Consider the following 110,583-nt stretch of genomic DNA (forward strand, 5'->3'; position numbering starts at 1 on the left):
CCCTCTCGCAGGAGCCCGCGCCTTGAGCGAGACCCCGACGTCGACACAAGCCCCCGCCACGCCACTGTCGCCGGCCGCGCTGCATCTCGCCCTGGAGCGCATCTGGCACACGCCGCCCGGCTGGGGCCGGCTGTCGGCCGTCAATCACACGGTGATCGGCCGCCGCTTCATCATCGCGGCCTTCACCTTCTTCGCCATCGGCGGCGTGCTCGCCATGCTGATCCGCGCGCAGCTCGCCACCGCCCATAGCGGCTTCGTCGGCCCCGAACTCTACAGCCAGATCTTCACCATGCATGGCACGGTGATGATGTTCCTCTTCGCCATCCCGATGTTCGAGGGCGTGGCCATGTATTTTCTGCCCAAGATGCTGGGCGCACGGGACCTGGCCTTTCCCCGCCTCTCGGCCTTCGGTTTCTGGTGCTATGTCTTCGGCGGCTCGATCCTGATCCTCGCCATGCTGGCGGGCTATGCGCCCAATTCCGGCTGGTTCATGTACACGCCGCTCTCGTCCGGCACCTACTCCCCGGGCATCAATGCCGATGTCTGGCTGCTTGGCATCACCTTCGTCGAGATTTCGGCCATGGGCGCGGCGATCGAGCTGACCGTCTCGATCCTGAAGCTGCGCGCGCCGGGCATGAGGCTGGCGCGCATGCCGCTCTTTGCCTGGTACATTCTCGTCACCGCCGGCATGATGCTGGTGGGCTTCCCGCCGCTGATCCTCGGCTCGATCCTGCTGGAGGCCGAGCGGGCCTTCGACCTGCCCTTCTTCGACCCGACACGCGGGGGCGACGCGCTTCTCTGGCAGCATCTGTTCTGGCTCTTCGGCCACCCGGAAGTCTACATCATCTTTCTGCCGGCGGCGGGCGTCATCTCGACCATTCTGCCGGTTCTCGTCGGGCGGGCGATCCTCGGCTATTCCTGGATCGTGGTGGCGGTGACGGCCATGGGCTTCCTGTCCTTCGGCCTCTGGGTCCACCACATGTTCACGGTGGGCATTCCGCATCTGGCGCAGGGCTTCTTCTCCGCCGCGAGCGTCCTCGTCGCGGTGCCGACCGGCATTCAGATCTTCCTCTGGATCGGCACGATGATGGCCGGCCGGCCGAAACTCACCGTGCCGATGCTATACCTTCTCGGCTTCTTCTTCGTCTTCGTCTGCGGCGGGCTGACCGGCGTCATGCTCGCCATCGTGCCCTTCGACTGGCAGGTGCACGACACGCAATTCGTCGTCGCCCATATGCATTACGTGCTGGTTGGCGGCTTCATCTTCCCCATGCTCGCCGCCGCCTATTACTGGCTGCCGCATTTCACCGGGCGCGAGCCGGTCTACAAGGTCGGCATCGTCGCCTTCTGGCTGATCTTCCTCGGTTTCAACGCGACCTTCCTGATCATGCACCTGACCGGGCTCTACGGGATGCCCCGGCGCTATTACACTTACGACACCGGCTATGGCTGGGACCTGCCCAATCTCGTCTCCTCCATGGGCGGCTTCGTCATGACCATGGGCTTCGCGCTCTTCGCGGTGGACATGCTGTTCCAGTTCCGCCTCGGCCGCGTCGCCCCGCGCAATCCCTGGCGCGCCGGCACACTGGAATGGGCGACCGCGACGCCCCCGCCCTCATACGCCTTCGCCGCCCTGCCCGAAGTCGCCTCGCGCGATCCCTTGCACGATGCGCCCGATCTCGGGCGGGAGCTAGCGGCCGGGCAAGGCTATCTCGCGACCCCGCGCAACGGCTGGCAGGAAACGCTGGTCGTCTCGATGAACTCCGGCAGGCCCGAAGCCATCGCCATCCTGCCGCGGCCGACATTCCTGCCGCTTGCGACGGCGGCGGCGATCGGGCTGTTCGTCCTCTCGCTTCTGTTCAAGCTCTACTGGGCTTCCCTCCTTCTACCGCTTCTGGTGCTCGGCCTGTTCCTCGCCTGGACGCCGGCGTCGGGCGCGAAGGCCGATCTCGGTGCCCTGCCCGCCGGGCGCGGCTTGTCGCTGCCAAGCCAAGCGGAAATCGAGCGACCCTTGTCCTGGTGGGCCATGGTCTTCCTGCTTCTGGCCAATGGCACGATCTTCGCCTCGCTCGCCTTCGGCACGCTGTTTCTCTGGCTGGTCGCGCCGGGCTGGCCTCCCGCTGGCGGCTTCGACGCGCCTCTTGTCCGGCTCGCCTTGATCGCTCTCGCCGCGCTGGGCGCCAGCGCCGCCAGCCGGCTGGCGCTGCGCCCGCTCCCGCGCACCGGAGCGCCCTCCCTCTCGCTTCTGGCGCTGGCGCTCGCAGCCCAGGCCATCACAGCCGGGCTGGCGCTGGCGACCATCGCGCAAAGCCTGCCCGCGCCGACGAGCCACGCGGCCTATGCCAGCGTCTCCGCGCTTCTCGTCTATGTCGCGCTTCATGCCGGGCTGGGCATGGTCTTCGCCGGCTTCGGGTTCTGGCGCGTCAAAGCCGGCTATGTCTCGGCCCGGCGCAGCGGGGACCTTCGCATCGGCGCGCTCTGGCACGACTATACGGCGGCGACCACGCTTCTGGCCTGTCTGCTCATCGCGGCGCTGGCCTTCCTCCTGCCGCTGCGGGAGGCCGCGCTGTGAAGCTGGGCCTGCGGCTTCCCTCGCTGATTCTGCTGATCGCGGGCTTCGTGATCTGGAGTTCGGCCTTTGTCGCGCTTTATGGCGCGCTGTCGGTCGGCTGCGCCTTTGGATGGGACACTGCTTCTCTAGGTCCGGTCAGCGCCCTTCGGGCAGTTCTCATCGCGCTCTGGCTCGCGCATCTCGCAGCGCTCGGCGCGCTCTGGTGGCTGTGCCGAATGCGAGCGCAGAAAGCGGGGGAGACCGACGCTTTTCTCGGCTGGGCCGCGCTTCATGCCACTTGGGCCGGCGTGGTGGTGACGATCATCAATTACGGGCCGATCCTCGGCCTGACGCTCTGCCTCTGATTCCAGCGCCTGAAACGAAAACGGCGGCCTGAAGGCCGCCGCTCGACACGTGATGAAGACGTCGCGCTTACTGCGCGGCGACGGCCGCCGGGCCGCCTTCGAGGCGCTTGCCGACGATGCTGCGCAGCTCGCGCAGATCCTTGGCGAAGGAGCGGATGCCCTCAGCGAGCTTTTCGGTCGCCATAGCGTCCTCGTTCAGCGCCCAACGGAAGGTGCGCTCGTCCATCGTGATCGGATCGACCTTGTTGAACGTCTCGGGCGAAAGCTTGCGCTCCAGCGTGCCCTGGTCATTCGCGAGTTCCTTGAGAAGCGCCGGCGAGATGGTCAGGCGATCGCAGCCCGCCAGAGCCTCGATCTCGCCCACATTGCGGAACGAAGCGCCCATGACGACGGTCTTGATGCCGTTGGACTTGTAGTAGTCGTAGATCGAGCGGACCGACAGGACGCCCGGATCTTCCTCAGGCCCGTAGGTCTTGCCGGTGGACTTGGCGTACCAGTCCATGATGCGGCCGACGAAGGGCGAGATCAGGAAGACGCCGGCATCGGCGCAGGCAATGGCCTGGGCCTTCGAGAAGATCAGCGTCAGATTGGTGTCGATGCCTTCCTTCTGAAGGACTTCGGCGGCGCGGATGCCCTCCCAGGTGGCGGCGAGCTTGATCAGGATCTTCTCCCGATCGACGCCGCGCTCCTTGTAGTCGGCGATGATGTGGCGGGCGCGGTTCACCGAGCCTTCCACGTCGAAGGACAGATCGGCGTCCACCTCGGTCGAGACGCGGCCGGGCACGAGTTCGGCCAGCGCGGCGCCGACGGACACCGCGAGGCGATCGGCCACGGCGTTGGCGACGGAGCGGCCGTCGCCGCCCTTGGACTGGCCCCAGCTCAGCGCCTCGGCGAAGGCGTCGTCGAACATGGGCGTGCCGAGCGCCTTCAGAACGATGGTCGGATTGGTCGTGCAGTCCACCGGCCGAAGCTCGCGAACCGCCTCAATGTCGCCCGTGTCGGCGACGACGGTGGTCATCTCACGAAGTTGGTCGAGCTTGGATGCCATCGGATGTTCCATTCGTCGAAGTTGGTGTGAGTCGAAAACGGCGCTGTGTCTCTGATGTGTCGTCCGGGATGCGCAGGCGCAAGGCGGATGACACGAAGTTTCGGCAGAACGCGCCGGATTCTCTGCCAACTTGTTTAGCTCCCAATCCCTTCCACGACAATTCCGCGACGCGCTCGCTCACGTCTTCTCGTGTGGACGGTTCGCACAAACCTTGCCGAAAGGTTGACAGAAGCCGACCCCATCCGCTCTATCTGCAACCGTCAGGGGACCTGTGGCCCGGATGCGACAGTAAAGAGCCGGTATGAGCCGCGCGCTCTTGCCGTCGCGAAACCGCCTCAGTCGGGTTCGAAGCCGGTCGCAGTTCAGACGGGACGTGAATGCACCACGAACGTTACGCCAAACCGGACTTCGGCAATGAGCCGCCGCTGGTCGCCGACCGCCGGCGCAAGCCCGATCGCCGTCAGGTCTCGGCCCGCTGGTTGGCGGGAACGCTGCTGACCGGCATCACCTCCACCGCGCTCATGGGCATCGCCCTCTCGGCCGCCCATGACGGGCACCATATTCTGGTGCGCCCGGCGGTGGTGAGCGTGGCGGCGGCCGCCGTGAGCGATCTCTCGGAAAAGGGCGAGCGCGTCTTCGCGACCCCGATCCCGATCGATCGCAATCGCTCCACCATCGAGGTTCCGACCCTGATCCGCGACGGCAAGCGCGAAGTGCTGCGCACCATGCCCTTCGCCTATGCCTCCATGCTTCTGGGCGCGCGCCATCCCACCACCGGCTCCTATCCTGCCTTCGACGCGATGAAGGTACTGGCCGACGACGACGAGCCCGACACCGCCCCGCCCCCCGAGACGGGCCAGATCTACGAGGCCAAGGTCGAGGCGGACGTGGACGTCTCCATGCAGGCCTTCGACTTCGCCGCCCCGGCCGACAAGTTCGCCGATATCGGCACCAAGGAAGCCGAGCTTCTGGTGCGCGCCGCCGCGCCCAAGCGCAATGCCGCCCCGGTGCAGGTCGCGGCCATCCAGCCCTTCGACGCCAGCCGCTTTGGCGGCGGCATGTCGGATGCCGACGAATATGTGCCAGGCTCGGCCTTCCGCGTCATTCGCGAAAACGTCTCGGTCTCGGCCTCGGAGGGCGCGGGCGAGCGCTCGGCGCGCTATTTCGAGGAAATCGTCCCCTTCCGCGAGGAGCGCTCCATCCAGGACGCGCTGGACGACAGCGGCCACGAAGAGGCGGACGAAGCCGCCGCCAGCCTCGGGCAATTGCTTGGTCGCAACGCGCTGGATGCCGGCGAGGTGCTGCGCCTCGGGCTGGAGCCCGATGGTGACGGCTCGCGCATTGTGCGCCTGTCGGCCTATCGCGGCACGAAACATCTGGCGACCGTCGGGCTGGACGATCATGGCGCGTTCCGCCAGGCGCCCGAGCCGGCGCTCAGCCGATCGGTGGCCGAGGCCTTCGACGAGAACGCCACCGAAGCGCCGCTGCGCCAGAACATGCCGACCGTCTATGACGGCATCTATCAGGCCGGTCTCGCCTATGGGCTCGACAACCGGCTCTGCCAGAAGCTGATCCGCATTCTGGCCGCCGATGTGGATTATCAGGCGCGGCTCGAACGCGACGACAGGCTGACGATTCTCTATTCGCTAGAAGAGGGCAAGCAGACCGCGACGGCCGACTCTCAGATCCTCTATGTCGAGGCCAAGTTCGGCGGCGACACCAAGCGCTTCTATCGCTTCTTCACGCCCGACGACGGGCAGGCCGACTACTACGACGAGGACGGCCGCTCCTCGAAACAGTTCCTGCTCCGCAATCCCGTCCCGAACGGGCGCTTCACCTCCCCCTTCGGCTCGCGCCGGCATCCCATTCTCGGTTATTCGCGCATGCACTGGGGCGTCGACTGGGCCGCGCCGCGCGGCACGCCCATTCTGGCGTCGGGCTCAGGGACAGTGGTGCGCGCCGGCTGGTCCACCGGCAACGGCCAGCAGACCGTGATCAAGCACGCCAATGGCTACGAGACCTCCTATTCGCACCAGAGTCAGATCGCCAAGGGCGTGGTCGCCGGGGCGCGGGTGCGCCAGGGCCAGATCATTGGCTATGTCGGCTCCACCGGTCTCTCCACCGGCAACCATCTCCACTACGAAGTGAGCGTCAACGGAACGCGCGTCGATCCTATGCGCATTCGCCTGCCCAATGGGCGGCAATTGTCGGGCGAGCAGCTGGAGGCCTTCACCAAGGAGCGCCAGCGCATCGAGAACATTCTGAAGGACAGCGCGGCCGAAATGCACGTCGCCGGCCGCTGACGAGCCTATCATCGGCGCATGAAAAAAGGGCGGAGCCGCAAGGCTCCGCCCTTTCTCGTTTGAGGCGATCCGCCGCTTATTCCTGCGGCTTGATCGAGGATTGCGAGCGCCAGAGGTCGATGCCGCCCTCGGTCGCGTGACGGTCGATCTCGGACAGCTCTTCGCCCGAGAAGCTCGTGTTGGCGAGCGCGTCGAGCGAGGAATCGAGCTGCTGCACCGTGCGCGCGCCGATCAGAGCCGAGGTCACGCGCTCGTTGCGCAGGACCCAGGCGATCGCCATCTGCGCCAGCGACTGGCCGCGCCGCTCGGCGATGGCATGCAGCGCGCGGATGCGGCCGATATTCTCTTCCGTCACGAGGCCGGTGGAGAAGGAGCCTTCCTTGGCGGCGCGCGAATCCTGCGGCACGCCGTTCATATATTTGTTGGTCAGCAAGCCCTGCGCCAGCGGCGAGAAGGCGATGCAGCCGACGCCGAGTTCCGTCAGCGTGTCGAGCAGCCCATCCTCGGTCCAGCGGTTGAGCATGGAATAGGAGGGCTGATGGATCAGCAACGGCGTGCCCATCTCCTTCAGGATGGCATGGGCACGGCGCGTCAGCTCCGGCGAATAGGAGGACACGCCGACATAAAGCGCCTTGCCCGAGCGCACGATCTGGTCGAGTGCGCCCATCGTCTCTTCGAGCGGGGTCTTGGGGTCGGGACGGTGGTGATAGAAGATATCGACATAGTCGAGCCCCATCCGCTTGAGGCTTTGGTCGAGGCTGGCGATCAGATATTTGCGCGAGCCGAAATTGCCGTAAGGGCCGGGCCACATGTCCCAGCCGGCCTTGGACGAGATGATGAGTTCGTCGCGATAGGGCCGGAAGTCCTGCTCCATCCAGCGGCCGAAATTCTCTTCCGCCGAGCCGTAGGGCGGGCCGTAATTGTTGGCGAGGTCGAAATGCGTCACGCCCCGGTCGAAGGCGCGGCGCAGGATGGCGCGGCCCGTCTCGTAGACATCCGTCCCACCGAAATTCTGCCAGAGGCCGAGCGAGACGGCCGGCAGATCGATCCCCGACCGGCCGCAGCGCCGGTAGCTCATCGCGCCGTAGCGCTTCTCGTCCGCGATATAGGTCATGACTGGCTTCCTTCCCTTGGGCTCGCCGCGCTCCGCCCAAAGGCTGATTCGAGCGCCGAGCCCCGCGCGGGACTATAAGGGCGAGGAAGATTCTGGAAAGCCGGCGCACGCGGCGTTCGTTGCGCCGGCTGCCGATCCTTCTGCCCTCAGATCCTATCGGCAGTAGGTCGAATCGTGCGACCGCGCGGCGATGTCGAGATGAAGATGCGTGCCGTGATCATTGTCCGTTCCCGGTCCCAGCACCGTGCGGAACGGGCCGCAGGCGGCGCGGCGAATCTTCGCGGCGAAGCGATCCTCCGCCGTACCGGGCTCGGTCGCCTCCACCGGCACGCTCTTGCCGTTGCCGAGTTCGAAGGTGGCGATATCGATGGCGCTGCCGCGCGAATGTTCCGAGATGCGGGACTCGCTCGCCCGCGCCCGGCAGCTATAGGTCGAGGCGTGGCCCAGCGCCGTCACCTTGGCCCCGTCGAACTCTTCCTTCGCGGCCGGCACGACGCCCTCGCTCACCCAGATATCAAGCGCGAGCGCCGTGCGGCACAGAAAGGTCGTGCCCGGCGAGACTTTGACACCCGACGAGAGCTTCGTCAGCGAAACCGGACGCAGGACGCCGCATTCGCCCTCGGCGATCGTCTCGCCCACGGTGAACTCGGCGCCGCGCGCCTTCAACTCCTTCTCGCAGGCGACGGCATCCTCGACGGCGGCGGCGGCCTCCACGGTCTGCGCCGGCGTCACCGCCATCTCGGGAACGGCGGGCGCACCGGGCTCGGGCTCGGTGCGCGCCCTGTCCGGCGGCACATAGGCCGGCTGAGGCTGCGGCTCCGCGGCGGGTGCCTCCTTTCCGGGGTCAGCGGGCTTGTCGGCACCCGGCGCGGGCTTTGCGCTCTCGGCGGGAGTCTGCGTCTTTTCACCGGGCTCGGCGGGCTTGGCTTTTTCGGAGGGCGGCGCGTTGGGTCTGATCTCCGGCACAGGCGCTTGTGGCGCGGGCGTCTCGGAACCCGTCGGAGCCGTATCGGCCGGCGCGGGTTCGGGTCTGGCTTCCGGGATAGGCACGGTGGCTGGGTTCGGCTCGGCGGGAGCCGCTGCATCGCCGCGCGGGTCGCCCGTCGCAGCGCTCCCTAAGTTCACCGTTGCCGGCGTGCCCGCCCGAGCCGGGGCAGCCGATGGAACGGGCGGCTTTTCCTGTGCCCGAGCCGCCGGCGCAGCACCCAGCATCGAACCCGCCGCCAACGCCAGAGCCAGCCCGCGAAGAGTCCGCACGAAGGCCCATCCGCGCGCCTCGGCCCGCATGATCGTCAGTCCCATGGAATCCCCCTCCACCTCGCGCCTCCAACGAGCGTGGCCACGCCGGGGTTCCAGCGAAAGGAGGGTTCGCGCAATCCCGCAAACGAAAAAGCCCCGCCTGTTCGGGCGGGGCTTCGGATCGTCTTCGAGGCCTTGCGGTCAGTCGATGAACTCGACCACCGTTCCGGGCTTCACCATCTTGGCGAGTTCCGTCGCGTCCCAGTTCGTCAGTCGCACGCAGCCATGGCTATTGGTCTTGCCGATCTTGGAGGGCTCGGGCGTGCCGTGAATGCCGTAGGTCGGCTTCGACAGGGCGATCCAGATCGTGCCGACCGGGCCGTTGGGGCCGGGGGGAATGGTCAGGATCTTGTCGTTGTTGCCCTGCTTGAAGTTGATCTTCGGATTGTAGGTGTAGTTCGGATTGAAGGCGATGCGCTTGACCTCCACCGTGCCCGAAGGCGAAGGCGTCGAGGTCGAGCCGATCGAGGAGGGATAGGCGGCGACGAGATGGCCGCTCGCGTCATAGGCGCGGACCTGCTCGCGGCCCTTGTCGGCGATGATGCGCGTGACCTCGCCCGTCACGCCGGGACCCACGGCCATGACCTTGATGATCGTGCCCGGCCGATTGAAGTCCGCTCCGGGATTGATCTCCTTCAGATAATCCTCGTCCATGTGGAAACGCTCGCCCAGCATTTCCGTGACCCGCGTATAGGACATGGCCGGCAACGCGGCCTTGTGGGCGTAGTCCTCGGGGATCGAGGCCAGATAGGGTCCGGCCACGTCCTCGTTGGTGATCGTATAGGAGGTGACGGCCGGGCCGCCCGTCTCCATCAGCTCTTCCATCAAGGCGCGCGCGTCGGTCGCGTCGATCGTGCGGCCGGTCTTCTCGGTATAGGCGGCGACGGCCTTGTCCACGTTGGAGCCGAGGCGACCGTCGATCACGCCCGGCGAAATGCCGGCGCGGCTCAGCAGAACCTGAAGCGCGGCGATCTCGGCCTTGGCGTTCTTGCCCTTGGGGCCGACCACCTTGGGCGCGGGATGGCGCTCGATCATGGTGGAGCCCTCGTGCCCGAGGCTGGAGCCGGGTGGCACGTTGCCGTAGCCGCTACCATCGGGCGCGAGAGAGCCGTTTATGGATTGGTCCGGCGGCGCGTAGCCATCCGTGCCCGGCGCGGGCAGCGGCGCGAACTCGACCGGGCCATCGTTCCAGCCATTGTTCCCGCCCCGCGCATAAGGATCTTCGGCGCGGGCATATTCGTTGCCATTGCCGGCATAGGGATCGGCCTGGGGGCCGTTGCCGCGCGGCACCTGATATTCGACGCCCGGCGGGGCGCGGTCGCGGCGGCGCTCCACGCTGCGGGGGCGCTCCACCGCGATGACGCGGCCGTAGGAATCCACGGTGACGATATTGCCGTTCTCGTCCACGAAGCTTTCGGTGCCGGGCCCGTAATCCTCGTATTGAGCGCCATAGCCTTGCTGCGCGTTGGCCGGAGCATGGGACGCGCACAGGCCCGCCAGCGCCAGAGCGGCCGCGACCCAGAGTCTCGTCTTCACCATATCTCGCGTCCTTTCCCGACCGACGGCGTATGCTGCGCAACGCGTCCGAGAGCAGATAGGGCGTCAGACTGGCGCGAAGATGGTTAACAAGTTGTGAACGAAACAAGACGGCGGCTGGGCGATTTCCCGTGCCGCCGCGTTCTGATCTCACCCTGCACGGCCGTTCTTTGCCTGCCCCGCCTCCTGCTCGGCGGCGCGGCTTCGCCGCAGGATCTCGGCGACGAAGTTGCGAGACAGGGTGTGATAGAGCGGTTCGCCGGAAATGAGGCGGGCCGTGCCGAAACCGATCATGGAGGCCACCAGAAGTGGCATGACGTTGTCGCGCGTCGCCGTCATTTCCAGAATGATGACGAAGGCCGTCATGGGTGCCTGCACCACGCCGGCGAAATAACCGGCCATGCCGAGCGTCGCCGCCAGCCCCATGCTGCTGGTTCCAACCAACAGGCCGAGCGAAGCGCCGAGCCCGGCTCCAACCGACAGCGAGGGCGCGAAGAGGCCGCCCGGAATGCTGGAGGCCATGGACAGGAGCGTCGCGAGAAACTTCCACACGAAGTAGAACGGATCGGCGCCCTGCCCTTCGATCGCGCCACGTGCGATCTCGTAGCCCGTGCCATAGGTCGTGCCGCCCGACAGCAAGCCGACCAGAGCGACGCCGAGGCCGCAGGCGCCCGCCACCGCCACCAGACGCCACAGCTGCCCACGCGCCCAAAGGCGGAAACGCCGCATGATGCCGAGCGCCGCCTTGCTGAACAGCGCTCCGAACGCGCCGCCCACCACGCCGCACAGCAGCACCAGGAACCAGTCGCGCGCATCGTGCACGAGGCCGGTGAACTCGCCGAAATAGGAATAGTCGCCGGTGAGAGCCAGCGAGGCGAGGCCCGCGAGTATGACAGCCGACATGACCAGCGCATTGGTGCGCGCCTCGTAGCCACGGCCCATTTCCTCGATGGCGAAGACGACGCCCGCCAGCGGCGTGTTGAAGGCGGCGGCGATGCCGGCGGCCGAGCCCGCGAGGATCAAGCCGCGCGCATGGGCCATGCCGCCGATGCGGCCGGCGGCCAGCATGATGGCCGCCCCGACCTGAACCGTCGGCCCTTCGCGCCCGACCGATCCGCCGACGAACAGCGCGAAGATGGTCAAGAGGATCTTACCGACCGCGCCCTTCAGCGACAGCAAAAGGCCGCGCTCGTCGTCCCGCTCCATGTGGCGCGCGGCGATGGCCTGGGGAATGCCGCTGCCTTGCGTGAAGGGAAAGAAGCGAGTGGCCAAATAGGCCGAGAGCGCGAAGCCGAGCGGCGGCAGCAGCGCGCGCAGCATGAGCCCCCATCCTCCCGGCGCGCCCGCCAGGGCCGAGAAGGCGCGCTGCGCTTCGTCGGACGCTTTGGCGAAGACGACGCTGACGAGGCCGATGGCGATCGCACCGGCCCAGAAGATCAGGCGGGGGCGCCAGACCCGCCTCGACAACCAGACCGCGCGCGAACGGCGCAGGGTGCGAAGGTGGCGAAGACGACGGGCCGTGCGGGCGTTCGAGGACATCGGCGGCTCTGATCTGGCGGGGCTGCAAGCGCGGAACGCGCGTCCCGCAAGTGCCCCGTCACGTCGCGCGGGATGAAACCGGCGTCAACCCTTCGTGATCGCCCGTCCCATCACATTCGGTCTCGAACGCCGTTTTCTATTCCGTTCGTCACCCGGTCAGATGATCGCGAGTGGCATCTTGCGCTCGGGCGGCGGAAACGCCTCGTCCAGAAGCGCCCAGTCTTCCGCGTCGAGCCGGATGTCGGCGGCCTCGGCATTCTCGCGCACATGCTCCAGCGAACTGGCCTTCGGAATCGCAATCGTGCCGGGGCGGCGCAGCGTGAAGGCCAGCGCGATCTGGGCCGGGGTCTTGTCGTGCCGGTCGGCCACTTCCAGAAGTTCGGGCCGGCGCAGGAGCGAGCCGCCCTGCCCGATCGGTGAATAGGCCATGGTCGCGACGATCCGCTCTTCCAGCCAGGGCAGAAGGTCGAACTCCGTGCCGCGATGGTCGAGATTGAGCAGAATCTGGTTCACGGCGCAGCGATCTCCACCCTCCACGTCCATCAGCTCGTCCATGTCGGACACGTCGAAATTCGATACCCCCCAGCGCAGGATCTTGCCGGCGTCGATGAGGTCCTCCATCGCCGCGACGGTGTCGCCCAGCGGAAAACGGCCGCGCCAATGCAGGAGATAAAGATCGAGCCGGTCGGTGCCGAGCCGCTCCAGGCTCGCCTCGCAGGCCGCGATCGTTCCGCGTCGCGAGGCATGGCTCGGCGCAACCTTGGACACGAGAAACACCTCGTCGCGCCGCCCGGCGATGGCTTCGCCGACCAGTTCCTCCGACGCGCCGTCGCCGTAGATTTCGGCCGTGTCGATCAAAGTCATGCCAAGATCGAGCCCAAGCCGAAGAGCGGCCAGCTCGTCATTCAGCCGCGCGCTCGTCTCGCCCATCATCCACGTGCCTTGCCCGAGCGCCGGGACGCTCGTTCCGTCGGCCAGTTCCACCACTCTCATATCCTGGGTCCTTTCGCGGGAATGCCGTCGGCCCTCCACCTAACGCCCATGCCCGCCAACGGGAACACGCGACCCGTCCGGGCGTTGATAGAAAATGTTCAATTCAGGGAGTGGCCAAGATGTCTTCGACAATGGGAACCGGACCGATCTCCGAGTTACAGGTCGGGGCCGACAACATCGAGGCGAGCCGGGTCAACGGAACGCGCGTCTACAACACGGATGGCGACAATCTCGGTCATATCTATGACGTCGTGATCGGCAAGCGGGACGGGCGCGTGAAATACGCGATCATGTCCTTCGGCGGGTTCCTCGGCATTGGCGAGGACTACCATCCGATCCCTTGGGACGTTCTGAAATATGACGAGCGTCAGGGCGGCTATGTGGTCGGCATCACGATCGACCAGCTGAAGAACGCTCCCCGATACGCCTCCGACACCTCGCCGGATTGGGTCGATCCCGCCTATGGCAAGCGTATCGACGATTATTACGGCGTGTCCTACTGACGTCCACGACATTCCAAACTGAAAGGGGCGGCTCACCGAGCCGCCCCTTTTTTGATATTACGGCGCAGATCAGGCTGCGACGAGATCGCCGCTAGCCGCCGATTTGGAGCCGACGACGTAGAAGTTCAGGCGGTCGGTGCCGCCCGAAATCTTCACACGGTCCTCGTCCTTCACCTGCCCCATCAAGATGCGCTCTGCGAGCGGATCCTGCACCTCGCGCTGGATGACGCGCTTCAGAGGACGCGCGCCATAGGCGGGGTCGTAGCCGCGCTCGGCCAGCCAGTCGCGCGCGCTGTCGTCCAGTTCGAGCACGATCTTGCGCTCTTCCAGAAGCTTCTCCAGCCGCTTCATCTGGATGTCCACGATCGCGCCCATGTCCGCCCGCTTCAGGCGGTGGAACAGGACGATTTCGTCGACGCGGTTCAGGAATTCCGGGCGGAAGGCCGTGCGCACCACGTCCATCACCTGACCCCGAACGGCGTCCACCTCCTCGTCGTCGCGAAGGGCGACGAGATATTCGGAGCCGAGATTCGAGGTCATGACGATCAACGTGTTGCGGAAGTCCACCGTGCGCCCCTGCCCGTCGGTCAGACGCCCGTCGTCCAGCACCTGCAGCAGGATGTTGAAGACATCCGGGTGCGCCTTTTCGATCTCGTCGAACAGGATCACCTGATAGGGCCGCCGCCGGACGGCTTCGGTCAGGACGCCGCCTTCCTCGTAGCCGACATAGCCCGGAGGCGCGCCGATCAGCCGGGCCACGGAGTGCTTCTCCATGAATTCCGACATGTCGATGCGCACCATCGCCGTGTCCTCGTCGAAGAGGAACGTGGCGAGCGCCTTGGTCAGCTCCGTCTTGCCAACGCCCGTGGGGCCGAGGAACATGAACGAGCCGATCGGGCGGTTGGGGTCCTGCAGGCCGGCACGCGCCCGGCGCACGGCCTTGGACACGGCCTGCACGGCCTCGCCCTGCCCCACAACGCGCTTGGCGATCGAATCCTCCATGGAGAGAAGCTTCTCGCGCTCGCCCTGCATCATCCGGTCCACCGGAATGCCGGTCCAGCGGGAGACGACCTGGCCGATATGGTCGGCCGTCACCGTCTCCTCGACCATCGAGACCTTGCCGTCGGCCGCTTCCGCCTCCGTCAGCTCACGCTCCAGCTGTGGGATCTCGCCATAGGCGAGTTCACCCGCGCGCTGATACTCGCCCTTGCGCTGCGCGATGGCGAGTTCGTTGCGCGCCTCGTCCAGACGCTTCTTGAGGTCGGCCGCAAGCCCGAGCTTGGACTTCTCGGCCTGCCACGAGGTCGTGAGCCGATCGGACTCCTCCTCCAGATTGGCCAGTTCCGCTTCGAGCCGCTCCAGCCGCGAACGCGAGCCGTCGTCATGCTCTCGTCTGAGCGCCTCGCGCTCGATCTTGAGCTGCACGACGCGCCGGTCGATTTCGTCCAGCGCTTCCGGCTTGGAATCGACGGCCATGCGCAGGCGCGCCGCGCCCTCGTCCACGAGGTCGATCGCCTTGTCCGGCAGGAAGCGGTCGGTGATGTAGCGGTTCGAGAGTTGCGCGGCGGCCACCAGAGCCGAGTCCGAGATGCGCACCTTGTGGTGCTGCTCGTACTTCTCCTTCAAGCCGCGCAGGATCGAGATCGTGTCCTCCACCGTCGGCTCGGACACGAAGACGGGCTGGAAACGGCGGGCGAGCGCCGGGTCCTTCTCGACATGCTTGCGATATTCATCGAGCGTCGTGGCGCCGACGCAGTGCAGCTCGCCGCGCGCCAGCGCTGGCTTCAGGAGGTTGGACGCGTCCATCGCGCCATCCGCCTTGCCTGCGCCAACCAGCGTGTGCATCTCGTCGATGAAGAGGATGATGCCCCCTTCGGCCGCCGTCACTTCGGAGAGAACCGCCTTCAGCCGCTCCTCGAACTCGCCGCGATATTTCGCACCGGCGATCAGCGCCCCCATGTCGAGCGCCATCAGCTGCTTGTCGCGCAAGCTTTCGGGCACGTCGCCATTGACGAGGCGCAGCGCCAGACCTTCGGCGATGGCCGTCTTGCCGACGCCGGGCTCGCCGATCAGAACCGGATTGTTCTTGGTGCGGCGGGACAGAACCTGGATCGTGCGGCGGATTTCGTCGTCGCGCCCGATCACCGGGTCGAGACGGCCCTCGCGCGCATCTTTGGTGAGATCGCGGGCATATTTCTTGAGCGCGTCATAGCCCTGCTCGGCGGAGGCCGAGTCGGCCGTGCGGCCCTTGCGCAGCTCGTTGATCGCGGCGTTCAACGCCTGCGGATTGACGCCGGCCTTGGACAGGATGTCGGCCGTCTTGGCGCTTTTTTCCATGGCGAGGGCCAGAAGCAGGCGCTCGACCGTCACGAAACTGTCGCCGGCCTTCTTGGCGATTTCCTCGGCGGTCGCGAAGACCTTGGCGGTCGGCGCAGCGAGATAGATCTGCCCGTTGCCGCCCGAGACGCGCGGTAGCGCATCCAGCGCAGCGTCCACGCCGAGGCGCACATCCTTCGACCGGCCGCCCGCGCGATCGATCAGGCCCGAGGCCAGACCTTCGTTGTCGTCCACCAGCACCTTCAACAGATGCTCCGGCAAAAACTGCTGATGGTCACGCGAGAGAGCCATGGTCTGCGCGGCCTGCATGAAGCCGCGAACCCGCTCGGTATAGCGTTCCATATCCATTCGTTTCGTCTCCTTATCAGCTCTCCACCCGCTCGGCGGCATGGAGCCCGTATCCTGGGAGTCGGCTGCCATCCGGCCAGCCGCTGATAGAGCATATGGTGGCGTTTCAGCCCGATCAAAGAGGGCATCGGCCCCGCCCAAGGCCTCCCTCCCATCTTTTTTCACAGCGCTGTGAAGGGATCCAAAACGCGAAAAGGCCCGGCGGATGAGCCGGGCCTTTCGATGCGGATAGAGACGTGCGGTCAGTCGTGCGAGGCGAGTTCCAGATCGGATGCGCCACCCTCGCCTTCGCCGCGTTCGCCCTTTTTCTTGCGCGGGCGGCCGGGCTTGCGCTTGGCGGCCGCATCGGCAGCCTCGGCCTCCGATGAAGCGACCGGAGCGGCGGCAGCGCGCGGACGGCGCTTGGGCTCTTCTGTGCTGGCGGGCGCCACTGCGGCCTCACCCTCGCTCGGCGCGGCCTCGCGGCGCGCGCGGGGACGGCGCTTGGGCTCGTCCGCAGCGGCTTCGCTGGCAGGCGACACAGGCTCGGACACCGGAGCCGCAGGGGCGACGGTCGCAGCGGGAGCCGGTGCGGAACTCGTCTCGACCGGCGCGGGCGCGGGCGGGGGAGCCGCGTGGTGGGTCTCGACGCTCTCCGGACGTGGCGCGACGGGAGCCTCGCCCGAAGCCTGCGCTTCGCCGGCCTGCGCCGGGGCACCCTCGAGGCGCTGGTCGTCGCGGCGACGATCGTCGAAGCGGCCGAAGCGCTCTTCGAAGCGGCGCTCGCCGCTGCGATCATTGCGCTCGCCCCGCTCGTTGAAGCGCGGGCGGTCGCCGCGATCGCGACGGTTTTCGCGATTGTCCCGGTTGTCGCGGCGCTGGCCCTCGAAACGCTGCCCTTCGCCCTGCGGCGCGGCGCGGTTCTCCTCGCCTTCCGGCGCGGCGAAAGGCTGCGGCCCGGTGCCGGCCGGGCTCTGCTGTTGGCGGTCGCGGTAGCCATTGTCGTTGCGATCGCGGTTGTACGGGCGGTCGCCACGCTCCCCGCGCTCGCCCCGGAATTCACGGCGCTCGCCGCGATCGTTCCGCTCGCCGCGATTGTCCCGGCTTTGGCCATCCCGGTTCTGGCCGTCGCGGGACTGGTAATCCCGGTTTTGATGCTCGCGGTTCTGCCCGTCGCGGTTCTGACGCTCGCCGCCATGGCCGTTGAAGCCCTGGCCGCCTTGGCGCTCGGCCTGCGGGGCCGCCGGCATCTCGCCACCGGCACCCTCTTCCAGCTCGTCCTCGAACTCGTCGAAGTCGCGCTCGGGTTGCGAAGGCTTGAACTCGCCCATCGCGGCGGCGACGATCCGGCCGTAATGTTCGGCGTGCTGGAGATAGTTCTCGGCCATCACCCGGTCGCCGGACGCGGCGGCGTCGCGCGCCAGCGTCGTGTACTTGTCGGCGATGTGCTGGGCGGTGCCGCGAATCTTGACGTCGGGACCGTTCGACTCAAAGGAGCGGGACAGAGGATTGGGGCCTTTGCGTCCGCCGTTGCCGCTACCGCCGCGCCCGCGCATCCGCTGCTTGTTCTGCTGCTGCTGTCCTGGCCTCATGACCATCCTGTCATCTGGATATCCGGCTCTGCGAGCCGGTTGGGCTCCATATCGCGAAAGCGCGCTCGGCGGCTTCGCTCGGGTCTTCTAGGGAGTGTCTGCCGGGCGAACGGGTGGGTTCGGCCGGCATTCCTCATCTGATGAAGTGTGCGGTCCGTTGCGGCGATCCCCTTCGCCGCTGTGACGGACGGGACGGAGCTTCTTCGAGCGTCCCGCAACCCGGATGGGGGCAATTCCCCTCCGAACGGAGGGGACGTCCCCCTCGGTCATTCCGTCTTTCAGGAACTTGTGTAGTGATCCGCGCGCGATCCCACAAGGGGTTCGCTTGTGTCGCCTCCAAGTTCACGTCAGTTTCCTGCCGATTTCCCCTGTTTTTCCAACGCATCGTCGCCGCAAAACCACAGGGCGCGCGCAATGCCGGACAGGTCTGCGCGGGTTTCGCGCCAGCTCAGGCCTGCTTCGCGCGCCAGCGCCCGCACGTCCCCCTCCTGCCCGATGCCGATTTCAAGGAGCAGATCGCCGCCCGGTTTGAGCTTGGGCGCAGCCGCCGCGCAGAGCGCGCGATAGGCCGTCAAACCGTCCGTGCCCCCATCCAACGCCAGCATCGGGTCGTGCTCGCGCACGCCCGCATCCAGCGTCTCGATGTCGGCGGAGGGAATGTAAGGCGGATTGCTGACGATCGCGGTGAGCGAGCCGGGCGCGAGCGCCGCCAGATAATCGCCCCGCAGCGCCCAGAAGCGCGCGCCGACGCCTGCCCCTTCCGCATTGCGCCGCGCCGTTTCGAGCGCGCCCTCGGAGAGATCCACCGCCACGCAGCGGCTTTGCGGAAACAGCGCCAGAAGCGAGACCGCGATGGCGCCCGTGCCCGTGCCGATATCGGCAAAGACGAACTCGTCCTCACCGCGCGCGCGAAAGGCGCTCGCCGCCAGTTCCACCAGAATTTCCGTGTCGGGGCGAGGCTCCAGCGTTTCGGGCGAAAGCTCGAATTCGTGATCGTAGAAGAACCGCCGCCCCAGAATGCGCCCCACTGGCTCGCCCGCGAGCCGGCGCGCGGCGCGCTCGGCGAGCCGTGCCGCCGCCTCGGCTGCGACTGGTTCCCCCTCGCGCAGGATCAGTCCGGCGCTGTCGAGGCCGAGCGTGTCACAAAGAAGAAGCCGCGCGTCGAGATCGGGCGTTGCCAGCCCCGCCTGCCGGAAGGCCTGCCGGAGGCCGCGATGAAGCGCGCCGAGGCTGCTCTCGCTCATGGCCTTCGTCAGGAGCCCATGGCGGCGAGCCGCGCCGCCTGATCGTCGGCCACCAGCGCGTCCACCAGCTCGTCCATCTCGCCCTCGATCACCCGGTCGAGCTTGTAGAGCGTCAGGTTGATGCGGTGGTCGGTGACGCGCCCCTGCGGGAAATTATAGGTGCGGATGCGCTCGGAGCGGTCGCCCGAGCCGATCTGCGCCTTGCGGTCGGCCGAGCGCTCGGCATCCAGGCGCGAGCGCTCCATGTCGAACAGGCGCGCCCGCAGAACCTGCATGGCTCTGGCGCGGTTCTGGTGCTGCGACTTTTCCGAGGAGGTCACGACGATGCCGGTCGGCAGATGCGTGATGCGCACGGCCGAGTCGGTTGTGTTGACATGCTGCCCGCCCGCGCCTGACGAGCGCATCGTGTCGATGCGGATGTCCTCGGCGCGAATGTCGATATCGACCTCCTCCGCCTCGGGCAGCACGGCGACCGTCGCGGCCGAGGTGTGGATGCGCCCTTGCGACTCGGTGGCCGGCACGCGCTGCACCCGGTGCACGCCGGACTCGAATTTCAGACGCGAGAACACGCCGACGCCCTTCACGGAGGCGACGACTTCGCGGTATCCGCCCGCCTCGCCGTCCGAGGCTTCGAGCACTTCGACCTTCCAGCCGCGACCATCGGCATAGCGCTGGTACATGCGGAAGAGATCGCCCGCGAAGAGCCCGGCCTCCGAGCCGCCCGTGCCGGCGCGGATTTCGAGGATCGCGCCCTTGGCGTCCGCCGCATCCTTGGGCAGGAGCAGAATCAGAAGCTCGGCCGACAGCGTTTCCAGCCGGGTCTCGACCTCGCCGATCTCGCTCGCGGCCAAGTCCCGCATCTCGCGGTCGGAGGCGGGATCGTTCAGCATATCACGTAGATCGGCCAGCTCCTGCTCTGCGGCGCGATAGGTGCGGATGCCCGCGACGACATCTTCCAGGCCGGACCATTCGGTCGCGAGCCGCTTATAGGTCTCATGATCGGGCCCGGAGGCCATTTCGGCCTGCAGCTGGTCCGCCCGCCTCAGGATCTCCGTCATGGTGTTTTCGGGGAGAATGGCCATTCTTTGCCTTCAGTAGGACCGACACGAAAGGGGCCCGGTGTCAGGCCCCTGTCTCGTTCCGGTCCGATTTTCCGTTCAGCAGGGGATGGAGTTCGCGGCCGCGAATTCCTCGAGCAACTGACGGAAGGTCTGTTTCGGATGCTTCTCGGCCAGATGGGCGGTGATCCGCCGGTTCAAGGCCTCGGCGTCCAGTTCCACCAGCATCGCCTTGACCGGGCCGATCGAGGCCGAGGTCATGGAGATGGAGCGGAAGCCGAGGCCGATCAACGCCATGGCCGAGATCGGACGCCCCGCCATTTCGCCGCAGAGCGTGGCCGAGACGGAGTTGCGCTTGGCCGCGTCGAGGATTTCGCGCAGCGCTCGCATGAAGGGCGTCGAGAGATCGTCGAAGCGCCCGGCGATCTGCGCATTGCCCCGGTCCACCGCCGAGAAGAACTGGAACAGGTCGTTCGAGCCGATCGACACGAAGTCCACCAGCTGCATCAGCTCGTCCAGCTGGAACAGAAGCGAGGGCACCTCGATCATGGCGCCGAGCTTCAACCGGCGCGGCATGACATGGCCGAAGCGCGTCAGATGCTTGAACTCGCGGCTGATCAGGTCGCGCGCCTGCCGAAGCTCGTTGAGATCGGTCACCATTGGGAACATCACGCGCAACTCGCGCCCGCCCGCCGCCTTCAACAGGGCGCGAAGCTGGGTGCGCATCAGGCCCGGCCGGTCGAGCGCCAGGCGCAGCGCGCGGTAGCCGAGCGCCGGGTTCTCTTCTGGTGACTGGTGGAGATAGGGCAGAACCTTGTCGCCGCCGATGTCGAGCGTGCGGAAGGTCACGGGCTTGCCGCCGGCCGCGTCTAGCACCGCCGAATAGAGCCGCTCCTGATCGCTGGTCTTGGGCATGGTCGAGGCGATCATGAACTGAAGCTCGGTGCGGAACAGCCCGATGCCGGCCGCGCCCGCCGCTTCCAACTGCGGCAGGTCCACGAGCAGACCCGCGTTCATCATCAGATCGACGTCCTGCCCGTCCTTGGTGCAGGCGGCGACGTCGCGCAGCGCACGGTAGCGCTCCTGCCGCTTGGCGCGGAACTTCACGCGCTCGGCGAAGACATTCTCGATATCGACGGGCGGGCGCAGATGGACGCTGCCCTCCTCACCGTCGACGATGATCGCATCGCCCTTCTCCGACATGGAGACGGCGCCCTTGGCCTGCCCGACCACGGGAATGCCGAGCGCGCGCGCGACGATGACGACATGGCTCGTGGGCGCGCCCTCTTCGAGCACGAGGCCGCGAATCTGATCGCGGCGATAGTCGAGAAGCTCGGCCGCGCCCATGGAGCGGGCGACGATCACCGCATCGCCCGACGCGCCATCGGCGAACATGTCGCCCGAACGGCCCATCAGCTCGCGCAGCAAACGGTTGGCGAGATCGTCGAAATCGTGGAGCCGTTCGCGCAAGTAAGGGTCGGTCATGTGCATCATGCGCGCGCGCATGTCGTTCTGCACTTTTTCGACCGAGGCTTCGGCCGTCAGGCCGTTGCGCACGGCCTCTTCGAGGCGGCGCACCCAGCCGCGATCATGCGCGAACATGCGATAGGCTTCGAGAACGGCGCGATGCTCACCCTCGGCCGCCATGTCGCGGCGCGACAGCATGTCCTCGATGGAGATGCGCAGATTGGACACCGCGCGGTCGAGACGCGAGACCTCGGCCTCGGCGTCCTCATTGAAGAGATTGGTGACAACGACGCGCGGCTCGTGCAGCACGACATGGCCAAGGCCGATACCATCGGCCAGCGCGATGCCGGTAAAGTGGACGGGGCGCGAGAGATCGAGCACCACGCCCGGCCGCGACAGCCCTTCCAGGCTGCCGGCCGCGATCATCTCGGCGACCACCATGGCGACGGTTTCGAGCGCCTCGGTTTCCTCGTCGCGATAAACGCGCTTTTCCTTGTTCTGCACAACGAGCACGCCGAGCGTGCGCCCCGCGCGCAGGATCGGCACGCCGAGGAAGGAGAGGAAAATCTCCTCCCCCGTTTCGGGCAGATAGGTGAAGGCCGGATGCTTCTGCGCGTCCTGAAGGTTCAGGGCGCGGGCTGTCGCCGCGATCGTGCCCACAAGTCCTTCGCCCAGGCGCAGCTGCGCCAGATGCACGGAGCCGGGATTCAGGCCCTCGGTCGCGTAAAGCTCCAGAACACCGTCCGCTCGCAGGACATAAAGCGAGCAGACCTCCGCCACCATATTGGCGGCGATCTGGCGCACGATCTCATCGAGCCGAGCCTGGGGTTCCAGAGGCTCGGCCATGAGTTCCCTGATCCGGCGCATCAACATGCGCGGTCCCGAGGAGTCGCTTCGCATCAGAGGCGTCTTCCGTCAGCGATGGGCCTTCCCGAACGAATCGCTCCGAGCGGGACGAGGGGACAGGCGCCCGCCGCGGGCGCCGCCGGGATCAAGCTTTGTCGAGACCGTAGACGGAATGCAAGCTCCGCACGGCCAGCTCGGTATATTCGCCGTCGATGAGAATGGAGATCTTGATCTCCGAGGTGGTGATGGCGCGAATATTGATGCCGCGCGCCGCCAGCGCCTTAAAGGCCGTCGCCGCGACGCCCGTGTGCGAGCGCATGCCGATGCCGATCACCGAGACCTTGGTGAGGCCGCGTTCGGACTGCACCACGTCGAAGCGCATCTCGGTCTTGGCGGCCTCGATCACCTGCATGGCCTTGGCGAGGTCGCCGGCCGGCACGGTGAAGGTCATGTCGGTGCGCGTGCCGTCTTCCGAGACGTTCTGCACGATCATGTCGACATTGACGCCAGCGTCCGCGAGCGGGCCGAAAATGGCGGCGGCGACGCCCGGCTGGTCCTCGACCCGGCGCAGCGAGATCTGCGCCTCATCCTTGGCGTAGGCGATGCCGGTGACGACCTGCTGTTCCACGATTTCATCCTCGTCGCAAATAAGTGTGCCGGGCGGGTTCAGGAAGTCGCCCATGCCCGGCGCGTCCGGGTCCTCGAAGGAGGAGCGCACGAAGGTGCGCACCTTATGGACCATGGCCAGTTCCACCGAGCGCACCTGAAGCACCTTGGCGCCGAGCGAGGCCATTTCGAGCATTTCCTCGAAGGAAACGCGCGCCATGCGCCGGGCCTTGGGCTCGATGCGCGGATCGGTCGTGTAGACGCCGTCCACGTCCGTATAGATGTCGCAGCGATCCGCCTTGAGCGCGGCGGCGACGGCCACCGCCGAGGTGTCCGAGCCGCCCCGGCCGAGCGTCGCGATGCGATTGTCGGGCGCCAGCCCCTGGAAACCGGCGATCACGGCCACCTGGCCCTCGGCGAAGCGGCGCACGATCTCGGACCCGTCGATCTCCTGGATACGGGCCGAGGCATGCGCGCCATCGGTGCGGATGGGAATCTGCCAGCCCTGCCAGGATCGGGCGTTGATGCCCATGTTCTGCAGGGTGATCGCCAGAAGCCCCGCCGTCACCTGCTCGCCCGAGGCGACGACCGCGTCGTATTCGCGCGCGTCGTGCATGGAGGAGGCTTCGGTGCACCAGCCGACCAGTTCGTTGGTCTTGCCGGACATGGCCGAAACCACCACGGCCACCTGATGACCCGCGTCGACCTCGCGTTTCACATGGCGGGCCACGTTACGGATCCGGGCGATGTCGGCGACGGAAGTGCCGCCGAATTTGAGAACGAGACGCGCCATGAAACCATCGTGCCAGCTTGGGGCCCCGTCGCCGCCCGAACGGCGCGGCGGACACCCGCAAGATAAAGAAACGCCGGCCGGCGGCGTGTTCCCTTGAATGAAGCGAAGAAGCCGAAGGCAGGCGGGCCGAGTTAACCGAAGCGCCGCCGTTTCGCAAGCAGAGCGCGCAGCGGTCGCGCTTGACAATCGTGCTCGCGGCGGAACATGCCCCTTCACACAGGGACGGCGAGCGGAGACATGGGATGACGGACGCGGCGCGGCAGACGACGGTGGACGCGGACGAGGTCGAGCGTTTCTCGCGCCTTTCGGCCGAGTGGTGGAACCCGACCGGCAAGTTCAAGCCGCTGCACAAGTTCAACCCCGTGCGCGTGGCCTATCTGCGCGAGCAGATCTCGATGAATTTCGGGCGCGAGCTATCCTCGCTGACGCCCTTCAAGGGGTTGCGCATTCTCGATATCGGCTGCGGCGGCGGGCTGATCTGCGAGCCCATGGCGCGACTGGGCGCCGAGGTGCTCGGCGCAGACGCATCCGCGACCAATATCGAGGTGGCCAAGCTCCATGCCGCGCAGGGCGGCCTGTCGATCGACTACCGGGCCGAGACGGCCGAGGCGCTGGATCAGGCCGGCGAGCGGTTCGACGTGGTGTTGGCGCTCGAAGTCGTGGAACACGTCTCCGATGTCGATCTCTTTCTACGCTCGGCCGCGCGCATGGTGAAGCCCGGCGGGCTCCTGTTCGTCGCCACGATCAACCGCACGATGAAGGCCATGGCCTTCGCGATTGTGGGCGCGGAATACGTCTTGGGCTGGCTGCCCAAGGGCACGCATCAATATTCCAAGCTGGTGCGCCCGGAGGAAATCCGCCGCCCCGTCGAGGGCGAGGGTCTCGCCTTCATCGACGAGACGGGCGTCGTGTACCATCCGCTGGCCGACGAGTGGCGCCGCTCGCGCGACTTGGACGTGAACTACATGCTGCTCGCGCGCCGGTCCTGATCTCGGCTGCACGGAAGCCACATGCCCCCTTCCGGTGGCGGCCAAGCTCTGCTAGAGAATGCTTCCATCGAAAGTCATGTTTTCGCAGCACGGCTGGCTGTGAGTGAGGCAGAGGATTTGATGTCCGTTCTGGCGATGCGCGTTACCCCGGCTCACGACGAGAACCGGGTTCTGGCTTTCCCTCGCTGCCCGACCGCCGAGCGCGTCGCGGCAGCGCGGGAGCTGTCGGACACGCAGCGCCTCGAACTGGAGCAGCTACGCTGGCTGGCGCTGCGATCGCAGCTCGCCCCGAAGGCCGATCTGGAACGCGCCTGCTACCTTCTCGCGGGGCAACCGACCGCCTCGCTCGACCGCTACGCCACCGTCTTCTTCCGGGCGCTGTGCGATCACGCCACCTCCGAGATGACGGTCTATCGCCCCGGCGCTTCGCAGGTCAGCGACGACGAATCCTGGCTGCTGCGCCTCCTCGCGGCCTGGCGCTCGGAGCAGGACGCCGCCGCAGGTGCCCTCGTTTCCTGGCGCGTGCGTCCGCAGGCGCGGCGCTGGATGCGCTTCCTGTCGCATGGCATGGTCCGCGCGCTCGACGCGGCGGCCTGACCCGTCATGACGCTCGGATCGACCCCGTCGCTCCGAGTCATCGACCGCCGCGCGGCTGGACCACTGGTCGTCACCCCGCCTGTTAATTCCCTACACTTACGCTCGTCGGGGCATCGCAATGCCGTCGGTCAGCCGCGTTTCACGCCGAGCGAAAACTCCGCCTCGCAGTTTAGAATGATTCAAAACTAAGTTGCGCTGGCATCTTGGACTCGCTAGTTTAGAACCATTCCAAGGTGGCTCGGCCCCCCTTGCCCAGAATCACCATCGACGTCCACCGTCACGAAAGGAGAGACCCATGGGTTTCGTCGCCGCGAAGATCGAACCGACCGCCAAGGAAGAAATCGTCAATGGCCTGACGCAGGCTCTGGCCGAGACCGCCATCGAGACGCTGAAGGCGCAGAACTTCCACTGGAACGTGACGGGCATGAGCTTCGGCGCCCTGCATGAGCTGTTCCAGGAAATCTACGAAGATCACTTCGAGGCTCAGGACCTTCTCGCCGAGCGCATCAAGGCGTTCGACGCCCATGCCGAAGGCCGCTACTCGCTCTACCTCGAGCGCTCCGCTGTTCCCGAGCATGACGGCCGCACCGACGCCAAGACCATGGTCGAAGTCCTCATGAAGGATCAGGAGACCCTGTCGTCCACGCTTTCGGCCCTCGCGCAGGTCGCCGAGCAGCATGGCGACTGGGCGACCAACGACATGGCGACCGGCCGCATCGAGAAGCACGACAAGTTCGCGTGGATGCTCCGCGCTCACCTGAAGACGACCGCCGCTTAATTCGGCATTCGTCAGGCAGACAAGAAAGGCCCGCCGGAGCGATCCGGCGGGCCTTTCTCGTCCATGGCTTCGAAGATAGGCTGAGACGCTTCGCTCGAGCCCATCCGGCAGAACCGAACCGGCTTTAGCCGGCCGTCTCCGCGTCTTCCTCGTCCAGCGGACAGGGCACACCCTCGCGCTCGCATTTGCGCTTGTAGGCGATGGCCCAAAAGGCGGGGTTCTTGTGTTCGGAGCGCAGCCGCTCCATCAGTCCGTCGAAGAAAGCCTTCTTGGCCTCGGCGCTGCCCGAGCGCGGAAAGGAATCCTTCTCCGCCTTGGTCATCATGCAGCCGACGCAGCGCCCCGCGCGTTTGTATTTGCACACATCAACACAGGGGCTCGGAGCATCGGCCCAGACCTCAGAAACGCTCATCACCACCGCCCCAAACGAACAACATAGCGTGCAGCTAGGCAGCCACGCGCGGCTTGTCGAGGGCCTCTGCGTCCAGCGCGGCGTCCAGCTTGTCGAGCGGGCACGGCCGATCCTTCTTGTCGCAGCGGCGGCGATACATGCGCGACCAGTAGCCGAGCCGGCCGGACGCCTCCAGCCGTGCCACGAGCAGCGCGAGGAAGCCCTTCTTCTCGGCCTTGCCGCCGAGCTTCTTGAAGCGTTTCTTTTCCGGCTTGGTCATGCCGCAGCCGATGCAATGGCCATTGTCGCGAAACTTGCAGACGGAGATGCAGGGCGACGGGGCCTTCGCCCAGGTCTTGGTCTTGGCCACGGCCATCCTTTCCGAATTGCGATCAGGGACGCTCGTGCCTCGCGCGGCGAGGCGAGGTCTGAATTCAGTTCTTGTCTTCGGGCAGCGGCGGCAGGGGGATGGCGGTGATCCCCTCCTCCATCAGCGCACGCACGTCGCCGCCCGAGGCCTCGCCATAGATCTGGCGTTCCTCGGCCTCGCCGTAATGAATGCGGCGCGCCTCCTCCGCAAACTCGTTGCCGACATAATCGGCCTTGGCGCGAACCTCGCGGGCAAGCTCCTGCAAGCGCGCCATGGCCTCGGCGACTTCACTCGGCACACCCACAGCCGCAGCGCTCTCGCTCGGGCGCGACAGGGCGCGCTCGGAGGTCGACACCGCCGGACGCATCAGCGCCTTCGACACATCCTTCGCGCCGCAGACGGGGCATTCCAGAAACCCGCGCGCGGCCTTGGCTTCGAAATCGGCGCCGGATCGAAACCAGCCGTCGAACCCGTGCCCGGCCGGCTCGCAGCGCAGGGAATAATGGATCATGCGAGAGCGAAGTCCCCGCGCGGGGCCGGCGCGTCGAAGCGGCGGCGGTTCTTCAGATTGGGAACCTTGGCGCGAATGGCCGCGACCTCGCCCGTATCGACTTCGGCCAGCGCGATGCCCGGCTCGTCGCCCGCGACCTCGGCGAGCACCCGGCCCCAGGGGTCGATCGCGATCGAATGCCCGTAGGTCTCGCGCCCGTCCTCATGCAGCCCGCCCTGCGCGGCGGCCAGCATGAAGCAATTGTTCTCGATGGCGCGCGCGCGCAGGAGAATGTGCCAATGCGCCTCGCCCGTCTGGCGCGTGAAGGCGGCCGGAGCGGTCAGGATTTCGGCGCCCGCCAGCGCCTCGGCGCGGAAAAGCTCGGGAAAGCGCATGTCGTAGCAGACCGCAAAGCCGAGCTTGGCCGCTCTGCCATTCACCGCGATCTCGGCCAGACCCGCCCGCGCGCCGGGCACATAGGTCGCCGATTCGCGCCAGCTTTCGCCCTTGTCGAGATCGACGTCGAACATGTGGATCTTGTCATAGGTCTCGATCGTCTCGCCGTCCGGCCCGATCAGGAAGGCGCGGTTGGCGGCCATGCCATCCGGCGCCTCGACCGCTGTCGAGCCGAGATGCAGCGTGATGCGATGACGGCGCGCAAGGGCCCGCGCGGCGGCCACCACCGGATCGGTCTCGGCCGGCTTCAGATGCGCGCGAAAGACTTGGCGGTCGCGGCAGAGAATGCCGGTCATCTCGGGCGTCTGCACGTAATGCGCGCCCTTCGCCACGGCCTCGGTCACAAGGCGCTCCATCGCCTCGGCATTGCGCGCGGGATCGACGCCGGAGCGCATCTGGACGAGCGCGGCCTTGAAGACGGTCATCGCGAAGCCCTCTCAGGCGGCCAGAAGCGGATCGAGCTTGCCGGCTCGATCCAGCGCATAAAGATCGTCGCAGCCGCCGACATGCGTCTCGCCGATGAAAATCTGCGGGAAGGTCGAGCGGCCGGGCGCGCGCTCCATCATCTCCTGGCGGAAGGCGGGATTTACGGTCGCGTCCTTCTCGTCGAAGCTCACGCCCTTGGACGAGAGAAGCTGCTTGGCGCGCGAGCAATAGCCGCAGAGCTGCCGTGTGTAGATCGTGACGGGGGGCATGAAGGCTCCTTGGCAAGTCGAGGCAAGACGGTCGGATCAGCCATCCCATATGCGGTCAACCGCGCCCGGCCGCAACCCTTGCGAAGACGAGCACATCGACCTCCCGTGCGCCGCCGCGCTTCAGCGCGCGCACGGCCGCCGAGACGGTCGCGCCCGTGGTGAAGACATCGTCCACCAGAAGCACGCGCTTGCCCTTGATGTCGGGCAGATGGGCGGCCGGCACCTCGAACGCGCCGCGCACATTGGCCTGCCGCTCGGTCGGCCCGAGCCCGACTTGCGAGCGCGTGCGCTTGACGCGGCGCAGCGCCATGGGGGCGAAAGCCGGCTGCCCGCTCGACAGGAGCCGCGCGAGTTCGGCCGACTGGTTGAACCGGCGGCGAAACAGGCGCGTGCGATGAAGCGGCACGGGCACGATGAGGTCGGCGTCTGCCAGAAGCTCGGCCCCTGCCCGGCGCATCCATCCGGCCATCAAAGGCACGAGGTCCGTCCGGTCGCCATATTTGAGACGTGAAACCAGTTTGGCCGCCAGATCCTCGTAAAGAACGGCGGCGCGCAGGCGCGCGAAGACGGGCGGATCGGCTATCGCCTCGGCCGACAGGAAGCCCTTGCCGAGATCATAGGAGAAAGGCAGGCCCAGCGCCTCGCAATAAGGTCTCTCGATGAAGTGCAGGCTGCGCCAGCAGGACGAGCAAAGGGCTCCCGCCTCGCCCACCGCCACAGCGCAGCCCGCGCAGACGGGCGGATAGAGGAAGCGCGTCAGCGAACGCGACACCAGCGTCCAACCTCGCAAGATCGGCGTCATCGGCTCCATCCCTCTCCGTCCACGGGCCGCGAGCGGCCCGCCCGTTGTCATGGGCAAGCGGGCGCCGCGAATTTCGTTCGCCTTCTTGCCAAGACTTCACGATATAGGCCTGACGGCCACTCGCAAGACCCGCCGCGCCATCCCGCGGCGCTTGCCCGAGACCGTCCCACCTTTCGCCTGCCGAGACCTTGCCTTTCGAGAGCCTGCCATGACCGAAGCCCCTGCCCCGTTCGACCGCGCCCTTCTCGGCCAGCGCCGCCTGCGTGCCCATGCCAAGGCCGAGCCCGGAGCGGACTTCCTGCTTCAGAATGTCGCCGAGGATCTGGTGGATCGTCTGTCGCTGGTGCAGCGCCGGTTCGCGGTGGGCGTCGATCTCGCCGGCTATTCGGGTCAGCTCGCGAGCCGGCTCGCCGCCGGTGGTCAGGTGGACCGCATTCTGCGCATCGAGCGCGACGAGAAGCTGCTCGGGCATGGCAGTGAGGTCGTCGTGGCGGACGAGGAGATGCTGCCGCTGGCGGACGAGAGCGTCGATCTCGTGATCTCGGCCCTGTCGCTGCATCTCACCAACGACACACCGGGAGCCTTCGTGCAGGTGCGCCGCGCGCTCAAGCCGGACGGATTGTTTCTGGCCGCGCTTCTGGGCGGGGACACGCTGAACGAGCTGCGGGCGAGCTTGCTGGCGGCTGAGGCCGAGCTTTCGGGCGGCGCGTCGCCCCGCGTCGCGCCCTTCGCCGACATGCGCGACATCGGCTCGCTGCTCCAGCGCACCGGCTTCGCGCTGCCGGTGATCGATCTCGACCGGCTGACGGTGCGCTACGACACGATCTTCCATCTCATGCGCGATCTGCGCGCCATGGGCATGACCAACATGCTGGACGCGCGCTCGCGCCGCCCGGCCACACGCAGGCTGTTTCTGCGCGCGGGCGAAATCTACGCCGAGCGCTTCGCGGACCCGGACGGGCGTCTGCGCGCCACGTTCGACATCGTCTATGTCTCGGGCTGGCGTCCGCATGACAGCCAGCAGAAGCCGCTCAAGCCCGGCAGCGCGAAGATGAGCCTCGCCGAAGCCCTGAAACCCAAGCCCGACGCCTGAGCCCCCGTCAGGCCGGCTCAGTTCGTCAGTGCAGCGCTGACCTTGGTGGAAACGCCGGACATCATGTCGGAGACGGACACGCCCGCCGCCTGGAACCCGCCGATGGCCGCCACCGCGATCAGCGAGGCCAGAAGCGCATATTCGATCGCCGTCGCGCCGGAGCGATCCGTCAGAGCGCGCCTGACGGTGAGGCTCAGGCTGGTGGAAAGGGCGTTCAACATGCGCCCCTCTGCGATCCATCGGGAAAACGCAGGCAGGAATTCAGATAGGAAGGCGAGGACGGCGCGCCCATGGCGAAGCTGAAGCTCGACGGCGCGACCGAACCGGTGATCGACATGTCGATGCCATCGCCGCTCAGGCTGCGCTCGAACCGAGGCGACAGGCCGACCACGATCGCCAAGGCCAGCGGGCCGACGAGAAGCATCGCGCGCAGCAGTGCGGCACCCGCTCCCGAGCGGCGCGTACGGCGTTTGGAACGGGACTTCGACATGCAAGCCTCCTGACGCGAGAGGACCGAACTTCGTGCCCCAATTTCGCCCGGAAGTGGTAAAGCCCGTTTTAAGGCATATCCTTAACGCAGCGGAATCTGGTCGCGGCTCATAGAAGATCGACCAGAAACGGAATCAGCGGCAAATCCGCCGGCGGCATGGGATAGGCGCGCAGGTCCGCCGCGCGAACCCATTTGATCTGTTGCCCCTCCAGACCGCGCGCGATGCCCTCGAAGCGGCGGCAGACATAGAGCGGCATCAGAAGGTGGAAGTCCTCATAGGTGTGGCTGGCGAAGGTCAGCGGCGCGAGGCAATCGGCCTTGGTCTCGACGCCGATTTCCTCGCGCAACTCGCGTATCAGGGTTTCCTCCGGCGTCTCCCCCGCTTCCACCTTGCCGCCCGGGAACTCCCACAGGCCCGCAAGGCTCTTCCCCGCCGGCCGCTCGGTCAGGAGAATGCGATTGTCGGCATCGATCAGCGCGCAGGCCGCGACGAGAAGAAGACGAGGCGTGGGCATGGGAGAGGCTCCGGCGAAGGAATGGAAAGGGGTCAGACCGCGACGCCCGGCGGCGCGCGGTAGACATAGCGATAGGCCTCGCGAAAGCCGAGCTTGCGGTACAGCGAAAGGCCGGCCTCGTTGTCGGCCTCGACCTGCAACCAGCCGGTGCGCGCGCCGCGATGCATCGTGTGGCGCAGGGCCGTGGTGACGAGATCGCGCGCCATGCCGCGCCGTCGCGCGGCGGGAACCACGGCCACATCCAGAATGCCGGCGAGATCATTGTCGGTGATGGCGAGCGCGACGGCCAGCGGCGCGCCTGCCTCATCCTCGCGGATGAAGAAGGCGGCGGGCGGGCGGATCGAGTTCAGCACTTCCTCCAGGCCCGGCCGCAGCGACGCCGGGCGCTCATGCACGATGAGCGAGGCTTCCAGATAGCGTTGCCCGTCATGGATCGGAATGCGATCGACGCCGGGGTCGAGATCGATCGCGGCGAGATCGGCCATATAGACGACGCTTTCCCCGAAGCGCGACCAGCCGGCCTCATCCAGATGCGCCACCAGCTTGGGTGAGCAGAGGGGCGACTGGCGAAACAGAAGGGGGCGTCCGACATCGGCAAAGCGCAGGCGCGCGGCCTCGATCCGCTCGTCCAGCCGGCTGTCGTCGGAGCGGTCGAGCGGATTGACCGAGTTCAACCGCTTGGCCGGAAAGCTCGTCGTCAGCCGCACGGCCCAGGTGCCGTCGAAAAAGGTCGATGTCGCCGGCCAGGCGCGAAAGCCCGCCGCCTCGAGGCGGCGGACCACGGCCAGACTCGCCGGCGCGTCAGCTCCGGTAGTCACCATTGATCGCGACATAGTCCTTGGTGAGATCGCAGCTATAAACGGTCCAACGCCCGGCTCCGAGGCCGAGTTCGACCCGAATGGCGATCTCGTCCTTCTTCATCTCGGCCGAGGCTTCGGCCTCGCTATACGCCGGGTCGCGCTCGCCCTCGACGGCGACGCGCACGTCCCCGAAGAAGATCGCGAGCCGGTCGCGCTCGGCCGGCTCGCCCGCCTTGCCGACCGCCATCACGACGCGGCCCCAATTGGCGTCCTCACCGGCCACCGCCGTCTTCACCAGCGGCGAATTGGCGATGGACAGCGCGATGCGCTTGGCAGAGGCGTCACTCACCGCGCCCGACACCGTGACCTGAATCTCCTTGCGCGCGCCCTCGCCGTCCCGCGCGACCTGCCGCGCGAGGTCGAGCAGCATGGCGTTCAGCGCCTCGCGGAAGGGCTGAAGGCGCGGATCGGCAGCATCCGTCACCTCGGCGTTGGCGGCCTTGCCGGTCGCAAACAGAAGCAGCGTGTCGGAGGTGGACGTGTCGGAATCCACCGTCACCGAATTGAAGCTCGGAGCGACGGCCTCCGCCAGCAGCGCCTGGAGCGCGGCGGGCGCGATCCTGGCGTCGGTCGCAAGGAAGGACAGCATGGTGGCCATATCGGGCGCGATCATGCCCGCGCCCTTGGCGATGCCGTTCAGCGTCACCGTGGCGTCGCCGAGCTGGACCGTCCGGGTCGCGACCTTGGGATAGGTATCCGTGGTCATGATGGCGTTGGCGGCCTCGCGCCACAGCGCGCCGCTGACTCCCGCGATCAGCGCCGGAATCTGCTGGGTGATCTTACCCGCGTCCAGCGGCTCGCCGATCACGCCGGTCGAGGCCAGAAACACTTCCTCGGGCTGGCAGCCCAGCGCCTCGGCCATGGCCTTGGCGGTGGCCTCGCAGGTGGCGACGCCCTTCTTGCCGGTAAAGGCATTGGCATTGCCGGAATTGACCACCAGCGCACGCGCCGTGCCGGCCTTCAGGGCGAGGCGGCAATGATCCACTGGCGCGGAGGGGCACTTGGAGGTCGTGAACACGCCGGCGACGCTCGTGCCCTCGTCGAAGCGCATGAGCAGAACGTCGGTTCGGTTGCGATACTTGATGCCCGCTTCGGCGGTCGCAATGGCGACGCCCTCGATCGCGGGCATGTCGGGATAGGTGCTGGGCGCAAGCGGCGAAACGGCGGTGGCCATGACTGTTCCCTCTTGGGAGGTTGGGGCGAACGCGCGCTTCCTGCCCGATGCGCCCCTGCGCCGCAAGGGCCGGCGAGCGAACGGGCGCACTTGGCGAAACGAAAACGCCCGCGAGAGATCGCGGGCGTCTGACATGAGCGTTCACGGGCGCACGGCATGCGCCCCCGAAATCTTAGTTGGCGGGCTTGGCGGCGGCGTCGGGCGTGGCCTGATCGGCCTCGTCGGCGGCCTCTTCCGGGTCCGCGGCAGCGGCGCCCGACATGGCCTTTTCCATGGCCTCGACCTGCGCCTTCAGAGCCGGGTCCTCATAGGTCACCTTCTCGGCTTCGCGCGCGGCCTGCACCATGGCGATATACTTCTCGCGCATGACGATCTGGCGCACCTGATCCTTCACCTGATCGAAGGCCGGCGGCTGCTGCTTGCGCTTTTCCAAGACCTTGATCACGTGCCAGCCGAACTGCGTCTGCACCGGCTCCTTGGTATAGGTGCCCGGCTCCAGCTTGAAGGCGGCCTCTTCGAACGGCGGCACCATCTGACCGGGGCCGAAGAAGCCGAGATCGCCGCCCTGCGGGCCGGTCGGGCCGGTGGACTTCTCGGCGGCGACCGCGTCGAAATCCTTGCCGGCGTCGAGTTCCTTGATCGCAGCCTCGGCCTCTTCCTTGGTGGGAACGAGGATATGCTTGGCGTGGATTTCCTCCACCGGCTTCATGGCCGCGACCTCGGCGTCATAGCGCGCCTTCAGCTCGGCATCGGTAATGGCGGCCACGCCTTCCTTCTCGAAATAGGCGTTATGCAGCGCGCGCTCGCGCAGGAAGGCGATGCGACGGGCGACATCGGGCTGGTCCTGCAGCTTGGCCGCTTCCGCCTTTTCGGCCAGCGCCTTGATGTCGATTAGGGCCGACAGCACGGCGAGGCGCTGCTGCTCGGGCGGCAGTTGACCGAACTGGCTGGCGAGATCGGCGGAAGCCGCCTGGAGATCGGCCTCGGTGATCACCTGCGAGCCGACCTTGGCCAGCACCGTCTCGGGCGGCAGGGGCTTGGCGGGGGCCGGTGCGGCCTCGGCGCTAGCGGGCGCGGCCGGCGCAGGCGTGTCCTGCGCCCAGGCGGGAGCGGCCAGGAGGGCCGTCATCAAGGCGAGGCTGGAGGCGGCGAGCCGGAGGCGGGTCAGGTCGAGCATGAGGCGAAGGAGCCTTTCAGGGAAAGCGGCCCGGGGCGAAGACGAATCGCCCAAGACGGCACAGGTCTCTTGCATACCGCAAAGAAGCGGCTTTGCGGTGTTTTGAGGGCCGCGCGGCACGAGGGTCGCGGCGTTGACATCGATCAGGCCCCCTCTTATCTCTCGCACAATTTAGAAGTCCAGCTGCCTTCATGCCGCCCGGATGGTGCGGGTGACGGGGCCGATCTCGGCTTGAAGCATGGGACGACGGGCGCGCCGCGCCCGATAGAGAGTTTCCTGGAAGGACGTTACGGATGGTGAGTTTCGCTGGCCTTGCCCGCAAGCTTCTGGGGTCGGCCAACAGCCGCCGGGTCCGCAAGTTCGACCCCACGGTGCGCGCCATCTCGGCGCTCGAGCCCGAACTGTCCGCCCTGTCGGACGATCAGCTGCGCGCCCGCACGGACCAGTTCCGCGACGAGATCGCCAAGGGCAAGACGATCGACGATCTTCTGGTGCCGGCCTTCGCGACCGTTCGCGAGGCGGCCAAGCGCGCGCTCGGCCTGCGGCCCTTCGACGTGCAGCTGATCGGCGGCATGGTGCTGGCCGGCGGATCGATCGCCGAAATGCGCACGGGCGAAGGCAAGACGCTGGTCGGCACCCTGCCCGTCTATCTCGCCGCGTTGGAAGGCAAGGGCGTCCACGTCGTGACGGTCAACGACTATCTCGCCCGGCGCGACGCGGCCACGATGGGCCGGGTCTATAATTTCCTGGGCCTTACGGTGGGCGTCATCATGCATGGCATGTCGGACGACGAGCGCCGCGACGCCTATAATTGCGACATCACCTACGCGACGAACAACGAACTCGGCTTCGACTATCTTCGCGACAACATGAAATACGAGCGCTCGCAGATGGTGCAGCGCGGGCATCATTTCGCGATCATCGACGAGGTGGACTCGATCCTCATCGACGAGGCGCGCACGCCGCTCATCATCTCCGGCCCGCTGGACGACCGCTCCGATCTTTACCGCACGATCGACAGCTTCATCCCCCAGCTGACGGCCGAAGATTACGAGGTCGACGAGAAGCAGCGTCAGGTCTCGTTTACGGAAGACGGCACCGAGAAGCTGGAGCGCCTTCTGGAGGCGGCCGGCCATCTCGTCGGCGACTCGCTCTACGACATCGAGAACGTCACCATCGTTCACCACGTGAACAACGCGCTGAAGGCCCACAAGCTCTTCCAGCGCGACAAGGACTATATCGTCCGCGGCGACGAGATCGTCATCATCGACGAGTTCACCGGCCGCATGATGCCGGGCCGCCGCTTCTCGGAAGGCCTGCATCAGGCGCTGGAAGCCAAGGAAGGCGTCACGGTTCAGCCCGAGAACCAGACGCTCGCCTCGATCACCTTCCAGAACTATTTCCGCATGTACAAGCGCCTCGCCGGCATGACCGGCACGGCGGTGACGGAAGCGGCCGAGTTCGCGGACATCTACAATCTCGACGTTCTGGAAATTCCGACCAACCTGCCGGTCAAGCGGTTGGACGAGGATGACGAGGTCTATCGCACGAACGAAGAGAAGTTCCGTGCCATCGCCAAGGAAATCCGCGCGGCCGCCGAGCGCCGCCAGCCGATCCTGGTGGGAACGACCTCGATCGAGAAGTCCGAGATGCTGGCCGAGCGCCTGCGTCAGGACGGGCTGAAGAACTTCCAGGTTCTCAACGCGCGCTATCACGAGCAGGAAGCCTATATCGTCGCGCAGGCCGGCGTTCCCGGCGCGGTGACGATCGCGACCAACATGGCCGGTCGCGGCACCGACATCCAGCTCGGCGGCAATCTGGACATGCGCATCGAGCACGAGCTGGCCGAGATGCCGGAAGGGCCCGAGCGCGAGGCCGCGATCGTCGCGATCCGTGAGGACATTCAGCGCCTCAAGCAGGAGGCGCTCGCCGCTGGCGGCCTCTACGTGCTCGCCACCGAGCGCCACGAGTCACGCCGCATCGACAACCAGCTGCGTGGCCGTTCCGGCCGTCAGGGCGACCCCGGCCAGTCGAAATTCTACCTGTCGCTTCAGGACGACCTGATGCGCATCTTCGGCTCCGAGCGCATGGACGCGATGCTGACGCGTCTCGGCCTCAAGGAAGACGAGGCCATCGTCCACCCCTGGATCAACAAGGCGCTGGAAAAGGCGCAGAAGAAGGTCGAAGCGCGCAACTTCGACATCCGCAAGAACCTTCTGAAATACGACGACGTGATGAATGACCAGCGCAAGGTCATTTTCGAACAGCGCATCGAACTCATGGACGCCGAGTCGCTGGACGAGACCGTCACCGACATGCGCCACGAGATGATCGAGGATCTCGTCGCCAAGCGGATGCCCGAGCGCGCCTATCCCGAGCAGTGGGAAACCGCCGAGCTGACCGAGGAAATCCGCGAATTCCTGAATCTCGACCTGCCGATCGCCGCCTGGGCGGAAGAGGAAGGCATCGACGACGCGGACGTGCGCACGCGCATTCTGGAAGCCTCCGACAAGGCTTTCGCCGAGAAGGAGCAGCGCTTCGGCCCGGACATCATGCGCTATATCGAGCGCTCGATCGTGCTTCAGACGATCGACGCCCTCTGGCGCGAGCATCTCGTCAATCTGGACCACCTGCGTTCGGCCGTCGGCTTCCGTGGCTATGCGCAGCGCGATCCGCTGAACGAGTACAAGTCGGAAGCCTTCGAGCTGTTTCAGTCGATGCTGACGCATCTGCGCGAGCGCACGACACAGCAGCTCATGCGCGTCGAGATCGTGCGCCCCGAGGAAACCGCGCCGCTCGATATGCCGCCGATGCAGGCCCATCATATCGACCCGCTGACGGGCGAGGACGAGTTCGGCCACGGCGCCGAGCGCCTGACGGCCGACTTCACGCCCACCGCCGAGGCCCCGCTCCAGATCGACCCGAACGATCCGAGCACCTGGACCTCGATCAGCCGCAACGCCCTCTGCCCCTGCGGCTCCGGCAAGAAGTACAAGCACTGCCACGGCGCCTACGAGCAGATCGCCTGAGGCGAGGCAGCGAGAATGGAAAAAGGCCGGCGGAGACGCCGGCCTTTTTGTTTGAGCCGGAAAAATTTCAGCCCGCTAACGTCTTACAACGATGTCGATCGAACCGATCAGGTCTGGCCCCGGCTTCCAAACCAGCGGCACAAGCACGCCTGACCGTCTATTGCGATCATCATAAACCCTGAGCCGGTCGATGCCGCCGCTATAGCTGGTTCTTGTTGATCCATTCGAGAATGCGCAAGACAAGAGCCCGCAAGTGATCGTTGCCTCGCCTGGCTGGTTCCGTCCGCGCGGCGGACGAAGGCGAAGCTCGATCCTCGGCCAAAACGACAAAAGGATTTCGCAGTCCTTATTCGAAACGCACAGCATCTCGCCGGCAATCGGCTCCAAACTGCCGATCATCGCGCCGAACCGGACAGTGTAGTGAAAAGGCTCAGGTGGGCTGGGGGCCTTGTCTCGCGCCATGGCCGGCATGGTCACCAGCAATCCGGCGACAATCCATTTTGCCCCGAACCACCGGATACCCAAGCGAGCGGCTTACTGATCGCGCGAGGCGTCGCTCGTGTTCAACACCCGCTTCTGCAACAGGTTCTTGAACATCGAGGTCTTGGCGTTCAGCGGCTTGCCGTCGCGGTCGTAGCCCTCGCGGCGATGCTGCTCGGCCGCATAAGCCTCGGCGGAGATCGGGGAGCCGGTCTTGTAGACGAGGCTCGGGGTCGTCGCGAACTCTTCGGGCGCCATGGTGGAGGCGATCTTCTGTTCGAGTTCGTCGTCGGCCTTACGCTTGGCGACGAGGTCGGCGGGCTCGGCGACGGCCGGGCATGTGCCGTCGGGATCGAGCACGCGGCCGTCGCTCAGCGTCGCGTCGAAGACGTAGCGCTTCTCGCAGGTGGCGACGGCCACCGGCTTCTTGGTCAGCTCGAAGCGGTCCGTGCCTTCCTTCAGCATCTTCCAGAAGGCGTAATGCTCGGAATTCTTGTGCCGCGCCATGTTCTTGGGCGTCATGCGGAAAGGCAGCGCCTGGAACTGGATCGCCTTCTGCCCGCCTTGGAAGGCGTGGCGCGCCAACGCGTAAAGCTCTTCCATCTGCCAGTTGTCCATGGCGTAGCAGCCGGACGAATTGCAGGAGCCGTGCACCATCAGGTTCTGGCCGGTGGAGCCGTTGGCGCGGTCATAGGCGTTGGGATAGCCCATGTCGAAGGCGAGGTGATAGTTCGACTTGGGGTTCAGATGGCCGGGGGTAACGGAGTAGAAACCCTCAGGCGCCTGCCGGTCGCCTTCTTTCCGCTTGGGGCCGAGTTTGCCCGACCAGGCGCAGATCGGATAGGTCTTGAGCAGCGCGAAGCTGCCGTCGCCCTTCTGCTTCCAGACCTCGAGTTCGGATTCTTCCTTATAGATCCGCACCATGATGGCGGAATTCTCGCCCATCTGGTTGGTGCGGATGAGCTTGACGAGGCTGGGCGGCAGCGGGGCGTCCGCGCCCATCAGATCGCCGAAGTCGGCGCCACCCGTGCAGCCCGACAACGCCAGAAGCGAGCCGGCCAGGAAAGCAGCAGCAGCAAGGCGTCGTGCGGACATGTTCCGTCTCATCCCCTCGACCGGCCTCGTCCCTTTTCGGCTCGCCGGCAAACCGATGCATGGATCGGCACCGGAGCGCCGAAGCGAGGCAGCGCCGAATGGATCCACGCCGTCTCGTATCACCTCTTGTCGAGCCGGGACGGTTTCCAATCCCTTAACGCGCGATCACAAATGCATGTTATTCCCGGTGTCGAACTGACCGTGCCCCCGCCTTTGACGATGGCACGGCAAAGCGACGGATGGCCGGAACAAACCATCCGTCTCGCCTTCCCTACAGGAAAACGCACTCGAAAAACAGTCACACCTCGTCCGGCGGCTCGCGGAGCTTGGCGAGCCGACCAAACAAGACGGGAGATCAGACCTTGAGGTCGCGGCCGATGGCGAGGAACTTCTCGCGCCGATCACGCCGCAGAGCTGGCCCGTCGAGCTGCGACAGCTCGGTCAAGGCGGCCTCCACGCGCTCGGCCGCCATGTCGATCGCGGCGTCCTTGTCGCGATGCGCGCCGCCGAGCGGCTCGGGCACGATCTCATCGATGACGCCGAAGCCCTTGAGGTCCTGAGCGGTGATCTTCATCGCTTGGGCGACATCCTTGGCGCGCGCGGCGTCGCGCCAGAGAATCGATGCGCCCGCTTCCGGCGAGATGACGCTGTAGATCGCGTGCTCCAGCATGAGCACGCGATTGGCGGCGGCGATGGCGATCGCCCCGCCCGAGCCGCCCTCGCCGATCACGAGCGAGACGAGAGGCACTTCGAGCTTGAGGCAAGTCTCCGTCGAGCGGGCGATGGCCTCGGCCTGGCCGCGCTCTTCCGCGCCGATGCCGGGATAGGCGCCGGCCGTGTCCACCAGCGTCAGGACGGGAATGCCGAAGCGCTCGGCCATATCCATGATGCGCACGGCCTTTCGATAGCCCTCGGGCCGCGCCATGCCGAAATTGTGCTTGAGGCGGGTCTGGGTGTCGGAGCCCTTTTCCTGCCCGATCACGGCGACCGAACGGCCCCGAAAGCGGCCGAAGCCGGCGATCACCGCGAAGTCCTCGGCGAAATAGCGATCGCCCGCCAGCGGCGTGAAGTCGGTGATGAGGCGGGAGATATAGTCCACGCAATGGGGCCGGTCCGGGTGACGGGCAACCTGCGTCTTCTGCCAGGGCGTCAGCTTGCGATAGAGATCGACCAGCGCATCGGAGGAGCGCTTTTCCAGCCGCTGAATGTCCTCCGAAACGTCGAGACTGTCCTCGCCCGAGCCGATCTTCTTCAGTTCGATGATCTGGCTGTCGAGATCGGCGACGGGTTTTTCGAAGTCGAGATAATTGTGCATTCAGCAGCGGCCCGAAGCCGTCCTCGTGGCAGGGCCAGCGGCGCGCGGGCCTGGTTTCGTCGAAGCGCCGGCGATCGGCCGGACGGCGCCGCCATCCCTCCGGGGGTGTTCGCGTCGGCCGGCAAACTGGCGATCCGACCTCTTTGTGTCAAGACCTATGGGGCGGCGTACCCTATTCCTCCGCCGCCAGGGCCGAGAGCGGATGAAGATCGGTGACGAGCCGCAAGAGCCGCTCTTCCAGAACATGGGTGTAGATCTGCGTCGTGCCGATATCGGCATGGCCGAGCAGTTCCTGCACGGCGCGAAGGTCCGCGCCATTCTGCAGGAGATGGCTGGCGAAGGCATGGCGCAAAACGTGAGGCGATACGCGATCGGGCGAGATGCCGGCGCGAGCGGCCAGCGCCTTTAGATCCCGCGCGAAGCCCTGGCGCGTCAGGTGGCCGCTTTCCGACAGGGCGGGGAACAGCCAGGGGCTTTCATAAGAGCCGTCGCGCTCGGCGCTGGGCGAGGCTTTGAGCGCGGTGGCGAAGCGCTGAAGCGCGTCCCGCGCGCGCTCGCCCACCGGCACCATGCGCTCCTTGTTGCCCTTGCCGCGCACCACGATCAGCCGCTGGCGCGAGCGCAGAACCGAGCGCGGCAGCGAGACGAGTTCCGAGACGCGCAGGCCGGTGGCGTAGAGAAGCTCCACCAGCGCATGCATCCGCAGCGCCCGCGTCAGCGCCGGGCTGGACAGATCGGGCGCGGCGGCCTCGGCTTCCGCCCGGTCGATCAGCGCGTCCACCTCGCTCTCCGAGAGGATTTTGGGCAGGCTTCGCGCCCGGCGCGCGCCCTCGATCGGCGAGGTCGGATCATCGGGCCGAATGGCTTCGGCATAAAGAAACTTGAAGAACTGGCGCAGCGCGCTGGTGCGCCGTTGCAGGCTGGACGGCGCAAAGCCCTCCTCGTCCAGATGCTCGATATAGCGGCGGATCGATTCGGTTGATGCCGCGCATAAGGCGACCCGCTCGCCCGCCAGAAATTCGCGCGCGTGGTCGAGATCGCGTCGATAGGCTTGGAGCGTGTTGTCGGCCGCACCGCGCTCCACCGCCATCATTTCCAGAAAGCTCTCGATCCGCGCCCCGTCCATGCCGCTCATCGCAGCCCCTCCACGGCAGGAGCGGACGAGGCCGGCGCGGGCGGGGTCACCGGCGCGCGCCGTTCCTGAAGCGCGGGAATCGGCACGTCGATCGTCACCGGCACGATCTCGGGGCGCACGAAGGTGACGAGCGCCCACATGACCGCGAAGACCGCGCCCGCCAGGAGAGCGAGAACGATGAGAAGGCGTGTGAGTGTCGGCATGAACAGGCGTGGCTTTCCCTTCGGAGCGCGCGCTCCGTCTCGTCCCCGTGAGGCAATCTAGTGACACCAGGCGCGAAGCGACAGGTCTTTTCCCGAAGGCGGTGCCTGCGTCTCCGGCCGCCTGTCGTTTCGAACCTTCGGGTTCGCTTGACGGCTTGGGGGTTTTCTGGTCTCAGACCATCGCTTTACAAGCATTTTTGAAGCTTTCGTTCCATGACCGGTGCCGACCACGAGCCTCTGAAGCATGATGCCGTCGCCCGGTTGCGCGGTCGCTCGATCGTGCTCGTCGGTCTGATGGGCGCGGGCAAGACCCATGTGGGCAAGCGCCTCGCCGCGCTTCTGGACCTGCCCTTCGTCGATACTGACCAGGAAATCGAAGAGGCGGCGCGCATGACGGTCGCCGAACTCTTCGCAGCCTATGGCGAGCCGGAGTTCCGCGCTCTGGAAGCGCGCGTCGTGGCGCGGCTGATCGATGGCCCGCAGCATGTGATCGCGACCGGCGGCGGCGCCTTCATCAACGAGGAAACGCGGCGCATCCTCAAGGAACGCTCGGTCACGATCTGGCTGAAGGCCGATCTCGACACGCTGATGGAGCGCGTTTCCAAGCGCCCGACGCGCCCGCTTCTGAAGACGGCCGACCCCCGCGCCACGATGAAGAACCTGATGGACGCGCGCTATCCGATCTATCGCACCGCCGACATCCACATCCATTCGCGCAACGCCAAGCGGGACACGATCGCACGCGAGATCGTGCAATCGCTCGCGGGGCGCTCCAGCCATCGGAAAGCCGCGTCATGACCGACGAGACCCCTTCGCGCCGCACCGTTCGCGTCGAGCTGGGGCCGCGCTCCTATGACATTCTGATCGGCTCCGGCCTTCTGGCCGAGGCGGGAAGCGAAATTGCCGCGCTCATGCCCAAGGCGCGGCTGCTGATCGTGGCGGACGAGCGGGTGGACGATCTCCATGGCACGGCGCTGCGCGCCTCGCTGGATCGGGCCGGCGTCGGCCACGCCACGATGCGCCTGCCCTCCGGCGAGCCGACCAAGAGCTTTCCCCATTTCGAGGCGGTGGTGGACCGCATTCTGGAAGAGCGGCTGGAGCGGGGCGATGCGGTGCTCGCCTTCGGCGGCGGCGTGATCGGCGATCTCGCGGGCTTTGCGGCGGGCGTCGCGCGGCGCGGGATGCGCTTCGTGCAAGTGCCGACCTCGCTTCTAGCGCAGGTCGATTCCTCCGTCGGCGGCAAGACGGGCATCAACTCGCCGCGCGGCAAGAATCTCGTCGGCGTCTTTCACCAGCCCGCGCTGGTTCTGGCCGATACGGATGTTCTGGAAACGCTCTCAGCCCGCGAGTTCGCGGCCGGCTATGCCGAAGTCGTCAAATACGGGTTGATCGACCGGCCGGACTTTTTCCACTGGCTGGAGGCGAAACGGGGCGCGATCTTCGCAGGCGGGCCGGAGCGCGCCGAGGCGATCGCCGCAAGCTGCGAGGCCAAGGCCGAGGTCGTGGCGGGCGACGAGCGCGAGGACGGCAACCGCGCGCTTCTCAATCTCGGCCACACGTTCGGCCACGCGTTGGAATCGGTGGCGCGCTACGACGCCGAGCGACTGGTGCATGGCGAGGCCGTGTCGATCGGCATGGCGCTCGCGCACCGCTATTCCGTGCGCCAGGGCCTCTGCCCAGGGCAGGATGCCGAGCGCGCCGTGGCGCACTTACGCGCGGCCGGCCTGCCGACCCGCATTCAGGAGATCCCGGGCTCCGGCTTCACGCTGGACGCGCTGATGAGCAAGATCGCGCAGGACAAGAAGGTGGTGCGCGGCGCGCTGACCTTCATCCTGACGCGCGGCATCGGCCAGTCCTTCGTCGCCAACAATGTGGACCCGGCCGAAATCACGCGCTTTCTGGAAGCCGAACTCGCGGCTTAAGCGAACTCGCGGCCTGAGCGGGCGCGCGGCGCGAAGCCGCGTCTCGATCGTCAGCGAAGCGGAGCGCCGCTCGGCGTTTCGCGGCGGAAGGGCCGCTTGGCCAGCCAGATGCGTCGCCAGCTTTGCGGAACCACGAGGCTGGCAAGTGCAAGACCGAGAGCCACGCCGGCCACCACCAGAATCGCCGCACCCCCTGAGCGCTGCGTGACGAGAGCGCCCGTGAGCGCGCCTGATAGCATTCCCGCCCAGGGCACGATCTGCGTCCACCAGCCCTTCGTGTGGTGGCCGAGAAGAAAGCGCCCGAGCCCCCGGCCGAAGCGCGACAGAGCGCCCGAAACATAGGTGACGCCGAGCGCCTGCCCGTCGACTTCCTCCAGCGCGGCGTTGAGCGCGCCCATGGCGAAGACCAGCGCCGGCACGCCGTGAGACGGCTCGCCGAAGAGCAGCGGCACCAGCGCGAGCAGCCCGACCAGCGCCAGAAGACCCGGCTGGCTTCCCCGTGTCCAGCGCATGAACAACACGCCAAATGCGTTGCCGACCACGAAGATCGCGATCACGAACCCGAGGCGCAGGATCGCGTCCGTCTCGCCCGAGGACAGCGCGATGGCCAGTCGCGTCGTATTGCCGCTCATGAAGGACACGAAATCGCCGGCCAGGAGAAAACCGACGACATCCGTCATGCCCGCCAGAAAGCTGAGGCTGGCGGCAAACAGGAGGCCGGTGGCGAGGCGAAGACGATTGCGACGGCGAAGCCGCGTGCGCATCGAAGGAAAGCCGCCCGGTTCAGCGGCGCGTCGGTTCGCCCGGCGCGGACGCCTCGATCGCCAGCGCATGGACGCCGCCGGCCAGTTCCTCGGCCAGTGTCGCATTCACGGCGCGGTGCCGCTCCACCCGGCTTTTGCCCGAAAAGGCCTGCGACACGATGCGCACGCGGAAATGGGTTTCGCCCGTTCCGTCGAAGCCGCCATGATGATCGCTGCCGCCATGGTGGTGGCCGGCGTGGAGGTGGCTTTCGTTCACGACCGCCAGGGTTTCCGGGCCGAAAGCCTCGCGCAGCTTCGTTTCGATACGGGCCTGAATGGTCATGATCGCGCCTCACATTTGTTCAAACGGACAAGCGATCCACCACCCGGATCGACAAGCCCGCTCCCATAGGGGACAAGGAGCCTGTTGTGGACGGGTTTTCGCGTCTGTCAATTCTTGTTCGCGCTCCTCCGGGGCCCCATAATCGGCCGTGATGACACTCGACTCCAAACTCTTCGACCAGATCCGCGTCAAACCCGCCGGCAAGAAGGCCGCGGAGAAGGTGCGTGCGCCCGAATGCATGTGGGAAGGCTGCGACCAGCCGGGCACCCACAAGGCTCCGCGCGGGCGCGACCATGAAGGTCAGTATCTGAACTTCTGCGTCGACCATGTGCGCCTCTACAACAAGTCCTACAATTACTTCTCGGGTCTCGGAGACGACGACATCCAGAAGTATCTGAAGGACTCGCTGACCGGCCACCGCCCGACCGCCCCGATGGGCACCAACAATTCGGCAGGCCCGCGCTCGGCCTCCGCCATGCCCTCCTCGCTTCCGAGCGGGCGTCCGCGCCGCGTCAACGCGCGCATCCACGACCGCTTCAATCTGTTCGAGGGCGGCGCGGCGCCGGCCAAGCCCGCGCCGGTCAAGAAGCCGCGCACGCTGGAGTCGAAGGCGCTGGACACGCTGGGCGTTCCTCAGACCGCCGATGCCGAGTCGATCCGCATCCAGTACAAGGCGCTGGTGAAGCAGTATCACCCCGATTCCAACGGCGGCGATCGCGGCTCGGAAGATCGCCTGCGCGAAGTCATTCAAGCCTACAAGCTTTTGAAGCAGTCGGGCTTCTGTTAATCCGGGACGAATCGGATCGTCCGGTCCGCTTTCGCTCCGCCTGGGCTTGTCCCGAAACGCAAGTGACGAAGATTGGTGGCGCACGGCCCTGATGCGGCCTTTCTCGCGCCGTTGGAGGTATGATGAGTGCAGCGGAACTGGAAGTGGCGAACCTCCCCGACGCCATGATCTCCGTCCGCGAGACCTTCGGTTTCGATAGCGACCTGAAGGTGCCGGCCTATAGCAAGACCGATCCGCACGTTCCCGAGATCGATCCGGACTATCTGTTCGACAAGCAGACGACGCTGGCGATTCTGGCGGGCTTCGCCAAGAACCGGCGCGTCATGGTTTCGGGCTCGCATGGCACGGGCAAGTCCACCCATATCGAGCAGGTCGCCGCGCGGCTGAACTGGCCCTGCGTGCGCCTCAACCTCGACAGCCACGTGTCGCGCATCGATCTCGTCGGCAAGGACGCGATCACGGTTCGCGAAGGCAAGCAGGTCACGGAATTCCGCGACGGCATCCTGCCCTGGGCCTATCAGAACAATGTCGCGCTCGTGTTCGACGAATACGACGCCGGCCGCCCGGACGTCATGTTCGTGATCCAGCGCGTTCTGGAATCCTCGGGCCGGCTGACGCTGCTCGATCAGGCCCGCGTCATTCGCCCGCACCCCGCCTTCCGCCTGTTCGCCACCGCCAACACGGTCGGCCTCGGCGACACGACGGGCCTTTATCACGGCACGCAGCAGATCAATCAGGCGCAGATGGACCGCTGGTCGATCGTCACCGTCCTGAACTACCTGCCGCATGACAACGAGGTCGGGATCGTTCTGGCGAAGGCCAAGCATTTCCAGACCGACAAAGGCCGCGCCCAGGTCTCCAAGATGGTGCGCGTGGCCGATCTCACGCGCTCGGCCTTCCGCAACGGCGACCTGTCCACCGTCATGAGCCCGCGCACGGTGATCACCTGGGCCGAGAACGCCGAGATCTTCGGCGATATCGGCTTTGCCTTCCGCCTGACATTCCTCAACAAGTGCGACGATCTGGAGCGGCCGCTGGTCGCCGAGTTCTACCAGCGCGCCTTCGGCGAGGACCTGCCGGAATCGGCCTCCAACCTGGTGCTCGACTAAGACCATGGCGCGCCCCGGAGACAATTCGGCCAAGGGGCAGCGCCCCAAGACCACCGACCGCGAGCCGTTCCGCCGCGCGGTCGCGGGCTGTATGCGCGCGATTTCGGGCGATGCGCAGCTCGAAGTCACCTATGGCAATGACCGCCCCGGTCTGACGGGAGATCGGGCGCGCCTGCCCGAGCTGCCCAAGCGCGCAGGCCAAACCGAAGTCGCCGTGGTGCGTGGCCTGTCGGACGCCATGGCCCTGCGGAAGGCGCGACACGACGCGCGCATCCACGCGACGCTCTCGCCCGACGGGCGCGGCGCGCGCGCCGTGTTCGACGCCCTGGAGCAGGCGCGCTGCGAGGCGATCGGCGCCAATGCCATGCCGGGCGTCGCCGACAATCTCGCCTCCATGCTGGAGGACAAGTATTTCCGCTCCAACCTCACCGACGTCACCGACCGCACGGAAGCCCCGCTCGAAGACGCCATCGCCCTGATGGTGCGCGAGCATCTGACCGGGCGGCCCGTCCCCCCGAGCGCGCGGGCTCTGGTCGATGTCTGGCGCGACTGGATCGAGGAAAAGGCCGGCCCGCAATTCGAGCGGCTGGGCGACACGATCGAGGATCAGCGCCTCTTCGCGCGCACGCTGCGCGACATGCTCGTGTCCATGGAGATGGCGGAGGAACTCGCCGACGAGTCTGACGATTCCGACGAGGAGTCGCCCGACGAGGCCGGCGACAACCAGACGCGCGATCAGGAAGACAGCGGGGCCGAGAAGGAAGCGGGCCAGGACGAGGCCGAGCCGCAGGAAGCCGAGGGCGAGGCCGAAAGCGAGGATGCGAGCGAGGCCGAGACCTCCGAGCAGACCAGCGACGAGCCGACCGAGGACGAGGACGTCGATTCGGAAACGCCCGGCGAATCGCGCCGCCCGAACCAAGCGCTGCCGCGCGATCTCGGCGACACGGATTATCAGGTCTTCAACGAGAGCTTCGACGAGACGGTGGGCGCGGAAGAGCTGTGCGACGAAGCCGAGCTCGACCGGCTGCGCTCCTTCCTCGACAAGCAACTCGCCTCGCTGCAAGGCGCGGTCGGACGGCTGGCCAACCGGCTTCAGCGCCGCCTCATGGCGCAGCAGAACCGCGCCTGGGATTTCGACCTCGAAGAGGGCTATCTCGACACGGCGCGTCTGACGCGCCTCGTGACGGACCCGCTCCAGCCGCTCTCCTTCAAGATGGAGCGCGACACGGATTTCCGCGACACGATCGTGACGCTCCTGATCGACAACTCCGGCTCCATGCGCGGGCGGCCGATCACCGTGGCGGCGACCTGCGCCGACATTCTCGCCCGCACGCTGGAGCGTTGCGGCGTCAAGGTCGAGGTGCTGGGCTTCACGACCCGCGCCTGGAAGGGTGGTCAGTCGCGCGAAGCCTGGCTCAAGGCCGGCAAGCCGCAGCGCCCCGGCCGGCTCAACGATCTCCGGCACATCGTCTACAAAAGCGCAGACGCGCCTTGGCGGCGGGCTCGGCGCAATCTCGGTCTGATGATGCGCGAAGGGCTCCTGAAGGAGAATATCGATGGCGAGGCGCTGATCTGGGCGCATAACCGGCTTCTCGCCCGCTCCGAGCAGCGGCGCATCCTGATGATGATTTCGGACGGCGCGCCGGTGGATGATTCCACGCTTTCGGTGAACCCCGGCAATTATCTGGAGCGGCACCTGCGCGCCGTGATCGAGGAGATCGAGACGCGCTCCCCGGTCGAGCTTCTGGCCATCGGCATCGGCCATGACGTGACGCGCTATTATCGCCGCGCCGTGACCATCTCGGACGCCGAGGAACTGGCGGGCGCGATGACCGAGCAGCTCGCCGCCCTCTTCGAAGACGAAGGCGCCCTGCCTTCGCGCCGCCAGCGTCGCGCCGCGGGCGCTCGTTGATCCGCGCTCGCCTTCGCGCGGCCTGCGCTCTTCTGGCGCTTCTGACGCTCGGTCCCGCCGGGGCCGAGCCGAGCGAGACCGTCGTCACCAGCCAGCCGATCACGCGCTTTCGTATCGGTTCCGACGAGACGCGCTTCGGCGCGCTCGATTATATCGGCGGTTTCAGCTACCGCTCGAGCGACCGGCGGCTGGAAGGCGTCTCCTCCATTCGGCTGCGCGAGGGCGGACGGCGCTTCCTGGCCGTGACGGACACGGGCTATTGGTTTCGTGGCGCGATCCGGCGCGATGCGGACGGAAAGCCTCTCGGCATCGACAGCGCGCAGGTCGCGCCGATCCTCGACCGATCGGGCCGCCCGCCCGCGCGCAAGGGCGATGCCGACGCGGAAGGTCTGGCGCTGGATGGGAGCCACGCCCTCGTTTCCTTCGAACGTGACGCGCGGATCGAGCGCTTCGACGCCGACGCGCCGGGACGTGGCAGCCCCGTCGCCATGCCCATTTCTCGCCGCGAGCTTCGCTCGAATGGCGGCTTGGAAACCATCGCCGTCTCGCCCGCCTCCTCCCCTCTGAAGGGCGCGGCCATCATCGTTGCGGAGAATTCGATCGACGCAGAGGGCAATCTGCTGGCGGGGATTCTGGGCCTCGGGGCCAAGGGGCTCTTCAGCGTGCGCCATGACAAGGTCTGGTCGGCCACCGACGGCGCCTTCCTCGACAACGGCGATTTCATGCTTTTGGAACGGCGCTATGAGGGTTTCGGGCGGATTGGAATGCGCATTCGCCGCATCGATGCGAACGCGATCCGACCCGGCGCGCTGGTGGACGGGCCTGTTATCATGGAAGCCGATTTCGGCAACGAGATCGACAATATGGAAGGGTTGGACGTCTGGACCAACGCGCGCGGCGAGACGATCCTTGCCGTGGTCTCGGACGACAACGGCTCCTTCTTCCAGCGCAATCTCTATCTGGAATTCCGTCTGCGCGACGATGCCCCCACAGAGGCGAGCCGGACGCCCTGAGGCATCCGGCTGCATGTCGTCAGACCGAGACGGCCTGCGTGTCCCGGTAGGGCAGAACGCTGTTGATCACCACGCGGTAGGGCACGAGGCCGAAGATCGCAATCATCAGCTTCACGCCGAAATCCCCAAGCGCCCAAGAGAGCCAGCGCGGGGCCTCCACCGGCAGCAGGCCGAAGAGCGGCGCGTGTTCCAGCGAGAAGGCATCATTCGGCCCGAGGAAGACGAAGAGCGGCGCGAAGGCGACGGTGAAGAAGGTGAGCGTGTCCAGCACCGTGCCGAGAATGCCGCTGGCGAGCGGTGCCTTCCACCAGGACATGAGGCGCAGGCGATTGAAGACGAGAATGTCCAAGAGTTGCGCCATCAGGAAGGCCGTGCCGCTGGCGAGCGCGATGCGCAGGAGACGCCCCGCTTCCGTCTCGAACGGCACGAGGCCGAGCCGGTAGAGAATCGGCGGGAACAAGACGGAGCTGACAACCGCCAGACAGAAGCCGAGATACACGACCCGGCGCGCCATGGACGGGCCATAGAGCCGGTTGTTCACATCGGTCACGATGAAGGCGAAGGGATAAACGAAGGCGCCCCAGGTCAGAAGATCGGCGAGCTTCAAAGGCCCGATCTCACCCTGCACGGGAAACTGAACGGAGACGTTGGAGAAGAGCACGATGATCGTCATGGCGATCACCGGCAGCACGTAGCGGCGCGAAGAGGTCACGGTTTGGTCCATTTTTTTAGGCTGGGGTATGGCACCAGCGGTCGATGGGAGCCCCCGACAAATCGGAAGCGGCGTCTCGGGACGAAACACCGCCCCAAAAAACAAGAAGCGCCACCGCGAGCGGTAGCGCTTCCCAATCGGTCCCTCAGGATCGAAGGATCAGGCGGCCTGGGCCTCGCCGGCGACCTTCTTGGCGATCTGGCGCTTCAGAAGGCGCGCGCGGGGCGACAGCTCGATCTCGGCGGCCTTCGCGAGGAAGGCGTCGAGGCCACCGCGATGCTCGACCGAGCGCAGCGCATGGGCGCTGACGCGCAGGCGGAAACGCTGGCCGAGCGCGTCGGAGATCAGCGTGACCTGGCAGAGGTTCGGCAGGAAGCGGCGACGCGTCTTGTTATTCGCGTGGCTGACATTGTTACCGGACTGGACGGCCTTGCCGGTTAGTTCGCAAGCGCGCGACATGGGATCACCTTTCAAACAAATCGATACGGCCTTGCGGGGCGCGCCGCCGCCGGACGGCAGCGCGATCATCGACCCCATGGCATGATCGGAAAATCGTGGGTTCCTATAGTCTCCGCGCTCTTCTGCGTCAACCCGCCGTCATAAAGCTGTGCCGCCCCCTTGCGCCCGGTCCCCCTCGAATCCCATCCTTTGGGAACGCCTCTCGCCCTGCTCCGGCCACTCGCCCGCGGGCGCGGCTTCTGCTTCCGGCACTCCGGCCAAGGATATCCGTATGTTCGCACGCCTCGCGCTTCTCGGCCTCGCCCTGATGAGCTTCGCCCCGGCGGCTGAGGCCCAGAGCGCCCTGAAGACCGAGTATCGCATTTCGCTCATCGGCCTTCCGGTCGGCCGCGCGAGCTTCGAGACGCGCCTTTCGCCGACGCGCTATTCGGTCAAAGGCCAGCTCGCCTCGGCCGGGCTTGCCGAACTCGTGTCTTCGACGCGCGGCTCAAGTTCCGTGTCGGGCCGCATCACCGGAAACCGGCTTTTGCCCGAGCGATACCGGCTGCAATATACGAGCGACAAGAAGTCCTGGCGGGCCGATGTGCGCTATCGCAACGGGCGCGCCGTCTCCTCCGACATCGCGCCCCCCGCGCAGACCCCGCCGCCCTCCGACTTCATTCCGGTAAAGCCTTCGCAACTCGCCAGCGTCGTCGATCCCCTGGGCGGGTTGATGATCAAGCCGGGCAGCGACCCGGCCGCCATCTGCCGCCAGCCGGTTCCCTTCTATGACGGCTGGTCGCGGCTCGACCTCGTCCTGTCGCCGGGCGACGGCGAGCAGGACTTTCAGGCCGAAGGTTTCTCCGGCAAGGCCATCGCCTGCAACGCGCGCATCCGCCCCGTATCGGGCTATCGCACCTCGTCCAACGGCATCAAGTTCCTGCAAGAGCGCACGATCCAGCTTTGGTTCGCGCCGATCGGCCAAAGCGGCATCTACGCGCCGGTCTATGTCCGCATTCCGACGCAGGTCGGCCCGCTGACGCTGACGGCGACCCGATTCGCCAAGCCCTGAAAACCAAGCCTTAGAGCCTATTTAAGAACTCGGTCGGGTCGGCGCGACGGGCCTTTTCCGGCCCCGTTTCGTTGCCCCTCCACCGCCGGTTTTCCAAACGGTCTCTCAGAAATCGAGCACGCCTTCGATCAGGATCGACACGTCGCCGCCGATCAGAATGTCCTGCCCACGCGGGGCGACGTGAACCCGGCCGTGACGCGCGATGCAGCGCCCTTGCGCGGCGACATAGGGTTGGTTCAGCCGCCCTTCGGCCTTCAGCCAGCAGGCGATGGCCGCATTGAGCGAGCCGGTGATCGGATCTTCCTTCACGCCGTGCCAGATGTCGATCATCCGCACCTCGACATCGACCTCGGAGCCCGTCGGGTACGCTCCCAGAAGACCGATCGCCCGTTCCTCGGGAAAGCTCGCGCCGCTCGCGTCGGCGCGCAGCACACAGTCGGCGTCGCGCAGTTCCAGAAACTCCCAGACCGGGCCGTTGGTCAAAAGCGCCGAGCGCAGAATATCGGCCGGATCGATCCGCAGGGCGCGGGCGGCCGATTCGAGCCGGTCCGGGGCCAGCGGCTCGATGCGCGTCGGCGGCGCGACGAAGGCCGGGCGCTCGCCCGACACGTCGATCTCCACCACGCCCACCGCGCATTCCTGCCGCACCAGGCTCGGCTCCTTGGGCACGCCGCCCGCATGAAGCCAGCTCATGCAGCTGCCGAGCGTCGGATGCCCCGCAAAGGGCAGCTCACGCGTCGTGGTGAAAATGCGTAGGCGATAATCGGCCGCGGGGTCGGACGGCAGCAGAAGAAAGGTCGTCTCGGCCAGATTCGTCCAGCGCGCGAAGCGGGCCATCTCCTCCTCAGACAGCCCCTCCCCGTCGAGCACCACCGCCAAGCCATTGCCCTGCGCCGCCAGCGGAGAAAACACATCGCACTGAATGAAACGCCGCCGCATGGATTGACCTCGAATCTTGACCTTTTGGGTCGAGAGTAAAGCGTTCTTCCAAAAGGAGACAAGCTTCAGGTCGGGCTGAACCTCGAGACTGATCCAAAGGTCTTTAACCCAAATCTTCGATCCACACGGCCTCAATGTTGCCCAAGCCACACGCCAAACGCGATATTTAGGAAATTATCTCTATGTAATCGGAAGCAGATGAGTCGACGCAACACGCCTCGCGTGTTTTTTGCAGACTACCTGTCTTTCTGATCGTATCGAAAGTCCAACCGTCCCATGTGCATCTATTGCGGCAATCCCCTGCATCACATGAACGATGCCGCTGGGGTGATACAGGGTCTAGCCGCCTTGAACAGCGATGCGCGCGGCAGCGGCACCTACAACAACAAACCCTCCTTCACCGTCGCCCAGGCTGCGGCTCAGATCGGCCGAGGCGATCTGACATGGAACGGTTCGGGCCAAGCCACTTTGGGCCTGTCGGCCGTCGTGACCTATGATTTCCGCACGAGCCCGCCCGCGAGGATGCCGGTCGATACGGGCGGCTTTTCCGCTTTCAATGATCAACAGATCGCGCAAACCCGACTGGCCCTGCAATCCTGGGCCGACGTGGCGAATGTCGCCTTCAAGCAGGTGACGCCCGGGGCGGCGACAAGCGCCGGCGCCCAGGACAACGCGCAGATCCTCTTCGGCAATTACGCGTCGGGAATGTCGGGAGCGGCCGGCTTCACCTATTATCCCGACCCATCGGGTCGATCGAACGTGGCTGGAGACAGCTGGTACAATTCCACCTACAGCTACAACACCGCCCCGACGCTTCTCGGCTATGGCCGGCAGGTTCTGGCGCATGAGATCGGCCATGCGCTGGGGCTCAAACATCCCGGCGACTATAATGCGACCGACAGCACGCCCCTCACCTACGCGGCCGATGCCGTGTATTATGAGGACTCGCGTCAATACACGATCATGAGCTATTGGTCGGAAGCGCATACGGGCGGCCAGTTTGGCGAAGCCGATGCCTCTGCGCCCTTGATGGACGACATCGCCGCGATCCAGCGGTTGTATGGTGCCAATTCCACCACGCGCACGGGCAACGACATTTACGGCTTCCACTCCAATACCGGGCGGGACTTCCTGTCGGCGGCGGATGCGACCTCAAAGCTGATCTTCTGCGTTTGGGATGCCGGCGGGAACGACACGTTCGACTTTTCCCTGTATCAGCAGAACCAGACGATCGACCTTCATGCGGGGGCCTTCTCCGATGTCGGCGGCCTTGTTGGCAATGTGTCCATCGCAGTCGGCGTCACGATCGAGAACGCGATCGGCGGCGCCGGCAACGACAGGATCACCGGCAACGCGGCCGACAACCAGCTCTTCGGCAATGATGGCAACGACACGCTGATCGGCGGCGGCGGAAACGACACGCTGGATGGGGGCGCAGGCGACGACACGACGATCCTCGCGAATGCGCTTGCCTCCTACGACCACCGGATCAGCATCGACGGTTCGGTGTTGCTGCGCGAGAGCAACGGCGCGGGCGCTCGCGATGTCGTGCGAAATGTCGAGCATTTCCAATTTTCCGACGGGTCGGTTCAGCTCGACCCCGGCCATCCGCTCTTCGATCCGTTCTATTACGCGGCCACGCAGCGCGACGTTTATGCGGCGGGGGTCGATCCCCTCGCGCATTTCAACGCCAGCGGTGTTCGCGAGGGCCGCAATCCCAATCCCTATTTTGATGTGAAAGCCTATCTCGCCGCCAATCCCGATGTCGCGAAGGCGGGCGTGAACCCGCTGGATCACTATGCGCAGAACGGAGCGGCGGAGGGGCGCGACCCCTCGCTGAATTTCGACACGCGCCTCTATCTGCATTTCAACCCGGACGTCGCTGCGGCCCACGTCAACCCGCTTCAGCACTTTCTCACGGCCGGTCAGGCAGAGGGGCGCGCGAGCTATAAAATCATCGGCCAACATATCGATGCGGACGATTTCGACGCCACCTATTATCTCATGGCCAATCCCGACGTAGCGGCCGCCCATGCGGACGCTCACCAGCACTATTCGGCCTATGGTTGGCGCGAGGGGCGCAACCCCAATGTTCTGTTCGATACGCGCTTCTACCTGAAGCAAAACAGCGATGTCGCCGCGGCCAAGATCGACCCGCTGGCGCATTACGCGGCCAATGGCTGGCATGAGGGGCGCAACCCGTCCGCCGCCTTCAACACGACGAAATATCTCGCCGACAATGCCGATGTCGCTCAGGCCGGCGTCGAACCGCTTCAGCATTTCCTGACGCACGGCGTGCTCGAGAATCGTTCGATCGCGGATTTCAGCGCTCTGATCGCCTGAAAGGTCGCCTGCCTTCGCCTATAGGTCCCCTCGCGGCGGCGTGCCGCAGGGGAGCTTCGCATCCCGGTGCGGTTTCGATCGTTGGACGGCCAAAGGAAATGCAACCGCGGGAGCATCCGATGGCCAGCACGGCAGAGCATACCGATCCGAAGCTTTGGGAAAAGGTGAAGGACAAGGTCACGAAGGGCGCCAAGGGCGGCAAGCCGGGCCAGTGGTCCGCGCGCAAGGCACAGATGGCGACCGCCGAATACGAGAAGGAAGGCGGCGGCTTCAAAGGCGAGAAGTCCAAGGACAACAGCCTTCAGCAATGGCAGGACGAGGACTGGGGCACGAAGTCCGGCAAGAAGAGCGCCGAGACGGGTGAGCGCTATCTGCCCAAGAAGGCCCGCGAGGCCCTGTCCGACAAGGAATACAAGAAGACCAGCGACAAGAAGCGCGCCGACACCAAGAAGGGCGAGCAGCATTCGGCCCAGCCCAAGGACGTCGCCAAGAAGACCGCAGCTTATCGTGATGGCAACGAGGGCGGCCAAGAGCACACCAAGGCCGAGCTTTATGCGGAAGCCCGCAAGCGCGACATTCCCAACCGGTCCAAGATGAGCAAGGCCGAGCTGGAAAAGGCGCTGGCGCACTGACGCGGCGGCTCCGCGCGGTTCCCTCGCGGCGGCGCGGAGCCTTTTTTCCACCGCTGAAAGACCGGATCGCCGATGGCATACAAGCGATCGACCAGCAAGGAACTTGAGTGCGGACAGGCTGTGACGCGGCAGCCCCCGCCTATGATCGCAAGCCAGCGACCCTGATTTGCGCAAGGATACAGCTGCCAACGTGCGAGGACATTAGGTAGAAGCTTCGAGCGGAAAGCGGCGGAGGGGTTCTCGTTTATAAGCGAGCATCGACGCGCCGAAGGTTCCGGCAGAAAAATTCGATCCGCCCACCCCACCAGATCTCGTCGGCAGGTTTCGGAACAGCCGATGCGAGCGCCCCAACAGGCCAAGGTGACGGGCGATCGCTCGCAGGCTGTTTCCAACCCTTCGCTTCTCGGCTCGATAATGCGAGTTCGACTGCCTTCGCGCGCAAGGATACAACTCGCTTGGCTCCGCCGCGCGTCCGTTGCTATCGTGGAGGCGGTTTGACGGAGGGGCGAGATGGCGACGGCGCTGGGATTTTCGGCCATTTTGATGTGGTCGCTTTTGGCGCTGCTGACGGCGCGCAGCGGTGCCGTGCCGCCGCTCCAGCTCAATGCCATGTGTTTTGGGTTGGGAACGCTGGTCGGTCTCGCCGCGCTGAAACTGCGCGGCGTGCCGCTTTCGGTGTTCCGACAGCCGCCCGCCGTCTGGACGCTCGGCGTCATCGGCTTGTTCGGCTATCACGCGCTCTATTTCGCGGCCTTGCGCAGCGCGCCAGCCGCGGAAGCCAGCCTCATCGCCTATCTCTGGCCGCTTCTGATCGTCTTGGGCTCGGCCATGTTGCCGGGCGAGAAGCTGCGCTGGTTCCATCTGGTCGGCGCACTGCTTGGCCTGTCCGGAGCGGGCCTCATCATCGCCGGCAAGGGCGATGGCCTGTCCTTCGAGGGCGGGCACGGGCTCGGCTATGCGCTGGCGGGCCTTTGCGCGCTGACATGGTCGAGCTACTCGCTTCTGTCGCGCCGCTTCCGCGATGTACCGAGCGATGTCGTGACCGGTTTCTGCGCGGCGACCGCGCTTCTCTCCCTGCCCGCGCATTGGATGTTCGAGACGACGGTCTGGCCCGCAGACGGCGGCCAATGGCTCGCCGTCGTGCTTCTGGGTCTTCTGCCGGTCGGCGCGGCCTTCTATGTCTGGGATTACGGCGTGAAGCGCGGCGACATCCAGCTTCTGGGCGCGGCGAGCTATGCCGCACCGCTTCTCTCGACGCTGGTCCTCATCCTCTTCGGAGAGGCGCAGGCGACATGGGCGCTGGCGCTCGCCGCCTGTCTCATCACGCTCGGCGCGGTTCTGGCCGCGCTGCCGATGTTTTCCCGGCTGCGCGATGGCCGGCTGACGAACAGCGCTTAACCTCTAGTTCCACGGCTGCACGCCCCGAAGGAAAGGCAGCCCATGTCCGCTTCGTACCGTCCCCTCGCTCTCGTCACGGGAGGCTCTTCCGGCATCGGCACGGCCTATGTCCGGCATCTCGCCTCCACGGGATACGAGATCCTGGCGGTCGCGCGTCGGCGCGAGGCGCTGGAGGCGTTGAAGAGCGAGATCGAAGCCTCGCATAGCACGACGGTCGAGGTGCTGCCGGCGGACCTCGAATCGGACGAGGGCCTGTCGCGCGTGGTAGAGCGCCTGCGCCAAGGCAGCTTCGTCACCATGCTCGTCAACAATGCCGGCTTTGCCGCGCGCGGTCAGATCGGCGAAATGGATCTGGCCGCCTTCGACCGGATGATCCGGCTCAATGTCGTCGCCGTCGCCCATCTGACGGACGCGGCCATGGCGCGGATGCGCGTGGAGAACCGAGGCACGATCATCCAGATTTCGTCGGGCACCATGTTCATGCAACTGCCCGGCAACTCGGCCTATGGCGCGTCCAAGAATTTCGTCACGGGCTTCACCCGCACCCTCCAAGCCGAAGCCGAGGGCACGGGCATCCGCGTTCAGCTTCTGGTGCCGGGCGTCATCGCGACGGACTTCCACCTCGTCGCCGGCAACGATCTTTCGCGCTTTCCGCCCGAGCGCGTCATGTCGGCGGACGATCTCGTCACCGCCTCGCTGCGCGCGTTGGAACTCGGCGAGCCCGTCTGCATCCCCTCCGTGCCCGATATCGCGGACTGGGACGCCTATGTCGCGGCCGAGCAGCAGCTCTCGGCCAACGCCTCGCGCGACAAGCCGGCCGCGCGATACCATGTGACCATGTGACGAGTTGAGGCCGGCTCGGTTACCCGCCCCGCGCCGGGCGCGGAATGGGGCGCCAGTCCTTCGGGGCCATCTCGAAGCTCTCGAAACGGAAGCCGGGCGCGACGGTGCAGCCGACCAGCGTCCATTCGCCGAGACTCGTCGCCGTCTGCCAGCAGCCGGCGGGAACGGTTAGTTGCGGCATCTCACCGATCAGGATGCTCGGCCCGAGCCGATGCGAGGACGCGTCATGCCCGTTGGGCGAAAGCGTCAAGGCCAGCGGCGCGCCGGCATGCCAGTGCCAGGTCTCGGCCGCGTCCGTCACGCGGTGCCATTCCGAGGTTTCGCCGATGTCCAGAAGATAGAGGATGGCGGTGGAGCGCGAACGCCCCTCCCCGTCCACCGCCTCGTCCCGGAAGGTTTCGCGATACCAGCCGCCTTCGGGATGGGGCTGGAGCTTCAGCCGTGCGATGACGTCCCGCGCCCTCAATATCTGTTCCTCTTCTCGCGCAGCGCCGCGAAGATCGCGACGGGATCGGCCCCTTCCATGCCGAAGGCGGCGGCCAACTCGGGATCGTCCGCCCGCAGAAACGGGTTGGTCTTCTTCTCCCGCCCGAGCGCGACGGGTAGCGTCGCGCGGTGCTCGACCCGCAGCGCCTCGACCTCTTTCACCCGCTCCTGCAACAGGAGATTGCCGGGATCGACATCCACGGCAAAGCGGGCGTTGGTCGCGGTGTATTCATGGCCGCAATAGAGCATCGTGTCGTCGGGCAGCGCGCGCAGGCGCTGGAGGCTCTCCCACATCTGCGCGGGGGTCCCCTCGAAAAGCCGGCCGCAACCGAGCGAGAACAGGGCGTCGGCGGCAAAGAGCGCCTTTTCCCCCGGCAGGAAATAGGAAATCTCGCCCGCCGTGTGGCCGGGCGTGTCGATGACCTCCACCTGGATGCGCCCCAGCGCGAAGCGATCGCCCCCACGCACAGGTCGGTCGAGCCCCGGAATGCGCGCCGCCTCGTCCGCAGGGCCGATGATCTCGCAACCGAACCGCGCCTTCAGCGCCTCGTTGGCGCTCACATGGTCGTCATGGTGATGCGTCGTCAGGATATGGGTCAGCCGCCAGCCTTCCTGCTCGAGCGCGCGCAGGATCGGCCCTTCTTCCGGCGCGTCGATCGACAGCGTGATGCCGCTGTCCTGATCATGCAGGAGAACGCCGAAATTGTCCCGGCGGCAGGTGAATTGTCGGATCGAAGCGACCAATGCGCTCTCCCTCGTTTCGCGGCTTAGAGCGCCTAACAAAACCTCTGGGCGGAGGCTGGCCGAGGGATTTTTGTCAATCCACGCGGAGCGAAGCGCAGTCGATGCCGGCGGCATCGGCAAGCATTCGCGACAAAGTGGTTGGCAAAAAGACCCGGCCAGCCGACCCCCGAGGTTTTGTTAGGCGCTCTCATGCCGCCAGAGATAGGGCATCGCGGCCCGGCAACAAAACAGCGGTGCGAAGGCGCGCGCATTGCGTTAGGGTCGAACACGAAGTGCAACAGCCGCGAGCCTGCGATTGAACGCCGACATCACCGAATTGCGGGACTTCTATGCCACCCGCCTCGGCGAGGCCGCCGTGCGCTCGGTCGCGATGGCCTTAGGTCCGATCTGGAAGCCGATCCCACAGGAGCGGCTGGTCGGCATCGGCTATGCCATTCCCTATCTCGATAAGCTTGCCACTGATTCGGAGCGCCGCCTCGCCTTCATGCCCGCCGCTCAAGGCGCGGTGAACTGGCCGGTGCATCAGCCCTCGCTGACCGCCCTCGTCCATCCGGCCGAGCTGCCGCTGGGTGACGCCTGCATCGACCGCATCCTCATGGTCCATGCGCTGGAATTTGCCGAAAGCCCGACGGAGATGCTGAGCGAAGCCTGGCGCGTGCTGGCGCCCGGCGGGCGGCTGGTTCTGGTTTTGCCGAGCCGGCGCGGCGTCTGGACCCGCTTCGAGCACACGCCTTTCGGCTCGGGCCGGCCCTGGTCGCGGACCCAGGCGACGCAGCTCCTGCGCGAGACCATGTTCACGCCCTCGGGCTTTTCCGACGCGCTGCATTTTCCGCCCTTTCGCCGCGCCGGCCTTCTCAACATCGCGCCGCTCTGGGAGCGGATGGGGCGGCGCGGCTGGCCGATCTTCTGCGGCGCCATCATCCTGGAGGCGACGAAGCTCGTGTATCGCGGCATTCCCGTCACGCATCGCGAAAAGCAGCGTCTGCGCCGCCTGCGCCCGGTTCTCCTGCCGCATGGCGCGCCGGCCCTTCACCGCTGACACGAGTTTTCCTTCCAGCCCTTACGGAGACACCCCATGCAACAGCGCAAGCTCGGCCCCGATCTCACGGTCTCCGCCCTCGGCCTCGGCTGCATGGGCATGTCGGAATTCTACGGCGAGGGCGACGATGCCGAGTCGCTCAACGTCATCCACCGGGCGCTCGATCTCGGCGTCACCTTCATCGACACGGCGGACATGTATGGCGTCGGCCATAATGAGGAGCTGGTCGGCCGCGCGCTGAAGGGACGGCGCGACAGCGTCATCCTCGCCACCAAGTTCGGCCATATGCGCGCGCCGACGGGCGAGCGGCTCGGCATCAACGGCCGGCCGGACTATGTGCGCAAGGCCTGCGACGCCAGCCTCCAGCGCCTCGGCGTGGAGCGGATCGATCTCTACTACCAGCACCGGGTCGATCAGAACGTTCCGATCGAGGACACGGTGGGCGAGATGAGCCGCTTGGTGGAAGAGGGCAAGATCGGCTTTCTCGGCCTGTCGGAAGCCGGGCCGCAGACGATCCGCCGCGCCCACGCGACCTGGCCCATCGCCGCGCTTCAGACCGAATATTCCCTCTGGAGCCGCGACCCGGAAGAGGAAATTCTTCCGGTCCTGCGTGAACTCGGCATAGGCTTCGTGCCCTATTCCCCGCTCGGACGCGGCTTCCTGACGGGGCGTTTCCCCACGCGCGAGGCGATCCCCGAGGACGACTATCGCCGCACCGCGCCGCGCTTTGCCGAAGGCAACATCGAGAAGAACCGCCAGCTCCTGCGCACGGTCGAAGGCGTTGCCGAGCGCCACGCCGCCCGCCCCTCGCAGGTGGCGCTCGCCTGGGTCTTGGCGCAGGGAGAGGACATCGTGCCCATCCCCGGCACCAAGCGCATGAAGTATCTGGAAGAGAACACCGACTCGGTGAATGTCACGCTGTCCGCCGACTATCTCGCCGAACTCAGCGAGACCTTCGCCCCCGGCAAGGTCAGCGGCGAGCGCTATGGCGAGGCGAGCTTGAAGATGGTGGGGCTGTAACAGGCTCGCGTCATCGAAGCGGCACGCACGGCCGATAGAAGGTCGAGCGGCCCGGAAACGATCGTTCTGCGTTTGGCCTGCGATACGAGGAAGCTTTCCGTCCATGCGCGCGCGCTCCGACATACAGGCGCAGTATCCCTACCTCTTGCATACGAACCGCGAGCTCGGCCTGATGCTGGCAGGCATCAAGCCGGCCGCCTTTTTCGGAGATGTGGTGGATGCCCTCGCGCCCGTGCTGGTTCGCTACCTCAGCCGGTTCGATCGCCATGTCTCAGCCGGCCGTCTCGTTCGGCGGGACTGCTGCTTGGACCCGAGACCGCGGCTCCCGTGGAGAATGCACCGCATCTATTTCGCCCTGCCCGCCGAAGAGTGGCGGATCGACGAGTTGATCGCTCTGCACGACGCGATGTTCATCGACCGGATTTGGTCGGTGGAGACCGAGCGGCGCGAGGGAGAACTCTTGGGCTATGAAGACTGGATGAACGATTTCCACCTCGCCCGACTGGCACGGCTGGCAGAGAAACGAGACACGGGCACGCTCGATCAAACCGTCGCGGGCTGATGCCTTTCCCTGCCTCGTCCTTATGGAGAAGGATGGCTTCCCTCACCGCTTCAAGACGAACACCGCCTGCTGACCGAACAGGTTCCACAGCCACCAGGGCATCCGCACGCCCAAGCGCTCGCCCGAGGCGTTGAGTGCGACGGCGGTTTCGACCTCGGCGCCCACTTCGCGCGCGAGGTCCACGAAATCGCGGATCGTGCAAAAATGGATGTTGGGCGTGTCGTACCAGGAATAGGACAGACTCTTGGTCACCGGCATCCGCCCCTTGAAGAAGAGGGACGAGCGCACGGTCCAATGGCCGAAATTCGGGAAGGAGACGACCGCGCGCCGGCCGATCCGCAGAAGCTCGGAGAGGACGAGCTTGGGATTGTCGGTCGCCTGGATGGTCTGCGACAGGATCGCGTAGTCGAAAGCCCCGTCGGGATAATGGACGAGATCGCGGTCGGCATCGCCCTGGATCACCGACAGGCCGCGCCGCACGCATTCGTTGACGCCGGGCTGCGACAGTTCGATGCCACGCACATCCACGCCGCGCCGGCTCTGGAGAATTTCCATCAGGGAGCCGTCGCCGCAGCCGATGTCTAGCACGCGGCTGCCGCGCGCCACGAGATCGGCGATGAGTTCGAGATCGACGCGCCGGCTGGGCGCCTCCGCGACCTCGGCCGTGGTCGGAACGGGGGCGGCGGTCACGCTCATGGCAGAAGGCCCCGGGCCTTGGCGGCGGAGGAGACGAAGCCCTGCACCGCGCCGGTGAATTCCGGCTCGTCGAGAAGAAAAGCGTCGTGGCCCTTGTCGGTCTCGATCTCCACGAAGGAGACGGAGGCGGCATTGGCGTTCAGCGCATGGACGATCGTCCGGCTTTCGCTGGTGGGGAACAGCCAGTCGGACGAAAAGGAGACGAGGCAGAAGCGCGTCTTGGCCCCTCGGAAGGCCTCGGCCAACTTGCCCCCATGCTCGCCCGCGATGTCGAAATAATCCATCGCGCGGGTGAGATAGAGATAGGCATTGGCATCGAAGCGATCGACGAAGGTCATGCCCTGGTGGCGCAGATAGCTCTCGATCTGGAAATCGGCCTCGAAGCCGAAGCCGAGCTTTTCGCGATCCTGAAGGTTGCGGCCGAATTTGCGATGCAGCGCTGCTTCCGAGAGATAGGTCACATGCGCGGCCATGCGCGCGACGGCGAGCCCCTTGTGAGGGCGCGTGCCGTATTGGAGATAATGCCCGCCGCGCCAATCGGGATCGGCCATGACGGCCTGCCGGCCGACCTCATGAAAGGCGATGTTCTGCGAGGAATGGCGCGCGCCGGTGGCGATCGGCAGCGCCGCGAAGACGCGCTCGGGATAAGCCACCGTCCATTGCAGGCACTGCATCCCGCCCATCGAGCCGCCGATCACGGCGAAGAGCTGGCCGATGCCGAGCCGATCCATCAGCATCGCCTGCGCACGCACCATGTCTGGGATGGTGAGAACGGGCAGATCGAGCGCATAGGGCAGGCCGGTGGACAGATCGACCGAGGCCGGGCCGGTCGAGCCCATGCAGGAGCCGATGACATTGGAGCAGACCACGAAGAAGCGATCCGTGTCGATCGGCTTGCCTGGTCCGATCAGCGTGGACCACCAGCCGGGCTTGCCGGTCACGGGATTGGGGCTGGCGGCGTACTGGTCGCCCGTCAGCGCATGGCAGACATAGATCGCGTTGGACTTGTCGGCGTTCAGCTCGCCATAGGTCTCGTAGGCGATGTGAAAGGGAGACAGCGTGCGCCCGGCATCGAGGCGCAGCGGCTCGTTTTCGCCGAAATAGGCGACCTTGGACGAGGGCTGGCGGGCCTCGCGAATGCCGAGGTTTTCCCCGGTGACAGGATCGGCGATGATGGACATGACCTGTGCTATCGACTGCCGGGCGCGAAGGCAACAATCTTGCGCGCGCCCTCCCCTGCGCCCTGACGTTTCGGCCCGTGCCGGCTGCGGTCCTCGACAAGGCGGCGTGGCGGGTCTATGCGACCTCCAACGATTTTCGCCAACCTTGCAGGCTCGTTTCCCATGTCCGAACAGCGCGCGCGTCCCGTTCCCAAGCCCGGCGTTCTGGATATCCACGCCTATGTGCCGGGCAAGAGCCGCGCCCCCGAAGGCGTGAAGCTGCACAAGCTTTCCTCCAACGAGACGCCTTTCGGCGCCTCGCCCGCCGTGCAGGCGGCGCTCGCCGAAGTGGCGGCCCATCTGGAACTCTACCCAGACGGGCAGGCGAACGCGCTGCGCCAGGCGATCGGCGAGGTGCATGGGCTGAACCCCGCCAACATCCTCTGCGGCAACGGCTCGGACGAATTGCTGGGTCTTCTCGCGCAGGGCTTCTTGTCGCCGGGCGACGAGGCCATTCATACCGAGCACGGCTTCCTCGTCTACGACATCTATATCCGCGCGGCGGGCGCGGTGCCCGTCGTCGCCAAGGAGCGGGACGAGCGGGCGGAGGTGGACGCGATCCTCTCCTGCGTGAGCGAGCGCACCAAGATCGTCTTTCTCGCCAACCCGAACAACCCGACCGGCACCTATCTGCCGGCCGACGAAGTGCGCCGCCTTCATGCCGCTCTGCCGGGGCATGTGCTGCTGGTGCTCGACGCGGCCTATGCAGAATATGTCCGGCGCAACGACTATTCGTCCGGCCTCGAACTCGTGTCCGAGAACGAGAATGTCGTGATGACGCGCACCTTCTCGAAGATCCACGGCCTTGCCAGCCTGCGCATCGGCTGGATGTACGCGCCCGAAGCCATCGTGGACGCGCTGGACCGCATTCGCGGGCCCTTCAACCTCAACGCCATGGCCATCGCGGCGGGAGCCGCGGCCATTCGCGACCGCGCCCATGTCGACAAGACCGTCGCGCACAACAACGAATGGCTGGAGCGACTGACGGACGGTCTCTCCGCGCTCGGCCTGCGCGTGACGCCCTCGGTCGGCAATTTCGTGCTGGTCCATTTCCCGCAGGATTCCGGGCGCACGGCGGCCGAAGCCGATGCTTTCCTGACCGAGCGGGGCTTCATCCTGCGCCGCGTCACGGGCTACGGCTTCCCCCATGCGCTGCGCATGACGGTCGGCTCGGCTGAGGCCAACGAGGGCGTTCTCGCCGCGCTGAAGGAGTTCATGGGTCGATGACCACGCCGCTTTTCGACAAGGTCGCGCTGATTGGCATCGGCCTCATCGGCTCCTCCATCGCGCTCAATATCCGCGACCGGGGCTTGGCCAGCGAGGTCGCGATCGCCACGCGCCGGCCCGAAACGCTGAAGCGCGCCGAAGAGCTGAAGCTCGGCACGAGCTACCATCTCGACCCGGCCGAGGCCGTGGCCGGGGCCGACCTCGTGATCCTGTGCCTGCCGGTCGGCTCCTGCGGGGCGGCGGCAGCGGCCATCGGCCCGCATCTGAAGCCCGGCGCCATCATCTCGGATGTCGGCTCGGTCAAGGCCGCTGTCGTCTCGGCCATGCAGCCGCATCTGCCGGATCACGTCCATTTCGTGCCCGGTCATCCGATCGCCGGCACCGAACAGTCCGGCCCCGACGCGGGCTTTCTGGAACTGTTCGAAAACCGCTGGACCATCCTGACGCCGATCGAAGGCACCGACCCCGCCGCCACCGAGCGCCTCGTGCGCTTCTGGAAGGCGACGGGCGCGATGGTCGAGACCATGACGGCCGAGCACCATGACCTCGTGCTCGCCATCGTCAGCCATGTGCCCCATCTCATCGCCTACAATATCGTCGGCACCGCCGCCGATCTGGAAACGGTGACGCAATCCGAGGTCATCAAGTTCTCGGCTTCGGGCTTTCGAGACTTCACGCGCATCGCCGCCTCCGACCCGACCATGTGGCGCGACATCTTCCTGAACAATCGCGAGGCGGTTCTGGAAATGCTGGCGCGCTTTTCGGAAGACCTGGCCTCGCTCCAGCGGGCCATCCGCTGGGCGGACGGGGACACGCTGTTCGACCTCTTCACGCGCACCCGCGCCATCCGCCGCTCCATCGTGGAAGCGGGCCAAGACACGCAGGAGGCCAATTTCGGCCGTCTCAAGCCGCGCAAGGACCCGTGGAACGAAGGCTCCGCGCCGGGCGAATGAATGGAGGGCCGAGGCGGCGAAGCCTCGGCCCTGTCTCGGGTCGGTTCAGGGGCGCGGTGCCGGCGGCGTATTCGGCTTCGGCATTCCCGGCTTTGGCATTCCGGGCTGCGGCGGCGCGGCCTTGGGTCCGGCATCGGAGCGAGTGTCGCCCGTGTTCGCGCCATTCAGTTGGACCGGCTCACGGTTGGCGGGAAGATCGATCGACCGACCCGTGTTCAGCGGTTGCGCGTTGTTGGCGTCGGTCGGCGTCGTCTGCACATAGGCGCGCATCATCCACTGATACTTGGCGAGTTGCCCTTCCACCTCCTGCAGGATGTTGGAGGTCTCCGGGTCGTTTTCCTCAGACGCGCGGATCGCGCCGCGCACCTCTTCGCCCACCTGCTTGTAGGCCAGGGTGAACCAGCGCACGACCTCGCCGTCGTCGATGAAGCCGCCCGGAAACTCCGGCAGCGAAGAGGTCTGGACGATGGTCGTCGCGCGGCCGTCCGACGAGACGCCGATGGCGAGCAGGCGCTCGGCCACGAGATCGGCCATCTTGCCCCAGGCGGTGTGCTGCTCGTCGAGTTGCTCATGCAGGGGATAGAAGAACGGGCCGGACACGTTCCAGTGCGCCTGCTTGGTCTGGAGTTGCAGGGCCTGCAGTTCCGTCAGCGTGTTCTGAAGCGCGCGCACCGAGGCTTTCAGGCCCTCCTCGCCGCCATTGGGCGATATGTAGGGCGCCGAACTCACCTGATTGTTGGGATAGGGCGATGAGTCCTGCGGCACGGCTGGCGGCGTGGCGGGAGAGCTTGATCCCTCCGCGCCGATCTCCCGCAGCTTGGGCGCGAGGGCTTGGCCCTCGGTCCCGGCAACGGACGCCGCCAGCTCCTGGCCCGAGGGCGCGGCTTGGCTGGATGGTGCGGGCGCTGGCTGCGCCAACACCGGGAAAGTGAGGAGAACAGCGGCAAGAGACAGGGCCGAAGACGAGAGCAAACGGTTCAAGAGACATCTCCGAAAGGATGGGATGTCCGTCCAACAGGCCGAGTCGAGCGAAGGTTTCAGCTATACGAAAGCGTATAGAACGAACCATCGAACCGGCGACCGTCCGCCTCAGATGCGCGGCAGGCGGCCGAGCGGGATGAAGCCGAGGCGCGCTTCGCCATTGCGCACCTGAACGTCCACCACGGTCTTTCCGTCCTCCTGCCGGCCGGCAAAGCCGACCGCGCCGGCGATCGTCGTGGCGAGCCCGCCCGTGCCGGGCACGAGGACGCCGATCAGACCGGCGATGGCCTGCGGATTTTCCAGCGCGAGGCGAAAATCGCCCGAGAGTTCGCCCGTCGGCGACACGCTGAACGGGCCGGACAATTGCGCCCCGCCGCCGCCCGGCAGCGCAAGTTCGAGAAGGCGGATCGTACCGGCCTGCCCACGCAAGGCTTCCGAGACATTGGCGGCCGGAACGCCCGACCGCAGCCAGCCGGCCGCGCCGTCCACCGAGAGATCGGCGGAGAGATCGAAGGGGGGAAGCGGCGGGATGCCGGGGATCGTGGCGGCGATCGCCTTGTCGGTGAAGGCGAGGTCCAGCGCCGCGCCGTTCTGCCGCGCATGGGCTTCGAGATGCTGCGAACTGGCAATCGGCGCGCCGGCTTCCTGCCCGTTGCGGGCCGAGAGAACCGGCGCTTCCATCACCAGCGAAAAGCGCTCCAACCCTTCCGTCCAGAGCGTGCTGGAGGCTTGGGCCAGCGTCCAGTTCAGATGGAGCGGGGGCAGATCGGGCGTGTCCACCAGCGCGGGGCCGTCGAGTTCGGCGACGATATGGCTGGGGTCGTAGACCTGGGCGGCCGTGCGCAGCGCGCCGGTGGCGAGCCGCACGCCGTTCTGCGGCGCATCCACCGAGATCCTGTCGCAGGAGAGACCCAGCCGGAAGGGGAAGCCGAAGACCTGCCGGTTTTCGCACAGCACCACCGCGCCTTGGCCGGCCGCCGCATCCAGCGCCGAGGCGATGCGCCGGTCGAGCTCGCCCGCCAGCCAGTACCACCCGCCCGCGCCAATCGCGGCCAGAAGGATGACCAGCGCCAGAAGCCAGCCGAAGACGCGGCTGGCAGCCGAGCGTCGTGGAGCCTGCGCCGGTATGCTTGACCTTGCCATCGTCTCGTCCTTTTTCTCGCCAGAGGCGTCGTGGCCGGATTCGAGCCCGGCCGGCGCGCGTGGTTTCACAACCCGATTCGGCTCGGGGATGAGGCTGCATCAGTCAAACCGGGCAGGCTTGTGGCGTGCCCGCCAAGGGAATGGCAAGCGCTATGGGCGATTTGTGGGTGTTTGGCTATGGCTCGCTGATGTGGCGGCCGGGCTTTGCCTTCGAGGAGCGGGTGAAGGCCCGGCTCGGCGGCTTCCATCGCTCGCTCTGCATCTACTCCCATGTGCATCGTGGCACGCCGGAGCGGCCGGGCCTCGTCTTCGGGCTCGACCGGGGCGGCTCCTGCATCGGCATGGGATTTCGCGTCGCCGAGGCCCAGCGCGAGGAGGTGATCGCCTATCTGCGCGAGCGCGAACTGCCGACCAGCGTCTATAAGGAAACGACCCTGCCGATCCGCCTCGAGGACGGACGCCCCGTGCGCGCCCTCGCCTACATCGTGGATCGCGGCCATACGCAATATGCCGGGCGGCTGGACGTGGACACTGCGGCCCGGCTGGTGGCGGGCGGGCACGGCCAATCCGGCCCCAATGTCGATTATGTCCGCTCGGCCCATGAGGAAATCCGCCGGCTCGGCCTCACCGACCGCTGGCTCGGAGAGGTGGTCGCGCGGCTTTGACGGACCAGCTCAGACCGTCTGCGCCAGATGCGCGGCCAGAAGCGGGCTCACCGGCAAGGCCGGCTGTTCGGCGATGGCCCTTCGCATCAAGGTGTCGGACGAGGCTTCGATGCGCCCGCCGAGCGTCTTCAGCAACGCGTCTCGCTTCAGGCCCGGGCCGATCGGCTCCAGAAACTCCGCGCGGATCGTGCCGGGCTGACGGCGCACCGCCTGCCTTGGCCAGAACAGACCGGAATTGAGGCCGACCGGCACGATACTGAGGCCCAGCGCATCGTAGAGGAAGTGAATGCCGGGGCGATAGTTCGGCGCGGTGCCCGGCGCGGCGCGTGTGCCTTCGGGAAAGATGATGATCTGCCGCCCGTCCGCGATGGCTTTGCGCGCCTCGGCCAGAAGGCTCGGCAGCACCGCGCCGCGCCGCTTGCGATCCACGGGGATCATGCCCATGCGCTTGGCGTACCAGCCGAAGACCGGAATCTTCATCAGTTCCTTCTTGAGAATGAAGGTCGGCTTCTCGAACTGAGGCACGAGCGCGATCACCTCCCAGAAGGACTGATGCTTGGACGCCACGATCACCGGGCCGGCGGGAACATGCTCCTGCCCCGTGATCACCGAGCGCGTGCCGGCCGTGAGGCGCAGAAGCCAGAGACTGGAGCGCGCCCAGAACTTCACCAGCCGCCAGCAGACCCGCTCGGGCACGATGAAGAAGATCGGCAGATACAGGAGAATCTGCCCCGCCAGATTGGCGTAGAACAGGATCTGAAACAGGATGGATCGAATAAGCGTCATGAACGGGATCGCAAAAGGCCGGCCGGGCTGCGCGCGAGGGCTCGCGCGCCGCTGTCATACGAGGCTTTGAGGATTATTTGAAGGACGCCTGAGAGCCGACATGCCCGGCCACGCGCCGCTCGCCATCGGCCGTCACCACATGGTGCCAGGCGACGCGCGCCTTCACCGCCAGAACCTTGGCATATTCGGTCGCGAGAAGCCGGAGACCCAGCCGCGTCGGCCAGCCATCGGCTCGCCAGAGCTTGTCGGGCGAGACGGGATAGGGAACCACTTCGGGAGCGTCCGGGACATCGGCCATTTCCAGGAGCGAACGCGGAATATGGTAGTCGCTGGTCACGAGCAGCAGGCGGCGAAAACCGTGCAGATGGGCCCAGCGGGTCGCCATTTCGGCATTGCCGATCGTGTTCAGCGCCTCATAGTCGAGATCGACGCAGCATTCGAACAAGGCGCTGTCGGTGCCCGTGGTGCGCGCCAGAGCCTTGGCGCTGGTGCCGCGATTGACGCCGCTGACGAGAAGCCGCTGCCCCTCCCCGCTGCGCAGAAGCTCGATGCCCTGTTGCAGCCGCTGCTCGCCGCCCGTCAGCACCACGATCCCATCCGCCTGCGCGGCTTCGGGGGGCGTCGTCAGAAGCGCCACATCCCGCGCGAAGCGCACGAAACCGCCGGCGAGATAGGAAGCGGCGGCAAAGCCCAGAAGGAACACAGCCACGAAGAGACGCCGCCCGGTATGCCGCGTCCGACGCCGGCTTCCCGTGCTCCCGATCTCGCGCCTCAAACCCTCCGTGCCCGTCATGCCCATATAACGCCGGCTCTCGATTGTTCGTTCACGCTTCCACCGGCGAGAGCATGTCGATGGCGGCCAATTGCCGGATCACGGTCACGCGAGACGTGATCGCCGTCAACACCCCGATCAGCACGATCAGCAGGAGAACGCCGCCATAGCCGGTCCAGCCGATGGAAAAGGAGCCGAACAGAGCGCTGATCTGGTCGGCCTCGGGCGTTGCCTGATTGGCCGCCGTCCATCGCCCGAAGAGGTAGAAGGCGCAGAGCGCAACCGCGCCGCCGGCCAAAGCGCCGATCAGTCCGAGCTTCAGGAAATGGCGCTGGAACTCGGCCGCGATGAAGGAGCCCCGCGCGCCGACGAAATGCAGCACCTCGATAATGTGCCGGTTGCCCGTCATGGCGCCGCGCGTGGCGAAGACGACGGTCAGCACCGTCGCCACCAGCACCAGCGCCAGAATGGCGATGCCGGTCCAGACGGTGGCATGGGCCATGGACACGAGGCGTGACACCCAGGCGCGGTGATCGTCGAGGCTGGCCTGGGGCACGGCGTCGCGGATCGCCTTGCCAAGCGCCGCGAAATCGGGCGGATCGTCCTCGTTGATGGCGATGATGACGAGACGGGGCACGGGCAGATCGTCGAGCTTCAGCCCCTCGCCGAGCCAGGGCTCCAGAAGCCGGCTGGTGGCCGCGTCGTCCATCGCCTCGGCCGACAGGACGCCATGGGTCGAGAGCGCCACCATCTGCACGCGGCTGAGCGCGGCGCCCATGTCCAGCCCCTCGTCGGGTCGGATCTGCACCGTGACCTCGCGCGCGATCTGAGATTGCCATTGCGCGGCCGTGTCGGACACCAGCGTCACCGCCCCGACCGTGAGGCTGGCCAGAAAGGTCATGATGGCGATGACGGTCAGAAGCGCGCGGCCCGCGACATTGCCGGGCGGCACGATGGGCGCGGCGCGTGCGCCGGCCGAGCGCGCGAGGGCCGGCAAGCAGGAGAGAACGCGATCAATCATAGATGTCGAGCCGCCCGTCCCCCAGCACCAGCCGCCGGGCTTCCACCTGCTCCATCAGCGCCAGATCGTGCGTGGCGATGACGACGGCGGTGCCGGTCCGGTTGAGTTCCATGAAGAGCCGTAAAAGACGGCGCGCCAAAGGCGGATCGACATTGCCGGTCGGCTCGTCGGCCAGAAGAATATCGGGCTGGTCGATCAGGGCGCGCGCGATCGCCGCGCGCTGCTTCTCGCCGCCCGAGAGAACGAGCGGGGGCGCGTCGAGCCGGTCGCCCAAGCCCACCCAGCGGATCAGATCGATCACGTCCTGCCGGTAGCTCGCCTCGTCCTTGCCGCGCACGCGCAGCGGCAGCGCGACATTCTCGTAGGTCGTCATATGGTCGAGCAGGCGGAAGTCCTGAAACACGACGCCGATGCGCCGGCGGATGGCCGGAAGATCGGTGCGCTTCAATGTCGCGGCGTCGCGGCCGAGCACGGTGATCGTGCCGCGCGTCGGCCGCAGAGCCAGAAAAAGCATCCGCAGAAGGCTGGTTTTGCCCGCGCCCGAAGGCCCGGTCAGAAACTGGAACGAGCGCGCGCGGATCTCGAAGGTGAGATCGCGCAGCACCTCCGGCCCCATATCGTAACGCAGCCCCACATTCTCGAACCGGATCAAGCCGTTCCGCCCTTTCGCATTCCCGCCCGCCCCGGCAGGGTCGCGGCCTTGTCTCACGCCCTGTCGGTTTGGCGCAACTTTCCGGCGCCATTCGGGCCGGCGAGGTCAGCCTCGGCGCAAGGTCTTTATGTCTTATTAACCATGCGAGCTTACCGATCGCTGACCAATCGGCGCCTTCGCCGGCCTTTATCGTACCAGCTTCAGGAGCGGCCCTTGCGCTCTCGTCACGCCTCCTCCGCCGCGCGCGCCTACGACCAGACGCCTTGGCGCGAAAGCCGAAGCATCGTCATCGATCTCCAGGCCAGACGCATTTCTCCGGCCGCCCCGCCCGCCGAACCTGAACCGGCTCCAGCCGAGCCCTATCGCTGGGACGATTTCGAAACGGCCAACAGCAACGCCGCGCCCCCGCCCCGCTCGCGCGATCTCGGCTCGCGCCGCAGCGTCGCGAAGGACATGAGCGTCGAGACACGGCTGATGATCTGTCTTTTCGCCTTCCTCTTCCTCTTTGCCGCGCCCGCGCCTATGTCGCCGCAGGCAAAGCCGCCGGTGAAACAGTCCGTGCTGGCAGGAAGGGTACATCCATGATCCGCGTGCGCGGCAAGACGATCGAAACGCTCTTCTCCGAAGAGGACATCGCCCGCGAGATCGAGCGCATGGCCGCCGAGATCGCGGCTCACAAGCCGGACAATCTGCTCGTCGTGGCGGTGCTCAAGGGCTCGTTCATCTTCGCGGCCGATCTCATCCGCGCGCTGCACCGCCATCATGTGGCACCAGAGATGGAGTTCATCCAGCTCTCCTCCTACGGAACGGGGACGGTCGGCGGGGACGTACGCATCGTGCGCGATCTCGACGGACAGATCGCCGGCCGCAAGGTGCTGATCGTGGACGATATTCTGGAATCGGGCCGCACGCTGAAATTCGCGCGCGACCTCATGCTCTCGCGCGGGGCGACCGGCGCGGAAATCGCCGTGCTTCTCGACAAGCGTATGCGCCGCGTGATCGAGCTTGAAGCCGATTATGTCGGATTCGACTGCCCCGATCACTTCGTCGTCGGCTACGGGATGGACGTCGCCCACACGTTCCGCGAACTGCCCTTCGTCGGCCGCGTCGTGAGCTGAGAGTTCAATAGGACGACCTGATTGCGCCCCCGCGCCTTGGCTTCATAGAGGGCGAGGTCGCAGCGGCGCACGAGCGACTGAAGCGTGTCTCCAACCGGCAGCGCTTCCGCGACGCCGATGCTCGCGGTGCAGGTGAGGCCCGGCACGCCGAAAAACCGGGTGCCCATCACGGCCAGCCGAACCGCTTCGGCGATCTGAGTCGCGCCGGCGGCATCGCAGGGCACGAAGGCCGCGAACTCCTCCCCGCCAATGCGTCCGGGCCGGGTCGAGAAGCCGTGCGCCGTCAGAGTGGCCGCGACCACGGCGCTGACCTTGCACAAGACCTCGTCGCCGGCCTGATGGCCGTAGGTGTCGTTGACCGACTTGAAATAATCGAGATCGAAGCACAGAAGCGAGAGCGGAGACCGCCCCAGCTCGCAGGCCGCCAGGCCCTCACCCAGCGCCTCGAAAAACGCGCGGCGATTGAGAAGCCCAGTCAACGGATCGCTTTGCGCTTGGCGCAGCAAGGCGCGGTCCGCCTCTTCCTTCAGGAAAAGCAGGAAGCCCACCCCTCCGCCCACGCAATAGATATAGGCGGCCACAAGTCCGCTCGTTTGAGGAACGGACGGATCGTTCAGAGACACGCCGTCGAAAAAGCCGGAATAGGATCGGACGGCCGACGCCACGCAGTTCAGCAGGAAAACCCCGAACATCATCCAGACCAGCCGCGTGCGGTGCGCAGGTAGAACAATCGCAAGGCTCGTGTAGAGGCACATCAGGCTGACGAACCCGCTGGCGATCCCGATCAGATAGGGCTGGCTCCAAGTCCCGAGATGGACGAAGCCGATGCCGATAAGGGCGATACAGACGGGTATCACGCTTTGGAGCCGGCCGAGCCCCCGCAAGCGCGCGATCGTGGCGCCTTCCAAGCTATAACCCAGGAACACCATACTCGTCGGCAGGATCAGCGACAGGGCTGGAGGCAGAAGACCAACCAGCCCCAGGAGCAGGCAGGCGGAACCGTGCAGAAGGCGACCCAGAACAAAGCCACGAATGGCCTCCGCATAGTGAGCGTCGGCGCGATAGGCCGTCAGCAGGAGGCATACCACCATGTCCACCAGGAACATGAGCTTGAAGAGAGTGGGGACGTCCAAGACGAGAGCTGGACTCACGGAGGCACCTAAGCTTGGTCGAGACGCGGTTCGAGCCTCATGCTCTCGCTGATTTCCGTTAGGATATGCTGAAAGCGCCAGACAATATCAGGTATTTCGGATTCACATCTTTCAGATACATAAGCTTTCTACTGTCGCATGATCTTCCGCCATCCGTATCATCTCGCCGGATGTCGATCTCACGCCGATTGAAGTTTTTACCCTTCTCTAACCACGCTTCGTAAGGCTTCGCACAAGGATGATGCCGGATAATCCGATCTAGGGGCCGGTCTTGCCCAAAGCCGGGCGGCCCCGGCCGATGTGTGGGAGTTTGACGGATCATGGCAAGAATCCTCATCGCGGAAGACGAAGCAGGCGTCCGACTCCTCGTGGCCCGTGCTCTGCGCATGGAAGGACATGAGATCGTCATGGCCGAGGATGGCGAAATGGCCATCGATATCCTCGCCGAGGAAAACGGGCGTTTCGATCTCATCCTGTCGGACATCCGCATGCCGGGCATGACCGGCATCGAGCTAGCCTATGCCGCGCGCTCGGCCTTCCCCGACCTGCCGATCCTGCTGATGACCGGCTATGCCGAGCAGCGCGAAGCGGCCGAGGATCTCTGCCAGATCATTCTCGGCGTCGTGGACAAGCCGTTCACGCTGGCCGAAATCCGGATGCGCGTGGCGGTCGCCCTGCGCGATCCCAGCGCCGACGAAGACATGTTTCTGATGCGCCGCTACGGCTGAGCGGCGTCAGGGTCAGGCAAATGCGAAAGGGCCGCGAGGCCCTTTTTTATGCGTGGATCACCGACGCCGCGCCACGAAGAACAGGCGGGGAAAGGCCAGAAGCCGCTGTCCGTCGGCCCTCGCCTCGTAGCGCCGCTCCATCTCTTCGGTATAGCGCTGGAGAAACCGTGCTCTCGCGTCTTCATCGAGCGGATCGATAAAGGGCTTCAGCCCCGTCGAGCGAAACCAGTCGGTGATGGCGGCGGCGCTCTCCATCGGATGCTCGTAGATCGTGGTCCAGACATCGACCTCACTCGCCTGCGGGATCAACCAGTCGTAATAGCTGCCGCGCGCGGCGACATCCTCCCGCGCCTCCGACACGCTCGAAAGGAGCCCGGCAAAGTCCGGCTCGGCCGCGATGTCGCGCATGGCGATCTGTGCGGGCTCGGCGAGATTGTCCGGGATTTGCGCGGCGAGAAGCCCGCCCGGCGCGACATGGGCAAAGAGTCTGGGGATCAGCCTGTCATGCCCCAGCACCCATTGCAGCGAGGCATTGGCATAGAGAAGATCGAAGGGCGCGGCCGGCTCGAAGGCGCCGATATCGGCCCGCTTGAAGCGACAGGTCGGCAAGCGCCGGCGCGCCGTGTCCAGCATGGCCTCCGACGTATCGAAGCCGGTGATCTCGGCGTCGGGAAAGCGTTGGAACAGGAGTTCGGTCGAGTTGCCGGGGCCGCAGCCCAGATCGGCGATGCGAAGGCCCCGCCCGCCCTCGGGCGCATCCAGCCGGCAGCGGGCCAGTAGGTCGCGCGCGGGCCGCGTGCGCTCGTCCTCGAAACGGCTGTAAAGTGAAGGATTCCATTCCGCCATGACGGGCCTCCTTGCCTGACGCAGCGTCTCATAGACCCGCGCGAGGCTGGTGGCGAGAGGCGGTCGGCCCGCCATGAAGGTGTAGAGAGCTGGAGCGAAACCGCCGCGCCAGAGGATGGTCGACGGATTTTCGTTCGATGACGAGGGGCGAAGCGCAACCGATGCTGGCGGCAGAATCCAGCATTCGCGACGAGGCGAGCGGCGAGACGCTCCGGCCAAGCGACCTCGCGAGATTTCGGCTCCGGCTCGAAGACGCAGGAAACGCATGGGCCGACTCATTCGGCCCGGTGTATGTCTCGGCAGAGCGGCACCCGCCAGCGCAACGCCCCTCAAGGCGTGCGCAGGAGCCGTTCCAGATAATCCTTCTCTTCCTGCGGCGAGAGCTGGCGGCCCAGACGGTCGCGAATCTGGTCAAGTATCTGGCGCGCGCGCTGGATGTCGATCTCGTCGGGCACGCCGACATCGCTGCCGAAATCCGGCCCCTGCGTCTGGCGCTCGCGTCCGAGCGGGTCGAGCCCGGAGCGCTGGCGGCCTGGTCCCGTGCCCTGGCCCAACTGCCCCTGCCCCGGCTGCTGACCTTGGCCCGGCTGCTGACCCTGACCTTGGCCCTGTCCCATGGCCTGCTGCATCTGGCGCATGGCGTCCTGAGCGCCGCGCCGCAGCGCGGCCATGGCATCGCCTTGCTGGCCGACCGCTTCCTCGCCATTGCCTTGGCCGATCGCGCCTTCGGCCTTGCCCATGGATTGCCCGGCCTTCCCGAAATCCTCGCTCGGCTGCATCCCCTGGCCCTTCATCGCGTCCTGAAGCGCCTGAAGGTCCTTCTGCAACTGGCCCTGCTCGCGCTGAAGGCGCTCGCGCATGGCTTGAAGCTGCTCCTGCGTCGGCGCTTGGCCGCCGTCACCACTGGGGCGCTGCCCCTGCTGCCCCTGTTGTCCTTCCTGGCCCGGCTGGTTCTCGCCCATGCCGCGCTCGGCCTCCATCTGGCGGCGCATCTCCTGACGGCCCATTTCGAAGGTCTGGTCCATCAGGCGCTGCTGGCGCTGGAGCATCTCGCCGAGCTGGTTCATCTGCTGCTGCATCGGGTTCTGCGCCTGCTGGCCCTGCTGGCCGGGGCGCATGGCCTGCAAGCTCTGCATCATCTGGTTCAGCTCGGAAAGAAGCTGCTGCGCCGCATCGCGCGAGCCGGAGCGCGCCAGATTTTCGATCCGGTCCAGCATCCGGTCGAGGTCTTGGGGGCGGATTTCCTGCATCTCTCCCATCTGGCTCTGGTTCTGCGGCGGCATGTTGCGCATCGCCTCGGCCATGGCCTGGAGATATTGCTGCATGGCCTGACGCAGTTCCTGCGTGAGCTTGGCGATCTCCTCCTCGCTCGCATTGTTGCGCAGCGCCTCGGCGAGATTCTCCTGCGCGTCGCGCAGCTGGCGCTCGGCGACGGACAGACCGCCTTCCTCGATTCCCAGCGCGATGGACCAGAGGAAATCCACGACCGACAGGAGCGCCTGATCGTCCCTAGCCTGAGCCAGACGCTCGCGCGCGGCGCGCAGCGCCAGATAATCCGTCGCCTTGGGAATGAATTCGTCGCCGCGCAGCGTCACCGCGTCGAGCATATCGACCACGCGCCGGGCAGCGTTGGCGTCGAGCGCCAGAATGCGGCGCTGCTCGATCACCGCGCGCGCCAGCGGATCATTGAAGCGGCGCTCGGGAATCGTCACCTCGACGGGCTGCGACTCGCCGATCTGCCCCGCATCGTCGCGCACCTGAAGCGTCATCGCCATTTTGGCCCCGGCATAGGGGCTTTCGGAGAGATCGATCGCCGTGCGCCCCTTGGCCTCACCCTTGGTGCGGCGGGGCATGGCGAGCGTGATGTCGGGCACCGGCACGAGCGGTCGCGCGCCGGGAGCGACGGGCTCGCGCACCTGCAGAAGCGCCTTGCCGGCGCTCGCACCGTAATCGTCTGACACGATGAAGGCGATGTCGAGATTGTTGCCGCGCCCGCGCTTGGGCTCGCCGTCGAAGCGCACCGTCGGCGGGTTGTCCGGCAACACCGCGAAGCGCCAGTCCCGCAGCGTGCGCAAGGTCGTCTCGACGCGCACCGAACCATTGGCATCCAGCGGCAGCTCGTATTGCGCGGCGCCCGAAGTCGTGGCCGCCCCGGTTTGGCCGGCCGCCGCCTCGGGCGTGACCGGGGCCAGCGCCACGGCCTCGCCGCCCTCCGGCGTGAAGACGACCTTCGTGCCCTCCCCGTCCGACAGGCGCAGCGACAGGATCGTGCCTTCCGGCACATCGACCGCGCTGCCCGCGCTGTCGCCCGACAGAAAGATCGGGGCGCGCCCGGTATAGCCGGGCGGCGTTGCCCAGGCATCGACACGGGCCGCGGCCAGAAGAGGCACCTCGCCGCCTTCCAAAACGTCGCTCACCCGCCCGCCGCCGGGGCCGAAGGAATAGGCAAAGGCGGTGACGAGAAGAGCCGCCAGCAGCGCGCGCAGGCCCAGCGGGTCGAGGAGATAGGTCCGCGTGCGCGGGTGCCCCCCGCGCAGTTGCGACAGGCGTGCGGCCATGCGGCGCTGGTGCTCGCGCCAGAGAGCCAGTGCGAACGGATCGTCGCCGGCCGCGCGGTCGGCCTGCACCTGCAAGGGCTGGTGGAGAAGCTGGCTCTCGGCCTCGATGCGCCGTATCACCTCGGCCTGGCTCGGCCAGCGCAGCGTGCGCGCGCGCCAGAAAATGGTGCCCAGTCCTGCGACAAAGGCGACGAGCAGCGCGATCCGCAGCCAGAAGGGTGCGGCGGCAAACAGGCCGAACCAGGAGAGCGTCAGATAGCCCGCGACCAGCGCGGCGAGCCCCATCAGTACCGGCCATGCGCGCTCCAGAAGCAGCGAGGCGACGGCGCTGGCGCGCGCTCGGAACGGGCCACGGGCGGCGGTCGGGGAAGGAGAAACAGGCTCAACCATCGCGCCGCTTTCAGGCAAAGGGGGCCGCCGGCACAGGGCCGATGGCTTGAAGAAGGCAAGGACAGGCGGGCGGGCCTCGGTCCCGTCTCCCACGCGAAACCCATAGGCTTCGGGCAACGCCGGAACGGAATGCGGATCGCCCGGCCATCAGCCGCTCGTCCGAGATAACCTAACAGTTTCTATGGCGAAGACGAGGCCGTCGCGAAGGCGTGAACGGGCAAGAGGCCCGGCGCGGCCACGCGCCGCAACCGATGCAAACGCGTTCGGCACAGGGCGACAGGGCGGCACGCGCAAGCGCCGCCCGGCCCACCGCGATCCGTCAGAGCCAGTCCGGCACGCGGTCGAGCGCGATGATTTCGTCCACGCTCATGCGCGGGCGGATCACGGCGTAGCGGTCGTCCTTCACCAGGACTTCGGGCACCAGCGCGCGGGTGTTGTAGGTGCCGGACTGAACCGCGCCGTAAGCGCCGGCCGAGGCGATGGCGACGAGATCGCCCGGCTTCAGAGCCGGCAGCGAGCGCTCCTTGGCCATGAAGTCGCCGCTCTCGCAGACCGGGCCGACGACATCGACCGTCACATAGTCGGACTGGCCGTCCGGCTCCACGACCGGGCGGATCTCGTGCCAGGCCTCATAGAGCGTCGGGCGGATCAGATCGTTCATCGCGGCGTCCACGATCACGAAGGTGCGGCCCGCCTCTTCCTTCACGTAGACGACCTCGGAAACGAGAATCCCGGCATTGGCCGCGATCAACCGCCCCGGCTCGAAGATGACCTTCGCGCCCAGCGCGCGCACATGCTTCTTCACCGTCTCGGCATAGGCCGGCGGGCCAGGAGGGGGCTCGTTGGACGCGCGATAGGGCACGCCGAGGCCGCCGCCGAGATCGATATGGGTGATGGAATGGCCCTTGGCGCGCAGGCGGCCGACGAGTTCGGCGAGCTTGGCGAAGGCGAGATCGAAGGGCTCGAGTTCCGTGATCTGCGAGCCGATATGCATGTCGATGCCCGAAACGGCGATGCCCGGCAGCGAGGCGGCGAGATCATAGACCGCTTCCGCCCGTTCGAAGGCGATGCCGAACTTGTCGGACTTCTTGCCCGTCGAGATCTTGGCGTGGGTGCGCGCGTCCACATCCGGGTTGATGCGGAAGGAGACATGGGCGGTGCGCCCGAGCGCCACGGCGCGCTCGGAAATGGCGCGAAGCTCGGGCTCGGATTCGATGTTGAAGCAGAAGATGCCAGCGTTCAGCCCGGCGTCGATTTCCTCGGCCGTCTTGCCGACACCCGAAAACATGATCTTCTCAGGGGGAATGCCCGCCAGGAGCGCGCGCTTCAACTCGCCGCCCGAGACGACATCGGCGCCCGCGCCGAGCCGGGCCAGCGTTTTCAGGACGGCCTGGTTCGAATTGGCCTTCATCGCGTAGCAGACGGTCGCGTCGATATCGGCGAAGGCTTCCGCAAACACGCGGTAATGGCGCTCCAGCGTGGCGGTGGAATAGCAGTAAAAGGGCGTGCCGACCTCGGCCGCGATCTGCCTGACATCGACAGCCTCGCCATGGAGGATTCCGTCACGATATTCGAAATGGTTCATGGAAATGGCCGGGCGCGGGGAGACGAAGGGGGACTAGTTAAGCAGGCCGTCGAGAAAGAAGGGTTTCTTGTCCGCGCCGGGATTGCGGGTCACTTCGGTCGGCACGACCGAAAGCGTGGAGGCGAGTGGCGTCGCCTTGGGCAGGCGGGCGGTGCCATCGGGCGCAGCCACCACGGCGCGCGAGACCTGACCGTCCGCGCGCTTGGCGACAGGCACGGATTTCACGCCGCAGCCGGCCAAAGTCCCGGCCAATGTGAGCCCGAGCGCCAGAGTGATGCAGCGTCTGTTCATGCCGTCCGTCCGTTCTGCCGGAGATGGAGGCCGGAACGCGCCGGCCGCCCTTGATGCATAGACTGTCCCCGCCGGGAAATCACCCCTCGGCGGAGAGGCGCTCGCGCCAATGGCGCACCTGCGCGCGCACGTTGTCCGGCGCGGTGCCGCCGAAGCTCGTGCGGCTGGCGACGGAGGCGTCCACCGAGAGAACCGAATAGATCGCATCGGTGATGCGCCCGTCGAGCTGGCGGAGATCCTCCAGCGGCAAAGCTTCGAGCGCCACACGCCGTTCCTCGGCCATGGCGACGGCGCGGCCCGTGACGTGATGGGCCTCGCGGAAGGGCAGGCCGAGCTCGCGCACCAGCCAGTCGGCGAGATCGGTCGCGGTCGAGAAACCGGCTCCGGCGGCGGCGCGCATCTTCTCGGCGTTCACCTGGAGATCGCTGACCATGCCGGTGACGGCGGCGAGCGCGAGGGCCAGATTGTCGATCGCGTCGAAGACCTGTTCCTTATCTTCCTGCATGTCCTTGGAATAGGAGAGCGGCAAGCCCTTCATGATGGTGAGCAGCGCCACGAGCGAGCCGTTGATGCGGCCCGTCTTGGCGCGCACCAGCTCGGCCGCGTCCGGGTTCTTCTTCTGCGGCATGATGGAGGAGCCGGTGGAGAAGGCGTCGGACAGGCGCACGAAGTCGAATTGCGGCGTCGACCAGATCACGATTTCTTCGGCCAGACGCGACAGATGCGTCGCCGCGATCGAGGCGGCGGCCAGGAATTCCAGCGCGAAATCGCGATCGGAGACCGAATCCAGCGAATTGCGCGTCGGCTCGCGGAAGCCCAGCGCCTCGGCCGTGCGATGCCGGTCGATCGGGAAGCCGGTGCCGGCGAGCGCGGCGGCGCCGAGCGGCGACTCGTCCATGCGCCGGATCGCGTCCCGCACTCGGCCCCGGTCGCGCGCGGCCATCTCGACATAGGCGAGGCAATGATGGCCGAAGGTCACGGGCTGCGCAGCCTGAAGATGGGTGAAGCCCGGCATCACGGTTGCGGCATGTTCCTCGGCCCGGTCCACCAGCGCCTCGATCAGAAGGCGCAGTGCGCGATCGAGATCGCCGGCCGCGTTCTTCACGAACAGGCGGAAATCGACGGCGACCTGATCGTTGCGCGAGCGCGCGGTGTGCAGGCGCCCGGCGGCGGGGCCGATCAGCGCGGAGAGACGCGCCTCGACATTCATGTGAATGTCCTCGTGCGCGACCGAGAACTCGAAGCGGCCCTCGTCGATCTCGTCGCGGATCCGTTCGAGGCCGCGCCTGATTTCCGCCGCGTCTTCTTGAGAAATGATGCCTTGGGCGGCGAGCATGGCAGAATGGGCAATCGACCCGGCGATGTCTTCGCGGTAAAGCCGCTTGTCGAAGGAAATGGAGGCGTTGATCGCTTCCATGATCGCACTGGGGCCCGAAGCGAAGCGTCCGCCCCACATTTCGTTGCTTGTCTTGCCGCTCACGAAAAGGCCCTTCTGCCGATGTCGGACCTCCCATCCCAGCCGCCCCGGACGCCGAAGCGTGGAACGAAAGGGATCGTCGGCCTTGCTCTTCTGGCCGGCGTTCTTGCCGGTGCGCTCGGCGTATACGTGATGGAAACGCGCTCTGGCAACGCAAGCGTGGCGGGCACCTGCCCGCTCAAGGACGGTTTGCGCCAGTCGCTGGACAAGGCGGCGCATGGCGAGGTCGCGGCGGTGGCGCTGCTCGACCAGCCCATCGACGTTTTCCATCTCGCCTTCAAGGACGCGAACGGCCAAGCCACGAGTCTTGGCGCGATGAAGGGCCAGTCGCTGCTCGTCAATCTCTGGGCGACCTGGTGCGCGCCCTGCCGGGCCGAGATGCCGGCGCTGGACGAGCTGGAGAAGACGGCGGGCGACGAAAGCTTCGCCGTGGTGCCGATCAATATCGACATGGGCGACGTCGCCAAGCCCAAGACCTTCTACGCCGAAACCAAGCTCACCGCCCTGCCCTTCTTCCGCGACGAGACGATGGGCGTCTTCAACGAGTTGAAGAAGGCGAGCGTGGCGGTGGGCCTGCCGGTGACGCTGCTGGTCGATGCCGAAGGCTGCGCGCAGGCCGCGATCAACGGCCCGGCGCATTGGTCGAGCCCGGACGCGCTGGCGCTAGTGGATGTGTTGAAGGGCGCGGGAGGCGGGAGCTAGAGCATTTCCAGCGAAAGCTGGATCGGCTTTCGCTCGCGGACAATGCGAGAAGAAAGTGCCAGAGCACATCAGGCGAACCTATGTTCGAGGGAAGTGCTCTAGCGGGGCGAAGCTCCGACATGCGGGACTGTCCGCGCGGCTGGAGTTCCAGGGTATTTCTTGTCCGTGCGTCTCGAAAACCGCCTTTTGCCCTTCCATCGGCAGTCGGGATATTGTCGCAACAACGACGCGGCTGTTAGCGCTCAGCGAGTTCCGTCAGGAGAACATCGCCATGCCGATGACCCGTCTCGAATTCGAAAGGTCCTTCTTCAACCCGGAGAACAAGATCGTTCGTCGCGCCTTCATTCTGGAAGCCTTAGCGAAGGGCCCCAAGTGGCGCGAATGGGCCAAGGCGGGGAGAACGCAGACAGTGCCCGCGATCTATAACGATCTCGTTTTCGCGGCCTGCTACGGCTTCTTCCGCAACAGCCCGACCCGCAATCGTATTGCGCAGATGCGGGATTTCCTGTGGTGTCGTGGCGCGACGGATTGCGGCTTTCTCGTCAATCCATTCCATCAGGCGAGCGATGCCCGCAAACAGGTTGGACAGACGGCAGTATCCGTTACCCAGGATTTCGCGAAGGCGGAAGCGGCCGCGCAGATCCCCGGCAGCGTCGAGAAAGTGAAGATCCCGGATTCGGCCGCCACGAACATCTACGCATCGATCTACAGCGAAATGTGGCTTCCCAACGGATCCATGAAAGCCTTCATTGCCAGCGCCGATCAGGGTGCGGCCATTGCCAATATCGGACCGAATGTCGCGACCATCGCCTCCGACGAGGGGATGTCGCTCTGGCTGACGTCGCTGGCCAAGCGTTTTGCGGGGACGACATCGGGAGCCGCCCGCTATGGTGAGACCTTCAACACAGACTATCTCGGACTCACCGGCCCCGACGCGGCAGGCACGGTCGGCAGGATTGGCACACGGCGCGTCGCCATCGGAGCGCACCGCTGAGTCGTATTTCGGGGTTGTGCGGAGTTTCCCTCATCGTCACCTTGGATGAAGAATCGGGAAGGTTGAGGCGGCCTTAGAGCCGGTGCGCGGGAGTGACTGGCGGCAAGAGTGGACCGGACCTGCGGAGCGAAGCGCGCGTGGTTTCGCTCCGCGCTCTCAACCTCGCTCCTGCCTATCCATAGGCGCTAGCGTGTGGGCACCGGCGTTTCGCCGCGATAGTCGTAGAAGCCGCGCTTGGTCTTTCGGCCGAGCCAGCCGGCCTCGACATATTTCACCAGAAGCGGGCATGGGCGATATTTGGAGTCGGCCAGCCCGTCATGCAGCACCTGCATGATCGACAGGCAGGTATCCAGGCCGATGAAGTCGGCGAGCTGGAACGGGCCCATCGGATGGTTGGCGCCCAGCCGCATGGAGGCGTCGATCGATTCCACCGAGCCGATGCCCTCGTGCAGCGTGTAGATCGCCTCGTTGATCATCGGGATCAGGATGCGATTGACGATGAAGCCGGGAAAATCCTCCGACACGATGATCGTCTTGTCGAGCTTCTGCACGACGGCCTTGGACGCCTCGAACACCGCATCATCGGTGGCAATGCCGCGCACGAGTTCCACCAGCTTCATCACCGGCACGGGATTCATGAAATGAATGCCGAGGAAGCGCTCGGGCCGGTCGGTGCCGGCCGCCAGCCGCGTGATCGAGATGGAGGAGGTGTTGGAGGCCAGAATCGCGTCCGGCCGCAGCACCGGGCAGACCTGCGCGAAGATGCGCCGCTTGATCTCTTCCTTCTCGGTCGCCGCCTCGATCACGAGATCGCAGGGGGCGAGATCGTTCACCCCATCGGCGGCCTTCAGCCGGGCCAGCGCTTCGTCGCGCTCGGTGGCGGCGATCTTCTCGCCCGCCACTTGCCGGTCCAGCCCCGCCTGCACCTTGGCGACGCCTTGGCGCGCCTGCTCGAAGCTGACATCGTAAAGCACGACGTCGAACCCGGCGAGCGCGCAGACCTGCGCGATCCCCGTTCCCATCTGACCCGCGCCGATGACGCCGACGGTTCGCACTTCGCTCATGGCAGCGACCTTTTTCGGTAAGACGGATCAGAGCTTGCCGGTCAGTTCAGGCACCAGCGTGAAGATATCGCCGACGAGGCCGTAGTCGGCGACCTGGAAGATCGGCGCGTCCTCGTCCTTGTTGATGGCGACGATGACCTTGGAATCCTTCATGCCGGCGAGATGCTGGATCGCGCCCGAGATCCCGGCCGCGACATAAAGATCGGGCGCCACGACCTTGCCGGTCTGGCCGACCTGCCAGTCGTTCGGGGCATAGCCGGCGTCCACCGCCGCGCGGCTGGCGCCCACGGCCGCGCCGAGCTTGTCGGCCAGCGGCAGCATGACCTCCTCGAACTTCTCCTTGGAGCCCAGCGCGCGGCCGCCCGACACCACGATCTTGGCGCCCGACAACTCGGGCCGCTCGGAATGGGCGACCTCCTGGCCGACGAAGCGCGACACGGCCGGATCGCTCGCCCCTGAAACGTTTTCGATAGCGGCCGAGCCCTCCTCGCCCGCCGCCGCGAAGGCGCTGGTGCGAATGGTCAGAAGCTTGACGGCGTCCTTGGAGCGCACCGTCTCCACCGCATTGCCGGCATAAATCGGGCGCTCGAACGTGTCCGCGCCATGAACCGCGATCACATCCGACACCTGCATCACGTCGAGAAGCGCGGCGGCGCGGGGCAGAACGTTCTTGGCGGAAGCCGTCGCCGGGGCGACGACGGCGCCATAGGCGGGAGCCAGCTGCACGATCAGCGCCGCCAGCGGCTCGGCCAGCGCATGGCCATAGAGCGCGGCATCGGCCAGAAGCACCTTGGCGACGCCCGATAGCTTGGCGGCGGCCTCGGCCACCGGCGCGCAGCCCTCACCGGCCACGAGGAGATGGACGTCAGCGCCGAGTTGGCTTGCGGCCGTCAGCGCCTTGGCGGTCTCGCCCGAAAGATGCGCGTTGTCGTGTTCGGCGATCAGAAGCGTAGTCATGGAACGAACCTCGAAATCCAAGAGAAGCAGCGGCGGAAGCGGGTCGGATCAGACCAGCCCGGCGCCCTTGAGAGCGGAGACCAGCTCGTCCACCGAGCCGAGCTTGACGCCGGCCTGACGCCCCTTGGGCTCGGCGGTCTTCAGGACTTCCAGCCGGGGCGTGGTGTCGACGCCGAAATCGGCGGCGCTCTTTTCTTCCAGCGGCTTCTTCTTGGCCTTCATGATATTGGGCAAGCTCGCATAGCGCGGCTCGTTGAGACGAAGATCGGTGGTGACGATCGCGGGCAAAGTCAGCCCGACGGTCTGCAAGCCGCCATCGACCTCACGCGTCACGCTGGCCTGACCGTCCGCGATCTCGAGCTTGGAGGCGAAGGTGCCTTGCGCCCAGCCGAGCAGGCCGGCGAGCATCTGGCCCGTCTGGTTGCAGTCGTCGTCGATCGCCTGCTTGCCGAGGATCACGAGATCGGGCTGTTCCGCCTCGACCACGCCTTTCAGAATCTTGGCCACCGCCAGCGGCTCGACCGTGCCCTCGGCCTTCACCAGGATGCCCCGGTCGGCGCCCATGGCGAGCGCGGTGCGGATCGTGTCGGCCGCCTGCGCGGGGCCGATCGAGACGGCGACGATCTCGGCCGCCCTGCCCTTCTCCTTCAGGCGAACCGCTTCTTCCACGGCGATCTCGTCGAACGGGTTCATGCTCATCTTCACGTTGGCGAGCTCGACACCCGTGCCGTCCGCCTTCACGCGGATCTTCACGTTGTAGTCCACCACACGCTTCACGCAGACAAGAATCTTCATGCCGTTCTTTCCTCACAGCCGGCCCTGGAGCAGCCCCCTGAGTCGGACGATCCGTGTTCCCTGGCTCTTTCTTATGAAGCACCGACCATCGCTTCAAGTCGAAGTCGCGCCCGCGAACCAAACTAGATGACTTTTACGTTCACGTCAAAATTTTCAAACGACGGCTCAAACGTCAGCGGTTCGCGCCCGGCACCCAGAGAACGTCGCCCCGGCCCTTGTCATTGGCATGGCGCGCCATGACGAAAAGAAGGTCCGAGAGGCGGTTCACATAGCGGATCGCGGCCGAGGACACGCGCTCGCCGCCGACCTCGCCTAGCGCCACCATCAGCCGTTCGGCGCGGCGCGCCACGGTGCGCGCGAGATGGAGATGGGCCGCAAGGGGCGTTCCCGCCGGCAGAACGAAGGAGCGAAGCGGCTCGAGTGCGACGTTCAGCCGGTCGATCTCGCGCTCCAGCGCGTCCACCTGCGGCTGAATGATCGACAAGCGCTGAAACGGCAGGGGCTCGCCGGTTTCGGGGGTCGCCAGATCGGCGCCGAGATCGAAGAGGTCGTTCTGAATGCGCGCCAGAAGCGAATCCACCTCACCCGTCGCGTGCAACCGGGCGAGCCCAAGCACGGCGTTGAGTTCGTCCACCGTGCCGTAGCTCTCGACCCGCGCATCCGCCTTGGAGCGTCGCTCGCCATTGCCGAGCCCGGTGGTGCCGTCGTCGCCCGTGCGCGTATAGATCTTGTTCAGCCGTACCATGACCGCCCGTTCCCCGTCGTCCGCCGCCGTTTGTCGCGAAAGACGCAAACTAGGGCAAGGGGGCCGAAAGGCTCGGCAATGAGCGCTAACGCGCGAAGTAAATCACCGCCACGATGACCGCGACTGCGATGGCCTGCAGCATGACGCGCATTCGCATCAGCTTCTGCGACGTGTTGCCCGGCCCGCCCACCATCATGTTGCGAAGCCCCATGAGCAGAACCACGGCGACGGCGACCATGAAAGCAAGAGCGACGAAGGACAGGACACTGGACATGGGGGCGGCCTTTGCCGAGCGGAGGAGCGTGTCGCAGATATAGGCGCTGCGACGGGCTGGCGCGAGCGCCAATGGGCGCGACCTCGCGTCCCGCCTATTCCCGCCGCCGCGCGGAGGTTCGTGTCGCGAGCCACACGCCGGCAGCCGCCACGAGCATTCCCAGAAGCTGGACCAGTGTCAGCCGTTCCCCGAACAGGACGAACGCCATGAGCGCCGTCACCGAGGGCACGAGATAGAACAGCGAGGCGACGCTCGAGACCGAGCCGTTGCGGATCAGGACGAGCAGCAGCATGACCGCGCCGATCGACAGGGCGAGCGTCAGCCAGGCGAGCGAGAGCACGAGTTCCAGCGTCCAATCCACCCGCATCGTCTCGAACAGGAACGCGGCGAGCGCCACCGGCACGAGCGCGCCGACATATTGCGCGCAGGCCCCGACGCGCAGGTCCAGTCCGGTGACGAACCGCTTCTGCCAGACCGTGCCGAGCGCGATGGCGACGACGCCGATCAGCGCGGGAACGAGCGTCGCCGGCCCGAAGGCCGCGCCCGTTCCCAGCTTGGGGGCGACGACGAGGAACACGCCGACAAGGCCGATGGCGAGCCCCGTCTGATGGCGGCGCGTCAGACGCTCGCCCAGGGCCGCGCGGGCGATCAGCGCGGTGAAGAAGGGCTGGAGCCCGGCAACGAGCGCCGTGATGCCGGCCGGAAGCCCGTGGCGCACGGCAAAGAACACGCCACCGAGATAGACGCCATGGATCAGGCTGCCGGCAAAGGCGGCATGGCCGAGAGGGCGCAGGGGAACGCCCCGCCTGCGCAGGAGATAAAGCGCCACCGGCAGCAGCAGCAGAATGGCCAGCGCGAAGCGCAGGGCCAGAAAGGTGAAGGGTTCGGCATGGGGCATGGCGTATCGCGCACCCACAAAACCGGTGGACCAGAGCAGCACGAACAGAACGGGGAAGGCCGGCAGAAGCCGCTGGGTCAGGCCACTCATGTCAGGTCTCGCGCTCCCGCATCGAACAGGACGGCGCGGTGGAATGTGAACATGTCCTGCATGGCGCATCCGAAGGATCGGGCGACATCGCCCGCCGTGCCGGATCGCCCAACGCCGCCTCTCGATCGGACAAGCGTTTTTCCGGCCTCGCTTGGGTGAGCGGATACAAGACCTGTCCTTGGTCCAAGACAGTCCCGGCTTGGGCGATAGCAGGTCGGGAATTGGCGAGAAAGGCAAATCCGCCTGCCTCCCCCGCGACTGGAAAGAGGAGGCGGAGCCTTGCGAAGCGTCCGGGCCGAGGCCTCGGCAGGCTTGGACCATGAAGATTGATGACGCTATCCGCACAGACTCCCCCGGCATGCGTCGCCTCAGCGGACATATTCTCGTTCGGCCGCGAGCCCTCGCCCGCATTCGAGGCTTCACTTGGTCAAAGCGGACGGCACCGCGCCTGATCTGTCGCCAGTTCGCCCTCGCGTTGCTAAGGACAGCGCGTTCCTGCTCGCGTCCCGGATGCCCCGATGAGTCTCGTCCTGTCGATCGTCGCGCCGATCTTCATTCTGATCGCCCTCGGCGCGCTAGTCGCCAAGCTGAAGCTCCTGCCCGACACGACAGGCGAGGTGCTGACGCAGTTCGTGTTTCTCGTTGCCGTGCCGGCGCTGATGTTTCGCACGCTCGCCACCGCCGAGTTCGGGCAGGCCAATCCGCTCTTGCTTTGGGCGAGTTACTTCGCCGGCGTTCTCGTGAGCTTCGGCTTGGGCATGGTGATCGCGCGCAAGCTCGCGGGCGTCGATCGGCGCGGCGCGGTGATCGGAGGTGTCTCGGCCTCCTTCTCCAACCTCATCTTCGTAGGCATTCCCGTGGCCGAGCGGGCCTTCGGGCGCGAAGGTCTCGACGTGCTCGCCCTTATCATCTCCATCCATCTGCCGGTGATGATGACGGCCTCCACGCTGCTGCTGGAGCGGGCGGCCGTGGCCGACGCGCGGGCCGGATTGACGAAAGGGCCGGTGCCCGCCCCCTCCGCGCGGCGCACGCTGGCACAGGTCGGGCGCAACCTGTCCCGCAACGCGCTGGTCTATGGCCTCGCGCTCGGCGCGCTCTGGCGGCTGACCGACCTGCCGCTGACCGGCCCCGTCGCGGAAGTGTTGAAGGTGCTGGGCGGCATTGCCGGGCCGGTCGCGCTGTTCGCGGTCGGCTTCTCGTTGCCGCGCTATCCCATCCGGGGGGCGCTGCGAGCGCCCAGCGTCATCACGGCGCTCTCGCTCCTGATCCAGCCGCTCGTGGTGTTTCTCGTCGGCTCGCTGATTCTGCCGCCGCTCTGGCTGGCCGTCGCCGTGGTGGCCGCGGCCTCGCCGACCGGGGTGAACGCCTATCTCTTCGCGACCTATTTCAAGACCGCCGAGGGTCTATCGGCCACTGTCATCGTCGTCACCACCGTGGTCTCGGCCCTGACCCTGACGGCCTGGATCGCCTTCATGACGGGTGCCTGAGCGCTTAGAGCCCGACCATGCGCCTGATATAGGCGGGCGTCATCCCGGCCTCGCCCAGCGCGCGCACGCTGGCCGCCCCATCACTTTTGGAAAGCTTGCGCCCGTCCTCACCCAGAATCAGCGCGTGATGGTGATAGCGCGGCACGGGCAGGCCGAGCAGTGCCTGAAGCAGGCGATGAACCGACGTGGACGGCAGGAGATCGCAGCCGCGCACGACATCGGTGACGCCCTGAAGCGCGTCATCCAGTGTCACGGCCAGATGATAGCTCGTCGGCAGGTCCTTGCGCGCCAGAACCACGTCGCCCCAAAGCGCTGGCTCGGCCAGAACCTCGTCTTCGCTTCCATTTCCGGTTTCTATAAAGCTCAGCGGCCCTTCGAGCCGCGCCAGCGCCGCCGCCATGTCGAGCCGCCAGGCAAAGGGCGCGCCATCGCGTATGCGTGCGCGGCGCTCGGTGGGCGTCAGGTCGCGGTCGAGGCCGGGATAGATCGGCGCGCCGTCCGGGTCACGCGGCCAGGCTTGGCATTCCCGCTCCTCATGGAGCGCGGCAAAGCCCTTCACCTCGCCCCGCGTCATGAAGGCGGGATAGACGAGCCCGGCGTCCCGCAGCGCGGCAATCGCCGCCTCGTAGTCGGCGAAATGCTCGGATTGCCGGCGCGGCGGCGCGTCCGGTGTCAGCCCCAGCCATACGAGGTCGGACAGGAGGCTGGCTTCCAGTTCCGGCGTACAACGAGCGAGGTCGATGTCTTCCAGGCGCAGCAGGAACTGCCCACCTACCTCACGTGCCATGTCGTGGTTGAGACAGGCCGAATAGGCGTGCCCCAGGTGAAGACGCCCGTTGGGGCTCGGCGCGAAACGAAAGACGCGTTGGGCGGGCGACAGGCTCATGAGCCCATTCTAGAACCGATGACGAACAGAGGCACAAGGGAGCCGGCATGATCCACACGCTTGCCGACATCGAAGCGGCACTGGACGCTCTGGTTCGGGCCGATCCGCGTCTCGCCCCGGTCGTGGCGCGCGCCGGCCCCGTGCCGCTGCGGCGCACGGTCGGCGGCCTGCGTGGGCTGGTCGGCACGATCGTCGCCCAGCAGGTGTCGCGGGCGAGCGCGGACGCGATCTTCGCGCGGTTGGCGGGCGAGGTGGATCTCGACGACGCGGCGGCGCTTCTAGGCGCGTCGGACGAGGCGCTGCGTCGGGGCGGCCTGTCGCGTCCCAAGATGCGCACGCTGCGCGCCATCGCTGAGGCCGTCACGACCGGCGCGCTCGACTTCGACCGGCTGGAGCGGCTCGACGCGGACAGCGCCATCGCCGAGATGGTGGCGATTCACGGAATCGGCCGCTGGACGGCGGAGTGCCATCTCCTGTTCGCCCTGGGCCACCCGGATGTCTTTCCGGCCGGCGATCTGGCCCTTCAGGTTGCGGTCGGCCACGCGCTGAACCTGGCCGAACGGCCCAAGGAGAAGCCGCTGGCCCAGTTCGCCCAGCGCTGGTCGCCGCATCGCGCCACGGCCGCGAGGCTGTTCTGGAGCTATTATGCCGCCATCACGCGGCGGGATGCTGCGCCCGCCGCACCGCCCATCGCTCGGGAAAACCCGCCCGATGTGAACCATGATGCCGGCTAACCCCTTCCAAGGCTTCACAAAGACGACATGTTGGAGCACGATAGTGCAGACGCATTTGAAACGAGCATGAGCATACGGTTCGCACGGCCGGCTCCCGTTCTTGCGAAACCGCTGCCTTGCGTGAAGGAGAGCATCCTTGACGATCGCAGTGCCGTCCAACTTGTCTCCCGCGCTCGTGTTGAACGCGGACTTCAGACCGCTGAGTTATTATCCGCTGTCGCTTTGGTCGTGGCAGGACGCCATCAAGGCTGTATTCCTCGACCGCGTGACGATTCTGGCGGAGTACGATCGCGCGGTCCATTCGCCGACCTTCTCCATGCGGCTTCCGTCGGTCGTGTGCCTGAAGACCTATGTCAAACCAACCCGTCACCCGGCTTTCACGCGCTTCAACGTCTTCCTGCGCGATCGCTTTCAGTGCCAGTATTGCGGCTCGCCGCATGATCTGACCTTCGACCACGTCATCCCGCGCTCGCGCGGCGGCCTGACAACGTGGGAGAATGTCATAACCGCCTGTTCGCCCTGCAATCTCAAGAAGGGCGGACTCATGCCGAAGGACGCCGGGATGCACCCGCACCAGCCGCCCTATCAGCCGACCGTGCACGATCTGCACAACAATGGCAGGCTGTTCCCGCCGAACTTCCTGCATGAAAGCTGGCTCGACTATCTCTATTGGGATTCGGAACTCGACCCGGAATAAGAATCAGGGACAGAACCCTACGGTTCGGCCCACAGGGGCTTCGTGCAAATGGGCGCCGTTGGTGATGCGTCGTCTCGCGCCCCTTGGGCGGGCCGCGGGTCTCGCTCGTCCGGACGCCGCCTCGCCGGCAAGGGGAATCTATCGCCGGTCATCCGCCGCAGGGTTCTGTCCCCGATTCTGAGCGAACGCGCCGTCAGTGCGCCTGAAAGCGGTCGCCCGGCGCGAAGGCGCCGCGAAGCGCGATCGCGGCGAGAACTGCGGAGAGGATCGCGTTCCAGCCGGCCAGCGACAGGCCGAAAATGCGCAGGGCCGCCTCCGAGCAGGAGGGCGGATGCACCGCATCCAGCGATTGGAGCAGATCGCCCGACAGGTTCATGCTGCCGGCCGCCGCGCAATCGGTCGGCCCCGCCCAGAAGCTCCATTCGACGCCCGCATGATAGACGCCGAGCGCGAGGCTCCACAGCATCAGCCCGCCGACAACGAGAAGCAGGCCGCGCGTCAGGATGGCCGGCGCGCGCAGGCGCGAAGCGGCGAAGGCGAGAATCGCCAGCGGAATGCCGATATAATGGGGCGTGCGCTGCTCCAGGCAGAGCGCGCAGGGCATATAGCCGCCGACATGCTGGAACAGGAGCGCGCCGCCGACCGTCGCCGCCATGCCGAGCCCAACCAGCGCGGCGCTGACGCTCTGGCGAAAGCCGGCGGGCCGGTGCAGGAAGAATGGGGCGTCGCTGGAACCGGACATGGCTCGCCTCGATAAAGTGCGGGGGCGCGGCCCCTTCCGCCGCCCTCATAGTCCCTCCCTAGCCTGCCCGCAATTCACGAGGCGCCCGATCCGTTGGTCCCAGGCTTTTACGCTTCGTCAACGCAAAGGAGAGTGACAAACCGCTCGGACTTGGGCTATAGCCTAGCGGCCGGTCGGGTGAGCCTGTCTCCTCGGCATCCATGGCCTTTGTGCGGGCGTGGTGGAATTGGTAGACGCGCCGGACTCAAAATCCGGTTCCGCAAGGAGTGTCGGTTCGACCCCGACCGCCCGCACCATGTTTTGTTCATTTTCAAGCTGATCTGCGGGACGCGCTTGCGGCCTTCGCGGACCAGCGGCGCGAGCCTGTTCCGTCAGACCGTGGTGCCGAGCGTGTCGTCCGCCTCATCGTCCGGGTCCTCGCCCGACGGCGTGGGGTCCTGATCGCGCGTCATCCCGGCTCCACCGCGATCGACGCTCCGGTCGGGCGTTACATCGGGCACGCCTTGGCCTGGGTTCTCCGACGAGGGATCGACCGGCTGGGGTCCGATATCGCCGATGCCGCCGCCGGTGGAGGCGTCGTCGAGATGGGGTCGGTCTGTGTTGGACATATCCGTCTCCTGATAAGCTTCTCTTGGAGACAAGCCCTCGAAGCGCGCACCGTTCCCTCGAACGGTCGGAAAACGGGTTGCCAAGCTTCGGGCAAGCGAAGAGGCGGCATCTGCGCGGCCCGTTCCCCTCGCATCCCCAAGCGGGTGGAGCGCCCCTCTTGCCGGGAGTCCGCCATGTCGCGCCGCCTGTCCCTCGTCCTCGTTCTGGCCGTGCTCGTCGCCGGCAGCGGCTATTATGCCTATCGCTGGTTCACGCCCGACAGCGCGGCCGACCTCGCCCGCGTCGGCCAATGCGAGCGCTATCGCGAGGCGATGAGCCGCGTCGAGGCGGGGCTGGAGAGCGAAATCCAGGCCGACCCGAACGAAATCCAGATGGTTCTGGACGAGTGCCAGAAGCAGGGGCACTGACGCCTGAGACAATCCCTGATGGCGGCGCCCTGAGCGCCGGGCGCCCGCCCTACGAGCTTGAAGGCCGGGCGGCGAGCGGCGCGGAGATGGCGAGGGCTCCCAAACCCCTCGCTTATTCCGCCGCCGTGCGAAACCCTTCGACGCCGCGATGATCGGGGTTCAGGGCGGCGAGCGCGGCCTTGGCGGCGGAGCCCGGATGCTCCGTGTCGATATAGACCGCGCGCCCGTCCAGCGCCTTGTTGACGAGGACGATCGTGTCGAGAACCTCGGTGAAGGTGGCGCGTTTGTCCTCCGGGCCGGCGATCAAAACCTGAAGGCCGAGATCGTGGAAGAAGCGCAGGAGCGCCTGCGTGTTCGGCACGTCCAGCTTGTTGAAGGCTTCGTCAAACAGCGCCAGCCCCATGCCGACCGGCCGGCCGGCGATATGGCCGGGGAAATAGGCGAGCGCCAGCGAAGCCGCGATGGCGACGTAGAAGGGCACCTGCGCCTCGCCACCCGAGCCCTTCATGGCGCGCGAGGAGAGCGTGGTGCGCCCGCCCTGCGCGTCGGTCATGACGATTTCGAACGTGTAGTATTGGCGATAATCGGCGAGCTGCGCGGCATCCTCACCGCCTTCGATCATCGCCTCGACCTCGTCCATCGAGGTCTCGAAAATCTCGTCGGTCAGCTCGCCCTCGGCCGCCTTCAGCGCCAGTTCGTGCATACGCTGGAACTTGCCGTTGACGGCGAAGGTGAAGGCATAGGTCTGCCCGGTGAAGCGGTGGCGCTTCAGGAGACGGTTGATGCCCTCCAGACGGTAGGTGACCTTGCCGAGCTTGTCCGACAGGCGGGTGAGCAGGTCTTCGCGCAGGATGCGGCGCATCTCCTCACCGGCCTTGGCGCAGGATTCGCGGTAGCCGCGCAGCTCGTTGTTTTCGAGGCGGTCCAGTTCAGCGAAGACAAAGCGGCAGCCCGCCGCCATGCCGTCCGCGTCGATCGGCGGCACGGAGACGCGCCAGCTCGCGGCATATTCGGCGAGATCGCGCAGCGAGGCCAATTGCTCGCGCCGCGCGGCGCTCGCCGCCTCTTCCGAGGCCGTGCGCGCCTCGTTGCGTTTCAGCGCCAGCCAGGACATCGGGTCGGCGCGCTTTTCCTCTTCCGCCCGGATCTCGGCGCGCAGCGCCGCGCAGATGGCAGCCGCGCCCTTGCCGCCTTCGCGATCGAGGCCCAGAAGTTCGCGATTGGTCTCGGCGTCCATCAGGATGAAGCTGCGCCGGCGCTGCGTCACGCCCGCGCGAAGCTGGCTGGCCGCCATGTCCACCTTGGCGCGGGCGGTCGCCACCATCTGTTGCAAAGCCTGAACGCGCGGCTCGACCTCCTCGCGCAGCTCCTGGGCATGGGCGTCCCGCTCGGAGCGGATGTCGGACAGTTCAGCGCGCAGGCCCTTGGCGTCGCTTTCCTCCACCAGCGTCCGGTCGCGCGAGAGCGTTTCGCGGCGGCGGGCGGCGGATATCAGGCGGTGTTCGAGATCGAAGGGGCCGGGCTCGGCGCGCAGCGTATCCAGAAGCGGCCCGAGCAGCCGGCCGGCGTCGCGGACCGTGCGCAAGCGATCGCGCGCCTCGGCAAGCCGCGCGCGCAAGGTGACGGCTTCGGCCTTGAGATCCGAGAGATCGCCCCCGCCCCCGCCGCCCCGGCCGAACAGAAGCTCGCGCAGATCGCGCTGTACGGAGAGACCCATGCCCGAGGAGGTCTTGCCGTTGCGCATCACGCCGCGATCAAGACGGTCAAGTTCAGCGTCGGTCTCCGCCTTGCGGAAGGCGCCGATGCGCACGGCCAGAAACGCCTTGGCGTGTTCGTCCGATGTGCGCAGCGCCTCCACGATACTGCCGGCCTGCACATGGGCATTGGTGGAGCGGGTGGCCGAGGTCTTCACCAACGTGCAGCCGGAGAATGTGTTGCGGTCGCTCCACATGAGATCGAAGGCGTGCTGGAGCAGCGGCGGCTGCACGATGATGGCCTCGCGCCCGCGCCCGAGCAGCGCCTCGGCGGCATATTGCCAGGACGGGTCCGCGATCTCCACGACATCGCAGAGCGGCACGGCGGGAATGCCTGCGCTCTGGAGCGCGGCGAGAAGCTTCGTCGCCTCGCGCGAAAGGAGCGCACCTTGCGGGCGCTGCAAGCCGCCCTCGACCCGCTCCAGCCGCTCCTGCAGGCGGCGCGTTTCGTCGAGCAGCGCGTCGGCCTTGGCGTCCAGCTCGTGCTGCCAGTTCTCGGCGCGCGTCGCCTCTTCCACCAGCGCCTGCAAGCGCTCGCCGCGCCCGCGCAGGGCCTCGGCCGGGGGCAGATCGCCCGAAGACAATGCCAACGCTTGGCGCGCGGCGTCGGCGGCGCGCCCGTCTGACGGCTTCAGGGCGTCGTGCAGCCGCACGAGATGGGCCAGCGCCTCGCGCAGCTTCAGCCAGAGTTTCTCGGCCTCGGCCAGATCACGGGCAGCCAGTTTGTCCTCGGCGTCGATCTGGCGAAGCTGCGCCTCGCCGCCGGCCGCGCCCAGCAGGGCTTCCTTGGAGCGGATTTCCTCGTCCCAGCCACGGATCCACTCGCGCCGGCTTTCCAGAACGCCGCGCTCCAGCTTCAGCTCGCCCTCGCGCGCATGGAGCACGGCGCGGCAGGCCTTGAGTTCATGGGCCAGACGGCGCGTCTCGAAGGCGCTGGCGCGCCAGCGTTGCCGGTCGGCCGACAGGCGCGCGCCGGCCCAAAGGCGGAAGCGATCGGCAATGCGCAGCGCGTGCTTGTGGCGCGCCTCGACATCGGCGATTAGCCGCTCCAGCTCGCGCCATGTCGCGATGGAGGTGCGAACGCGCTCCACATCCAGCGGCTCGGGCTCCAGCACGAAATCGCGCACGAAGAGCGTTGGATCAAAGATCGGTTTGAAGGCCAGCGCATTGGAAAAGGCGCGCAGGAAGTGCTTCGGGTTGGGCGGGGTCGCCCCATTGCGCATCAGCGTGAGCATATGCGCGGTGAACTTCTCGGCCGAGTTGCGAAACTCTTCCATGCCGGGATGCTCGGCCCGCAGGGAGGCCGCGATCTCGCTCCACGGCGCGATCGTGCTGACGCCCTTCACGCGCCGCCGGACATGGGCCACCGAAAAGGCGTGCCCCGGAATGACGAAGCGCGAGAGCACATCCTCGCGGCTGTCGCCATGGCGCGCCGACAGAGCCACGCCGACCGTGATCGGCTCTTCGGTGTAGTAGTTGCGGAAGGTCAGCGCGAGGATCGTCTCGCAGGAGGAGCGCAGCGGCTTGCCGTCTTCGGCCGGATCGCCCGTCATGCCCAGGCAATATTCGAGCACGCTGCGCGAGGAGCGGCCTGATGCGCTGGCATTGAGGTTCAGGCGGTTCTGATTGACGCCGGTGATGACGGACTGGATCGCGTCCTGGATCGAGGACTTGCCCGCGCCCGTCGGGCCGATCAACGCGGCCTCGCCCCGGATTTCGATGTCCTTGGCGTCGATCAGATACCAGTTGATGAGGGAGATACGCGAAAGACTATACATCGCTCTCGCCCTCCTTTTCGTTCGTGTTCGCCGCCAGGCCGGCTGTGTCGGCTGAAGCCATGTTCGCCGCTTCGGCCGTTTCCGGCGCTTCGCCCGCCTCCGGCTCGCTCAGGGCTTCGCCCGAGGCCGCCGGCTCGACGGCCCAAAGCAGGAGATCGCGAACATAGCTGTCCGGCACGAGAATGGCGATGCCCGGCAGGATGGCGAGGGTCGAGACGCGGCGCACCCGGTCCCGCTCGCCGAGCCGCAACGCGCCGTGTCGCGCGAACATGCGCAGAATGTCGAGAAGCCGCGTTTCCTCGGGCGGCGGCGATTGGGTGACGGTGACGAGCCGGTCCACCAGATCGTCGGTGTTGGTGTCCACGATTCCGGCCTCGCCCACCTCATGGGCGCGCAGCGACTCCTCCCAGAGAAGCCGCAGCGCCAGAAGCACCAGCGTCTCGTCCTTGCGCAGCCGCTCGAACACGCCGTCATAGCGCGCCTCGTCGGCGGGCACGGACAGCGCCACCATCTGGTCGCGCGGCGAGATCACGAGGCGATAGCCGAGCGAGCCGAAATAGCGCTCGAAAAACGTCGGATAGGCGCGCACCATGTCATAGGTCCGCCCGATGCCCGGCGTGTGCGAATAAACGCATTGGCGCGTGATCATGACCTGAAGCGCGCGCGTCAGTTCCTCGCCGGACGGGCGGCGGCCGGCGATATGGCCGCCGGCCCATTCGCCATCCACGATGTCGCGGAATTCGTCGGTCTCACGCTGCATTCCGGCTCGCCTCCCCTCGGCGGCGGATCAGGAAATCCTGACAGGTGATCCAGTCGTTGGAGCAGCGCTCGGTCAAAAGCTCGATCTCGTAGGAGCGCGCCAGCGTGCCGTTGAAGATCGACGGGATTTCGCGCAGGCGCTGGAAGGCCACGAAATCATCGACACTCTCGATCGGCATGTCGCGGCCCCGCATTTCCGGCCGGCCGGCGAGCGCGGTTTCGAGATAGGCCGAGAGGCGCTCGGGCGTCACGCGCGTGCGCCGGACATATTCTTCCTTCGCCCTGGCATAGAGCAGCGCGGCGGGATCGGGCGCGCGGTCGGAGAGGATCGTGCGCGTGATCGCCGGCTTCTCGCGGCGGGGCGCGGGAATGTGGACGGGGCCGAGCGGCAGGATGCGCGGCAGAAGCGCGGGAGCCACCGAAATCGCATCGCCCTTGGCCGCCGCCACGGCCTTCATCGCGTCGGCAAGGCCCACTTCCGAGCGGTTCTGGATGCGGTCCATGTAGCGCGCGGTGTTGGCGATGCGCCGCTCGATGCGCGCCACCGTCGCGTCGATGCCGGCCAGATGCTCTTCGGCTGCCTCGAACACATGGGCGATGATGGCGAGTTCCTCGCGCACCTTGGCTGCGCCGGAGGCCGCGTCACCCGCCCGCCCCTCTCGCGCATAGGCCGCGCCCAGCGCCTCCACGAGGCCGCCATCCTCGCCCATGGCCGCGGCCTGGCGCAGGATGCCGCCCCGGAAGCGGAACGGGTTGTCGCGCGTGTGCAGCGTCTTGAAATCGCGGATCAGATGGCGCTCCACGAAATTCTCGAAGAAGTGCCGGAAGACCTCGCGCAGCGAGGGCTGGCTCAGGATACGCTCCTCGGCCTGTCGCAGCGAGACCGAGACGGTGCGCATATGCGACATGAACTCGTTGGCCCCGCGCAGCGCGTTGCGCAGGTTTTCCGAGCGCTCAGCCGGATCGCCCGCCGCGCTTTCCAAGGCGCTCAGGACGCCCAGCACCGCGCCGCCATAGCTCAGCGTTTCGCCGCGCTCGATGTCGGACAGGAGATGCAGAAGCCCGCTCGCTTCGGGGTCGAGATCCACGAGCTTGAGATAGCGCTCGCGATATTCCACCAGCCAGCCGGTTTCCACCAGCCGCTCATAAGCGGTGCGGGCGCGCTCCTCCGCCTTGGTGTTGGGGCCTTCATCCTCCAGCTTGGAGTCTTCGGGCGCGCGGCGCGCCAGGAAGGCGTCGATCTCGGCGATCACGTCCGCGCGGCGCGGCACGATGCCCGACAGGGTGAAGGTGCGGTGGTGAAGATGCAGCAGAAGGTCGGCGTAAAGCCGGCGCGACGACGACGCCAAAGGCTTGAACAGGTCGGGCGGCAGGACGTCGAAAAGCGGCATTCGAACCTTGGCGTGGCTGGGATCACCGCGTCGGCTCGGGCGGGAGCGGCCGCGCCTTCATACCAGACATGGCGTGGCGATCAACCGCCGCGCTCGGGTGGCCGTCGCGTGCTTCCCGCAATTCCCTCGCCAAATCATGGAGTTCTCACAGCCTGTCGCTGTCTGAAGGCCGAATGGAAAGGACCACCAGAGCGCAAGCCTTGATTGGCACAGGCTGAGTTTCCCAACGCGGCTCGTCGCCCTGCGTTGCCGAGTATACAGTGACCACGGCGCCTTGATCGCCCCCGGCAAAGTAGCGGCCGCATGGACGGCGCAGGCCGGAAGGATGCAACAGGCTCGTCGTTTTGACAGCGCTATCGGCTGGCCCATCGTACCGCTCCCTCCGCTCTGCGGGCAGGCAAGTACGCGTCCGGCGCCCCATATCAGACGATCCCCTCGCAACGACATCTCACCGCGAGGTTGCATCCTCAAAGCTACAATCCAAAGGAATGCATGGTACTGCAAGGCATAACCCTGGAACATGACCTCTTCCGGCTATGGGTAAAGCTATTCGACAGAATACTGATAATAAACGTCTTTTAACGCAACGGATTGTCCTCCGCAGCGCCGAACAACACCCCGGGGTGTGTATACCAATCGTAGACCATAACCCCAAGTTGCCGTAGCCGAAATCTCTTCGAGTGGTACGCTCTTCTCTGACACAACACCTGGTAGAACAGCCGAGACTCCCATGAGCCGCGCTTCTCGACACGCCCTTCCCATCCCACCCCACCCTGGTATTCGCCTTTTCCTGCGGTCGAGGCGAGGCAGCAATTCCGTCGAGTTCGCCATTCTGGCGCCGATCCTCTGCCTTCTTCTGCTGGGCTCGGCCTATGTCGGCCTTTATATCGGACGAGCCCATTCGCTCGCGCAGATCGCCGCCGACGTCTCGCGCTATGCCATGGTCGGCGAGACGCCGGATCAGCGGCAAGCCATGGCGCTGCGCTGGCTGGACACGACCGGCAAGGGTTATCCCCTGATCGACCCGCTTCAGCTCCGCGTCGAAGTTAGCGAGACGTTCGACATGATGCATGTCTCCGTCTCCTACGACATGTCCGACCTGCCCCTGCCCGAACTGGTTCGCCAAAGCGTTCCCTTGCCCCAGTCGGTGGTTCGCACGGCGGCGGTGCTGCTCCCATGACGCGGCTCGGTCTGTTTTCGCGCTTGGCGCATAACCGAGCCGGTTCGGTCGCGCTCACCTTCTGCATCGCCCTTCCGGTCCTGGTGGGCGCGAGCGCCTTCGCAACCGATATGGGAAATGTCTTTCTTCAACGCCGCGCCTTGCAGGGCGCGACGGATGCGGCGGCCCTCGCCGCCGCGAGCCAGCCTTCGAAGGCGGACGGCATGGTGCGCCGCGTGCTGGACGCGAACGGGCAGAAGGATGCCCGCTTCGCCTTGACCTTCGGCGAGTACCAGACCGACGCCTCGGGCAAGCGCAGCTTCGCCCCCAAGCCAGGCGGGTCGGTGGTGAGGGTGAACACGTCCCACGATGTCGAGCTTCATTTCGCCGGCATTTTCGGCCTGACGCGCGAAACGGTCGGCACGCAGGCCGAGGCGGCGCGCACGCCCATCGTTTCGCTCTCGGCCGGGAGCCGGCTGGCGAGCGTCGAACCCAAGATCGTCAACGCCCTTCTGGGCAACCTTCTGGGCATCTCGCTCGACCTCAAGATCGCCGATTACAACGCGCTTCTCACCACGAGCCTGCCGCTCAAGCCGCTTCTGTCAGGCCTCGCGCAGGCGCTGGGTGAATCACCGGTCAATGCGACGCTGGGGCACGTTCTGACAACGCCTCTCAAGCTCTCGGTGGTGATCGATCTCCTGGCCGCCCAGAGCGATGCCAAGGGAAACAAGTCGGCTGCCGCCACGCTGCGCAAGATGGCGCAGCAAACGAAATCATCCGCCGCGATGGTGAAGCTCGGCGATGCGCTGGCGCTCGATCCCGCGCTCCAGAGTTCATCGCTGGGTCACGTGGCCGCGCGCGTGTCCTCATCCATTTCCGTCATCGGTCTGGTGAACGCGCTGCTCGACCAGACCCATGTCGGTATGGAAGTTTCGACCGGCGTGGATGCGGCGGGCCTCGCCTCGGTTTCGCTCGACCTGATCTTGGGGGAGCGCATGAAGAAGGCGCAAAGCCTCGCCGTGTCCGACAGAAAGGCGACCATAACCACCGACCAGCTCAAGATGCGGCTGCGGCTTGGTCTTCTGGAAAGCCCCGCGCTCAGACTTCTGAACACGAAGGTCGAGCTTCCCCTCGAACTCGTCGTGGCGGGCGGCACGGCTGAGGTCGTCTCCGCCACTTGCTCCGACAATCTCTGGGAGCGGGAAGTGAAGGTCGCGATCCATCCGGGACTCGCGCGCCTGTCCCTGGGCGACACGAGCCGCCGGTCCCTCGCCCAGACCCATCTTCACGACCGGCTGGAGCCGGCGATCATCGCCAGGGTTCTGGGCTTGCCGGTTGTCGAGGGCTCGGCCCAGATCGTGGCGGCCGACAAGCTCAAGATCGTCACATTCCGAGGCAACGAGATCGGCAGCGGCGTCACCAAGTCCGGCGAAACCAAGTCGATCCTCACCAGCCTCCTCGGCTCGGTCCTCGGCGAAACGCGCCTGAGATTGCTGGGGCTTCCGATCGGCAACCTGCTCGATCCACTCAAGGACCTGCTCACCGCCGCCGTCTCGCCGGTGGACACGCTCCTGAACGCGGTTCTGGCCGCGGTCGGGGTGCGCGTCGGAGAGATGGACGTGCGCGTGGACGATCTCGTGTGCAGTCAGGCTCGGCTCGTCGGATAAAGCTCACCGACGGCGAGTCCGACGAACCTACGCGTGTAGACGTGGCGGCCGATCGGGGGGCGATCAGCTGCCGTTCGCGCTGAGATGAGAGCTGGGTCGGCGCTGATCGAGAACGCGCAGCAAGCCTTCCAGATGATGCCGCAGCTGCGCATCGGGAATGCGCCCGAGCACCGCCTGCATGGAGGGGTCGGCTTCGCTCTCGACCGCGCAGGAGCCCGCGCCGGGGAGGCCTTCGAAAAAATAGGACGGCTCGACGTTGAAGAAACCAGCGAGCCGATAGAGCGTGCTCGCGGAGATGCGATTATCGCCTGACTCGTACTTGCGGATCTGCTGGTAGGTGACTCCGAGCCCATGCCCGACCGCCTGCAACGACAGGTTCTGCTCGGTTCGCAGTGCCCGGAGACGAGAACCGATATGGGAATCGACGGGATCAATGGACACGGATCTGACTTCTATCCAGAGGGCTACGGACTAGGCTGGCCCAACTCACCGGAGATTCGGATGTCGAGCAACGGCATATCGGCGCGGCGCAAGCCGATCCAGACGTTCGTTCGATGAAAGAAACCATGCGAGCGTCAACTCCAGACTGTGCATTTCATCGCAATACAACTTGCGACCACTGAATTTCTAACCTATACTGACTATTCGCAGGAGCATCGGAACGCGATGCCATGGCGAAAGCCAGCCGCTTTTTGCAACTCGGCCGATGTCCAACCTCGCCCCACGCAAGAGCCGGGCATGATTGCCTAAGACCATTCTGGACGAAAGGTCTTAAATTACCTTTTGTACGATTAATTCCGGCGATTGTGGGATTCTCTTATCCCGTGATGTGCACGGGCTCACCCTCAGCGACCGTCGAATACCGTCGGCTGACGCCCGGGACGGAACATCAGCTCACACGAAAAACCCCGCGAGGTGCCAAGCACCTGCGGGGTTGATGGAAACCGGCTGGTTTAATGTCGGTCGCGGACGCTGAGGCCGAGAAGGAAGCCCAAAAGTCCTGCCAGAAGCAGGGCCGATAGGGGATTTTCGTGCACTTGGCGGCGAACGACCTTTCCGCCCTCCTGCGCGTAAGTGCCTGCATTCTCATAAAGATCGGCGGCGTATTTCGACGCCTCGTGCGTTGCTTCGCGCAACGCTTCGCGCCCTTGGCCGTAAAGATTCTGCGCTGCGCCCTCGGCCTGCTTCAATCGACCCTCGGCTGAGTTGCGATCCGAACCCACGGCGTCGCCGAAAGCACCCTGCACGCGTCCGCCCAGCTCACGGGCTGCGCCCTCGAAACGGTTCCTGTCCAAAACATGACCTCCTGGCTGATCACAATTTCAGCGTCGGAGATCTAAATCGCTTAGGCGGGAATTGGTTCGACACAGGATGCGATTTTTTCACGCGCAGCCCACGGGGCGTCATTGATCGGCGCGGGCTCTGCAACCCACCTGTCGAGAGGGTGATTCGCGACAATACTCATGGAAGTCAGCCCCTCGAAACGGGAGGCAGACCTCGGGAGCCCAAGCGTGCTTCATTCCACCCGCGATCGGCCCCTACGCCTCGTGCGAGGCCCGTGCCCAGGTCGTGTCGTCCAGGGACGTGGTCTGCGTGAAAGCGAGCGGCGCCGCACGCCGATCGGTGATGTGCGCCTGATGCTCGGGCAGGAAGGGCCGCAAGGTCACGACCACGCAGCCCGACTCCATTTCGCCCGTTGGAAGCACGGGGAAGCCCGACGCATGAGCCAACGAGAACACCGACATCTCGCCGAAGGCCCCGCCGAACCGATCGAGCATATCGAAGCTCGCACGCTCGGCTTGCCCGTCGCGCAGGATTTCGCAGGCTTGGCAGAAGGCCGCGTAATTGTCCTGCAAGGTCGGGCGCACGGCGCCTTCCCGGCCGAAGGGTCGGAACAGGGCGCGGGTTCGCAGCAGGTCGTCCGACGCCATATTGGCAAAGCGCAGATGAAGATGGGGATCCACCAGCATCACGCCGAAGGGCAGTGGGTCCCAGAGATCGCGCATTTGGGCGAACTCGGCGCGCCCTGAACCGCGCAGGCCGCGAAACACCTGAAACGAGGCCGTCAGCGTGGCACCGAGGCGAGACAGCAGAATTTTCGCCTGGTAGGCATCGGCCGACCAGATCTCGACCTTCCAGACGCCGCTCGCCGTTTCCGCCAGAACCATCGACGCATCGCAGGGGCGCACGCCCTCCGCCTCGACCGAGCCGTCGCTCTGGCGACGCCCGGCGCGCCGATCCACACTCGTGCCCAGAGCGTTCAGCCGAATGGCCGGCCCCGTCATGCCGTGGGGATGAAATCCGATCCGGCAATGGCCGGCACTGACGGCTTCGCCGATGCCGCGAGCCAGTTGGCTCCAGATGCGCACGTCGAACGACGCTTCGCGCAACTGCTCGAGCAGGAACTCGATCCGGGTCTCAAAAGCGGAAGGTGACGCGATGGCTTTCATACGAAGGAAAATTCCATGAACTGCGACGGAGCACAATTGCAGAACTAAGGGGTGATGAGACGCAAAGGCCGATCTGTAGATTCGTAGGCGGCTGACCATCTGGAAAACCAAAGCCGCGCCCCAACGGCACGACCGCGAAGCACTCCCGCGACGGCACGGCGCGACCAAAGACGGTTGCATCGCGACGCGAGCCCCCGTATAAGCCGCCCGTTCGTATGAACTGGCCGGCAGGGCATGCCGTGCCTGTTCGAATGCTGACGCGACCTTCGAGATCCTTCGATGCGTGGCTGGCGCGGCTCTTCCGGGAGGCGGTGTCCGGCCTTTTCGCGGTCCTACTGTCAGGAGAGCAAAATGCCCAAGATGAAGACGAAGTCGGCCGCCAAGAAGCGGTTCCGCATGACCGCCTCCGGCAAGGTCAAGGCGGGTGCCGCCGGCAAGCGCCACGGCATGATCAAGCGCTCCAACGACTTCATTCGCAACGCGCGCGGATCGATGATCCTCAGCGAGGCGGATGCCAAGATCGTCAAAGTCTACATGCCTTACAACCGCTAAGCGGTTCCAAGGCTTATCGATTTTTCAAGGAGATAGATCATGGCACGCGTCAAGCGGGGCGTAACGTCCCATGCCAAGCACAAGAAGACCCTGAAGGCCGCCAAGGGCTTTTATGGCCGCCGCAAGAACACGATCCGCGCCGCCAAGGCTGCGGTCGATCGTTCCAAGCAGTTCGCCACGCGCGACCGCCGCGTCAAGAAGCGCAACTTCCGCGCCCTGTGGATCCAGCGCATCAACGCCGGCGTGCGCGAGCATGGCCTGACCTACGCCCGCTTCATCGACGGTCTGAACAAGGCCGGCATCGAGGTGGACCGCAAGGTTCTGTCCGACATCGCCATCCACGAGCCGGAGGCCTTCACGGCTCTGGTCGAGAAGGCCAAGACGGCCCTCGCCTACATCAAGGACGGCCAGTTCCCCGGCGCCTACGAGCGCGCCGTCGGCGAGAAGCAGGCCGCGTAAGGCAGCCGTCTTCGGATCGTTTGAAAGGCCCGCGCGGATCACGCTCCGCGCGGGCCTTTCTCGTTGGCGGCCCGCGCCCCTCGAATCCCCAGCCGGCTTGCTTCGCGGGGGCGAGACACACTACAGGGTGTTGCGACCCTGGCTTCGGGCTGCCGCCCGCCGCCCTATCCCATGCCCGTGGCGTCACCCGCCACCTTCGTGCCTTTAAGGAGTTCAAACGGCCGTGACGGATCTCGACTCGCTCGAACGGCGCTTTGCCGAAGAGATTGACGCCGCCCGCGACGAGGCCGCGCTGGAAGCCGTCCGCCTGGCCGCGCTCGGCAAGAAGGGCGAGATCTCCGAGCTTCTGAAAGGGCTCGGCAAGATGACGCCCGACGAGCGCCGCGACCAGGGCCCGCTCCTCAACGGCTTGCGCGACCGCGTGCAATCCAGGCTGACGGAGAAGCGCGACGCGCTGGCCGAGGCCGCGATCTCCGCGCGCCTTGCCGCCGAGCGGCTCGACGTGACGCTGCCGGTGCGCTCCAGCCCCCTGTCGCGCGGGCGCATCCACCCGATCAGCCAGGTCGTGGACGAGATCACCGCGATCTTCGCCGATATGGGATTCTCGATCGCCGAAGGGCCGGACATCGAGACCGACCATTACAATTTCACCGCGCTGAACTTCCCCGAAGGCCACCCGGCGCGCGAGATGCACGACACGTTCTTCCTTCAGACGCCGGAGGGCGGCGAGCGTCGCCTCTTGCGCACGCACACCTCGCCCGTGCAGGTGCGCACGATGGAGACCTCAAGCCCCCCCATCCGCATCGTCATTCCCGGCAAGACCTACCGGCAGGATTCCGACGCGACCCACACCCCCATGTTCCATCAGGTGGAAGGGCTGGTGATCGACAAGTCGGCCAATATCGCCAACATGAAGTGGGTGCTGACCGAGTTCTGCAAGGCCTTCTTCGAAGTGCCCTCGCTCAAGATGCGCTTCCGGCCGAGCTTCTTCCCCTTCACCGAACCCTCGATGGAGGTCGACATCCAGTGCGACCGATCGGGCTCCGAAGTGCGCTTCGGCGAGGGCACGGACTGGATGGAGATTCTGGGCTGCGGCATGGTCCACCCCAATGTCCTGCGCGGCGTCGGGCTGGACCCGGACGAGTATCAGGGCTTTGCCTGGGGCATGGGCATCGACCGCATCGCCATGCTGAAATACGGCATGCCGGACCTGCGCGCCTTTTTCGACGCCGATTCGCGCTGGATCGAGCATTACGGCTTCCGCCCGCTCGACCTGCCGACCCTGTTCGGCGGCCTCAGCCAATAGGCGCACGGCGCGACAAGACAGCCGAGACATCGGGCGGCGAGTGAACCTCGCCGCCGCGGCAGCACCCATCAAACGAAGGACAGGACGCCATGGCCAGAAACGCCGCAGACCTTGCCCGCTTCGCGGTGGTGGAGACGATCTCCGTTCTGGCGGGGGCCATTATCGGCACGCTCGTCATGGCGGCGTTCGGCTGGCTGTTCCTGTCCTTCGGCTTCGCAACGCTCGCCGCCTCGCCGCTTTTCTACGGGCAGGCGCTGGTGACGGTGGCGCTGTTCGCGCTTCTCTACGCCAAGCTTCCCGGCACGCCCGCCACGCTGGCCTCGCTCGCCGTCGGCATCGTGCTGCCCAGCATCATCGTGCGTTTCGCGGCCGATCGGGGCGACCCGCTCGGCACGCTTCTGGCGCTTCATCTCGTCTTCGCGCTCGCCGCCCTGTCGGTCTATCGCTTCGTCCATGCGAGCGGCCTCGTGCGCCGCGCCGCTGACGACGTGACCGATCGCTCGTAAGCCCGACGCTCCCTCCCCTTTCCCGGCCTCTCGCCGCATCCAACGATCATTAGGCCCGTCATGAAGTTCACCCTGTCCTGGCTGAAGGACCATCTCGACACCGACGCCACGCTTGAGGAGATCGCCGAGCGCTTGACCTCGATCGGTCTCGAGGTCGAAGGCATCGACGACAAGGCGGGCCTGCGCCCCTTCACGATCGCGCGGGTGCTCGACGCCAAGCGCCACCCGGACGCCGACAAGCTCCAGATCCTCAGCGTCGACGCCGGCCCCTCGGTCAACGAGGGGAAGCCGCTGCAGGTCGTGTGCGGCGCGCCCAACGCCCGCGCCGGCCTCGTCGGCGTGCTCGGCCTGCCCGGCGCCTATGTGCCCGGCCTCGACGTGACGCTCGGCATCGGCAAGATCCGCGGCGTCGAGAGCTTCGGCATGATGTGTTCCGAGCGCGAGCTGGAGCTCTCCGAAGAGCATAACGGCATTATCGAACTGCCCGAGACCGCGCCTGTTGGCACGGCCTTCGCCGACTATGCCGGGCTCGCCGATCCCGTGATCGAAATCAACCTGACGCCGAACCGCCCGGACGCGACGGGCGTGGCGGGCATTGCGCGCGATCTCGCGGCCTCGGGCCTCGGCACGCTGAAGACGCCGGCGGTGGAGCGGATCGAAGGCGAAGGCGACTGCCCGGTTGCGCTGAATGTCGAAAGCCCGGTCTGCCGCGGCTTCGCGCTGCGGCTCGTTTCGGGCGTCAAGAACGGCCCGTCGCCGGAGTGGATGCAGAAGCGCCTGCGCGCCATCGGCCTGCGCCCGATCAACACGCTGGTCGACATCACCAACTACATCACCTTCGACCGGGGCCGCCCGCTCCATGTGTTCGATGCCAAGAAGGTGGCCGGCGCGCTCACCGTTCGCGGCGCGAACGAGGGCGAGGAAATCCTGGCGCTAGACGGGCGCACCCATAAGCTCAGCGCCGGCACCTGCATCATTGCCGACGACAAAGGGCCTGAGTCGATTGCCGGCATCATGGGCGGCGAGCATTCGGGCTGCGACGAGACAACGACCGAGGTGCTTGTCGAATCCGCGCTTTGGGAGTCGCTGGCGATTGCCCGCACGGGCCGCGCCATGGGCATCATCACCGACGCGCGCTATCGCTTCGAGCGCGGCGTCGATCCGGCTTTCATGGAAGGCGGGCTGGATTTGGCCACGCAGATGATTCTGGATCTCTGCGGCGGCGCGCCTTCGCGGCGCGTGGTGACGGCCGTTCAGCCGGTCGAGATGCCGCGCATCACGCTGCCCTTCACCGAGGTGAAGCGTCTGACCGGCCTCGACGTCTCCACCGAGCGTCAGGTCGACATCCTCGAAACGCTGGGCTTCACCGTGTCCGCCGGAGGCGAGACCGCCGAGGTGACGGCGCCGACCTGGCGCCCGGATATCGAGGGCAAGGCCGATCTCGTGGAAGAGATCATGCGTCTTGTTGGCGTCGATCACATCGAGCCGCAGCCGCTGGAAAAGCTTGCCGGCGTCAATGGTCGCATTCTCACCACGGCGCAGGTGCGCGATCGTGCCGCGCGCCGGGCGCTGGCCGCGCGCGGGCTGGCCGAGGCGGTTACCTATTCCTTCCTTTCGGCCTCGGCGGCGGAAGCTTTCGGCGGCGGACAGTCCGGCTTGAAGCTCGAGAACCCGATCGCGGCCGATCTCTCGGACATGCGCCCCTCGCTTCTGCCGAATCTCCTTCAGGCGGCGCAGCGCAATGCGCAGCGCGGCTTTGCCGACACGGCGCTGTTCGAGGTCGGCGCGGTCTATCGCTCGGTCGAGCCGGACGGCCAGCGGCGCGTGGCCGGCGGCATCCGGCGCGGCACGGCGGGTCATGCGGGCGCGGGACGCGACTGGGCCGGAAACGCCGCCCCCGTCGGCGTGTTCGAGGCCAAGGCCGACGCGATCGCCGCTTTGGAGGCGATCGGCGTTCCCGCCGACCGGCTCCAGTTCGAGACGCCGGCCAGCGGCTGGTATCATCCCGGCCGCTCGGGCCGCATCAAGATGGGCCCGAAGACGGTTCTGGCCGAGTTCGGCGAGTTCCATCCGCGAGTTCTGAAGGGTCTCGACCTGTCGGGCTCCTATGCCGGGTTCGAGGTCTTCCTCGATGAAGCGCCCGAGCAGAAGCGCAAGGCCACGCGCACCAAGCCCGTGTTGCAACTCTCCAGCTTCCAGCCGGTACGCCGCGACTTCGCCTTTGTCGTGCCCTCCGAGGTCGAGGCGATCAAGCTGGTGCGCGCGGCCGAAGGCGCGGACAAGAAGTTGATCGGAGAGGTGCGCGTCTTCGACATTTTCGAGGGCGCGGCGCTCGGCGAAGGGCGCAAGTCCATCGCCATCGAAGTGACGCTGAAGCCCACCGACCGGACGCTGACGGAGGAGGATCTGGACGCCGTGTCGCAGAAGATCGTCGCGGCCGTCGCCAAGGCGACCGGCGGCACGCTGCGCGCCTGACGCGCTCCAAAGGCCCGCCCCGCGCGGGCCTTTCATCATTTGGGGAGGAACATCCATGCTGCGTTGGGGTATTCTGTCGGGCGCGAAGATCGCCCGCGAGCACGTCATTCCGGGGATCGTGAAGGCGGAAGGCTGCGTTCTCTCGGCCATCGCCAGCCGCGACCTGTCGCGCGCGCAAGGGCTGGCTGAGCATTTCGGCGCGCGCCACGCCTTCGGCTCCTACGAGGCGCTTCTCGACAGCGCGGAGGTGGACGCGGTCTATATCCCGCTGCCG

Annotated in this window: 108 protein-coding genes and 1 tRNA gene; 44 read left to right on the forward strand and 65 right to left on the reverse strand. The window is 66.3% G+C overall.

The genetic code is table 11. From position 1 onward, the window contains the following. Positions 1–22: 22 nt before the first annotated feature. Both ctaD and AUL36_RS03445 read left to right on the forward strand, forming a co-directional pair. Positions 23–2,572, forward strand: a complete 2,550-nt coding sequence (ctaD, locus tag AUL36_RS03440; protein ID WP_062218064.1) for a cytochrome c oxidase subunit I — start codon at positions 23–25, stop codon at positions 2,570–2,572. Continuing rightward, positions 2,569–2,916 carry a hypothetical protein gene (locus AUL36_RS03445; protein WP_062218067.1) on the forward strand — a complete coding sequence of 116 codons (348 nt, stop codon included), beginning with the start codon at positions 2,569–2,571 and terminating at the stop codon, positions 2,914–2,916. Before ctaD ends, AUL36_RS03445 begins: the two co-directional genes overlap by 4 nt. A gap of 67 nt (positions 2,917–2,983) precedes the next feature. Here AUL36_RS03445 and tal read toward each other — a convergent pair whose 3' ends face one another. Then, positions 2,984–3,964 (reverse strand): transaldolase, encoded by a 981-nt coding sequence (gene tal, locus AUL36_RS03450; RefSeq protein WP_058601460.1) that lies wholly within the window; start codon positions 3,962–3,964, stop codon positions 2,984–2,986. A 377-nt stretch (positions 3,965–4,341) separates the two neighbouring features. Between tal and AUL36_RS03455 the strand changes: the two genes are divergently transcribed. Then, positions 4,342–6,267, forward strand: a complete 1,926-nt coding sequence (locus AUL36_RS03455) for a M23 family metallopeptidase (protein WP_062218070.1) — start codon at positions 4,342–4,344, stop codon at positions 6,265–6,267. A gap of 76 nt (positions 6,268–6,343) precedes the next feature. Here AUL36_RS03455 and mgrA read toward each other — a convergent pair whose 3' ends face one another. The 5 genes from mgrA to AUL36_RS03480 all read right to left on the reverse strand — a co-directional run bounded on the left by mgrA (position 6,344) and on the right by AUL36_RS03480 (position 12,748). Next, complete coding sequence (gene mgrA / locus AUL36_RS03460; RefSeq protein ID WP_062218073.1) at positions 6,344–7,381, reverse strand: L-glyceraldehyde 3-phosphate reductase; 1,038 nt, start codon at positions 7,379–7,381, stop codon at positions 6,344–6,346. A gap of 153 nt (positions 7,382–7,534) precedes the next feature. Next, a complete protein-coding gene (locus tag AUL36_RS03465; RefSeq protein WP_062218076.1) occupies positions 7,535–8,683 on the reverse strand; it encodes an extensin family protein in 1,149 nt (382 codons plus the stop codon). Positions 8,684–8,821: 138 nt separating this feature from the next. Further along, positions 8,822–10,219: a L,D-transpeptidase family protein gene (locus tag AUL36_RS03470; protein ID WP_062218079.1), complete on the reverse strand. Its 1,398-nt coding sequence runs from the start codon at positions 10,217–10,219 to the stop codon at positions 8,822–8,824. A 147-nt stretch (positions 10,220–10,366) separates the two neighbouring features. Next, positions 10,367–11,755 (reverse strand): chloride channel protein, encoded by a 1,389-nt coding sequence (locus AUL36_RS03475; protein WP_062218082.1) that lies wholly within the window; start codon positions 11,753–11,755, stop codon positions 10,367–10,369. Between the two features lie 156 nt (positions 11,756–11,911). Then, complete coding sequence (locus AUL36_RS03480) at positions 11,912–12,748, reverse strand: aldo/keto reductase (protein WP_062218085.1); 837 nt, start codon at positions 12,746–12,748, stop codon at positions 11,912–11,914. 119 nt (positions 12,749–12,867) lie between these two features. On the opposite strand from AUL36_RS03480, the gene AUL36_RS03485 reads away from it, so the two are divergent. Further along, on the forward strand, positions 12,868–13,251 hold the full coding sequence (locus tag AUL36_RS03485; RefSeq protein ID WP_244493481.1) for a PRC-barrel domain-containing protein: 384 nt from the start codon (positions 12,868–12,870) through the stop codon (positions 13,249–13,251). Between the two features lie 69 nt (positions 13,252–13,320). On the opposite strand, the gene clpB is transcribed toward AUL36_RS03485, so the two are convergent. The 6 genes from clpB to AUL36_RS03515 all read right to left on the reverse strand — a co-directional run bounded on the left by clpB (position 13,321) and on the right by AUL36_RS03515 (position 23,521). Next, positions 13,321–15,936: an ATP-dependent chaperone ClpB gene (gene clpB, locus AUL36_RS03490; protein WP_062218090.1), complete on the reverse strand. Its 2,616-nt coding sequence runs from the start codon at positions 15,934–15,936 to the stop codon at positions 13,321–13,323. A gap of 242 nt (positions 15,937–16,178) precedes the next feature. Beyond that, complete coding sequence (locus AUL36_RS24390; protein ID WP_244497017.1) at positions 16,179–17,507, reverse strand: DUF4167 domain-containing protein; 1,329 nt, start codon at positions 17,505–17,507, stop codon at positions 16,179–16,181. A gap of 347 nt (positions 17,508–17,854) precedes the next feature. After that, positions 17,855–18,751, reverse strand: coding sequence for a peptide chain release factor N(5)-glutamine methyltransferase (gene prmC / locus AUL36_RS03500; RefSeq protein WP_062218096.1), 897 nt, complete (start codon positions 18,749–18,751; stop codon positions 17,855–17,857). A gap of 8 nt (positions 18,752–18,759) precedes the next feature. Then, positions 18,760–19,833 (reverse strand): peptide chain release factor 1, encoded by a 1,074-nt coding sequence (gene prfA / locus AUL36_RS03505; RefSeq protein ID WP_062218099.1) that lies wholly within the window; start codon positions 19,831–19,833, stop codon positions 18,760–18,762. A gap of 75 nt (positions 19,834–19,908) precedes the next feature. Then, positions 19,909–22,176 (reverse strand): phosphoenolpyruvate--protein phosphotransferase, encoded by a 2,268-nt coding sequence (ptsP, locus tag AUL36_RS03510; RefSeq protein WP_058598662.1) that lies wholly within the window; start codon positions 22,174–22,176, stop codon positions 19,909–19,911. A gap of 91 nt (positions 22,177–22,267) precedes the next feature. Further along, positions 22,268–23,521: an aspartate kinase gene (locus tag AUL36_RS03515; RefSeq protein ID WP_058598661.1), complete on the reverse strand. Its 1,254-nt coding sequence runs from the start codon at positions 23,519–23,521 to the stop codon at positions 22,268–22,270. Positions 23,522–23,763: 242 nt separating this feature from the next. Between AUL36_RS03515 and ubiG the strand changes: the two genes are divergently transcribed. The 3 genes from ubiG to AUL36_RS03530 all read left to right on the forward strand — a co-directional run bounded on the left by ubiG (position 23,764) and on the right by AUL36_RS03530 (position 25,885). After that, the gene (gene ubiG, locus AUL36_RS03520) at positions 23,764–24,510 is read left to right on the forward strand and encodes a bifunctional 2-polyprenyl-6-hydroxyphenol methylase/3-demethylubiquinol 3-O-methyltransferase UbiG (protein WP_058598660.1); all 747 of its coding nucleotides are present in this window, start codon (positions 23,764–23,766) and stop codon (positions 24,508–24,510) included. A gap of 120 nt (positions 24,511–24,630) precedes the next feature. Next, positions 24,631–25,107 carry a hypothetical protein gene (locus AUL36_RS03525; protein ID WP_062218102.1) on the forward strand — a complete coding sequence of 159 codons (477 nt, stop codon included), beginning with the start codon at positions 24,631–24,633 and terminating at the stop codon, positions 25,105–25,107. Between the two features lie 295 nt (positions 25,108–25,402). After that, positions 25,403–25,885: a Dps family protein gene (locus AUL36_RS03530; protein ID WP_058598658.1), complete on the forward strand. Its 483-nt coding sequence runs from the start codon at positions 25,403–25,405 to the stop codon at positions 25,883–25,885. A 124-nt stretch (positions 25,886–26,009) separates the two neighbouring features. Here AUL36_RS03530 and AUL36_RS03535 read toward each other — a convergent pair whose 3' ends face one another. From AUL36_RS03535 to AUL36_RS03560, 6 genes are read right to left on the reverse strand one after another with little or no spacing between them, the layout of a single operon-like run. Next, a complete protein-coding gene (locus AUL36_RS03535; RefSeq protein WP_082655501.1) occupies positions 26,010–26,297 on the reverse strand; it encodes a DUF1289 domain-containing protein in 288 nt (95 codons plus the stop codon). A gap of 34 nt (positions 26,298–26,331) precedes the next feature. Continuing rightward, positions 26,332–26,652 (reverse strand): DUF1289 domain-containing protein, encoded by a 321-nt coding sequence (locus AUL36_RS03540; RefSeq protein WP_062218108.1) that lies wholly within the window; start codon positions 26,650–26,652, stop codon positions 26,332–26,334. Positions 26,653–26,710: 58 nt separating this feature from the next. Then, on the reverse strand, positions 26,711–27,157 hold the full coding sequence (locus AUL36_RS03545) for a DUF1178 family protein (protein WP_062218111.1): 447 nt from the start codon (positions 27,155–27,157) through the stop codon (positions 26,711–26,713). Next, complete coding sequence (locus AUL36_RS03550) at positions 27,154–28,017, reverse strand: carbon-nitrogen hydrolase family protein (protein ID WP_062218114.1); 864 nt, start codon at positions 28,015–28,017, stop codon at positions 27,154–27,156. Before AUL36_RS03550 ends, AUL36_RS03545 begins: the two co-directional genes overlap by 4 nt. A 12-nt stretch (positions 28,018–28,029) precedes the next feature. Next, on the reverse strand, positions 28,030–28,287 hold the full coding sequence (gene grxC, locus AUL36_RS03555; protein ID WP_058598653.1) for a glutaredoxin 3: 258 nt from the start codon (positions 28,285–28,287) through the stop codon (positions 28,030–28,032). A gap of 55 nt (positions 28,288–28,342) precedes the next feature. Next, positions 28,343–29,089, reverse strand: a complete 747-nt coding sequence (locus AUL36_RS03560; RefSeq protein ID WP_082655530.1) for a ComF family protein — start codon at positions 29,087–29,089, stop codon at positions 28,343–28,345. 208 nt (positions 29,090–29,297) lie between these two features. On the opposite strand from AUL36_RS03560, the gene AUL36_RS03565 reads away from it, so the two are divergent. Continuing rightward, complete coding sequence (locus AUL36_RS03565; protein WP_062218119.1) at positions 29,298–30,182, forward strand: methyltransferase domain-containing protein; 885 nt, start codon at positions 29,298–29,300, stop codon at positions 30,180–30,182. A 17-nt stretch (positions 30,183–30,199) separates the two neighbouring features. On the opposite strand, the gene AUL36_RS03570 is transcribed toward AUL36_RS03565, so the two are convergent. The 6 genes from AUL36_RS03570 to AUL36_RS03595 form a co-directional block, all read right to left on the reverse strand. Then, entirely contained in the window at positions 30,200–30,403 is a 204-nt protein-coding gene (locus AUL36_RS03570; RefSeq protein WP_082655502.1) for a Flp family type IVb pilin, read from the reverse strand. Further along, a complete protein-coding gene (locus tag AUL36_RS03575; RefSeq protein WP_062218122.1) occupies positions 30,397–30,672 on the reverse strand; it encodes a hypothetical protein in 276 nt (91 codons plus the stop codon). The genes AUL36_RS03570 and AUL36_RS03575 overlap by 7 nt, the downstream gene beginning before the upstream one ends. Before the next feature lie 107 nt (positions 30,673–30,779). Next, on the reverse strand, positions 30,780–31,187 hold the full coding sequence (mutT, locus tag AUL36_RS03580; RefSeq protein WP_058598650.1) for an 8-oxo-dGTP diphosphatase MutT: 408 nt from the start codon (positions 31,185–31,187) through the stop codon (positions 30,780–30,782). A gap of 32 nt (positions 31,188–31,219) precedes the next feature. After that, the gene (locus tag AUL36_RS03585; RefSeq protein WP_062218125.1) at positions 31,220–32,008 is read right to left on the reverse strand and encodes a GNAT family N-acetyltransferase; all 789 of its coding nucleotides are present in this window, start codon (positions 32,006–32,008) and stop codon (positions 31,220–31,222) included. Continuing rightward, a complete protein-coding gene (gene argJ, locus AUL36_RS03590; RefSeq protein WP_062218128.1) occupies positions 31,989–33,221 on the reverse strand; it encodes a bifunctional glutamate N-acetyltransferase/amino-acid acetyltransferase ArgJ in 1,233 nt (410 codons plus the stop codon). Before argJ ends, AUL36_RS03585 begins: the two co-directional genes overlap by 20 nt. A 172-nt stretch (positions 33,222–33,393) precedes the next feature. Next, on the reverse strand, positions 33,394–34,398 hold the full coding sequence (locus AUL36_RS03595; RefSeq protein ID WP_062218131.1) for a peptidylprolyl isomerase: 1,005 nt from the start codon (positions 34,396–34,398) through the stop codon (positions 33,394–33,396). Positions 34,399–34,691: 293 nt separating this feature from the next. On the opposite strand from AUL36_RS03595, the gene secA reads away from it, so the two are divergent. Beyond that, complete coding sequence (gene secA, locus AUL36_RS03600; protein ID WP_062218134.1) at positions 34,692–37,427, forward strand: preprotein translocase subunit SecA; 2,736 nt, start codon at positions 34,692–34,694, stop codon at positions 37,425–37,427. Positions 37,428–37,502: 75 nt separating this feature from the next. On the opposite strand, the gene AUL36_RS24430 is transcribed toward secA, so the two are convergent. From AUL36_RS24430 to AUL36_RS03620, 5 genes are all read right to left on the reverse strand, one after another. After that, positions 37,503–37,910 carry a hypothetical protein gene (locus AUL36_RS24430; protein ID WP_210168843.1) on the reverse strand — a complete coding sequence of 136 codons (408 nt, stop codon included), beginning with the start codon at positions 37,908–37,910 and terminating at the stop codon, positions 37,503–37,505. A gap of 51 nt (positions 37,911–37,961) precedes the next feature. Then, positions 37,962–39,002: a L,D-transpeptidase family protein gene (locus AUL36_RS03605; protein ID WP_062218137.1), complete on the reverse strand. Its 1,041-nt coding sequence runs from the start codon at positions 39,000–39,002 to the stop codon at positions 37,962–37,964. A 355-nt stretch (positions 39,003–39,357) separates the two neighbouring features. Beyond that, a complete protein-coding gene (locus AUL36_RS03610) occupies positions 39,358–40,317 on the reverse strand; it encodes an acetyl-CoA carboxylase carboxyltransferase subunit alpha (RefSeq protein WP_062218138.1) in 960 nt (319 codons plus the stop codon). Positions 40,318–40,489: 172 nt separating this feature from the next. Continuing rightward, positions 40,490–41,452, reverse strand: coding sequence for a site-specific tyrosine recombinase XerD (gene xerD, locus AUL36_RS03615; protein WP_062218141.1), 963 nt, complete (start codon positions 41,450–41,452; stop codon positions 40,490–40,492). Next, positions 41,449–41,655, reverse strand: coding sequence for a hypothetical protein (locus tag AUL36_RS03620; protein ID WP_062218144.1), 207 nt, complete (start codon positions 41,653–41,655; stop codon positions 41,449–41,451). The genes xerD and AUL36_RS03620 overlap by 4 nt, the downstream gene beginning before the upstream one ends. 213 nt (positions 41,656–41,868) lie before the next feature. Between AUL36_RS03620 and AUL36_RS03625 the strand changes: the two genes are divergently transcribed. Together AUL36_RS03625 and aroB are read left to right on the forward strand one after the other, a co-directional pair. Next, positions 41,869–42,453, forward strand: a complete 585-nt coding sequence (locus AUL36_RS03625) for a shikimate kinase (protein WP_058634863.1) — start codon at positions 41,869–41,871, stop codon at positions 42,451–42,453. Continuing rightward, complete coding sequence (gene aroB / locus AUL36_RS03630; RefSeq protein ID WP_062218147.1) at positions 42,450–43,577, forward strand: 3-dehydroquinate synthase; 1,128 nt, start codon at positions 42,450–42,452, stop codon at positions 43,575–43,577. The genes AUL36_RS03625 and aroB overlap by 4 nt, the downstream gene beginning before the upstream one ends. Positions 43,578–43,627: 50 nt before the next feature. On the opposite strand, the gene AUL36_RS03635 is transcribed toward aroB, so the two are convergent. Together AUL36_RS03635 and AUL36_RS03640 are read right to left on the reverse strand one after the other, a co-directional pair. Next, positions 43,628–44,341 carry a YoaK family protein gene (locus AUL36_RS03635; RefSeq protein ID WP_062218150.1) on the reverse strand — a complete coding sequence of 238 codons (714 nt, stop codon included), beginning with the start codon at positions 44,339–44,341 and terminating at the stop codon, positions 43,628–43,630. 19 nt (positions 44,342–44,360) lie between these two features. Then, positions 44,361–44,663: a BolA family protein gene (locus AUL36_RS03640; RefSeq protein WP_058634860.1), complete on the reverse strand. Its 303-nt coding sequence runs from the start codon at positions 44,661–44,663 to the stop codon at positions 44,361–44,363. Positions 44,664–44,814: 151 nt separating this feature from the next. Between AUL36_RS03640 and AUL36_RS03645 the strand changes: the two genes are divergently transcribed. From AUL36_RS03645 to AUL36_RS03660, 4 genes are all read left to right on the forward strand, one after another. Next, the gene (locus AUL36_RS03645) at positions 44,815–45,450 is read left to right on the forward strand and encodes a J domain-containing protein (RefSeq protein ID WP_062218152.1); all 636 of its coding nucleotides are present in this window, start codon (positions 44,815–44,817) and stop codon (positions 45,448–45,450) included. Positions 45,451–45,572: 122 nt separating this feature from the next. Then, positions 45,573–46,559: a cobaltochelatase subunit CobS gene (gene cobS, locus AUL36_RS03650; protein WP_058598635.1), complete on the forward strand. Its 987-nt coding sequence runs from the start codon at positions 45,573–45,575 to the stop codon at positions 46,557–46,559. 4 nt (positions 46,560–46,563) lie between these two features. After that, entirely contained in the window at positions 46,564–48,471 is a 1,908-nt protein-coding gene (gene cobT, locus AUL36_RS03655) for a cobaltochelatase subunit CobT (protein ID WP_062218155.1), read from the forward strand. Then, positions 48,468–49,484, forward strand: coding sequence for an esterase-like activity of phytase family protein (locus AUL36_RS03660; RefSeq protein WP_062218159.1), 1,017 nt, complete (start codon positions 48,468–48,470; stop codon positions 49,482–49,484). Before cobT ends, AUL36_RS03660 begins: the two co-directional genes overlap by 4 nt. 19 nt (positions 49,485–49,503) lie before the next feature. Here the strand turns inward: AUL36_RS03660 and AUL36_RS03665 are convergent, their stop codons facing one another. Together AUL36_RS03665 and rpmB are read right to left on the reverse strand one after the other, a co-directional pair. Further along, positions 49,504–50,196 carry a queuosine precursor transporter gene (locus AUL36_RS03665; protein WP_062218298.1) on the reverse strand — a complete coding sequence of 231 codons (693 nt, stop codon included), beginning with the start codon at positions 50,194–50,196 and terminating at the stop codon, positions 49,504–49,506. A gap of 159 nt (positions 50,197–50,355) precedes the next feature. Beyond that, positions 50,356–50,655 (reverse strand): 50S ribosomal protein L28, encoded by a 300-nt coding sequence (gene rpmB, locus AUL36_RS03670; RefSeq protein WP_058598670.1) that lies wholly within the window; start codon positions 50,653–50,655, stop codon positions 50,356–50,358. A 271-nt stretch (positions 50,656–50,926) separates the two neighbouring features. On the opposite strand from rpmB, the gene AUL36_RS03675 reads away from it, so the two are divergent. Continuing rightward, positions 50,927–51,706: a DUF3108 domain-containing protein gene (locus tag AUL36_RS03675; RefSeq protein ID WP_062218162.1), complete on the forward strand. Its 780-nt coding sequence runs from the start codon at positions 50,927–50,929 to the stop codon at positions 51,704–51,706. Positions 51,707–51,811: 105 nt separating this feature from the next. Here the strand turns inward: AUL36_RS03675 and AUL36_RS03680 are convergent, their stop codons facing one another. Next, on the reverse strand, positions 51,812–52,645 hold the full coding sequence (locus AUL36_RS03680) for a PhzF family phenazine biosynthesis protein (protein ID WP_062218165.1): 834 nt from the start codon (positions 52,643–52,645) through the stop codon (positions 51,812–51,814). Between the two features lie 276 nt (positions 52,646–52,921). Here AUL36_RS03680 and AUL36_RS03685 point away from each other — a divergent pair, with 276 nt between their 5' ends. From AUL36_RS03685 to AUL36_RS03700, 4 genes are all read left to right on the forward strand, one after another. Then, positions 52,922–54,988 (forward strand): M10 family metallopeptidase C-terminal domain-containing protein, encoded by a 2,067-nt coding sequence (locus tag AUL36_RS03685; protein WP_062218167.1) that lies wholly within the window; start codon positions 52,922–52,924, stop codon positions 54,986–54,988. Positions 54,989–55,107: 119 nt separating this feature from the next. Then, a complete protein-coding gene (locus AUL36_RS03690) occupies positions 55,108–55,620 on the forward strand; it encodes a hypothetical protein (protein WP_062218169.1) in 513 nt (170 codons plus the stop codon). 510 nt (positions 55,621–56,130) lie between these two features. Further along, a complete protein-coding gene (gene yddG / locus AUL36_RS03695) occupies positions 56,131–57,018 on the forward strand; it encodes an aromatic amino acid exporter YddG (protein ID WP_062218172.1) in 888 nt (295 codons plus the stop codon). Positions 57,019–57,060: 42 nt separating this feature from the next. Beyond that, entirely contained in the window at positions 57,061–57,861 is an 801-nt protein-coding gene (locus AUL36_RS03700; RefSeq protein ID WP_062218175.1) for an SDR family NAD(P)-dependent oxidoreductase, read from the forward strand. A 19-nt stretch (positions 57,862–57,880) separates the two neighbouring features. Here the strand turns inward: AUL36_RS03700 and AUL36_RS03705 are convergent, their stop codons facing one another. Further along, the gene (locus AUL36_RS03705; RefSeq protein ID WP_062218178.1) at positions 57,881–58,327 is read right to left on the reverse strand and encodes a cupin domain-containing protein; all 447 of its coding nucleotides are present in this window, start codon (positions 58,325–58,327) and stop codon (positions 57,881–57,883) included. After that, entirely contained in the window at positions 58,324–59,091 is a 768-nt protein-coding gene (gene gloB / locus AUL36_RS03710) for a hydroxyacylglutathione hydrolase (RefSeq protein WP_062218181.1), read from the reverse strand. Before gloB ends, AUL36_RS03705 begins: the two co-directional genes overlap by 4 nt. 295 nt (positions 59,092–59,386) lie before the next feature. Here gloB and AUL36_RS03715 point away from each other — a divergent pair, with 295 nt between their 5' ends. From AUL36_RS03715 to AUL36_RS03725, 3 genes are all read left to right on the forward strand, one after another. Then, on the forward strand, positions 59,387–60,130 hold the full coding sequence (locus AUL36_RS03715; protein ID WP_062218184.1) for a class I SAM-dependent methyltransferase: 744 nt from the start codon (positions 59,387–59,389) through the stop codon (positions 60,128–60,130). A 36-nt stretch (positions 60,131–60,166) separates the two neighbouring features. Beyond that, positions 60,167–61,150, forward strand: a complete 984-nt coding sequence (locus AUL36_RS03720) for an aldo/keto reductase (RefSeq protein ID WP_062218188.1) — start codon at positions 60,167–60,169, stop codon at positions 61,148–61,150. Positions 61,151–61,253: 103 nt separating this feature from the next. Next, on the forward strand, positions 61,254–61,712 hold the full coding sequence (locus AUL36_RS03725) for a hypothetical protein (protein ID WP_062218191.1): 459 nt from the start codon (positions 61,254–61,256) through the stop codon (positions 61,710–61,712). A gap of 42 nt (positions 61,713–61,754) precedes the next feature. Here AUL36_RS03725 and metW read toward each other — a convergent pair whose 3' ends face one another. Beyond that, positions 61,755–62,408, reverse strand: a complete 654-nt coding sequence (gene metW / locus AUL36_RS03730) for a methionine biosynthesis protein MetW (protein WP_062218194.1) — start codon at positions 62,406–62,408, stop codon at positions 61,755–61,757. Beyond that, complete coding sequence (gene metX / locus AUL36_RS03735) at positions 62,405–63,589, reverse strand: homoserine O-acetyltransferase MetX (protein WP_058634845.1); 1,185 nt, start codon at positions 63,587–63,589, stop codon at positions 62,405–62,407. Before metX ends, metW begins: the two co-directional genes overlap by 4 nt. 162 nt (positions 63,590–63,751) lie before the next feature. Here metX and hisC point away from each other — a divergent pair, with 162 nt between their 5' ends. Continuing rightward, positions 63,752–64,855 (forward strand): histidinol-phosphate transaminase, encoded by a 1,104-nt coding sequence (hisC, locus tag AUL36_RS03740; protein WP_062218197.1) that lies wholly within the window; start codon positions 63,752–63,754, stop codon positions 64,853–64,855. Then, positions 64,852–65,808, forward strand: a complete 957-nt coding sequence (locus tag AUL36_RS03745) for a prephenate/arogenate dehydrogenase family protein (protein WP_062218200.1) — start codon at positions 64,852–64,854, stop codon at positions 65,806–65,808. The genes hisC and AUL36_RS03745 overlap by 4 nt, the downstream gene beginning before the upstream one ends. 45 nt (positions 65,809–65,853) lie before the next feature. Here AUL36_RS03745 and AUL36_RS03750 read toward each other — a convergent pair whose 3' ends face one another. Continuing rightward, positions 65,854–66,789 carry a Dps family protein gene (locus tag AUL36_RS03750; RefSeq protein ID WP_062218203.1) on the reverse strand — a complete coding sequence of 312 codons (936 nt, stop codon included), beginning with the start codon at positions 66,787–66,789 and terminating at the stop codon, positions 65,854–65,856. A 108-nt stretch (positions 66,790–66,897) separates the two neighbouring features. Continuing rightward, positions 66,898–67,932 carry a DUF2125 domain-containing protein gene (locus tag AUL36_RS03755; RefSeq protein ID WP_156418248.1) on the reverse strand — a complete coding sequence of 345 codons (1,035 nt, stop codon included), beginning with the start codon at positions 67,930–67,932 and terminating at the stop codon, positions 66,898–66,900. A 152-nt stretch (positions 67,933–68,084) separates the two neighbouring features. Between AUL36_RS03755 and AUL36_RS03760 the strand changes: the two genes are divergently transcribed. Further along, positions 68,085–68,597: a gamma-glutamylcyclotransferase gene (locus AUL36_RS03760; protein ID WP_062218210.1), complete on the forward strand. Its 513-nt coding sequence runs from the start codon at positions 68,085–68,087 to the stop codon at positions 68,595–68,597. A gap of 9 nt (positions 68,598–68,606) precedes the next feature. Here AUL36_RS03760 and AUL36_RS03765 read toward each other — a convergent pair whose 3' ends face one another. The 4 genes from AUL36_RS03765 to ftsE form a co-directional block, all read right to left on the reverse strand. Continuing rightward, entirely contained in the window at positions 68,607–69,383 is a 777-nt protein-coding gene (locus AUL36_RS03765) for a lysophospholipid acyltransferase family protein (RefSeq protein ID WP_062218213.1), read from the reverse strand. A gap of 73 nt (positions 69,384–69,456) precedes the next feature. Continuing rightward, complete coding sequence (locus AUL36_RS03770; RefSeq protein ID WP_062218301.1) at positions 69,457–70,092, reverse strand: YdcF family protein; 636 nt, start codon at positions 70,090–70,092, stop codon at positions 69,457–69,459. 115 nt (positions 70,093–70,207) lie between these two features. Continuing rightward, on the reverse strand, positions 70,208–71,176 hold the full coding sequence (locus AUL36_RS03775) for a cell division protein FtsX (protein ID WP_062218217.1): 969 nt from the start codon (positions 71,174–71,176) through the stop codon (positions 70,208–70,210). Beyond that, positions 71,169–71,828 carry a cell division ATP-binding protein FtsE gene (gene ftsE / locus AUL36_RS03780; RefSeq protein ID WP_058598612.1) on the reverse strand — a complete coding sequence of 220 codons (660 nt, stop codon included), beginning with the start codon at positions 71,826–71,828 and terminating at the stop codon, positions 71,169–71,171. Before ftsE ends, AUL36_RS03775 begins: the two co-directional genes overlap by 8 nt. A gap of 213 nt (positions 71,829–72,041) precedes the next feature. Between ftsE and AUL36_RS03785 the strand changes: the two genes are divergently transcribed. Continuing rightward, positions 72,042–72,413 carry a hypothetical protein gene (locus tag AUL36_RS03785; protein WP_062218220.1) on the forward strand — a complete coding sequence of 124 codons (372 nt, stop codon included), beginning with the start codon at positions 72,042–72,044 and terminating at the stop codon, positions 72,411–72,413. Further along, positions 72,410–72,946 (forward strand): hypoxanthine phosphoribosyltransferase, encoded by a 537-nt coding sequence (gene hpt / locus AUL36_RS03790; RefSeq protein ID WP_062218223.1) that lies wholly within the window; start codon positions 72,410–72,412, stop codon positions 72,944–72,946. The genes AUL36_RS03785 and hpt overlap by 4 nt, the downstream gene beginning before the upstream one ends. Here hpt and AUL36_RS03795 read toward each other — a convergent pair. Next, a complete protein-coding gene (locus tag AUL36_RS03795; protein WP_156418249.1) occupies positions 72,883–74,097 on the reverse strand; it encodes a GGDEF domain-containing protein in 1,215 nt (404 codons plus the stop codon). The two genes, hpt and AUL36_RS03795, sit on opposite strands and share 64 nt — an antisense overlap. Before the next feature lie 320 nt (positions 74,098–74,417). Here AUL36_RS03795 and AUL36_RS03800 point away from each other — a divergent pair, with 320 nt between their 5' ends. After that, entirely contained in the window at positions 74,418–74,825 is a 408-nt protein-coding gene (locus tag AUL36_RS03800; protein WP_058598608.1) for a response regulator, read from the forward strand. Between the two features lie 57 nt (positions 74,826–74,882). On the opposite strand, the gene tam is transcribed toward AUL36_RS03800, so the two are convergent. From tam to argH, 5 genes are all read right to left on the reverse strand, one after another. Then, a complete protein-coding gene (gene tam / locus AUL36_RS03805) occupies positions 74,883–75,671 on the reverse strand; it encodes a trans-aconitate 2-methyltransferase (protein WP_062218229.1) in 789 nt (262 codons plus the stop codon). Positions 75,672–76,000: 329 nt separating this feature from the next. Beyond that, the gene (locus tag AUL36_RS03810; RefSeq protein WP_062218232.1) at positions 76,001–78,619 is read right to left on the reverse strand and encodes a TIGR02302 family protein; all 2,619 of its coding nucleotides are present in this window, start codon (positions 78,617–78,619) and stop codon (positions 76,001–76,003) included. A 319-nt stretch (positions 78,620–78,938) separates the two neighbouring features. Next, positions 78,939–80,204 (reverse strand): diaminopimelate decarboxylase, encoded by a 1,266-nt coding sequence (gene lysA, locus AUL36_RS03815; RefSeq protein WP_062218235.1) that lies wholly within the window; start codon positions 80,202–80,204, stop codon positions 78,939–78,941. A gap of 33 nt (positions 80,205–80,237) precedes the next feature. Next, positions 80,238–80,495 carry a hypothetical protein gene (locus AUL36_RS03820; RefSeq protein ID WP_062218238.1) on the reverse strand — a complete coding sequence of 86 codons (258 nt, stop codon included), beginning with the start codon at positions 80,493–80,495 and terminating at the stop codon, positions 80,238–80,240. 79 nt (positions 80,496–80,574) lie between these two features. Then, a complete protein-coding gene (gene argH, locus AUL36_RS03825; protein ID WP_062218241.1) occupies positions 80,575–81,951 on the reverse strand; it encodes an argininosuccinate lyase in 1,377 nt (458 codons plus the stop codon). Between the two features lie 42 nt (positions 81,952–81,993). On the opposite strand from argH, the gene tlpA reads away from it, so the two are divergent. Both tlpA and AUL36_RS03835 read left to right on the forward strand, forming a co-directional pair. Further along, positions 81,994–82,674 (forward strand): thiol:disulfide interchange protein TlpA, encoded by a 681-nt coding sequence (tlpA, locus tag AUL36_RS03830; protein WP_062218244.1) that lies wholly within the window; start codon positions 81,994–81,996, stop codon positions 82,672–82,674. Positions 82,675–82,729: 55 nt separating this feature from the next. Further along, positions 82,730–83,668: a hypothetical protein gene (locus AUL36_RS03835; protein WP_156418250.1), complete on the forward strand. Its 939-nt coding sequence runs from the start codon at positions 82,730–82,732 to the stop codon at positions 83,666–83,668. A 185-nt stretch (positions 83,669–83,853) separates the two neighbouring features. Here the strand turns inward: AUL36_RS03835 and AUL36_RS03840 are convergent, their stop codons facing one another. The 6 genes from AUL36_RS03840 to AUL36_RS03865 form a co-directional block, all read right to left on the reverse strand. Next, the gene (locus tag AUL36_RS03840) at positions 83,854–84,732 is read right to left on the reverse strand and encodes a 3-hydroxybutyryl-CoA dehydrogenase (RefSeq protein WP_058598601.1); all 879 of its coding nucleotides are present in this window, start codon (positions 84,730–84,732) and stop codon (positions 83,854–83,856) included. Between the two features lie 27 nt (positions 84,733–84,759). Next, a complete protein-coding gene (locus AUL36_RS03845; RefSeq protein ID WP_062218249.1) occupies positions 84,760–85,689 on the reverse strand; it encodes an electron transfer flavoprotein subunit alpha/FixB family protein in 930 nt (309 codons plus the stop codon). 48 nt (positions 85,690–85,737) lie between these two features. Beyond that, positions 85,738–86,484: an electron transfer flavoprotein subunit beta/FixA family protein gene (locus tag AUL36_RS03850; protein WP_062218252.1), complete on the reverse strand. Its 747-nt coding sequence runs from the start codon at positions 86,482–86,484 to the stop codon at positions 85,738–85,740. Positions 86,485–86,656: 172 nt separating this feature from the next. Continuing rightward, positions 86,657–87,229 carry a cob(I)yrinic acid a,c-diamide adenosyltransferase gene (locus tag AUL36_RS03855; protein WP_062218254.1) on the reverse strand — a complete coding sequence of 191 codons (573 nt, stop codon included), beginning with the start codon at positions 87,227–87,229 and terminating at the stop codon, positions 86,657–86,659. A gap of 85 nt (positions 87,230–87,314) precedes the next feature. Further along, positions 87,315–87,503, reverse strand: a complete 189-nt coding sequence (locus AUL36_RS03860; RefSeq protein ID WP_058598597.1) for a twin transmembrane helix small protein — start codon at positions 87,501–87,503, stop codon at positions 87,315–87,317. Between the two features lie 94 nt (positions 87,504–87,597). Continuing rightward, positions 87,598–88,491 carry a DMT family transporter gene (locus AUL36_RS03865; RefSeq protein WP_058634828.1) on the reverse strand — a complete coding sequence of 298 codons (894 nt, stop codon included), beginning with the start codon at positions 88,489–88,491 and terminating at the stop codon, positions 87,598–87,600. A gap of 518 nt (positions 88,492–89,009) precedes the next feature. Here AUL36_RS03865 and AUL36_RS03870 point away from each other — a divergent pair. Then, positions 89,010–89,978, forward strand: coding sequence for an AEC family transporter (locus AUL36_RS03870; protein ID WP_062218258.1), 969 nt, complete (start codon positions 89,010–89,012; stop codon positions 89,976–89,978). 4 nt (positions 89,979–89,982) lie between these two features. Here AUL36_RS03870 and gluQRS read toward each other — a convergent pair whose 3' ends face one another. After that, positions 89,983–90,864, reverse strand: coding sequence for a tRNA glutamyl-Q(34) synthetase GluQRS (gluQRS, locus tag AUL36_RS03875; RefSeq protein WP_062218260.1), 882 nt, complete (start codon positions 90,862–90,864; stop codon positions 89,983–89,985). A 47-nt stretch (positions 90,865–90,911) separates the two neighbouring features. Here gluQRS and AUL36_RS03880 point away from each other — a divergent pair, with 47 nt between their 5' ends. Together AUL36_RS03880 and AUL36_RS03885 are read left to right on the forward strand one after the other, a co-directional pair. Beyond that, the gene (locus AUL36_RS03880; protein WP_062218263.1) at positions 90,912–91,598 is read left to right on the forward strand and encodes a DNA-3-methyladenine glycosylase family protein; all 687 of its coding nucleotides are present in this window, start codon (positions 90,912–90,914) and stop codon (positions 91,596–91,598) included. Positions 91,599–91,734: 136 nt separating this feature from the next. Next, positions 91,735–92,295 carry an HNH endonuclease gene (locus AUL36_RS03885; protein ID WP_058602598.1) on the forward strand — a complete coding sequence of 187 codons (561 nt, stop codon included), beginning with the start codon at positions 91,735–91,737 and terminating at the stop codon, positions 92,293–92,295. A gap of 193 nt (positions 92,296–92,488) precedes the next feature. Here the strand turns inward: AUL36_RS03885 and AUL36_RS03890 are convergent, their stop codons facing one another. Next, the gene (locus AUL36_RS03890) at positions 92,489–93,037 is read right to left on the reverse strand and encodes a disulfide bond formation protein B (RefSeq protein ID WP_062218265.1); all 549 of its coding nucleotides are present in this window, start codon (positions 93,035–93,037) and stop codon (positions 92,489–92,491) included. Positions 93,038–93,248: 211 nt separating this feature from the next. Between AUL36_RS03890 and AUL36_RS03895 the strand changes: the two genes are divergently transcribed. Beyond that, positions 93,249–93,333 (forward strand) — tRNA-Leu (locus AUL36_RS03895). A gap of 75 nt (positions 93,334–93,408) precedes the next feature. Here the strand turns inward: AUL36_RS03895 and AUL36_RS03900 are convergent. Continuing rightward, a complete protein-coding gene (locus tag AUL36_RS03900) occupies positions 93,409–93,645 on the reverse strand; it encodes a hypothetical protein (RefSeq protein WP_062218268.1) in 237 nt (78 codons plus the stop codon). Between the two features lie 174 nt (positions 93,646–93,819). Here AUL36_RS03900 and AUL36_RS03905 point away from each other — a divergent pair, with 174 nt between their 5' ends. Beyond that, positions 93,820–94,053 (forward strand): hypothetical protein, encoded by a 234-nt coding sequence (locus AUL36_RS03905; RefSeq protein WP_058602631.1) that lies wholly within the window; start codon positions 93,820–93,822, stop codon positions 94,051–94,053. Between the two features lie 112 nt (positions 94,054–94,165). Here AUL36_RS03905 and AUL36_RS03910 read toward each other — a convergent pair whose 3' ends face one another. Genes AUL36_RS03910 through AUL36_RS03920 form a run of 3 tightly spaced genes read right to left on the reverse strand, consistent with a single transcriptional unit; the run spans position 94,166 to position 99,735 of the window. Then, positions 94,166–97,585: an SbcC/MukB-like Walker B domain-containing protein gene (locus AUL36_RS03910; protein ID WP_062218270.1), complete on the reverse strand. Its 3,420-nt coding sequence runs from the start codon at positions 97,583–97,585 to the stop codon at positions 94,166–94,168. After that, on the reverse strand, positions 97,578–98,345 hold the full coding sequence (locus AUL36_RS03915; RefSeq protein ID WP_062218273.1) for a DUF4194 domain-containing protein: 768 nt from the start codon (positions 98,343–98,345) through the stop codon (positions 97,578–97,580). Before AUL36_RS03915 ends, AUL36_RS03910 begins: the two co-directional genes overlap by 8 nt. Further along, positions 98,335–99,735, reverse strand: coding sequence for a Wadjet anti-phage system protein JetA family protein (locus AUL36_RS03920; RefSeq protein WP_082655523.1), 1,401 nt, complete (start codon positions 99,733–99,735; stop codon positions 98,335–98,337). The genes AUL36_RS03915 and AUL36_RS03920 overlap by 11 nt, the downstream gene beginning before the upstream one ends. 730 nt (positions 99,736–100,465) lie before the next feature. On the opposite strand from AUL36_RS03920, the gene AUL36_RS03925 reads away from it, so the two are divergent. Together AUL36_RS03925 and AUL36_RS03930 are read left to right on the forward strand one after the other, a co-directional pair. Then, positions 100,466–100,915 (forward strand): TadE/TadG family type IV pilus assembly protein, encoded by a 450-nt coding sequence (locus tag AUL36_RS03925; RefSeq protein WP_062218276.1) that lies wholly within the window; start codon positions 100,466–100,468, stop codon positions 100,913–100,915. Beyond that, entirely contained in the window at positions 100,912–102,561 is a 1,650-nt protein-coding gene (locus AUL36_RS03930) for a pilus assembly protein TadG-related protein (protein ID WP_062218279.1), read from the forward strand. Before AUL36_RS03925 ends, AUL36_RS03930 begins: the two co-directional genes overlap by 4 nt. Positions 102,562–102,624: 63 nt before the next feature. On the opposite strand, the gene AUL36_RS03935 is transcribed toward AUL36_RS03930, so the two are convergent. The 3 genes from AUL36_RS03935 to AUL36_RS03945 all read right to left on the reverse strand — a co-directional run bounded on the left by AUL36_RS03935 (position 102,625) and on the right by AUL36_RS03945 (position 105,011). Beyond that, positions 102,625–103,002, reverse strand: a complete 378-nt coding sequence (locus AUL36_RS03935) for a helix-turn-helix domain-containing protein (RefSeq protein WP_058602546.1) — start codon at positions 103,000–103,002, stop codon at positions 102,625–102,627. Between the two features lie 512 nt (positions 103,003–103,514). Then, positions 103,515–103,856: a CsbD family protein gene (locus AUL36_RS03940; protein WP_062218287.1), complete on the reverse strand. Its 342-nt coding sequence runs from the start codon at positions 103,854–103,856 to the stop codon at positions 103,515–103,517. Between the two features lie 243 nt (positions 103,857–104,099). Beyond that, positions 104,100–105,011, reverse strand: coding sequence for a hypothetical protein (locus AUL36_RS03945; RefSeq protein WP_062218290.1), 912 nt, complete (start codon positions 105,009–105,011; stop codon positions 104,100–104,102). Between the two features lie 351 nt (positions 105,012–105,362). On the opposite strand from AUL36_RS03945, the gene rpmI reads away from it, so the two are divergent. The 6 genes from rpmI to AUL36_RS03975 form a co-directional block, all read left to right on the forward strand. Next, complete coding sequence (gene rpmI / locus AUL36_RS03950) at positions 105,363–105,563, forward strand: 50S ribosomal protein L35 (RefSeq protein ID WP_055892255.1); 201 nt, start codon at positions 105,363–105,365, stop codon at positions 105,561–105,563. Between the two features lie 39 nt (positions 105,564–105,602). After that, the gene (gene rplT, locus AUL36_RS03955) at positions 105,603–106,022 is read left to right on the forward strand and encodes a 50S ribosomal protein L20 (RefSeq protein ID WP_058602583.1); all 420 of its coding nucleotides are present in this window, start codon (positions 105,603–105,605) and stop codon (positions 106,020–106,022) included. A 223-nt stretch (positions 106,023–106,245) separates the two neighbouring features. Then, complete coding sequence (pheS, locus tag AUL36_RS03960) at positions 106,246–107,328, forward strand: phenylalanine--tRNA ligase subunit alpha (protein WP_062218293.1); 1,083 nt, start codon at positions 106,246–106,248, stop codon at positions 107,326–107,328. 89 nt (positions 107,329–107,417) lie between these two features. Further along, positions 107,418–107,834: a hypothetical protein gene (locus tag AUL36_RS03965; protein ID WP_058636906.1), complete on the forward strand. Its 417-nt coding sequence runs from the start codon at positions 107,418–107,420 to the stop codon at positions 107,832–107,834. A 60-nt stretch (positions 107,835–107,894) separates the two neighbouring features. Next, a complete protein-coding gene (gene pheT, locus AUL36_RS03970; RefSeq protein ID WP_062218295.1) occupies positions 107,895–110,309 on the forward strand; it encodes a phenylalanine--tRNA ligase subunit beta in 2,415 nt (804 codons plus the stop codon). A 55-nt stretch (positions 110,310–110,364) separates the two neighbouring features. Continuing rightward, a partial coding sequence (locus tag AUL36_RS03975; protein ID WP_192843774.1) for a Gfo/Idh/MocA family oxidoreductase occupies positions 110,365–110,583 on the forward strand: 219 nt, incomplete at its 3' end.

The organism is Aureimonas sp. D3 (genome assembly GCF_001463805.1).
GTDB lineage: Bacteria > Pseudomonadota > Alphaproteobacteria > Rhizobiales > Rhizobiaceae > Aureimonas > Aureimonas ureilytica_A.

Bases quoted from the DNA above. Each gene is read 5' to 3' on its own strand.
- tal (WP_058601460.1), bottom strand. From the start codon at position 3,964: ATGGCATCCAAGCTCGACCAACTTCGTGAGATGACCACCGTCGTCGCC.
- AUL36_RS03455 (WP_062218070.1), top strand. From the start codon at position 4,342: ATGCACCACGAACGTTACGCCAAACCGGACTTCGGCAATGAGCCGCCG.
- mgrA (WP_062218073.1), bottom strand. From the start codon at position 7,381: ATGACCTATATCGCGGACGAGAAGCGCTACGGCGCGATGAGCTACCGG.
- AUL36_RS03465 (WP_062218076.1), bottom strand. From the start codon at position 8,683: ATGGGACTGACGATCATGCGGGCCGAGGCGCGCGGATGGGCCTTCGTG.
- AUL36_RS03470 (WP_062218079.1), bottom strand. From the start codon at position 10,219: ATGGTGAAGACGAGACTCTGGGTCGCGGCCGCTCTGGCGCTGGCGGGC.
- AUL36_RS03475 (WP_062218082.1), bottom strand. From the start codon at position 11,755: ATGTCCTCGAACGCCCGCACGGCCCGTCGTCTTCGCCACCTTCGCACC.
- AUL36_RS03480 (WP_062218085.1), bottom strand. From the start codon at position 12,748: ATGAGAGTGGTGGAACTGGCCGACGGAACGAGCGTCCCGGCGCTCGGG.
- AUL36_RS03485 (WP_244493481.1), top strand. From the start codon at position 12,868: ATGTCTTCGACAATGGGAACCGGACCGATCTCCGAGTTACAGGTCGGG.
- clpB (WP_062218090.1), bottom strand. From the start codon at position 15,936: ATGGATATGGAACGCTATACCGAGCGGGTTCGCGGCTTCATGCAGGCC.
- AUL36_RS24390 (WP_244497017.1), bottom strand. From the start codon at position 17,507: ATGAGGCCAGGACAGCAGCAGCAGAACAAGCAGCGGATGCGCGGGCGC.
- prmC (WP_062218096.1), bottom strand. From the start codon at position 18,751: ATGAGCGAGAGCAGCCTCGGCGCGCTTCATCGCGGCCTCCGGCAGGCC.
- prfA (WP_062218099.1), bottom strand. From the start codon at position 19,833: ATGGCCATTCTCCCCGAAAACACCATGACGGAGATCCTGAGGCGGGCG.
- ptsP (WP_058598662.1), bottom strand. From the start codon at position 22,176: ATGCGAAGCGACTCCTCGGGACCGCGCATGTTGATGCGCCGGATCAGG.
- AUL36_RS03515 (WP_058598661.1), bottom strand. From the start codon at position 23,521: ATGGCGCGTCTCGTTCTCAAATTCGGCGGCACTTCCGTCGCCGACATC.
- ubiG (WP_058598660.1), top strand. From the start codon at position 23,764: ATGACGGACGCGGCGCGGCAGACGACGGTGGACGCGGACGAGGTCGAG.
- AUL36_RS03525 (WP_062218102.1), top strand. From the start codon at position 24,631: ATGTCCGTTCTGGCGATGCGCGTTACCCCGGCTCACGACGAGAACCGG.
- AUL36_RS03530 (WP_058598658.1), top strand. From the start codon at position 25,403: ATGGGTTTCGTCGCCGCGAAGATCGAACCGACCGCCAAGGAAGAAATC.
- AUL36_RS03535 (WP_082655501.1), bottom strand. From the start codon at position 26,297: ATGAGCGTTTCTGAGGTCTGGGCCGATGCTCCGAGCCCCTGTGTTGAT.
- AUL36_RS03540 (WP_062218108.1), bottom strand. From the start codon at position 26,652: ATGGCCGTGGCCAAGACCAAGACCTGGGCGAAGGCCCCGTCGCCCTGC.
- AUL36_RS03545 (WP_062218111.1), bottom strand. From the start codon at position 27,157: ATGATCCATTATTCCCTGCGCTGCGAGCCGGCCGGGCACGGGTTCGAC.
- AUL36_RS03550 (WP_062218114.1), bottom strand. From the start codon at position 28,017: ATGACCGTCTTCAAGGCCGCGCTCGTCCAGATGCGCTCCGGCGTCGAT.
- grxC (WP_058598653.1), bottom strand. From the start codon at position 28,287: ATGCCCCCCGTCACGATCTACACACGGCAGCTCTGCGGCTATTGCTCG.
- AUL36_RS03560 (WP_082655530.1), bottom strand. From the start codon at position 29,089: ATGACGCCGATCTTGCGAGGTTGGACGCTGGTGTCGCGTTCGCTGACG.
- AUL36_RS03565 (WP_062218119.1), top strand. From the start codon at position 29,298: ATGACCGAAGCCCCTGCCCCGTTCGACCGCGCCCTTCTCGGCCAGCGC.
- AUL36_RS03570 (WP_082655502.1), bottom strand. From the start codon at position 30,403: ATGTTGAACGCCCTTTCCACCAGCCTGAGCCTCACCGTCAGGCGCGCT.
- AUL36_RS03575 (WP_062218122.1), bottom strand. From the start codon at position 30,672: ATGTCGAAGTCCCGTTCCAAACGCCGTACGCGCCGCTCGGGAGCGGGT.
- mutT (WP_058598650.1), bottom strand. From the start codon at position 31,187: ATGCCCACGCCTCGTCTTCTTCTCGTCGCGGCCTGCGCGCTGATCGAT.
- AUL36_RS03585 (WP_062218125.1), bottom strand. From the start codon at position 32,008: ATGGTGACTACCGGAGCTGACGCGCCGGCGAGTCTGGCCGTGGTCCGC.
- argJ (WP_062218128.1), bottom strand. From the start codon at position 33,221: ATGGCCACCGCCGTTTCGCCGCTTGCGCCCAGCACCTATCCCGACATG.
- AUL36_RS03595 (WP_062218131.1), bottom strand. From the start codon at position 34,398: ATGCTCGACCTGACCCGCCTCCGGCTCGCCGCCTCCAGCCTCGCCTTG.
- secA (WP_062218134.1), top strand. From the start codon at position 34,692: ATGGTGAGTTTCGCTGGCCTTGCCCGCAAGCTTCTGGGGTCGGCCAAC.
- AUL36_RS03605 (WP_062218137.1), bottom strand. From the start codon at position 39,002: ATGTCCGCACGACGCCTTGCTGCTGCTGCTTTCCTGGCCGGCTCGCTT.
- AUL36_RS03610 (WP_062218138.1), bottom strand. From the start codon at position 40,317: ATGCACAATTATCTCGACTTCGAAAAACCCGTCGCCGATCTCGACAGC.
- xerD (WP_062218141.1), bottom strand. From the start codon at position 41,452: ATGAGCGGCATGGACGGGGCGCGGATCGAGAGCTTTCTGGAAATGATG.
- AUL36_RS03620 (WP_062218144.1), bottom strand. From the start codon at position 41,655: ATGCCGACACTCACACGCCTTCTCATCGTTCTCGCTCTCCTGGCGGGC.
- AUL36_RS03625 (WP_058634863.1), top strand. From the start codon at position 41,869: ATGACCGGTGCCGACCACGAGCCTCTGAAGCATGATGCCGTCGCCCGG.
- aroB (WP_062218147.1), top strand. From the start codon at position 42,450: ATGACCGACGAGACCCCTTCGCGCCGCACCGTTCGCGTCGAGCTGGGG.
- AUL36_RS03635 (WP_062218150.1), bottom strand. From the start codon at position 44,341: ATGCGCACGCGGCTTCGCCGTCGCAATCGTCTTCGCCTCGCCACCGGC.
- AUL36_RS03640 (WP_058634860.1), bottom strand. From the start codon at position 44,663: ATGACCATTCAGGCCCGTATCGAAACGAAGCTGCGCGAGGCTTTCGGC.
- AUL36_RS03645 (WP_062218152.1), top strand. From the start codon at position 44,815: ATGACACTCGACTCCAAACTCTTCGACCAGATCCGCGTCAAACCCGCC.
- cobS (WP_058598635.1), top strand. From the start codon at position 45,573: ATGAGTGCAGCGGAACTGGAAGTGGCGAACCTCCCCGACGCCATGATC.
- cobT (WP_062218155.1), top strand. From the start codon at position 46,564: ATGGCGCGCCCCGGAGACAATTCGGCCAAGGGGCAGCGCCCCAAGACC.
- rpmB (WP_058598670.1), bottom strand. From the start codon at position 50,655: ATGTCGCGCGCTTGCGAACTAACCGGCAAGGCCGTCCAGTCCGGTAAC.
- AUL36_RS03675 (WP_062218162.1), top strand. From the start codon at position 50,927: ATGTTCGCACGCCTCGCGCTTCTCGGCCTCGCCCTGATGAGCTTCGCC.
- AUL36_RS03680 (WP_062218165.1), bottom strand. From the start codon at position 52,645: ATGCGGCGGCGTTTCATTCAGTGCGATGTGTTTTCTCCGCTGGCGGCG.
- AUL36_RS03685 (WP_062218167.1), top strand. From the start codon at position 52,922: ATGTGCATCTATTGCGGCAATCCCCTGCATCACATGAACGATGCCGCT.
- AUL36_RS03690 (WP_062218169.1), top strand. From the start codon at position 55,108: ATGGCCAGCACGGCAGAGCATACCGATCCGAAGCTTTGGGAAAAGGTG.
- yddG (WP_062218172.1), top strand. From the start codon at position 56,131: ATGGCGACGGCGCTGGGATTTTCGGCCATTTTGATGTGGTCGCTTTTG.
- AUL36_RS03700 (WP_062218175.1), top strand. From the start codon at position 57,061: ATGTCCGCTTCGTACCGTCCCCTCGCTCTCGTCACGGGAGGCTCTTCC.
- AUL36_RS03720 (WP_062218188.1), top strand. From the start codon at position 60,167: ATGCAACAGCGCAAGCTCGGCCCCGATCTCACGGTCTCCGCCCTCGGC.
- AUL36_RS03725 (WP_062218191.1), top strand. From the start codon at position 61,254: ATGCGCGCGCGCTCCGACATACAGGCGCAGTATCCCTACCTCTTGCAT.
- metW (WP_062218194.1), bottom strand. From the start codon at position 62,408: ATGAGCGTGACCGCCGCCCCCGTTCCGACCACGGCCGAGGTCGCGGAG.
- metX (WP_058634845.1), bottom strand. From the start codon at position 63,589: ATGTCCATCATCGCCGATCCTGTCACCGGGGAAAACCTCGGCATTCGC.
- hisC (WP_062218197.1), top strand. From the start codon at position 63,752: ATGTCCGAACAGCGCGCGCGTCCCGTTCCCAAGCCCGGCGTTCTGGAT.
- AUL36_RS03745 (WP_062218200.1), top strand. From the start codon at position 64,852: ATGACCACGCCGCTTTTCGACAAGGTCGCGCTGATTGGCATCGGCCTC.
- AUL36_RS03755 (WP_156418248.1), bottom strand. From the start codon at position 67,932: ATGGCAAGGTCAAGCATACCGGCGCAGGCTCCACGACGCTCGGCTGCC.
- AUL36_RS03760 (WP_062218210.1), top strand. From the start codon at position 68,085: ATGGGCGATTTGTGGGTGTTTGGCTATGGCTCGCTGATGTGGCGGCCG.
- AUL36_RS03765 (WP_062218213.1), bottom strand. From the start codon at position 69,383: ATGACGCTTATTCGATCCATCCTGTTTCAGATCCTGTTCTACGCCAAT.
- AUL36_RS03775 (WP_062218217.1), bottom strand. From the start codon at position 71,176: ATGATTGATCGCGTTCTCTCCTGCTTGCCGGCCCTCGCGCGCTCGGCC.
- hpt (WP_062218223.1), top strand. From the start codon at position 72,410: ATGATCCGCGTGCGCGGCAAGACGATCGAAACGCTCTTCTCCGAAGAG.
- AUL36_RS03800 (WP_058598608.1), top strand. From the start codon at position 74,418: ATGGCAAGAATCCTCATCGCGGAAGACGAAGCAGGCGTCCGACTCCTC.
- tam (WP_062218229.1), bottom strand. From the start codon at position 75,671: ATGGCGGAATGGAATCCTTCACTTTACAGCCGTTTCGAGGACGAGCGC.
- AUL36_RS03810 (WP_062218232.1), bottom strand. From the start codon at position 78,619: ATGGTTGAGCCTGTTTCTCCTTCCCCGACCGCCGCCCGTGGCCCGTTC.
- lysA (WP_062218235.1), bottom strand. From the start codon at position 80,204: ATGAACCATTTCGAATATCGTGACGGAATCCTCCATGGCGAGGCTGTC.
- AUL36_RS03820 (WP_062218238.1), bottom strand. From the start codon at position 80,495: ATGAACAGACGCTGCATCACTCTGGCGCTCGGGCTCACATTGGCCGGG.
- argH (WP_062218241.1), bottom strand. From the start codon at position 81,951: ATGTGGGGCGGACGCTTCGCTTCGGGCCCCAGTGCGATCATGGAAGCG.
- tlpA (WP_062218244.1), top strand. From the start codon at position 81,994: ATGTCGGACCTCCCATCCCAGCCGCCCCGGACGCCGAAGCGTGGAACG.
- AUL36_RS03840 (WP_058598601.1), bottom strand. From the start codon at position 84,732: ATGAGCGAAGTGCGAACCGTCGGCGTCATCGGCGCGGGTCAGATGGGA.
- AUL36_RS03845 (WP_062218249.1), bottom strand. From the start codon at position 85,689: ATGACTACGCTTCTGATCGCCGAACACGACAACGCGCATCTTTCGGGC.
- AUL36_RS03850 (WP_062218252.1), bottom strand. From the start codon at position 86,484: ATGAAGATTCTTGTCTGCGTGAAGCGTGTGGTGGACTACAACGTGAAG.
- AUL36_RS03855 (WP_062218254.1), bottom strand. From the start codon at position 87,229: ATGGTACGGCTGAACAAGATCTATACGCGCACGGGCGACGACGGCACC.
- AUL36_RS03860 (WP_058598597.1), bottom strand. From the start codon at position 87,503: ATGTCCAGTGTCCTGTCCTTCGTCGCTCTTGCTTTCATGGTCGCCGTC.
- AUL36_RS03865 (WP_058634828.1), bottom strand. From the start codon at position 88,491: ATGAGTGGCCTGACCCAGCGGCTTCTGCCGGCCTTCCCCGTTCTGTTC.
- AUL36_RS03870 (WP_062218258.1), top strand. From the start codon at position 89,010: ATGAGTCTCGTCCTGTCGATCGTCGCGCCGATCTTCATTCTGATCGCC.
- gluQRS (WP_062218260.1), bottom strand. From the start codon at position 90,864: ATGAGCCTGTCGCCCGCCCAACGCGTCTTTCGTTTCGCGCCGAGCCCC.
- AUL36_RS03880 (WP_062218263.1), top strand. From the start codon at position 90,912: ATGATCCACACGCTTGCCGACATCGAAGCGGCACTGGACGCTCTGGTT.
- AUL36_RS03890 (WP_062218265.1), bottom strand. From the start codon at position 93,037: ATGTCCGGTTCCAGCGACGCCCCATTCTTCCTGCACCGGCCCGCCGGC.
- AUL36_RS03900 (WP_062218268.1), bottom strand. From the start codon at position 93,645: ATGTCCAACACAGACCGACCCCATCTCGACGACGCCTCCACCGGCGGC.
- AUL36_RS03905 (WP_058602631.1), top strand. From the start codon at position 93,820: ATGTCGCGCCGCCTGTCCCTCGTCCTCGTTCTGGCCGTGCTCGTCGCC.
- AUL36_RS03910 (WP_062218270.1), bottom strand. From the start codon at position 97,585: ATGTATAGTCTTTCGCGTATCTCCCTCATCAACTGGTATCTGATCGAC.
- AUL36_RS03915 (WP_062218273.1), bottom strand. From the start codon at position 98,345: ATGCAGCGTGAGACCGACGAATTCCGCGACATCGTGGATGGCGAATGG.
- AUL36_RS03920 (WP_082655523.1), bottom strand. From the start codon at position 99,735: ATGCCGCTTTTCGACGTCCTGCCGCCCGACCTGTTCAAGCCTTTGGCG.
- AUL36_RS03925 (WP_062218276.1), top strand. From the start codon at position 100,466: ATGAGCCGCGCTTCTCGACACGCCCTTCCCATCCCACCCCACCCTGGT.
- AUL36_RS03930 (WP_062218279.1), top strand. From the start codon at position 100,912: ATGACGCGGCTCGGTCTGTTTTCGCGCTTGGCGCATAACCGAGCCGGT.
- AUL36_RS03945 (WP_062218290.1), bottom strand. From the start codon at position 105,011: ATGAAAGCCATCGCGTCACCTTCCGCTTTTGAGACCCGGATCGAGTTC.
- rpmI (WP_055892255.1), top strand. From the start codon at position 105,363: ATGCCCAAGATGAAGACGAAGTCGGCCGCCAAGAAGCGGTTCCGCATG.
- rplT (WP_058602583.1), top strand. From the start codon at position 105,603: ATGGCACGCGTCAAGCGGGGCGTAACGTCCCATGCCAAGCACAAGAAG.
- AUL36_RS03965 (WP_058636906.1), top strand. From the start codon at position 107,418: ATGGCCAGAAACGCCGCAGACCTTGCCCGCTTCGCGGTGGTGGAGACG.
- pheT (WP_062218295.1), top strand. From the start codon at position 107,895: ATGAAGTTCACCCTGTCCTGGCTGAAGGACCATCTCGACACCGACGCC.